Source organism: Streptomyces sp. NBC_01216, from assembly GCF_035994945.1.
GTDB lineage: Bacteria > Actinomycetota > Actinomycetes > Streptomycetales > Streptomycetaceae > Streptomyces.
Genome location: NZ_CP108680.1, coordinates 1 through 107,176, shown reverse-complemented (window position 1 = coordinate 107,176; position 107,176 = coordinate 1). Strand labels below are relative to the sequence as shown.

Genomic DNA, 107,176 nt, shown 5'->3' with positions numbered 1-107,176 from the left:
CATCGCTGCGCGATGGGCAAGCGAACCACCGCGCTGCGCGCGATGGTTGTGCTCCCGCTGCGCGGGAGCACATGTGGGAGCTCAGCGCGGAAGTAGGTTGGACCGCTGCGCGGGGGCACCTGGTGGACCGCTGTGCGGCCCACTCACTTCTGATGCTGCGCACCAGAAGTGATGCTCCGTCCGCTGCGCTCCCGGAGCTGGGCAGTCTCTTCCTCTGCTGGAACGGGCAGTCTTCCGTTCGTCTGTTGTGCGGGATGGATGGTGCTCTATCCGCTGACATACCTGCCTCACATGTTGATGCTGTATGTAAGTTTGGTATCCAGTGAGTAGACCCCTTTCCTTGTGAGACTGGCCGGCCGAAGGCCGCATGCGCTGTCGGGTGTCGAGATCCGCACATGGGGAGTGGCCGGTCCGTGTTCCGGATGCGGACGATGAAGTATGCCCGTCGGCGCCCGGCAGACAAGAACGCATCGTCACTCGTGGTGATGCCGCGGCGTGCTGACGCCTCGTTCTCGTTCGCGTTGTCTATTTTGGAGGGCGATATGAGCTGGTCCCTCGCACACGTTCCGGACCAGAGCGGGAGAACCGTTCTGGTCACCGGCGCTTCCGGCGGTATCGGGCTGGAGACGAGCCGGGTGTTCGCGGCCCGCGGGGCGCATGTCGTCCTTGCCTGCCGCAGTGTGGAGCGGGGTCAGGTGGCGGCCTCGCGTATCGCCGGGAGTACCGAGGTCGTACGTCTGGACCTCGTGTCGCTGGACTCCGTGCGGGAGGCCGCGGCCGAGGTGCGCGGACGGCATGGGCGTCTGGATCTGCTGATCAACAATGCGGGGGTGATGTTCCCGGAATACCGGCGGACCGCCGATGGCTTCGAGGCTCACTTCGGCGTGAATCATCTCGGGCATTTCGCTCTCACCGGCTTGTTGCTTGATCTGATGACGGCGGTGCCGGGTTCCAGGGTGGTGACCGTCGCGAGTCTCGCGCACCGCGTCGGCTGGGGTGGTTTCGACGCGGACCTGGCCAAGTCCGCGACCGGGCGGCGTTCCGCGACGGCGTACGGACGCTCCAAGCTCGCGAACCTGCTGTTCGCCCGGGAGTTGCAGCACCGGCTCGCGGTGGCGGGCGCGGCGACGGTGTCGGTGGCCGCGCATCCCGGGCTGTCGCCGACCGGTCTGTGGCACGGTGACCCTCCGCCGCTGCTTCGGCCGGTGGCCGCCGCGGGCTTGCGCTGGCTGGCTCAGCCAGCGGAACAGGCTGCGTGGCCTTCGTTGCGGGCAGCCACGGATCCGCGAGTGGCTGGTGGTTCCTACCTCGGTCCCCGGCAGCGTTTCGAAAGCCGGGGGACGCCGGTGCCGGCACGCTCCAGCAGGGCTTCTCGTGACGAGGCGGCAAGGGCCCGGCTGTGGGACCTCTCGCAGGAGCTGACCGGGGTGCGGTACGAGGTGCGCCCGGAGAGACTGCCGGAATCCCCGGTGTCGGTCTGTCCCGTGACGGGGGTTCGGGCATGAGCGCGGGCGTGGGTGACGGGATCGCGGCAGGTGTCGGCGCGGGTATCGACGGCGGGCGGCGTTTTCGCTCGGTCGCGAGCTGGGCGTGGATGTGGCGCAGCTTCGACATGGCCTTGCCGGAGGTGACGGGAGCGGCGTGGAGTTCGGGTCCCTCGGTCACCTGGGTGCCGGTGGTTCCGGGACTGTCGGAGGAGGACGGTCCGGAGGATCTACGGGCCGCTTAGGTGCTCGGGTCCAGGCGTGCCCGGGGTCTTTCGGGGAGGTGCATGTCATGAAGTGGGGGTCAGAGGTTCTTGCCGTGTGCGCAGTTCCTCGGTGGTGGCCCATGGGGGTGTCGACGGGCCTAACGTGACGGTCCGTTCCCCACACTTCTGGAAAGGCGATTCGTCATGGCGCAGACGGCGCAGCGTCCTGCCCCGGCACCGGCCGGGCCCGTGCGGGACATGGGTAGCAGCTCTCGCACATCCTCGTTCTTCTTCAACGGTCATGTGCCGCGCCGCCGGGCGCTGGTCATCCTGGTGAGTGCGTTGTTCGGCTTCGCGCTGACGGTGGTGTGGTCGGCGCAGTTCGTCGACCGGACCATCGGGGACAACGTGGCGGACTCCCTACTGGGTCACCACGCCAAGGGGGAGCCGATCGCGGGCGCCCTGGCGGGTATCGCGTTCGCGTTGGCGACTGGTATCGCCGGTACGTTCACCGCGTGCAACGTCGCCGTGTTCAGTGCGCTCGCGCCGCTGGCCGGGGGGCGGTCGTCGTCCCGGCGGGGGCGGATGGCCGCCGCGTTGCGCCCGTTGGCGCAGCTCGCGCTCGGTGCGCTCATCGTGTCCTCGGTGTACGGGGCGGTCGTGGCGCTGGCCGGTACCGGTATGCCGCAGTTCGGGGACCAGGGCGGTGGTGGCGGAGGGTTCTCCGGGCGGCTGATTCAGGCGATGGTGGTCTTCGGGCTCCTCGGTGTGGTCATGACGTACCTGGGGCTGGCGGCACTGGGAATGGTGCGTGACCCGCTGGCGCGGATCTCGGAGCGCTATCCCGGGGCGCCGATGCTGTTCATGGGCGGTCTGATCGGGGCGTTCCTGATCGGACGTCCGTTCGCGCTGTTCCGTCAGTTGTTCCGGGACGCGGCCGAGAGCCACAACGCCTTGTACGGGGCGGCGTCGTTCGCTCTGCAGAGTCTCGGCAACATCGTGGTGATGGCCGTGGTGTTCCTGTTGGTGACCGGTCTCCTCGGGGACCGGCTGCACCAGTGGATGACGCGGCGGCCGAGCCGGGCTTCGGCTCTGATGGCGGCGTCGTTCATCGCCGCAGGGGTGTTCATGGTTCTCTACTGGGATGTACGGATCCTGGCCCGTCGTGAGCTGATCTGGTACCCGATCGCGCCCTGGGCTGCCTGAGCGGGGGCGGGAAGGGCCCGGTCGGGGGCGCGTGCTGGGTCTCCGACCGGGCCCCCGTTGGTGTGGGCGGTCAGACGGTCTGGTGGGCGGCGACGGCGCCGACGAGTTCGCCCGCCTGGTCGATGATGTCGAAGGCGGCGCAGTAGGGGTCGTCCAGGACGGGAACGAGGTCGGCGAGGGCCTGGGCGAGGCGCCCGCCATTGTCGTGGGTCATCGCGAGATTGCCCTCCCACAGGGCGACGCGGATACGGCGAGAGGTCAGGAGGCCGTCTCCGGCGGTCGAGGTGAGCAGCATGTCGGCGACACGGCTTTCCAACGTGGTGGGGCGCCACTCTCCGGTGCGGAAGTCGGTCATGAGGTCATCGAGGAGGCCGCGGGCGCGTTCGACGGTGAGCGGCTCCGGGAAGAAGTCGCCCTCGGTGCGGACAGTGGCGGAGGACATGTCGTTTCCTTTCAGGGGCGGTCAGGTGGGGCCGGCGGCCGTACGCCGGAGGCGCGGTCCGTGTGACGCGCGGTGGGGTAGTGGAGTTCACGGGTCTGCGGGGTGTGGGCCGCTGTGTGAGTGAGGGTCGGTTGGTGCGGGCCGCCGCCCTGCGGAGCCGGATGGGTGCGCTCCAGGGCCGTTGACTACCGCGGGTCCCAGGGTGAGCGGGGTTGTTCGTCGGCCAGATGCCCGGCGTTGCCCCAGTGATCCGGGGAGACATCACGGACGATGACGGTCACCGCGTCGTCCGGGCAGCCCGAGACCCGTGTGACGACGTCCGTGATCCCCGCCACCAGTTCCTTTCGGGCTGTTCGGTCATTGCCCTGCCACCAGTTGACAGTGATCACCGGCATGTCAGCGGTCCTTTTCTCCAGATCCGTTCGCGACGCGGGCGTGGCGGCATGAGAATCGCGGTCCGCCGACGCGCTCACAAGCGGGCTGGGCGGAGGAATCACGACTTGAACAAGTCGACCGTTTTCCCCGGGTGGTGCCCTGGGCCGGGAAATCGGAGTTGGTGAAGTCGCCGTGCATTCACAGGGCCTGTTGCCCGGATTTCACCCGGCGTGATGTGATCGGCGCCGTCCTGCCCGGCTGTTGCCGGGTGTCCTCCCGTGGCGGATGCGGGGTGCCGCGCTCCGATGCCCACGTGGTCCGCACGCCACGGGAGAAAAGGGCCTCTGACGTTTCGGAAGGAATGCTGGTGTCCCTCTTCGACATTCGCAGGGTCGGCGGGCGAGACGACACTGAGGTGACGGGTGTCGGCGTGCCGGTAGAGGACCACGGCAGGAAGAACTTCTCGCTGAAGAACGGCGCGTGACCATGCGGGCCCGCCATGACCACCAGACGTCCGACAGCGCGGTCTGAGGCCGTGTCTCACGAAGGGGCAGCCACCGTCGGCCTCGTCGCCGAGGAGCGGCCGTCCGGACACCACGGGCCGGTACAGGCGGTGTCCACCGGTGCGACCCATCGCCCCCGCTCGCTGCACGGGCCCCCGGCAGGACACGCCCACACCGCGCCGGACCGCTGGCCGCTGCCTCCCCCGCACCGTCCAAAGCGCGGCAGGGAGCCCACCGAGCGGCGTGACGCCCCGAACACGCCTGCTTCGGCGGACACCCGTGGCGGAGAGCTGAGGGCTTCGGCCGGCACACAGACGGCGGCGGTCGCCGCCCGGAAGGGATGAGGCATGGCCAGAAGACGGTCCGTGGTGGTGGCGGGCGGCGGCATCGGGGGGCTTGCGACGGCTGCGGGCCTGGCCTCCCGCGGCATCGACGTCACCGTCCTCGAACGGGCGGGCCGGATCGGAGCGGGCGGCTCCGGTCTGGTGATCTACTCCAACGGAGTCCGGGCCTGCGACGCGTTGAGCGCGCAGCTCGGCGCCCGTATCCGGGCCATCGGACACGTCACCGGTCCGGGCGAGGTCCGGATGCTGATGGACGCCGAGGGCACGGTCCTCGCCGAGGAACAGATAGGTGCCACGGCCGTCGCGCTGGGTGCCCCGCAGGTTCCGGTGCTGCGTTCCGCCCTGCACCGGGCTCTGCTCGACGAGGCCCTCACCGCGGGGGCGGCGGTGCGTCCGGCCACAACCGTCGCGGACTACACCCACGCCGACGACGCGGTCACCGTGACGCTGTCAGACGGGGAGACGGTCGACTGCGAGGCTCTGGTGGGCGCCGACGGGATGCGTTCGGCGGTCCGGGCGCGGATGCTGGGCGACGGCTCACCGCAGTACCGCGGCTACACCTCGGTGCGCGGGCGCACCCGCGGTTCCGTCCTCGGGCAGTGCGCTCACGTGGTCAGCGGCCCTGGCATCCAGCTGTTCGTGACACCGGTCGGCGGGAACACCCTGTGCTGGACCGCCAGGATCACCGCGCCGTCCGGCCTGTGGCCCGCGTTGGGCGCGGTCGGCGCCCGGCAGTCGCTGGTAGCCGCCCTGGACGGCTGGTACGGGCCCGTCGTCGACCTGGTGGCGGACGCCGATCCCGACGACCTCGTCGTGACCGACATCTACGACCGGGACCCCGCACCGCGCTGGGTCGACGGCCGGGTCGCCCTGCTCGGGGACGCCGCGCATCCGATGGTCCCGGCCCTGGGACAGGGCGCCAACCTGGCGTTGGAGGACGCGTCGGTACTCGCCGAGGCACTGGCTTCGCCGGCCGAGGTCCCCGATGCCCTCGCCGCGTACGCGGCGGAGCGAATGGACCGGGCGGCGGCGGTGGTACTGGCCTCGCGCCGTCAGGACACCCTCGACCACGGCCCCGGCCTCTCGGGAGCGGAGCGGCGCGACGCACCGATGAGATCCGCGGTCCGCAGGGACACCGAGCTCGTCGAGATCCTCGGCTGGCGGCCCCGTCCCGGACGCCCGCCCCGGACCGCCACACCGGGCCCGACCGCCACACCCGGCCCGATGACCACCGTCCGTACGGAGAAGAGGGAGACAGCCATGAGATCGCCGCACATCGTGCTGATCAGCGGATCGCTGCGCACGGGATCGACCTCCGACCAGGTGGCGCAGTGGTGCGCTCGCCGATGCACCGAGCAGGGCGCGACCGCGCGGGTCTTCACCGGTGCGGAAGTCGACTTTCCGGCGTACCGGCCGGGGCTGGCCGAGACGCACGACGGGGCGGCCACGCTCCTGCAGGAGCTGCGCGCCGCCGACGGCGTGATCCTGGTGTCGCCGACGTACCACGCCTCTGTCTCGGGACTGCTGAAGAACGCCCTGGACTACGTGAACGACATCGGCGGGCCCGTGCCCTATCTGGAGGGGCGCGCGATCGGCACGGTCGCGGTGGGCGCGGGCGCTCAGGGAGCGGTCTCGACACTGGCCACGCTGCGGACGGTCGGGCACGCACTGCGCGGCTGGCCGACACCGGTGGGCGTGGCCGTCGCCCAGGTGCCGGCGGAACCGTCCGCGGGCGGTGCCGAAGCCGGTTCGGACGCGGCCCGGCTGATCGAGATGGTGTCCCAGGCGGTGTGGCTGGGCGGGGCACGCAGCACGGCCCGTACACCGGTGCTGGGTGCCGTCGCCTGAACGACGTTCGAGCGCGGGGGCGCCGCCGTGGAAGCGGGCCTGCCGGCGGCGGTGTTCAGGCCGCCGCCGGGAGGTCGGCGCCGGCCCAAGCACGGAGACGTACCCGATCGTGCTTACCGCTGCCGGTACGGGGCAGAGCGGTCATGACACGGACGGTGCGCGGACGTACGTGCGGCGGGAGCCGTCGGCGGCACTCGGCGGTGACACGGCCCGCCACAGCGGCGGTGTCGGCGTCCGGGCTCTCCACGAACGCCCACACGGTGTCACCGCGGTCGCCGTGGCGGACACCGACGACGGCGGCGTCCGCCACACCCGCGGCCGTACGCACCGCGTCCTCGACGACCGTGAGGGCGACCGTCTCGCCGTGGACGACGAGGACCTCCTTGACGCGTCCGGCGACGGTGAGCCGCCCGTCGGCGGAGAGACGGCCGGTGTCTCCGGTACGCAGCCAGCCGTCCGGAGTGAACGCGGTGCGGTCGAGGGTGCCGGTGAGCGGGTCGAGGTGGCCGAGCATCAGGCTGGGGCTGTCGATCTCGATCTCGTGGGCGGGCCCGGTCACCCGGGCCCGGACCCCGTCGAGGAGCCGCCCCACGGTGCCGCGGCGCAGGTCGCCGGGGGCGTTCAGGGCGACGTTCGGCCCGGCCTCGCTGAGCCCGTAGCCGTCGTGCAGCGGCGCGCCGGTGATCGTGAGGAAGTCGTCATAGAGGGTGGTCGTCAGGACGTCGCCGCCGCAGCCGCGGATCCGGGGGCCCGCCAGTAGACGTGCCGACTCGGAATCCCTGGCCGCCTCCGTCGCAAGCATCCGGTACATGGTGGGCACGCCGTCCAGCGCGGTGATGCCCTCTGTCGCGAGGCGGGAGAGCAGTCCGCGCAGGTGGAATCCCGTCTCGGCGTACAGATGGGCGCCGGTGGCCCGCCAGACCCTCAGGACACTGTGGCCGTAGGCGTGGCGCAGTGGCAGCGGGAGCAGCAGCCGGTCGTCGGCGGTGATCCGCATCCGGGCGGCGGTGGCTCCGGCCTGGTGAGCGAGGGCGGCGGCGGAGACCGCGACCGCCTTGGGGTCGCCGGAGCTGCCGGAAGTCCAGAAGACGGTCGCGGCCCGCTGGGGGAGGTCAAGGGGGCGGACGGTCGTGCCGGTGACGTAGGGGTCCCCCGAAGGAAGGGCGCGGACCGCGGCGGCCGGGGCGATGTGGCGGGCGGGCGCCGCGCCATCGAGCAGCAGGGGCGCGCCGACGGTGTCGGCGGCGAGCGTGGCGACGACGGCGGTCAGCGGATGGTCGCAGGCAAGGGCGGCGGCGCGGCCCGGTCCGGCTCCGGCCGCGGCGAGTTCGCGGGCCGTACGGGCCACCAGCCTGGCCAGGTGGGCGGGCGGGACGTGAGTCCCGTCGATGGTCAGGCGCGGCAGTCGGGGGGCTGCCGGGCGGCGGGTCATGCCGCGGTCCGGGCCGTCGGGGCGGGGGCGAACACGCGTCGGACGCCGACAGGCACGTCGTCATCGCGGACGGGGACCGTGAGAACGGTGACCCGGCCCTCAGCGTGGGCGCGGGTCGCGTCGGCGAGGGCGGCGGCGAGTTCGGCGGCCGTGGTGCAGTGGGCCGTACGGCCGCCGAGAGCGCGGACCGCGGCGTCGGTGTGGGAAGGGGCGGTGAAGCGGGTGAGGACGTCGGATGCTTCCTCGGAGGCGCGGACGAAGCGAGGCCAGCCGTAGCCGCCGTTGTCGAGGACCAGGACGGTCAGGCCGAGGTGCTCCTCGATCGCGGTCGGTAGTGCCGCCAGCCCCATCTCGAACGCGCCGTCGCCGCAGACGAGGACGGTCCGCCGGGAGCGGTCCGCGAGGGCGGCGCCGACGGCCGCGGGCAGCCCGAAGCCGACCATCGTCTGTTCGCCGGGGGTGATGACACGGGCCCCGTCGTCCACGGACACCACCGGGTAGTGGTAGCCCCACATGTCGTGCAGTCCGTTCTCCTGCACGAGGGTGGCGTCGCGGCCCACGGCCCGCTGGAGGAGGCGCAGCGCGTGGGTGACCGTCAGCTTCGAGCGGTGTGGAACGGCCGGTGCGGGGTGGCGGGTGCGCATCTCCTCGCGTACCGACGCCACGTCGGCCTGGCGGGCGGCGCCGTGACCGGTTGCCGCCGGCGGGCGGGCTTCCAGTACGGAGGCGAGTTGTTCGGCGACGACGGCGGCGTCGCCGAGCAGAGCGACCTCGGGTTCCAGAGCTGTGAGGAAGGCGGCGGGATCGATGTCGACGTGGACGAGTGTCGTCTCCGCGAGGGTGTCCCAGCCCATGCGTGCGGTCTCCTCGATCCGGGAGCCGATCGCGAGGACCACGTCGGCACTGGCGAGCAGGCGGTCCGCGGGAGGTGTGGTGTAGAGGCCCACCAGGCCGCAGGAGAGGGGGTGTTCCTCGTCGAGGACGCCTCGGCCGGCCGCGGTGGTGAAGACGGGCGCGCCCAACAGTTCGACCAGTCGGCGTACGGCGGGCCCCGCGTCGGCGGGCTTGCAGCCACCGCCGGCGACGACGACGGGATGGCGGGCCGCGGCGAGCAGCCCGGCGGCCCGGTGGACCTCCCGGGTGTCGGCGGCGAACCGCAGGCGCCGTACGGGTGGGGCGGGGCGGTGTTCGGGTGCCGGGGCCCGCAGGACCTCGTCTGCTATCTCCACCAGAACGATGCCGGGGCCTCCGTTGACGGCGAGGTGGACGGCCCGGCGCAGCGCCCAGGTCAGCTGTCGTGGGTCTTCCACGAGGACGTTCCACTTCGTCAGGGGCCGGGCCATGGCCGCCTGGTCGGTGTGCTGGAAGGCGCCACGGCCGATGCCGAGGACGGGGACCCGAGTAGTGACGACGATGATCGGGGCGCCCAGGGAGGATGCCTCCAGCAGGCCGCTGAGGGCGTTGGCGAAACTCGGGCCGGAGGTGACGGCGAGGACGGCGGGCCGGCCGGAGACAGCTGCGTGGCCGATGGCCGCGCATGCGCCGGCGCGCTGGTCGCGCACCGTGAGCACGTGCAGGGTGGGCACGGACCGGGCCGCGTCCATCAGTCCGGGTTCGTCGGAGGGGAGGCCCACGACGATGTCGCACCCCGCATCGGCGAGGGTCAGGGCGGCGACGTTCCAGGGGTGGGTCTCGGTCACGGCTGCTCCTCGGCGTGGTGGTGGGGCGACGGTCGACGGGCCGGTCGGGGTCGGGACGATCGGTCCAGGGGTAATCGATGGGCCGGGACGGGGGCACCGGTCACGGCGGCCCTGGTGGGCGTCGCCGGCCGGTGGGTTTCACGAGGGTGGACCGATGGTGCGGCGGCCGGGGGTGTGGCGGAGAGGGTGTCACCGGCCGGCTCCGGGGCTCGTTTCGGCGGAGAGCAGCAGGGGGCGGCCGGTGGTCCTGCCGTGGCGGCGTACGCCTCCGGCGCGCGGGCCGTAGCCGCCGAACGGCCGGTTGCCGTCCTCCGCGTCGAAGGTGATCCGCTCCTCGCAGACGACGCTGGTCGAGAGGCGGGTCGCCCCGGCGAGGGCCGGTTCCCCGAAGACGGAGACGTACATGCCGCGGGCGGTCTCCTCGGCGGAGTGCAGCCAGCCGGCGAGTCGGCGGGGGTCGTCGTACTCCATCGTGAGAACGACCGGGGAGAAGAACTCCGGCGGGTGGAAGTCGCTCCGCCACGGCAGGTGGAGAAGGGTCGGCTCGACGGTGCCGCGGTCCGGATCGGCGTGGCCGCCGCGGACGGTGAACTCGCGGTGCCGGGCGAGGAACCGGGCCGCGCCCTCCGCCGCGTCCGGGTAGACCAGTGGCGCGACCCGGACGCCGGGGTCCCGCCGGTCGCCGACGCGGACCGCGGCGAGCGCGTCGGCGATCCGGGGGACGACCTCATGGGTGAGTGAGCGGTGGATGAAGACGATGTCGGTGCACAGACAGTCCTGGCCCGCGTTGTACAGCCGGGCGTCGAGCACGGCGCGGCAGACCGTGTCGGGGTCCGCCCGGGGGCCGACGACCACCGGGTTGGGACCCGAGCCGAAGGTGAGGAGCAGGGTGTCGTCGGGCAGGTGGGCGGCGACGGTCTCGGCGTTGTCGGGCCGGCCGGTGAAGACGACGGCGTCGGAGCGGGCGCAGTCGGCGAGGAACTCACGCTGGGTGGCGGGGGCCATGACGATCCGGCCGCCGCCTCGGCCGGTCAGGTGCGGAGCGAGGATCTCGTGGACGGCCAGCGCGGCGGACGCGACCCGGGCCGAAGGACGCAGGCGGACCTCGTCGGTGTAGAGCGACGGAATCACGCCGAACAGGATGTAGGAGTACAGGAGGTTGTTGGACGGCAGGAACGCGGCCAGGCGGCCGAGCCGGCGGGGGGCGTTGCGCCGGAGTTCCCACGGGGCGCCGGACAGGGCACGCAGCGACCGGAGGATCTCGTCCGCGGCGGCCTGTGCGGTGGCGACGCCGGTCAGGACGGGCAGCAGTTCGTCCCGGCTCCGCAGGAGCGCGCCCAGGTACCCGTGGACGAGGGAGTCGGTGCTGGCGGTGGCTGTCGTGGCGTGCTCACGCCGGGTTGTGGGGCCGGGTGGAGGGGCCGTTCCCGGTTTCGTCTCGATCACGTCGCTGTGCATGCGCGTACCCCCTCGCGGCCGCCCGTGGCCTGGGCTTGGGTGAGGAAGCGTCCTTGACTCGGCGGCCCGCGCGCATCTCGGTTCGTGCGCTTTTGGGAACAGGCGGGCGAACTGGGTGAGCATTCTCGGAGAACGGCCGCGGTGAGGCGCCAAGTAGCATCCGAAACACGTTGTCCGGGAACCCGATCGGCATCGTGACCGGCCGTCCGAGGAGAAAGGTGGAGCGCTGTGCAGCGTCGCGCAACGCGTTTCGGCTCCGCCCTCTCCCCGGTCGTCTCGCATTCCGGGGTGTCGCCCGCCGACAACCGCCCGCGCCGCCGACCCGGCGCGGGCGGCCCCGGACACTCCGGCCCGACCGCCGGACCCGACTCCCCAGGAAGGGGGGAACGAACCCATGACCACGCACGGACGGCTCACCGTCAAGAGCGCGGCCGAGGTCCCTGTGGACAGCCTGGTGCGCCTGGTGAGATCCCATGAGAAGAGCATCACGGGGACGGCGATGCGTACGCGTGAGGACATCCTTCCCGACACCGCCGCTCCGGGGTACGGGATGAACAACTGGTGCCTGACCGGGGCCGACGGGGAGGTGGTCGCCTGGGCGTCGCTGACGCCGCGCGGCGACACCCTCGACGGCATGCTCACCGCACTACCGGGCCGGCACGGCGAGAGCGCGGCGCGCGCGCTGATGTGCCTCCTCCTGGACCGGGCCGACGAGCTCGCCGCGCAACACGGTCGGCGTTTCGCCTTCACCGTGAGCGGTGTGCTGAGCGGCGACCCGGTGGTGCCGACGGTGCTGCAGGAGGCGGGGTTCGTGCCGTCCTTCACCACGGCGCAGTTCGACATCGACCTGTCGGTTCCGCCGCTGCCGCCGCTGCCGCCCGAGGACGGGGTCATCCGTCGGGCCGACGGTCACGACGACGGCGTCCTGCACGAGTTGCATCTGCGGAGCCGGGCGTCGGGGCCCCGGACCGAGGACGCGCGGGCGTTCCGCACCCGTCTGCGGGAGCTCCGGGAGGACGGCGGCGTGGTGCTGCTGCTGGAGGTGTCCGGTCGTCCCGCCGGATACGTCCTGGCACGGGCCGCCAAGCGGGAGGGCCGCGTGCTCGAAGTCGTCGTGGCGCCTGCCTTCCGGGGATTGGGCATCGGTCTCGCCCTGCTCACCGCCGTTCTCGCCGAACTGCGCGCGGACGGCTGCGGCCGTGCGTTGGTGACCCTGGACACGGGGGACCTGTACGACCCCGGAGCGCTCTGCCGCGTCCTCACCGTGCAGGGCGCGCACGCGGTCACCCGGTACCGCATGTCGGCGAACCTGACAGCCGGACTCGACTGAACGAGCGCGCACGACCGATCCCCCGCACAGCGGAACCGACGTCACTCCGGAACCGACCGCGCCACGGCCGGTCGTCCGCTCGCCGTGCCCGTGGGCGCGGCGTTCGGAAGAGAGGGACAGTGATCCCGACCGAGCCCTGTCCCGACGTCCGACGCAAACGATACCTACTCGCCGCCGCCTCGAAAGCGGTCGTCCTGGCCTCGGTGCGTCTTCGGTAAGTCGGTTCCGTACAAGGGAGGTTCACCCGCCGCGGGGGCCTTCCCAACCGCCATTGCCGAGCCGTACGAGAACGGAGCACCCGTCATGACGCACCCCGGAGCAGCGAAGCGGCTGCTGATGGTGATGCCCCACAGCGGGCAGGTTCGCAAGGCCGCGGAGGCGGGCTTCGAGGTCTGGGTGGTAGGGGACCCGTCGCTGCGCGGGCGGGCGTATCTCGACGAGGTCGCCGAGCACGCGCGGGAGGTGGTGTCGACCGGCGTCGGCGACGAGCGGGAGCTGCGCGCCCTGATCGCCCGTACGGTGCGCGTCCATGACATCGACACTGTCCTGTACCTGGGGGGTGCGGGGGCCGTCGGGCCGGCCGTCGCCGAGGCCGAGAGGCTCGGGGTCTCTCCCAACCCCGCGTCGGCGGTCGTGCCGCTCGACGACAAGTCGGCGATGCGGGCTCTGCTGTCACGGCACGGTCTCTCCCCGGTCCGTTCGGAAACGGTACCGACCGTCTCGGGGGTCGCGGCTGCCGTCGCCCGGCTGTCAGGGCCGGTCGTGGTCGAACCAGCCCGCGCGTCCGGAGACCTCGGCGTCGCGCTGATCCGTGACCCGGCCGGGCTGGAGGAGTGGTCCGAGCGCGTGGCGGACACCGGGCCGGACGGACCGTATGTGGTCGAGGAGTACCTGGAAGGGCCGGAGTTCGGTGTGGAGACGCTCTCCGCCGACGGCGTGCACCAGGTCGTCGGCATCACCGCCAAGCGCACCACGGGTGGCCCGTACTTCGTGGCGACCGAGCACGTGTATCCGGCGCCGCTCGGCCCGGTCGAGCGGGCCTCCGTCCACGCGGTCGTGACCGGTCTGCTGGACCTGGCCGGCTACCGCTTCGGCCCAGCGCACACCGAGGTAGTCCTCACCCGCCTCGGCCCCCGTATCGTCGGCGCGCGGGCCCGGTCGGGCGGAGACCTGATCCCGCTGCTCGTCGAGACCGCTTCGGACTTCGATGTCGAGGCCGGTGTCTTCCGGCTCCTCTCCGGTGTCCCGGTCGGGGAGCCGAGGCCCCGGCACACGGTCTCCGTAGGTTTCTTCCTGCTGCCCGCCGGGCGGCTGGAGGCCGTCGAGGGACTCGACGCGATCAGGGCTCTGCCCTACGTGCAGGCGCTGCACTTCCCCTACGTGCCCGGGGACGAGCTGCCGCGCACCACCGGCTCTTCCACCCGGCACGGCTATGTCGTCGTCGACGCGGAGTCGCCCGCCGAGGCCGCGGAGCGCCTCGCCCGGGTGCGCGAGCTGCTGCGGACCCGTGTCCGCGAAGCCGCGGCGGCCCTCCCCGCGGGCACCCCGCGTTGAGTCGGCGGCGAGCGTCCGGCGGGGAGAAGGCGCGCGGGGAGCAGACCACGGCGCTCGGCATTTCGGTACCGGACGGGCCCCTGAGCGCCTGTGTCCGGGGGCCGGCGGACGAGGACTCTCGGAGTCTCAGGCGTGCAGCGGTGCCGCGAGGCGGGCCGTCAGGGTCGTCGCGGTCGTCAGGGCCGCCCAGGAGGTGAGTTCGACGAGCTCCCGGTCCGTGGGGTACCGGTCGCGGAAGGCCGCGACGTCGGCTTCGGTGACCTGGTGCGGAGAGAGCGCGGTCAGCAGGGTGAGCCGGGCGGCGGCGTGGTGGGCCGCGGGCAGGTCGTCCGGCAGACCGTTCAGCCAGGCACGGCTGATGCCGGGCGGGGCACCGTCCCAGGTGTCGAGCCGGCCGGAGAGCAGCGTGCGGACGGGTTCGGGGACCCAGTGGGCGGCGCGGTCGACGGCGGCGCGGGCACGGCTGAGTGCCTGCGCCACGACAGGGCTGGGCGCGGCCCAGGCCAGGTCGGGCGGGAGCGGGGCCTCGGGCAGGAGGTCGAGCGCGGCGCCGGGGGCGAGGGGACCGTCGACCGGGCGCATGGTCCGCGCGACGGTGCGCAGGATGGGGCCGCGCAGGGCGGCCGGTGCGCGTTCGGGTACGGGCGATTCGTCGAGGAAGACGCCGACCATGCGGTTGAGGTAGTGGAAGGTGAGCGCCACCCCGAGGATCTCCGGGGCCTCCTCGGCGGTGAAGGGGGCCGCGCCGCGGGTGTCCGGGGCGGCCCGGAGCCAGGCGGCGGCGTCGGCGCCGGGTGCGCCGGGCGGGGGTGGCGGCAGTGTCTCCACGGTGGCCTGGTGGACGTCCACGCAGTACGCGCAGGAGTTGGCCCGGGAGACCTCGGTGGCCACGGTCTCCTTGGCCATCCGGCCGACCCGGCCTTCGACCAGCAGGGTCTCGCGCAGCAGCAGCCAGCCGGCCGCGAGCGGACCCGGGGCGGCGGAGTGCAGCGCCAGCGGCGGCGCGATCACCCCGAACTCCTTTTCGGCCCGCGCGTACACGGCGGCGGTCACGCCCAGGGCGCGCCCTGGGGCGACCGCCTTCACGTGGTGGATGTCGCGCAGAGAGCCCCGTAGCACGGCCCGCACGAGCGTCCTGGTCGTCATGGTTGCGTCTCCGTTCGACCGGCTGACGGGCTACTGGACGATTTCGAGCTGCGCCATCATGCCGGCGACGTTGTGCTCCTGCATGTGGCAGTGGAACACGTACCGGCCCGGCCAGCCGTTGAAGGTGGCCTGGATGCGCATCCGCTCGCCGGGCCGTACCAGGACGGTGTCCTTGAACCCGGTCTCGCCGGGCAGCGGGGGCTTGCCGTCGCGGTCGAGGACCCGGAACTGCACCAGGTGGACGTGGAAGGTGTGGTCGATGCCGCCGAACTCGGAGTCCACGGTGTCCGCGTTGTATATCTCCCAGATCTCGCTGGTGCCCTCGGTGATCCGGGCGTCGACGCGGTCGGCGTCCCAGGTCAGGTCGTTGATGGCGTAGGCCATCTTGGAGGGCGCCACGCCGAGCTTCATACGACGGGTGGTCGCCGGGGCGGGCAGTGGGGGCAGGCTGCGCAGGGTGGACGGTACCCGGCTGGTGTCGCGGACGCGGCGGGTGACGTCGAAGCGCATGACGGGGCCCTTGGCATCGGAGAGGACGAGCTTGCTGCCGATCGGGTGCCTGCCGAAGTCGACGACGATCTCGATGCGTTCGGCGGGGGCGAGGGTGAGCGAGGTGCACGGGACGGGCTCGGGAAGCAGGCCGCCGTCGGAGCCGATCTGCACCATCTCCACGCCGCCGAGGTCGAGCTGGAAGATCTTGTGGATGGAGGAGTTGAGCAGGCGCAGCCGGTACTTGGCGGCGTCCACCGGGAAGTAGGGCAGGGGTCGCCCGTTGGCCAGGAGTGTGGAACGTGCCTCGGGGTGCTCGACGTCGAGGATCAGGCCGCCGGCGGCGTCGAAGTGGGCGTCACGCAGCATGATCGGGACGTCGTGCCGCCCCCTCGGCAGGCCCAGCCGGCGTTCCTCGGGGCTTTCGAGGAGGTAGAAGCCGTGCATGCCGCGGTAGACGTGCTCGGCTTCCATGTGGTGCGTGTGGTCGTGGTACCAGAGCGTGGAGCCGTCCTGGCGGTTGGGGTAGTCGACGGTGTGGGAGGCGCCGATGCCGATGAGGTCCATCGGGTAGCCGTCGCTCTCCGGCGGGACGTGGCCGCCGTGCAGGTGCACGTTGGCGGGTCTGTCGAGCGCGTTGCGGTACGTCATGCGGACCTTGCGGCCCGTCCTGGCTCGGATGGTGGGGCCGACGAAGGTACCGCCGTAGGTGAGCGCGGGGGTGGTCGTGCCCGGCAGGATCTCGACCTGTGCGGGCCGGAGGTCGAGGGCGTAGACGTCGGTGTCCGCGGTCCGCCGGACGGGCCTGGCCACGTGCGGGACGGGCATGCGGACGCTGAACGGCTGTGCGGCCTGTCGGGGCGAGGCCATCGCGGCCTTGCCCATGCGCAGGATGTGTTCGGACGCGGCGCCCACAGGGGCTTCCGCTGCCGCGGTCACCTCCGGGCGGCTCGCCACCCGGAGGGGCCAGGCCAGGGCGGCGCCGGTCGCCATCACGCCGCCGGCTCCCAGCAGCACACGTCGCTTGAGCATGTCTTCCCTTCGTCGGTCCGCCGGTCCGATCGTGGCACCCGCGCCCCGTGGTCTCCTTCTTCGATCGTGCTCTCCAGCGCCCCCGGGACGACTTCGGCAGACCAGCAACGGCAGAGATGCGGTCGCTCGCGGGAGGCCGAAGGATGAGCCGTCGTGCCGCTCGATGAACGTGTGGCGTCATGAGGGGAGTTGACGGTTGATGCTCGACGTGACGAGTCCGGCGGAGATCGGGAAGCACTACGACGAGCGGGCGCCCATCGGCGACGAGATACGCGGTGGTCAGCTGCACATGTGGTACTGGTACGACCGCGACGACGACGCCCCGCTGCCGGAGGCCGTCCACCGCGTCACCCGCAAGGTCACGGACGTCCTGGGCCTGCGCCCGGGTGAGCACGTCCTGGACGCGGGGTGCGGTTCGGGCGAGGCCGCCCTGTACGTGGCCCGCCGACACGAGGTGCGGGTGACCGGTGTGACAGTGAGCGAGTACGAGCTCGACCGGGCCCGCGAGCGGGCCGGGGCCGCGGGGCTCACCGACGTGGCCGACTTCCGGTACGGCGACTACATGGGGCTGCCGTTCGAGGACGGCTCGTTCGACGCCGTCCTCGCCCTGGAGTCGCTGCAGAACGCGCCCGACCTCGGGCAGGTGCTCGGGGAACTGTTCCGGGTGCTGCGTCCGGGCGGCCGGATCGCCTTCTCGGACTTCAGCCGGGAGGACGCGGGCGGTGAACCGGAGCGGGTGGAGCGGTTCATGACGACGTTGAAGCTGCCTGTGCTGCCGACCCTCCCCCAGTGGCTGGCCTACCTGCGCGCCGCCGGATTCGAGGTCGAGGAGTACACCCAGTGCGGCCCGCGGGTGTTCGGGATGAAGAGCAAGTACCTCCGGGCCGCGATGGACCGGCGCGAGGAGGTGGCCGGGAAGTTCGCCGAGGAGGACATCGCGGAGTTCTCCCGGCTGCACCGGGGGTTCTTCGCTCCTCGCAAGGACCAGATCGGTTATGTCGTCGTGTGCGCCCGCAAGCCCCGCTGACGGCGTTGTTCGAATCCGCAGAGAGCAATACGGAAGATGCGTCGCGCCTTGCCGGCGAACCAGGATGGGGGTGGACATCCCTGACCCCCCACGTGGAGCGTCTGGCGGCCTGTCATGGCCGCGCCGCTCGCCGTGCGGTGGCGCAGCACGAAGAGGAGACGTTTTCATGGTGGACACCCACACGGTCGACGCGCGGGGCACCGTACCGATCGCGCGGTTGCGCGCCCTGGTGACCGGCCGGGTGCTGGTGCCCAGTGACACCGACTACGAGCAGGCGCGCACCGTCTACCTCGGCGGTATGGACCAGCGGCCGGCGGTAATCGTGCAGCCGGCCGACGTCGAGGACGTGGCCAGGGTCGTCACGGTGGCGCGGGAAGGCGGTCTGCCGCTGGCCGTCAAGGGCGGCGGGCACAGCATGTTCTGCCTCAACGACGGCGGCATCGTGCTCGACATGTCGTCCCTGCGGGACCTGAAGATCGACGTCGAGGCGCGTACGGCATGGGCCGGGGCCGGCCTGAACGCGGGCGAGTACAGCGCCGTGGCCGCCGAGCACGGTCTCGTCACCGGATTCGGCGACACCGGAAGCGTCGGCCTCGGCGGTATCACCGTCGGTGGCGGCATCGGTTACCTGGTGCGCAAGTACGGGCTCACCGTCGACGACCTGCTGGCGGCGGAGGTGGTCACCGCCGACGGTGAGCTGTTGCGGGTCGACGCCGAGCACGAGCCGGACCTGTTCTGGGCGATCCGTGGTGGCGGCGGCAACTTCGGTGTGGTGACGCGGCTGAAGTTCCGGCTGCACGAGCTGGGCACCGTCACCGGCGGGATGCTGCTGCTGCCGGCCACCCCGGAGGTCGTCGCCGGCTTCGTCGAGGCGGCGGAGAACGCCCCGGAGGAGCTGTCGACCATCGCGAACGTGATGCCGTCGCCCCCGATGCCGTTCGTCCCGGAGGAACTGCACGGCACGCCCATCATCCTGGCCATCCTGGTCTACGCGGGCGAGGGTGAGGCGGCGGAGGCCGCGCTGGCGCCGTTCCGCGGGCTGGCCACGCCGATCGCCGACATGATGCAGGCGATGCCGTTCCCAGGCGTCTACCCGCCGGAGGAGGAAGGCTTCCACCCGGTCGCCGCCGCCCGCAGCCTGCTCACGGACAGCTTCGGCCTGGACGACGCGAAGCTGGTCCTGGAGCGCGTCGCCGCCTCGAGTGCCGCCATGCCCGCGGTCCAGATCCGGGTGCTCGGCGGCGCCATGGCCCGGGTTCCCGCGGACGCGACCGCCTTCGCGCACCGGGACCGCAAGATCCTCGTCAACGTCGCGGCCATGTACCAGAACCCCGACGAGGCCGAGATCCACACCCGCTGGGCCGACGAGCTGACCGTGGCGCTCCAGAAGGGGGTGCCGGGCGTGTACGTCAACTTCCTCGCCGATGACAGCGAGGCGCGGATCCAGGAGGCGTACCCGCCGGCGACGTGGGAGCGGCTGCGTGCGGTCAAGCGCGCGTACGACCCGACGAACCTCTTCCGTCTGAACAGCAACATCCCGCCCGCCGACGAGCCGTGCTGACGTACGGGACCTCCCACGGAACGATGCGCATCGAAACAGGGCAGCGGCAGCCCGACGACGAAAGGACTGGACCGTGACGACAGACACCGCGCCCCGGGCGGGGCGCCGGGAGTGGATGGGTCTCGCGATCCTCGCTCTCCCGGCCACGCTCGTCTCTTTCGACATGTTCGTGCTGTTGCTGGCGTTGCCTCAGCTCAGTTCGGATCTGGGAGCGAGCAGCACCCAACAACTCTGGATCATGGACATGTACGGGTTCATGGTCGGCGGCCTCCTCGTCACCATGGGCACCCTCGGCGACCGCATCGGACGCCGCCGCCTCCTCCTCATCGGCGCCGTGGTCTTCGGACTCTCCTCCCTCCTCGCCGCCTTCTCCACCACACCAGAGATGCTCATCGCCGCCCGCGCCCTCCTCGGCATCTCCGGCGCCACCCTCGCACCCTCCACCCTCGCCCTCATCAGCAACATGTTCCGCGACCCCAAGCAGATGGGCACCGCCATCGGCATCTGGGCCGGCAGCTTCTCCATCGGCGCCATCGTCGGCCCCATCGCCGGCGGCGCACTCCTCAACCACTTCTGGTGGGGCTCCGTCTTCCTCATCGGCGTCCCCGTCATGATCCTCCTCCTGCTCCTGGGCCCCACCCTCCTGCCCGAATACAAAGCACCCGACGCCGGCCGCCTCGACCTCCCCAGCGTCGCCCTCTCCCTCGCCGCCGTCCTCCCCTTCATCTACGGACTCAAAGAAGCAGCCCGCCAAGGACCCGAACCCCTCCCCCTCACCGCCCTCATCACCGGCATCCTCATCGGCATCCTCTTCATCCGCCGCCAGAAAACCCTCAAAGACCCCCTCCTCGACCTCAGCCTGTTCTCCAGCAAGGCCCTGAGTGGCGCTCTGGTCAGCCTGCTGGCCTTCAGCATGCTCGGCGGCGCGAGCCTGCTCTTCCTGGGTCAGTTCTTCCAGCTGGTGTCCGAGCTGACGCCGCTGCAGGCGGGACTGGCGCTGGTGCCGGGTCTGGTCGTGTCCATCGCGGGCATGTCCTTCGCGCCTTCGCTGGCCCGTACGATCCGGCCCGCGTATCTGATCGCGGGCGGCCTGGTGGTCTCCATCGCCGGATACCTGCTGTACTTCCTGGCGGAGGCGGACTCCAGTCCGGCGCTGCTGATGACCGGTTTCGCCCTGGCAAGCCTGGGTGGCGGTCCGCTGGTGTCGCTCGGCACCAACCTCGTCGTCGGCTCCGCCCCGCCGGAGAAGGCGGGCTCGGCCGCCTCCCTCTCCCAGACCAGCAACGAGTTCGGTGCCGGTCTCGGCATCGCCGTCGTCGGCACGCTGGGTATGGCCGTCTACCGCGACGAGATCTCCGACGCGATGCCGGCCGGCCTTCCGGCCGGTGCGGTCGCCGCGGTCGAGGAGAGCCTCGCGGGCGCCGTGTCGGAAGCCGCCCGGCTGTCCGGCGGTGCGGGTGACGCGCTGCTGTCCGCCGCCCGGGGGGCGTTCGCCGGCGGGGTCAACGCCGTGGGCCTGACGGCGATGATCCTCATGAGTGTCATCGCCCTCACCGTCATCGCGCTGCTCCGGCAGATCCCCGCCTTCGGCGCCCCGCAGGGCGGCGACGGTCCGGGCCAGGACGCGTCGGGCGACCCGTCCGGCGCCCCCTCCGGGGAGCAGTCCGGGGAGCGGGAGGCACCCGTCGCCTCCGCCACGGGCTGACCTCGTACCGCGACAACACCGTGGAGGCCGTGGCTGACGCCGCGGCCTCCTTCCTTTTCCCGAGAGGAATCAGTTCGTGACGACAGACACCGCGCCCCGGGCGGGGCGCCGGGAGTGGATGGGTCTCGCGATCCTGACACTCCCCACACTTCTCGTCTCCTTCGACGTATTCGCCATGTTGCTGGCGTTGCCTCAGCTCAGTTCGGATCTGGGAGCGAGCAGCACCCAACAACTCTGGATCATGGACATGTACGGGTTCATGGTCGGCGGCCTCCTCGTCACCATGGGCACCCTCGGCGACCGCATCGGACGCCGCCGCCTCCTCCTCATCGGCGCCGTGGTCTTCGGACTCTCCTCCCTCCTCGCCGCCTTCTCCACCACACCAGAGATGCTCATCGCCGCCCGCGCCCTCCTCGGCATCTCCGGCGCCACCCTCGCACCCTCCACCCTCGCCCTCATCAGCAACATGTTCCGCGACCCCAAGCAGATGGGCACCGCCATCGGCATCTGGGCCGGCAGCTTCTCCATCGGCGCCATCGTCGGCCCCATCGCCGGCGGCGCACTCCTCAACCACTTCTGGTGGGGCTCCGTCTTCCTCATCGGCGTCCCCGTCATGATCCTCCTCCTGCTCCTGGGCCCCACCCTCCTGCCCGAATACAAAGCACCCGACGCCGGCCGCCTCGACCTCCCCAGCGTCGCCCTCTCCCTCGCCGCCGTCCTCCCCTTCATCTACGGACTCAAAGAAGCAGCCCGCCAAGGACCCGAACCCCTCCCCCTCACCGCCCTCATCACCGGCATCCTCATCGGCATCCTCTTCATCCGCCGCCAGAAAACCCTCAAAGACCCCCTCCTCGACCTCAGCCTGTTCGGCGATGCCTCCTTCAGTACGGCGCTGGTGAGCATGCTCTTCTACAGCATGCTGACCGGCACGACGATGCTGTTCCTTACGCAGTACTTCCAGGCGGTCGACGGAATGACCCCGCTGCAGGCGGGGCTCGGGCTGCTGCCGGGCATGGCCGGGTCGATCGTGGGCATCACCGTCTCCCCGATCCTGGCCCGCAGGATCCGGCCCGCGTATCTGATCGCGGGCGGCCTCGCCCTGGTGGTCGTCGGTTTCGTCCTGCTCTTCCAGGCAGACGCGACGTCCGGGGCTGCCTGGCTGATCGTCGGGTGGGCGTTGAACGGACTCGGTGGCGGTCCGCTGGTGTCGCTCGGCACCAACCTCGTCGTCGGCTCCGCCCCGCCGGAGAAGGCGGGCTCGGCCGCCTCCCTCTCCCAGACCAGCAACGAGTTCGGCTACGGCCTGGGCATCGCCGTCGTCGGCACCCTCGGCACCGCCGTGTACCGCCACGAGATGGCCGGGGCCCTGCCCTCGGGTCTTCCCGCCGGGGTGGCGGACGCCGCCCGGGAGAGCGTCGCGGGAGCCGTGGCCGCGGGCAGCGCCCTGCCGGAGGGACTCGCCGCGCAGGTGCTCGGCCCGGCCGCCGAGGCGTTCACGACCGGCATGCACACGGTCGTGGCTTTGACCGCCGTCCTCCTGACGGGCCTGGCCGTGCTGGTCGCGCGCGTGCTGCGGCATGTCCCGGCACTCGGGGCAGCGGCGCCCGGGGACGCGGGCGGGGACGGACTCGAGGACGGGCACGACGGCTCGACGGAGTCCGGTCAGGGCGCCGACACGCACACTGAACCGGTCGCCGCCACCGCTTCGACGGGCTGACGCCCCCACACGACACGAAGCGCCCGGCCACGCGCGTGCGTGGCCGGGCGCTTCGTCCACCGGAACGGGCCCGGAGCAGGGACAGGCCGGAACAGGGACAGGTCAGAGCAGGGACAGGTCAGAGCAGGGACGGCTCCCGCTTCCGGTCCGGCGTGTCCTCGACGGCGTGCGCCGGGGCCGGCCGGGCCACGCGGGCGGCACGACGGCGGGAGGTACCGAAGCGCCGCATCACGGGGCGCTCGACCAGGGTGAAGAGCAGCCACGACACCAGCAGGGTCGCGGCGAACAGCAGGGCGAGTGTGCCGAGGGCCCTCGGGGTGCCCCAGCTCTCGCCGAAGCCCAGGAGGCGGTGGCCGTATCCGAGGACGAGCTGGTGGGTGAGGTAGAAGGCGAAGGACACCTCACCCAGCCAGACCATGCCCCGGCCGGAGAACCAGGTGCGGCGGCCTTCCGTGTCCGCGCGGGCGGCGGCGGCGATGAGCAGGCCGAGCGGAACGAGCATGATCGCCACCAGGTGGTGGGAGGGCGGGAAGTACGGGGCGACGACGTACGCGGCGACCGTGAGGAGCAGCGCACCACCGAAGCCGAGCGGCAGGCGGCGTCCTTCGGCGACGACGCGCGCCAGGATGATCCCGAAGACGAAGTCGAGGAGCCGGGTCGCCGGGAACTGGTAGACGAACCACATCTCCGCGGAGTTGATGTCCACCATCGGGATCAACGACTGGTCCGGCAGGAACCGGGCGAAGAACGGCACGGCGAAGACGAGGGCCACCACGGCACCGGCCGCCGCCCACAGCCGCTCGGGCCGGATGCGGTTGATCAGCCGCAGCAGGAGCGGGAAGAGCGCGTAGAAGAGCAGTTCGCAGGAGAGTGACCAGGCCACGCCGTTGAAGCTGCCGCGGACGAAGATGTCCGGGGACCAGGACTGCAGCAGGAAGACCTGGAGCAGCGCGGTCCCGCCGTCGAAGGGCATTCCGGCCACCTGGACCAGCAGCACCGCCGCGACGATGAACGTGATCAGGTGGAGCGGGTAGATCTTGAAGAAACGGCGACGCAGGAAGGCCGGGGCGGTGTCGTCGGCACGTGCCGACCAGGCGAGGACGAAACCGCTGAGGATGAAGAAGAACCCGACGCCGGTCCAGCCGCCCTGGTAGACGATCGACTTGTAGACGGACGCGCTGTCCGGGTCGGCGAAGAAGCCCTCGTAGTTGGAGTGGAAGAAGAAGACCAGCGCGGCGGCGATGAACCGCATCCCGGTCAGCGCGGGAAGCCGGGACGGCGCTGTGGCGGTGCCGCTCCTGGATCTCGTCGGTCGGTCTGTCATGGGGCTCGCTTTCCCGTGCGTCTGGCCGGATCAGATCCTCGCGAGGGTGTCAACTCCCCTTTCCTGCAGGCATCTTCGAGATTGCCTGATTCCTGGTCCGGCCGCCCGGCGGGCCGGAACCGGGCCACGACCGCACTCCAGGAGATGCGTCCCGCGCGGCCCCACGTCGACCATGGCCCGGGCGAGCCGAACCGGGGCCGCCGCGGCGATGACGATGGGGAGGCGGACGTGCCTGTTCAGGACACCTGGGATCTGATGGTCCGACGGGACGATCTCACGGCGGCCGAGGTACGGCAGGCTCCCGTGGCCCCGCTGCGTCCGGGTGAAGTGCGCCTGGCGGCCGAGAGATTCGCCCTGACCGCCATCACGGCCACCTATGCCCGTCTGGGCGAGTCCGAACTGCCCTTCTTCGACGCCTTCGCCGGCCCGGAGGGCTACGGTCGCGTCCCGAGCTGGGGCTATGCCCGGGTCGAGGAATCGCGCCACCCCGGGATCGCCGTCGGGACCCGCTACTTCGGCTTCCTGCCCCTGTCGACGCACGTCACCCTCGTGGCCGAGCCGACCGAGCGGGGCTTCGCCGACGTCGCGCCCGAGCGCGACTATCTGCATCCGTGGTACCGCGGCTACCTGCGCGCCGAGGAGCACGACGCGCCTGACGACCACCGCCTGCTGCTCAGGCCGCTGTACCCGGCATCCTTCAACCTCGCCGAGTTCCTCGTCCGCGAGCACCCCGCGACCACCGTCCTGATCACCAGCGCCTCCAGCAAGACCGCCGTGGGCCTGGCCGCTCTGCTGTCCCGTCAGGAAGGCATCACCACCATCGGGGTGACCTCCCCGGGCAACCTCGGCTTCGTCCGGGGCCTGGGCCACTACGACACGGTGACCACCTACGACGATCCGGCCGGGGGCGAGGTCCCCGAGTCCGTCGTGCTCGTCGACTTCACCGGCCAGGCAGGGCGGTTGTTCTCCCTGTACGAACGGTTCGGCTCCGCGCTGAAGGACGCGCTGCTCGTGGGCTACACCCACCCCGGCGCCGAGATCGAACCGCCGGAGGGACTGACCGATCCCGAGCCGTGGATCTTCTTCACGCCGTCCGAGGAGCAGCGGCTCATCGAGAAGGACGGCGAGGACTCCTATCGGACCCGCTACCAGCGGGCCGAGGACGCCCTCGTCAAGGACGCCCGGTCGTGGCTCTCCGTCACCCGGCGATCCGGCCCCGAAGCCCTCGTCGACACATACCGGTCGCTGATCGCCGGCGACCTCCCCGCGCACACGGGCACCGTGGTCGCCCCGCGCTGATCCGTCTCTTCCGTCATCCGTCCCCCGAACGGGAGCGCCGCACCTTGACTCAGACCCAGAGCGCAGAAAGACCCCTCTCCCCGGCCGAAGGAGCCCCCCCGGTCCGCACGGACGGTCCGGCGGCCGGATCGTCCGCGCGGAGCGGTCGCCCGGTCCGCCGGGGCTGGTTCGGCCGCAACTACATCGTCCCGCTGGCCGTGGCCGCCGCTGCCTACCTGCTGTACCAGCTTCCGCCGTACCTGACGCTGGACCCGTCCCGCACGCACATCGCCCTGCAGTTCCCCCTGCACTACACGATCCTGGCCGCGCACGTGCTGACCGGTGCCGTGACGATGGTGACGCTGGTCCTCCAGCTCTGGCCGTGGTTGCGCCGCAAGCATCCGGTGGTGCACCGCTGGAGCGGTCATCTCTACGTGTTCGGCGGGGCGCTGCCGTCGGCGCTGCTGGCGCTGGCCATGTTCCCGGTCGCCTTCAAGCCGGGCAGTGTGGCCGTGCTGATGTCGGGGATCCTGTGGGCGGTGACCTCGGTGGTCGGTTGGGTCCGGGCACGGCAGGGGCGGTACGCCGAGCACCGCCGCTGGATGCTGTACAGCTTCGCGATCGTCTGGGGCCAGACCGTCTGGGGCTTCGTCATCGGCATGACGCTCTTCAGCCTGCCGGCCGCCATCGACGTCACGTACATCTCGGAGGCGGCCCGCTGGGTCGGCTGGGTCGGCAACCTTCTCCTCGTCCACTGGTGGATCGAGCGGACCGCGCGACGCGGGCAGGACCGGGTGTACGGCGGTCGCCGTTCCCGAACCTGAGCCGTGGGCGTACGACGCGAGCCGGCGGGTGTGACCATCCGCCGGCCCTTCGTCGTAGGTCGGACGGGGTCAGCGGGCGGCGGAACAGCCGGGAGCGATGTCGCCGCGGAACAGGCCCTCGGGGTCGACCCGCGTGCGCACCCGGTCGGCGGCGAGGACGGCGTCGGCGTCGAGGTGCCCCTGGGGCTGGTCGAGGCTCGCGACGAACGTGGGGGCGGTCCGGCCGGTGTCCCAGGGGCTCAGCGCCCGGCGTACCTCGGCGCAGTGGGCGCGGATCTCCTCCTCCGTGCCGCCGAATCCCGGTACTCCGGCGCCGGAGTAGGCGAAGCGCGCGTCCAGGTGTCCGAGGGCGCCGGCGCCGGGTACCGGGGCGCTCAGGCCGCCGCCGAGCTGGCGCAGCTCGGCGACGGTGAGTGCGGAGCGGGGACGGTCCACGGTGGCGCGCAGGAACTCGGCGACGCCGTCGTCGCCGAGTTCGCGCAGGAGCAGGTGGTCGCCGAGGACGGGGACCGGCTCGGGCGGGTCCATGTGCGTCTCGGGTACGGCGAGCGGGCCCGCCTCGTGCCAGGTGTCCATCAGCGGGTCGGCGACGGCGCGCAGCGGGGCGAGCAGTTCGTCGGCCTGCCGTCGGGCCCTGGCGGTGTCCTCGTCGCCCGGGGCGACGACGACACCGTCCAGGCACAGGACGGGGCCGGCGCTGAGGATCTCGGGCACCTCGGGGAGCTTGGGCAGGTTCATCACCCGGACGGACGTGGTCGCCTCGCGGGGGGCCCGTTCGGTCCAGGCCCGCCACCGGGGCAGGAGCCGGGCGGCCTGCGCGGCCGGCCAGAAGGCGGCTCCGGTGATGACGCCCGTCACCGGGAAGAGGGCGACCTCGACGGCGGTGACGACGCCGAATCCGCCACCGCCGCCGCGGAGCGCCCAGAAGAGCTCCGGGTCGCTGTACGCGTCGACCCGGCGTTGTCCGCCGTCGGCGGTGACGAGTTCGACCGCGCGGACGCTGTTGACGGCCAGGCCGGTGTGGCGGGCGTACATGCTCAGTCCGCCGCCCAGCAGGTAGCCGACGGCGCCGACGGTCGGCGAGGAGCCGTGGGGGGCGGCGAGGCCGTGCGGGGCGGCGGCCTCCACGACGGCGCCCCACCGGGTACCGGCGGGGATCCGGGCGATGCGGCGCCTCGGGTCCACCGCGACCTCGCCGTCCGGTTCGGTACGGATGAGCAGCGCGTCCTCCATCGGGCGGGCGGTCGCGGAGGCGTGGCCGGTCGTGTGTACCCGCACGCCCAGGCCGTGGGCGCGGGCGTGTGCGATCGCGGCGCGGATCTCCTCGGTGGAGCGTGCGGTGACGGCCGCGGCGGGGGTCACGGGGGCGAAGAGGTTGAACACCCGGGTGGCCGCCTCGTAGGCCGCCTCCCCGTGCCGCGTGAGGTCCGCGGAGTGCTCGTCGACGGTGGTCATGGGTGGTTCCTCCGCAGGTGGTGGGTAAGGGAACGGCCGGTCCGCCTCCCTGGGCGAGGGTGCGGGCCGGCCGTGTCGTGGGAGGGCTGCGCTATGCCGTGCGCTCCGCGGTGATGAAGACGAAGGAGCCGGTGCCGGACTGCTCACGTACCGTCAGGCCGGCGTCGGTGAGCCACTTCCGGATCTCGTCGAGTTCGAAGAGGAGCATCCCGGCGGGGCGGCTCGGGAAGAAGTGGGAGCCCTGGAAATAGCGGTCGACCGGGTCGTCGGCCCAGCGGAAGGTCAGCAGGGTGAAGGTGCCTCCGGGCTTGAGGACCCGGCCTATCTCGGCGATGGCGATGTCGGCCTGCTCCGGGAACGCCTGCAGGGCGTTCCAGCAGTTGACCGCGCCGAAGGTGGCGTCGCCGTAGGGCAGCGTGAGGGCGCTGGCGACGATGGCGGGCACCTCGGGCAGGGCGCGGCGCAGGGCGGTGAGCATGGGCAGGCCGAGGTCCTGGGCGATGAGCCGCTCGGTGCCGACGGCCTGCTCGAGGACGGCGGTCCAGCGACCGGCTCCCGCGCACAGGTCGAGTACGGGGCCGTCGACCGGTCGGGTGTGGGCGAGGAGGTAGGCGTCCTCGTCGGCCGGAGTGACGGCGTCGTCCCAGTTCATTCCGGCGATGCGGAGAAACGCGGGGCGGAGCACCGTCTCGTAGTAGACGCCCATGCTCGGCATGGCGGCGAGCTTCTGCAGCAGGTCGGCGGTGTCGTCCTGCTCGGACGCCTGCGAGCCGGTGGCGCCGCGGGAGAGGTCGAGGAGGCCCTGGGCGAGGGGGAAGGCGGTGGCGCAGGACGGGCAGCGGACGCCGTCGGTGTAGTCGAGGTGGCCGTCGCAGGAGGGGCAGCGCAGGGCGTCGGCGTGGCGGGCGAAGGACTGCGGGCCCAGTTCGCCGGCCTCGTCGGCGGAGGGCGCGCCGGGGGCGGGGTAGGAGGTCTCCGCGGCGGCGCCGTGGCGGACGGCCCAGTATGCCTTCATGCCGGCGTAGGCCAGGACGGTGCGGGTGTCGTTGTCCCAGTTGGCGGTGATCTGCTCGAAGGAGAGGGCCTTGATGGACTCCTTGTCGAAGCCGCGCTCGTCGTCGTTGAGGTTCCAGGCGGCGGGCGAGGGCCAGCAGCGGCCCAGGTCGGGGTCGTCCGGGTCGAGGGCGCGCAGGGCGCGTTCGAGGCGCGTGAGGTCGTGCTCGTCGAGCAGGAGTTCCTCGACGCTGGCGGCGGTGAGGATCCGGGCGCGGTCCTCGGGGAAGTGCGCGAGCAGGTAGAGCAGGGCGGTGGTCAGGGGTGTTCCGGGACCGCTGTGGGTGAGGAGCCCCAGGTAGTGGTCGAGGCCCTGGTGGACGGCTGTGCGGACGGGGCCGTCGCCGGCGGGGTGGTCACGGTACTCGGACTCGGCGAGCAGGCCCAGCAGGACGGCCAGGTGCCCGGCGTGCCGGGCGTCGGCGCCTTCGAGCGCCGCCACGAGGGCCGGTGTGTGGTCCGCCGCGCCGTCCACCGGGCCGTCGGCCGCCCAGACCGTGCCGGCCAGGCGGAGGAACTCCTCCTCCAGCCGCTCGTCCGGGGCCGCCGCGAAGGCGGCGAGGTGGTCGGCGACCGTCGGGGACGTGGTCGGGTGGGTCATGTGCGGGTCCTTTCTCAGGTTTGGGCGGACACCGGGTGCCGGGCCGGCTCCGTGGCGCCCGTGAGCTGCCCGGACACCGCACGGGCGATCTCCGCCGTGTTCCCGGGCTCGGTCAGGTAGAAGTGGCCGCCGGGCAGCACCCGCAGGATGCTGGGACCGGTGGTGTGGTCGGCCCAGGCTTGGGCTTCCTCGGCCGGTACCAACGGGTCGGCGTCGCCCAGGAATACGGTGACCGGGCAGGACAGCACGTGTCCGGGGTCGGTGTACGTCTCGAACGCCCGGTAGTCGCCGCGGATCGCGGGCAGCAGCAGGCGTAGCAGCGTCTCTTCGCCGGAGGAGCGGGGCGGTGTGCCGCTGATCCGGTCGAGCTCCGCGAGGATGCCGTCGTCGTCACGCAGGTGCACCCCGTCGTGGCGGTGCCGTGAGGGTGCGAGCATCGACGAGGCGAAGAGGTGGACGGGGGCGGGTCCGGTCGCCTGCAGCCGGGCGGCGATCTCGTATCCGAGGAGGGCGCCGAGGCTGTGTCCGAAGAGGGCGAGTGGCGCGTCCCGCAGCGGAAGCAGTGAGGCGACGATGTGGCCGGCCATCAGCTTCAGGTCGCCGAGCGGGGGTTCGGCCAGCCGGTCGTGGCGGCCCGGGTACTGGGCCGCCAGCACCTCCACGTCCGGTCCGAGTGCTTCGGCCAGGGGGTGCCACGTGTGGGCCGAGCCGCCCGCGTGGGGAAGGCACACCAGGCGGACCGCTCCGGGGGCGGCGGTCCGCAGCGTGCGGATCCAGCTCACGGAGTGATCGTCTCGACGCTGGGCTTGGCCGATGCCTTGCCGAGGCGCTCGCGCAGCTTCATGGCGGGGCTCTCGACGAGGTAGAAGCTGGCCGTGGCGAGGACGATGGAGCCGGCCAGGGTGATGCCGAGCAGCTCCAGGAAGCCGCCGGCCTCGAAGAGACTGCCGTGCCAGAAGTAGATGACGGCGATGTGCCACAGGTACAGGCCGTAGGAGATGCGGCCGAGGAAGCGCATCACCGGGTTGCTCATCACCGCGACGACGAAGCGCGAGGGAGTGGAGACGGTGACCGGGGCGACGAGGAACAGGCCGAAGAGCGTGTAGAGGAGGTGCTCGGTCATGCCGCCGGCCATCGACGGGTAATCGGCGTGGCCGGGCTGGCCGATCGGGCGGACGCAGGCGAGGAGGTAGATCGCGGCGGCGATGACCCAGCACCACACCGGCTTCCGCTGGACGAAGCGGTAGAACGCCGGAACGCTCTTCGGGGCGACGTCGGCGCCCGCGGACAGGGCGGCGAGGCCCATGCCGACGGCGATGAAGCCGAGCCACTTCGGCGGCCATTCGTTCTCGATGGGGTACGCGCCCATGGAGGGCAGGAAGGTGTAGGCCGCGTAGGCGAAGCCGATGACGACGAGCGGGCTGAGGCCCCACAGGATGCGGCGGACGCGTACGCCCGGGTCGGCGGAGCGGCCGGCGAGCTTGTCGAGCGCCCAGGCGAGCAGGGGCAGGGCCGCGTAGAAGGCGACCTCGGTCGCGAGGGTCCAGGTCTGTTCGAGGCCCTGGCCGACGAGGCGGGCGTCGAGCTGGTAGACCTGCAGCAGCAGCACGGGCCGGACGACCTGCCAGATGCCGTGGACGGCTTCCCGGTTGAGGGTGAGGAGCGCGACGGCGACCAGCACCCAGTAAGCGGGCATGGTGCGCAACGCCCGGCGCCAGAAGTAGGGCTTGATCTCGGGCTTGCGGGTGCCGGCGATCGTCGCGAGGGCGAACGGCCGGTAGAGCAGCATGCCGGAGAGTACGAAGAAGATGGGCAGGCTCACGTGCAACTGCTGGAGCATGACGCCGAAGAACCCGTTGGGTTCCTTGTCCATGAATCCGACCATGCCGGAGCTGAACGCGACGTGTGTGACGAGGACTCCCATGGCCGCGACACCACGCATTCCCTCGAGCTCCGGGAAGAACCGGCGCTCGGTGGTGCGGGTGCCGCTGACGGCCGCGGGAGATCTGGTTGTGGTGATGGCCACCGGACCGACCCCCTGATCAGCGAAGAGACGGGACCAGGGTTGCGGGGCCGCCGGAGGACCGCATCTTGCGTATTGCGGTGTTGTCCGGAGGGCTCGGACGGCGGGGCGCGTCACCCGGCGGACGGCCGGGAACGCGGGAGCGGCGCAACGACTCCGGCGGCGGGGAACGGCCGGACACGACGGCGGGGAGCGGGCCGGGCCTCCGACCCGTACCGCTCCCCGTGCTCGTCGTGCGGTGGTGCTGGTGGTGCCTCCGGGCGGTTCAGGCGCCGGTGAGGTGGTCCGCCAGGCTGTCGAGGAAGCTGTTCCAGCCGGCCTCGACCTCCGCGGTCTTCTCCGCCTCGACCTGACCGACCTGCTGGAAGGTCAGCTTGGTGCCTCCCTCGTCGTCGGCGAAGGTGACCGTGGTCAGCTCCTCCGCCTCCCCGCGCTCGGCACGCGCCGCGACGTTCTCGTCGTTCGGGTCGACCAGGGTGAAGACCAGTCGCTCGTCGGCCACGACCTCGCGGTAGACGCCCGTGAACGGGAACTCACCGATACCCTCGGCCGCCATGGTGGCCTTCCACGTGCCGCCGACGCGGACGTCGAGCGCGACCGTGGACGGGTCGGTGGTGAATGCCTGCGGCCCCCACCACTGGGCGAACTGCTCGGGCTCGGTCCACGCGCGGTAGACCGCGGCGCGCGGGGCGTCGAGGACGCGGGTGACGGTGATCTCGTTCAGCGCCGTCGTGTCCGTCACCGTCATGCCTCGGGAGCGTCGAAGAGCGGGCGGACCTCGACGCCGCCGTCGTGCACCGGGACGACCTTGGCGACCTCGAGGGCGTGGTCGAGGTCCTTCGCCTCCAGCACGAAGGCGCCGCCGAGCGACTCCCGGGTGGCGGCGAACGGGCCGTCGCCGACGGCGCCGTCACGGACGGTCTTGGCAGTGCCGGCCGGCTGCAGGGCGAGACCGTTGAGGATCTTGCCGCCGAGCTCCTCGACCTTGCCGGGGAACGCCTCGTGGGCCGCCAGGAGCTCCTTGGGGGCGTTCTCCCAACCCCCGGGGATCTCCGCCTCGTAGATGAAAACCGCGAACTGAGCCATGGGGCTCTCCTTGATTGCGTGCCTGTGTGCGTGGTCCGGTGCACTCCACGACGACGACGTTCCTCGCAGGCGTGGTGTCCACCAGCCCAGCCTTCCCTTCCCGGCGGGCCCGGCGCATCTTCCAGATTGCTCAACCGTCCCTCGTGCGGCGCGTTTTTCCGGCGGGCCTGTGCGGGTCGGGCCTGTGCGAGGCGCTGCGCAATCCGAGAGATGCGCGCGCGGCGTGCGGCCCCGACGCTGACCGCATGACTGACTTCGCGAACAAGACCTACTTCATCACCGGCGGCGGCAGCGGCATCGGCTTCGCCACCGCCCGCCGTCTGCTCGACGAGGGCGCCAACGTGGTGATCGCCGGCCGCGACGCCGACCGTCTCGACCGGGCGGTCAAGGACCTGGACGGTGGCGACCGGGTGCTCGCCGTGGCCCTGGACGTGGCCCGTCCGGCCGAGCTCGAGGCGGCGTTCGAGCAGGTCCGTGCCCGCTTCGGCAGCCTGCACGGTGTCTTCGCCAATGCCGGCATCGGCCTCAACGCCCGTACCGCCGACGTGACCGAGGAGGACTTCGACCAGGTCGTCGGCACCAACTTCAAGGGCGCGTTCTTCACGGTGCAGAAGGCGCTGCCGCTGCTGGCCGAGGGTTCTTCGGTGGTGCTCAACGCGTCGTGGCTGGTGCACCGCGGCATGGGTCCGGGTTCGGTCTACGCGGCCAGCAAGGCGGCCGTGCTGAATCTGCCGCAGACGCTCGCGCCGGACCTGGCCGAGCGTGGTATCCGGGTCAACGCCGTCACGCCGGGCCACATCCGTACCGAGATGTTCGACGCGGTCGCCCCGGTCGAGGAGGTCCGCGAGTTCTTCCGCGGCCAGGTCGCGCTGGGCACGCTCGGTACTCCGCGGGACATCGCCGAGACGGTGCTGTTCCTGCTCTCGCCGCGGGCGGCCTACATCACCGGTCAGGAGTTCGTCGTCGACGGCGGCCTGGTCGGTTCCGTCCCGGCCTGACGGCCGTACCGCCGCCGCCGTCCCTTCCTCCCGCCGGCTTCCGGGCCGGCTCCTTCCCCCCTCGCGCCCGCGGGGCGCGCGACCCCCGAGGAGAACCGTGATCGGCTTCCAGCTCGACGAGGAGCACGAGATCCTGCGCAAGACCGTGGAGGACTTCGCGCGCACCGCCGTGGCCCCGGCCATCGGCGACCTCTACAAGCGGGACGAGTTCCCGTACGACCTGGTGGCCGAGATGGGCCGGATGGGCCTGTTCGGGCTTCCTTTCGAGCCGGAGTACGGCGGTGGGGGCCGTGGCTTCCTGGCTCTGTGCGTGGCGCTGGAGGAACTCGCCCGTGTCGACACGTCGGTCGCGATCACGTTGTCCGCGGGGGTGTCGCTGGGGGCCATGCCGATCCACCGCTTCGGCACGCCCGAGCAGAAGGAACGCTGGATGCCGGGGCTGTGCTCGGGGACGGCGCTCAGCGCGTTCGGGCTGACCGAGCCCGGAGGTGGTACGGATGTGGCCGGGCTCGCCACGACGGCGGTTCGCGACGGGGACGACTGGGTGATCAACGGTGCCAAGTCGTTCATCACCAACTCCGGTACGGACATCACCCGTCTGGTGACGGTGACGGCGGTGACGGGGGTCCGCGCGGACGGCCGTCAGGACGCCTCGACCATCGTGGTCCCCTCGGGCACGCCGGGATTCGAGGTCGCGCCGAAGTACTCCAAGGCGGGCTGGAACTCCTCTGACACCCGCGGTCTGACCTTCACCGACGTCCGGGTGCCGGCCGGGAACCTGCTCGGGCGGGAGGGCCGGGGTCTGTCCCAGTTCCTGTCGGTGCTGGACGAGAGCCGGATCGCGATCTCCGCGGTGGGCGCGGGCATCGCCCAGGGCTGTGTCGACGAAAGCGTGCGTCATGCCAAGGAGCGGGCGGCGTTCGGGCGGAGCATCGGTGCCAACCAGGCCATCCAGTTCAAGATCGCCGACATGGAGGTGCGGGCCCACAGCGCGCGGCTGGCGTACTACGACGCGGTGACCAGGATGCTGCGCGGGGAACCCTTCGCCAAGGAGGCGTCGATCGCGAAGCTCGTCTCCTCCGGCGCGGCGATGGACAACGCCCGGGACGCGACGCAGATCTTCGGCGGCTACGGCTGTATCAACGACTACCCGGTGGCCCGCTTCTACCGCGACGCCAAGGTCCTGGAGATCGGCGAGGGCACGAGCGAGGTGCAGCGGATGCTGATCGCACGCGGTCTGGGGCTGCCGAACGCGGCCTGACGGCCGGGGTACGTGGAAGGGGCCCGCCGGTACGGGCCCTTCCACGGACCGTCACGCGGCCTGGGCGAGTCGTCCGGCGAGCAGGGCGGCGCCCTGCTCGCGCAGCTCGACCTTGCGGACCTTTCCGCTGGCGGTCATAGGGAAGGAGTCGGTGACGGCCACGTACCGGGGGATCTTGAAGTGGGCGAGCTTCCCGGCGCAGTACGCCCACAGTTCGGTGGCGGACAGCGGTGCGGCACCGTCCCGCAGACGGATCCAGGCGATGAGCTCCTCGCCGTAGTAGTCGTCGGGGACTCCGACCACCTGTGCGTCGAGGATGTCCGGGTGGGTGTGGAGGAACTCCTCGATCTCGCGCGGGTAGATGTTCTCGCCGCCGCGGATGACCATGTCCTTGATCCGGCCGGTGATGCCCACGTACCCGTCGTCGTCCATCACGGCGAGGTCTCCGGTGTGCATCCAGCCGTCCGTGTCGATGGCCTCGGTGGTCTTGTCGGGCTGTCGCCAGTATCCGCTCATCACCGAGTAGCCGCGGGTGCAGAACTCTCCCTGGCTGCCGCGCGGTACGGTCTCGCCGGTCTCCGGGTCGACGATCTTGATCTCCACGTGGGGGCCGGCCCGGCCGACGGTCGACACCCGTCGTTCGAGGGAGTCGCCGGGCCGAGTCTGGCAGGCCACGGGCGAGGTCTCGGTCATGCCGTAGCAGATCGTCACCCTCGCCATGTGCATCCGGCCGACGACCTGCCTCATCACCTCGACGGGGCAGGGGGTGCCGGACATGATGCCGGTTCGCAGGCTGGAGAGGTCGAAGGAGCCGAAGTCGGGGTGGTTGAGTTCGGCGATGAACATCGTCGGAACGCCGTAGAGCGAGGTGCAGCGCTCCGCCTCGATCGCTTCCAGGGTCGCGCGGGCATCGAAGAAGGGGCTCGGGATCACCACGCACGCGCCGTGGCTGAGCGCCGCGATGGTGCCCATCACCATGCCGAAGCAGTGGTAGAAGGGCACGGGCAGGCAGACGCGGTCAGCGGGGGTGTACTCGAGCAGTTCGCCGGTGAAGAAGCCGTTGTTGAGGATGTTGCGGTGGGTGAGGGTCGCGCCTTTGGGTGAGCCGGTGGTTCCCGAGGTGTACTGGATGTTGATCGGGTCGTCCGGGTGGAGCGAGGCGGTGATCTCGGCGAGCCGGCGGGCGCTGGGCTCGGCGGGCGGGGTCAGCAGAGCGTCCCATTCCTCGCCGCCGATGAGGACCGTGTGCCGAAGGGAGGGGCAGCGCGGCGCGACCTCGGCGATCATGGCGGCGGTGGCGGTGTTGCGCAGCGCCGGCGCGGCCACGAGCACCCGGACACCGGCGTGACCGAGCACATACTCCAGCTCGTAGGTCCGGTAGGCGGGGTTGATGTTGACCAGGATCGCCCCGATCTTCGCCGCCGCGTACTGGGTGAGGACCCATGCGGCGTTGTTGGGGGACCACAATCCGATCCGGTCGCCCACGCGGACGCCCAGGTCCAGCAGTCCGGCCGCGAGGGCGTCGGTCTGCGCGTCGAGCTCGGCGTAGCTCCAGCGGCGGCCGCCGCCGCCCTGGTCGACGAGGGCGTCCCGGTCGGGGAACGCGGCGACGGACCGCCGGAGGTTGGCGCCAATCGTCTCGTCGAGGAGGGGTACGGGATGGGTGCCCGCGGCGTGACTCGGCCGTGCGGACACCGGGTGTCCGGCCTGCTCGCCCGCCGGCGTCGTCGGTTCTTCGGGCTCAAGATGCTCCATCCCGCCAGGTTTCCGTCCGTCACCGTCCCTCGCATCTCGGTGATTGCCCTCTTCACCGGTGGTTTCCGCGCTTCGGGGCGAGACCGGATCGAGCACGATCGAAGAACGGGGAGACGGGGCATCCGCCCTATTCTTCGGGTTGCCCGCCGGGGATCGCGGGACAGCCCTTGGCCCGACGGCCTCGCCGCGGGCGCACACCCACCCCGTCATCGAGCACCTGTTGGGAGATCGGCCATGAAACTCGGTCTGGCATTCGCGGATTACGCCTGGGAGGGCGGGGCGGGGCGCATGGCGGACACCCTGGCGGCGATGTCCCGCGCCGCCGACGACGCCGGTTTCGACGTCATCGGTGTCGCCGACCACGTCTGGCAGGGCCCGCACATGGGCGGGGCCGAGCAGCCGATGTTGGAGTGCTTCACCACGCTGGCCACGATCGCCGCGCACACCCGTCGGGTCCGGCTGATGCCGATGGTCGCCGGCGTCCACTTCCGGTCTCCTGGTCTGCTGGCCAAGACCGTGACCACGCTCGACGTCCTGTCCGGCGGCCGGGCGGACCTCGGCATCGGGGCCGGCTGGTACGAGGAGGAGGCTCGTGGCCTCGGTATCGACTTCCCTCCGCTGGCCGAGCGGTTCGAGCGGCTGGAGGAGGCCGTCCGGATCTGTCTGGGCATGTGGGACGGTGAGAAGGGTGATGAGAAGCCCGTCGCCGGCCGGCACTACCGTCTGGACCGGCCGCTGAACGTCCCGCAGAACCTCGCACGTCCCCGCATCATGATCGGCGGCGGCGGCGAGAAGAAGACCCTGCGTCTGGTCGCCCGTTACGCGGACGCCTGCAATCTCTACCCGGGGCCCGACCTGGGCGACAAGCTGGCGGTGCTGCGCCGCCACTGCGAGGCGGAGGGACGGGACTACGACGCGATCGAGAAGACCTGCATCATGCCGTTCACGCCGTCCGACACGGCCTCCGCGGACGAGCTGACCGGGGTGCTGCGCGAGATCGCCGGGGCCGGCGTCACCCGGGTGATCGGCATCCTGGAGGGTCCGGACCAGGTGCGCGGGATCGATCTGATCGGCGAGCGGGTGCTGCCCGCCGTGGCGGACGCCTGAGTTTGGTCTCTGTCTTCGGCCGTCTGTGGCTGGGCAGGGCGGGTCATGAAGGCGTCAAGCTCATCGATGATCTTGCGGAGTTCGCGGGCTCCCCGAGGAGCTCATTGCCGATGAGCCACGGCCAGTACGCCGCCCAGGGGCTCCTCGTCCGCTGCGAACGCCGACACCGAAGCCCCCGGTCGGCCATGTGGCCGCCCCGGGGGCTTCGGTGCGTGCCGCGTCATGGACAGCCCGTACAGGGGCGTGTGCCGAAGCACGAGAGCTGTCACCAGTAGGCCGGGGTGACCTTGGCTGTGTTGCGTGCGGCACGCCTGGTCACCAGCGGAGAGCCCCGGCTTGGTCCCTGCGGCCGTGGCCGATGGTCGCTACTGGCCGAACTCGTCGAACGCGGCGCGAAGGTCGGCGGCCACCGCGTCGGCGTCGCGTCCCTCGATACGGTGACGCGGGACGAAATAGACGAGTTCGCCGTCCTTGAACAATGCGAACGAAGGTTCGGACGGCGGGATTTCCGCAAAGTATCCGCGCATCTGAGCCGTGGCCTCCAAATCCTGCTCGGCGAAGACGGTCACCAGCCGGTCGGGACGCTTGGAGCCGTCCTCCAGAGCCATGCGCGCCCCGGGGCGGGCCATACCGGCCGCGGCACCGTTGACGGCGTTGACGGCCACCAGGGTCAGGCCCTTCTCGGCGTCCTTCATCGCGGAGTCCACCTCTTCGGCGGTCAGCAACTCCTTGAACCCGATCGCGGTCAGCTCTTCTTTCATCGGCTTGACCAACAGTGGCGAGTACGGCATTCCAGCTCCTCACAAAAAGCGACGGTTCAGTTACCCATAGTAGCGATCGGCCGGCGTGTGGGAGCTGAACGGTCAATCTCGGTGACGGCAAGCCCGCCCCGTGACAGCTGCCGCGCTTCGGCACACGGGGGCAACAGGCACCAGGGATCAGAAGCACGCACCGCGTTCACGTCACCGTCGTCACACACCGGCGCCCGGCGCCCGCTCCAGAGCGGGCGCCGGGCGCCGGTATTTCCGTCCTGGGCGTCCTCAGAGCCCGTCGGGCAGGCGGACGGACAGGGCGTGCCGGAAGACGTCGCGCGGGTCGTAGCGCTTCTTGACACGCTGCAGGCGGGGGTAGTTGTCCTTGAAGTACAGGGTGTGCCAGGGAACACCGGAGGTGTTCCACTCCGGGTCGGCCAGGTCGGTGTCGGCGTAGTTGACGTACGAGCCGTCGTTGGCCTCGTTCGGCACCGGCACCCCGCCTGTGTCGGCGTACACCTCGCGGTACATCTCGCGCACCCGCCGGATGTTCGTCTCGTCCTCGGCCTGCGCCCCCCACACCGCCATGTAGGCGGCCTTGAGGACCGAGTCACGCTGGGCCGCCGCGGTGGCGTCCGGGGCGACGGCGTTCACCCGCCCCCCGTAGCCGATGAGGATGAGCTGTACAGGGCTGGTCTCGCCGGTCGTCAGATGCCGGTACAGCGTCTCCGTCTGGGTCGTCGAGTAGCCCTTGCGCAGGTACGCGGCCTTGATCTTGATGCGGCGGGTGAAGGGGTCGCCCGGGTCGCCCCACCCGGGGTACGACGACATGTAGAGCCAGGGCCTGACCTGCTGGTCGACGAAGAGCGGCTTGGCGTCCACGCCGGCCATGACCTCCTCGAAGAACGAGGTCATCAGTCGTTCGGCGTCCGGGATGGCGTCGTCCATGTGGGCGCCGACGGTCAGTCCGAAGCCGGAGCGGTGGGTGCCGTGGAAGTAGCCCGCGAGCGCCGCGTACGGCGAGTCGGGGGCGCTGTTGCGCTCGAACCAGGAGCCGAAGTTGGCCTGCAGGGTGGCGAACGACTCCGGTGTCATGGTCTCCCAGGACCAGACGGCCATGCCGCTGCGCCAGGCGCCGGGCGCCTGGGGCAGGAGTCGCGCCGGGTCGTCGGAGTCGGCGCCCGGTGCCCGCATCCAGTAGCGCGTCACGACGCCGAAGGTGCCGCCACCGCCTCCGGTGTGGGCCCACCACAGGTCGCGGTGCGGGTCGTCGTCCTCGCGGGTGGCGACGACGGCGCGGGCGACGCCGTCCTCGCCGACGACCACGACCTCCACGGCGTACAGGTAGTCGACGACCGCGCCGAGGCCGCGCGAGAGCGGACCGTAGCCTCCGCCGACGATATGGCCGCCCACCCCGACCTCGGGGCACTCGCCGGCCGGAATGGTGACGCCCCATCCCTTGAACAGCACCCGGTAGACGTGGCCGAGCGTGGCGCCGGCCTCGATGGCGAAGGCCCGCCGCTCCGCGTCGTAGCACACCTCGGTCATCTCGGACATGTCGAGGAGGACCTCGACCCCGTCGGTGGCCAGGTCCTCGAATCCGTGGCCGCCGCTGCGGACGGAGATCCGCCGGCCGGCCGCCACGGCCTCGGTGACCGCGTCCGCCACCTGGGCGGTCGTGGTCACCACCCGGACGTAGTCCGGCCGGCCGGGAAACCGGTGGTTGGTGCCCAGCACCAGGCTCGGGTACCGCGGGTCGTCCGCGGTGATCGTGGCAGCTGCGAAGGCGGGGGTGTCCGTCTCGGTCACGTCGTTCCTCCATCGGGGCGGGCGGCCGGGGCGGACCCTCTCGGGCCGCCCGGCCCTGGGCCGCCACCAGCGTGGACGAGGGGTGTTCCGGATGTCTTCTCCCGCCGTGCGCTTCGCCCGCCACGGCTCGTTCTTCCAGATTGCTCAAGGCCGGCGCGCGGCCTGGATTCGCTTGTGGCCCCGGCCCGGGCGCGTGTTACTTGTTGCGGGAAGCCCGTGAGAAGGCGCTGGGATGCCGGCCGGTCTTTCCTTCGTTCCCGCTTTTTTCCGGTCCGGTCCTCGGCCGGTCCGATGAAGGAGGAACCGTCACATGTGCGGCATCGCCGGGGCCATGGGCCTGCGCAACGGTGTGGGGGTGGACCCCCGGGTGCTCGCGCGGATGACGGCGACTCTGCTGCACCGGGGACCCGACTCCGACGGGGCGTTCGTCGAGGACGGCGTCGGTCTCGGCTTCCGCCGTCTGAGCATCAACGACCTGGCCGGCGGTGCGCAGCCGATGTCCGGCGAGGACGGCGACGTCGTCATGGTGTGCAACGGCGAGATCTTCAACCATCGCGAGCTGCGTGCCGAGCTCACCGCGAAGGGACACCGCTTCCGCACCGACTGTGACGTGGAGGTGATCGTCCACCTCTATGAGGAGGAGGGCATCGAGCTGCTGCACCGGCTGAACGGGCAGTTCGCCTTCGCTCTCCTCGACCGGTCGCGGCGCCGTCTGTTCCTCGCACGCGACCACGTCGGAATCCTGCCCCTGCACTACGCGACGACCTCGGACCACCTGGTCTTCGGCTCGGAGGCCAAGGCCGTTCTGGAGCATCCCGGTGTGGGCCGTGCGGTGGATCTGACCGGCCTCGACCAGGTGCTGACCTTCCCCGGCCTCGTCAGCCCCCGGACCATGTTCCGGGGCGTCAGCAGCCTGCGCGCCGGCCACTATCTGCTCGTCGAGGACGGTGCGGTGCGGGAGGTGCCGTACTGGGACCTCGACTACCCGCACGCCGGCGAGCTCGCGCCGCGGCCGGACGCCTACTACGCCGAGCGGCTGCGTGAGCTGCTGACCGACGCCGTACGGCGCAGGCTGGACGCCGACGTGCCGGTGGGCTTCTATCTCAGCGGCGGGCTCGACTCCTCGCTCATCGCGGGGCTGGTCGGCGAGCTGGCGCCCCCGGCCGACTCCTTCTCCATCGCCTTCCCCGACGCGGACATCGACGAGTCCGGCTTCCAGCGTCTGATGGCCCAGAAAGTCGGATCGCGCCACCACGAGCTGGAGTTCACCACCGCCGACATCGTCGAGGACCTGCGGCGGATGGTGCTGCACGCCGAGACGCCGGTGAAGGAGACGTACAACACCTGCTCGCTGGCGCTGGCGCGGCGGGTCCGCGAGAGCGGTACCACCGTGATCCTCACCGGTGAGGGCGCCGACGAACTCTTCGGCGGGTACGTCGGCTACCGCTTCGACCGGCTCGGCCGCGGCGCCGGCCGCTCCGGCGACGATCTGGCGGACGCGCTGGAGGACGACGTCCGGCGGCGGCTGTGGGGCGACGCCGGGATCTTCTACGAACGCCGCTACCACGCCTGGCGGGAGGCCAAGCTCGGCCTCTACTCGGCGGGGGTCCGCGAGGCGTTCCGTGAGGTGGACTGTCTGCGGTTCCCTCCCGTGGACCCGGCCCGGCTGGCCGGACGGGACAGGCTGGACCAGCGTTCCTACCTGGACTTCCGGCTGCGCCTGTCGGACCATCTGCTCTCCGACCACGGCGACCGGATGGCGATGGCCCACTCCGTGGAGGCCAGATATCCCTTTCTGGACCGGGAGGTCGTGGAGTTCGCGACGCAGGTCCCGGCTCATCTCAAGGTGCACCCGCTCGGCGAGAAGTACGTCGTGCGGCAGGCCGCGCAGGGTCTGGTGCCCCCGGAGATCATCGACCGCGAGAAGTTCGGCTTCCGCGCGCCGGGGAGTCCGGCGCTGCTGCGGGCCGGCGTCGAGTGGATCAACGACATGCTCTCTCCCGAACGGATCAGGCGGCAGGGGTACTTCGACCCGGCGGCCGTGGAACGGCTGCGGGCCCGATACACCGGTGACGGCTTCGAGGTCCATCCCCACTACGGCGACGACCTGCTGCTCACCGTCCTGACCTTCGGAATCCTGCTGGACACCTTCTCCCTGCCGGACCACGCGTAAGGAACACTGATGACGTTCGAAGCCATCCACGACCTGGTGGGCAGGACGATCGAGCGGTCGCCGGACCAGGTGGCCGTCGAGACCCCGCAGGGGAGCCTCAGCTACGCGGAGCTGGACGCGCGCGCCGCGCACGTGGCGGCCGGCCTGCGGGCGGCGGGAGCCGGCGCCGGGGCCTTCGTCCCCGTCCTGGTGCGGGACCGCCGCGATCTGGTCGCCGCCGTGCTCGGCATCCTGCGCGTCGGCGCAGTCTTCGTGCCCCTGGATCTGACCGCCCCGCCCGCCCGGCTGCGGGCGACGCTCCTCGACGTCGCCCCCGGGTGGGCCGTCGTCGGGTGCCCGGACGACCCGGTGGCGCTGCGGGCGCTGTCCGAGGCCGCGCCGACCGCGCGTGTCGTCACCGTGGGCCCCGCCGCCTCTCCCGACGACCGCGCGGAGCCGCACCGATCCGGCGCCGACGATCCCGCCTACGTCTTCTTCACGTCCGGCACCACCGGCCGTCCCAAGGGCATCGTGGGTCGGCTCGGTTCCATCGCGCCGTACATCCGGTGGGAGACCGAGCTGCTGGGTGTCGAGCCGGGCTGGCGGGTCGGCCAGTTGGTGTCGCCCGCCTTCGACGCTGTGCTGCGTGACCTGTTCGTACCGCTGGTGGCCGGCGGCACGATCGTCGCGCCGTCCCCGGAGACGCTCCTCGACCCGGCGGCTCTGGCCCGCTGGGTCGAGGAGGCGCGCGTCGATCTGGTGCACACCGTCCCGTCGCTCTTCCGGGGCCTGGTCTCCGCCGCGATCACCGGGGACCACGCGCTGGCCTCGCTGCGGTGCGTGGCGCTCTCGGGGGAGCGGCTCGCGCCCGCGGACGCGGAGCGTCTCTTCGGGCGGTACGGCGACCGTATCCGGCTGCTGAACCTGTACGGGCCGTCGGAGACGACGATGACCAAGACCTTCCACTTCGTCACCCGCGAGGACCTCGGCAGGCCGTCGGTCCCGGTCGGCCGGCCGATCCCGGGCGCCGAGGTGCTGCTCGTCGACGAGCACGGGCGGCTCGCCGAGCCGGGCGCGGTCGGGGAGATCCATCTGCGCACCCCGGACCGGACCCTGGGCTACCACCAGCGCCCGGAGGAGACGGCACGGGTCTTCGTGCCGCACCCGGTGACGGGCGACCCGGCCGACGTCGTCTACCGCACGGGGGACTACGGCCGCCTGCTCGACGACGGCGCCCTGGAGTTCCTCGGCCGCAAGGACCACCAGGTCAAGATCGGTGGGGTGCGGGTCGAGCTGGAGGGCGTCGAGAGCGTGTTGCGTGATCACCCGGCCGTCACGGACGCCGCCGTGGTCACCACCGATGAGGACGGCGCGGTCCATCTCCTCGCCTATCTGGAGTGCGGTGGCTCCCCCGCCCGGACCGCGCCCGAAGCACCCGAGGCGTTCGAAGCGCTGGAAGCGGAGCTGCGCGCCCATCTGCGCGAGCGGCTGCCGGACAGCGCGGTCCCGGCGCGGTTCGTTCCGCTCGCCGCGCTGCCCCGCACGCTCAGCGGCAAGATCGACCGGCGGGCGCTGCCCGCCCCGGCGCCCCGGCGCACGGAGCACGCCGCCGGGGGGCCTCCGCGCACCGCGACGGAGCGGACGGTGTCCGAGCTGTGGCTGCGGACCCTGCCCGTCGCCGCCGTCGGCCGCGACGACGACTTCTTCGCTTCGGGCGGCACCTCGCTGCTCGTCGTCTCGCTGCTCGCCTCGGTCAACCAGACCTTCGCGGTCGCCGTGCCTCTGCGGGACTTCCTCCTGTCGCCGACGGTCGCGAACCTCGCCGCGGCGGTCGAGAAGGAACTGCTGGCGGCCGACGCCCCGCTCGACGACCTCTTCGCCATCTAGGGACCGGACGCCGATGACCACGCTTCTCTCTTCCGAGACCACCTCCGCGACCGGGAGCGGCGCCGACACCCCGGAGCGGGCCTGCGCCCGCTGCGGGATCAGCGGCCGCTATCCCGGGATCGCCTTCGACCCGTCCGGCACCTGCGATCTGTGCACGATGTACGAGCGGCACGGCCCCGAGATCGACGCCTACTTCGGCGATGTGAACCGGTTCGTCTCGCTGGTCCGCGCACGGGCCGAGGCGGGCGGGTCCGACGTCGACTGCCTGCTGCTCTACAGCGGTGGCAAGGACAGCTCGTACGTCCTGTACCGGCTGATCGATCTCGGCCTGCGGGTGCGCACCTTCACCTTCGACAACGGGTTCATCTCCAAGACCGCCCTGCGCAACGTGGAGACGATCACCTCCGAACTCGGCATCGAGCACGTCACCGCCACGCACGCGGACCAGAACAAGGTCTTCCTGCGCAGCCTCCAGCAGCACAAGAGCGTGTGCAACGGGTGCTTCCGTTCCCTGCTGGACCTGAGCACGCGGCATGCGCACGACCTGGGCATCCCGACCATCGTCACGGGGCTGTCGCGCGGCCAGATCATGGATGAGCGGCTGTCGTGGTTCCACCGTCAGGGCATCTTCGACCCGGCCGAGATCGAGCCGGGCCTGCGGGAGGGCCGTCGGGTCTACCACCAGGCCGGCGGGGACATCGCGCCCGAGGTGGTCGACTCCGTCGAGGTCGTCGACTACTACCGGTACTCCGACGTCACCAAGGACGGCATCCGGGCGCTGTTGCACGAGCGTTCCGACCTGTGGTCGCAGCCGGGCGACACCGGCTTCTGCAGCTCCAACTGCATGATCAACGACGCGGGTGTCCTGGTGCACACCCGTGAACGCGGCTTCCACAACTACGAGGCGCCCACCCGGTGGGAGGTGCGCCTGGGGCATCTGGAGCGGGCGGAGGCGGACGAGGAGCTGCGCATGCCGGCCGCGACCCCGCGGGTGCGCAAGATGCTGCTGCAGATCGGCTACCCGCTTCCCGAGGAGGGCGTGGCCCGCCCCACGACCGAGGCCCCGGCGGCGGAGCGGACCTCGCCCGCGCCCGCCGCGGCTTCCGCTTCCACGTCCACGTCCACGTCCGGGGAGCGTCGTGCGGCGTTGACTCCCGCGCAGCGGCAGGTGCTGGCGCGCGCCGGAGCGGCCCCCGGCCCGCATGGCAGGGCTCTGCTCCTGGAGGCGAAGGGCGCCGCCGATCCGGCTCTGGTGCGCCGGTCGACGCTGGCGCTGCTGCTGCACCACGAGGCGCTGCGGCTGCGGTTCGCCGAGCGTGACGGCGGCTGGGAGCAGTACGACACGGGTGTGGCCGGTGCTCTTCCGGTGCTGCGGCTGGATCTGTCGGGGCGGGACGCCGCGGCGGAGGCGGAGCTGTTGCGCACGGCCGTGGACCGGATGCGCTCCCGGATGAGTCTCTCCGACGGCCCGCTGGTGCAGTTGGCCCTGGCGGATCGTGGACCGCTTCCGGCCAGGCTGCTGCTGGTCGTGCACGAACTGCTGGCGGACACCCGCTCGTGGCGGGTGCTGCTGCGTGATCTGTCCGCGCTGTGGGCCGCCGGTGGCGAGACTCCGCTCGCGCCGGCGGAGTCGTTCCTGCGCCGGGCGGCGGCCGTCGTGTCCGCGGAGTCCGGGCGCTTCGACCGGCCGGAGCCGGGCCTTGCCGGGCCTTCGGAGCCCGGTGTGGACCGGGAGGAGGCGGTCCTGACCAGGGTCGACTGCGGTGCTCCCGCGAGCGCTACGCGGGTGGCCGCGGCACTGTCCGCGGTCCTCGCCGATCTGGGGGACGAGCCGGGTGTCGAGGTTCTCGACCACACGGCCGAGGACCGGCCCCGGGGTGTCGGCCGCTGGTCTCTGGCACCGGCCCCGCCGTCGGACGCGCCGGAGCTGATCCGTTACGAGCACTTCGGAGACCTCGAGGCGCTGCTGCCGGACGGTTCGCCGTTCTCGCTGGTCGCGGTCGACACGGTCGACTTCACCGTTCTGCCGGGCACCGGGCGGGATGTGGTGACGGTCAACGGCGTGGTCCGGCAGGGGGTTCTCCACCTGGACTGGTGGTGCCCGCCCGGCCTGCGCGGCCGGCTGCTGGCCGCCTCGATACCCGAGCGGGTGGCCCGTCGGCTGACCTCGGCCACGGACCCCGCGGCGCGATGACGGTCCCGGCGCCGGGACCGGTCCCGGCGCCTGGGCCCGCCGGGACGCTCGGTGTGCTCGGTGGGATGGGGCCCGCCGCGACGGCCGAGTTCCTGCGGCTCTTCACGGACCGGGTGCCTGCGACGGAGGACCAGGGGCACCCCCGGGTCGTGTTGTTGTCGGACCCGTCGATACCCGACCGGTCCACTGCCCTGCTGGCGGGCGACGACGCGCCGTTGCCCGCCATCCGGGAGGGCTTGACGACCCTGGCCCGGTGGGGTGCGGACCTTCTCGCGGTGCCGTGCAACACCGCCCATGTGTACATCGACCGGATCCGGGCGGAGCTGCCGGTCCCCGTCGTCCACATCGTCGACGCCACGCTGTGCGCGGCGATGACGCTCAGCCCGGAGGGTGGCTGGCTGGCCGCCACCACCGGTACCGTCGCCAGCGGCCTGTACCAGCGGCGGGCCGCGGAGCTCGGCTACCGGCTGGCGGTCCCCGGCCCGGCGGCACGGGCGCGGATCCATCACGCGGCGGTCCTGGTCAAGGCGGGCCGTACGGACGAGGGCGGGCGCCTGCTCGCGTCGGCTGTGCGTCCGTTGTGGCGCGAGGAGCGGCTGCCGGTGCTGACCGCGTGCACGGAACTCCCGCTGGCCTACGATGCCTCCGGTCTGCCGGCGGCGGCGACGGTCTCCAGTCTGGACGCGCTCGCGGCGGCGTGTGTGGACGCCTTGTACGCCGTGCCCGCCCGGCCCGCCACACGCGAGGCCGAGCGTACGGCCGCGGCCTGAGGGCGCCTGTCGGGTGGCTCTCGGCCGTCAGATGCGGACGGTGAGGCAGTCGGGGGTCTTCGGCCCGGTGCCGAGCGCGTAGGCGTTATACGCGTCGAGGTGGGCCTGGGCGTCGGTGGTGGCCCGGGAGAGCCGGGCGTCCGGGTCGGCGCCTTCGGTGAGGATCTCCTCCATCGCCTCCATGAACACGATCTGCACCGCGTGGAAGGCGCCCAGCACGGCGCCGTGTGCCTCGGGCGGGCCGGTGCGCAGTTCGAGCTGCTCGCTGGTGGCGCGGTGGTGCGGGTGCTCGTCGAACCAGCCTTCCTCTTCCAGCAGGGCGATGCACCCGTACGTAGCCGGGGCGGAGCCGCTGGCCCGGTGCCAGGCCGCGGCGGCGCGGGGGCTGTTCAGGTACTGCATGAACGCCAGTGCCCCGTCGCGGGTGGCCTCGTCGAGCCCGTCGGCGAGCCACAGCGAGTCCCCGCCGATCCAGTTGCCCGCGCAGGGCAGGGCGCCGTTGCGGGGCAGGACTCCGACCTCGATGTCGAAGCCGGAAGCCGCTGCCGCGCGCACCATGTAGTTGGCGTCGAAGGAGGAGCTGAACCGCAGGGCCACCTCCTGGGCGGCGAATGCCTTGAAGGTGCCGGCCCAGTCCTCCAGCACGCCGGTGTGCAGGTAGTGGCCGGACCGGTGTAGGTCGCGCCACCATTGCACGTAGGCGTTGACCGCGTCGGACGCCAGGTCGACCCGGGTGGCCCGGCCGTGTCGTCCGTTGCCCGCGTCGGCGAGCAGGGCACCCTGCTGGGCGACGGCGTGCTGGAGGAACTTGCCGTCCACGGGCCAGGCGATGCCGTGTCCGGGTCCGTCCGCGAGTCGGCCGACGGCCTCGCACGCGGCCGTGGTCTCCTCCCAGGTGCGTGGGGCGGCGTCGACGCCGGCCCGGCGCAGCACGCTGGTGTTGGCGTACAGGAGCATCGTCGAGAGGGTCAGCGGCATCGTCGCGAAGTCTCCGTCGACGGTGTAGTACTCGCGCACGCCCGGCAGGAAGTCACCGAGGACGACCGGCTCGCCGAGGATCTCGGTGCGGCCTGCGACGACCTTCTCCACGGACACGAAGAGCGGGCTGCCGTCCTGGTTCCGTGCGTCGCGGGCCAGCTGCGAGGCTCCGGCGTAGTAGGTGGCGATGGCGGGGGCGCGGCCCTCGGACGCCGCTCGCGCGATCGCGTCGGGAAGTTCCTCGTAGGAGAAGCCCCGGAGGTCGATCCGGTAGCCGGGGTGGGCCTTCTCGAACTCCCGGGCGCGTTCCCTGATCGGTTCCAGGAAGTCGGGGAACGGGAATTCGGACAGCCATGCCTCGATGACGACGGCGTCATCCGGGGCGGGGTGCATGGGGCCTCCAGTCGGGGGTTCGGTGCGGAACACGGGGCGGCCTCGGAACCCTGTCGGGTGGCCTGCGGCCGGCCGGAGGGCTCTCAGGCAGTGACGACCGGGAGCAGGGGCCTCGGGGCGTCGGTCGCGTCGGGTGCCGGTGCGGGGGTGAGCGTCACCGGTGCGCCGTTGAAGACGGCGTTGCCGGAGAGCGCGTCGATCACGGAGTCGTCGGTGAGGGCGTTGGCGTTCACGCCCGGGTGCTGCGCGGCGGTGTGCTGGGCGGATCCGGCGTGTCCCCATCCGTGGGGCAGGCTGACGACGCCCGGCATGATGCGGTCGTTGGGCTCGATGGGCACGACCAGGTCGCCGGTGGCGGAGACGACCCGTGCGTGGGTGTCCAGTCCCAGCCGGGCCACGTCGTCCGGGTGGATGTGGAGCGTGCACTGGTTGGTTCCGCCCATCAGTGACGGCACGTTGTGCAGCCAGCTGTTGTTGGAGCGTAGCTGGCGTCGGCCGATGAGGAGGGTGGGCGGGGTCGGCGTGGCCAGACGTGCGCGCAGCCGGCCGATCTCCTGGCCCAGTTCGGCGGGGGCGAGCCGGACGAGCCCGGACTCCGTGCTGAGCACTTCGTTCAGCCGGGGTTCGAGGGGTCCGAGGTCGATCCCGTGGGGGTGCTTGCGCAGTTCGGCGAGGGAGAGTCCGTACGGGCCGAGGCGGAGCATGGCATCGAGCATCAGCTCGGGGCCGCTGTCACCGTCGAGAAGGGCGCGGGCCTCGGCGATCTCCATGCCCTCGAAGGGCGAGCCGGGGATCTGCACTCCGGCGCCGAGGAGTTCGCCGAGCACCATCTCGTCGACGCCGGCGGGGTCGGCGTCGGCGCCCTGGCCGGCGGCGATCAGACAGAGCCGGGCCATGATCTCGGCCTCGGACAGCTGACCGGGTTCGAGTGGGAGGACCGGCGGCGAGAAGCGGGTGTAGTTGCGCACGGTGACGGTGAGCAGCAGCAGGTCGTAGTGCGGCATCTGCATCATGCGCGGCGGGGGCAGGATCACATGGGCCCGCCGGGTGGTCTCGTTCAGGTACGGGTCGACGCAGACCATGAAGTCCAGGTCGTCGAGGGCTTGTCCGAGGCGGGGGCCGTTGGGCGCGGACAGGACGAGGTTCCCCGCGACACAGACGAGCGCCTTGACCTGTCCTTCTCCGGGGGTCTCCATCTCGTCGGCGAGGGTCGCGACGGGCAGTTCCCCGAGGGCCTCGGGCAGTCCCCTGACCCGGCTGTGCCAGCGGCCGGAGGTGAAGGGTCGCGGTCCCCAGGGCACTTCGAGGGTGGCGGGGCGGGTGAACATGACGCCGCCGGGCCGGTCGAGGTTGCCGGTGAGGGTGTTGAGGACGTCCACCAGGTACTGGGTGAGGGTGCCGAAGTCGGCGGTGCTGGTGCCCATGCGGGTGTAGACGGCTGCGGTGGGCGCGGCGGCCAGTTCGCGGGCGAGGCGGACGATGGTCTCGCCGGGTACGCCGGTGGCGGCGGACACCGCGTCGGGGGTGAAGGGGGCGGCGTGCGCCCGCAGCTCCTCGATGCCCTCGGTCTCGACGCGAACGGTGGTGAGGTTCTCCGCGAGCAGGGTGTGGACCAGGGCGAACAGCAGCAGGGCATCGGTGCCGGGGCGGACGAAGACGTGCTCGTCGGCGAGGTCGGCCGTGCGGGTGCGGCGCGGGTCGACGACGACGATACGGCCGCCGCGGTTCCGGATGGCCTTCAGCCGGCCGGGGAAGTCCGGGGCGGCGCACAGCGAGCCGTGCGACTCGGCCGGGTTGGCTCCGATGATCAGCAGGTGGTCGGTGCGGTCCAGGTCGGGCACGGAGATCGCCATGGCGTTGCCGAACATCAGCCCGCACGAGACGTGCTTGGGCATCTGGTCGATGGTGCCCGCGCTGTAGAGGTTGGTGGTGCCCAGGGACTGGGAGAGCGGGCCCCGGTAGAAGATGCCGCCCATGGTGTGGAAGGTGGGGTTGCCGAAGTAGGCGGCCACGGCTTGGCGGCCGTGGCGTTCGACGACGCCCGTCAGGCCCTCCTCGACGGCTCGGAACGCCTCGTCCCAGGTGGCCTCGCGCCACTGGTCGCCGGTGCGGATCATCGGCACGCGCAGCCGGTCGGGGTCCTCGTCGATCCGACCCAGGCTGGCGCCCTTGGGGCAGACGTAGCCGCGCGAGAACGGGTCGTCCTTGTCTCCTCGGACGTCGGTGACCCGGTCGTCGGCGTCAAGCTCGATCCGCAGTCCGCAGACGGCGTCACAGACGGGGCATGTGCGGTGCGCGGTTCTCAACGGGACTCCAGGTCGTCGGGGTGGCGGGTCCGTCGCGCCGGCGCGACGGACCGGGCCGTCCGACGATCGCACCGCCCCGGCGCGCGCCGCATCTTCCCGTGTGCGGTCCTGTCCCGCCGTCGGCGCGCCATGGCGTTCCGGGGGGTCTCGAAGGCGCTGCGCAATCAAGGAGATGCCGCGTCGGCGGGCGGGTGCGACGCTGCGAGCCATGGCCGTGGGCCAGGGTCGTCACGCGGCACCGCAGGGGCGGGTGCCCTGTCCCGTGGGGCGGCTTCATCCAAGGCGAAGGAAACCGCGAAGCAATGACAGTCACCGCCGCGAGTGCTCCCGAACGGACCGCCGTCCCGGTGCCCGAGATCGGACTGACCCCGGACGAGGTCGTGGCAAGGGCCGAGGAGCTGGCCCGGGGCCTGATCAGCCGTCAGGCCGAGACGGAGCAGCGCGGCTTCTACGCCGAGGACACCCACGAGGCGTTCCGCAGGGCGGGCTTCTACCGGATCCTCGTGCCGCGACGCTACGGCGGATACGAGTTCGGCGTCGAGACGTTCATGCGCGTGGTCGTCGCGCTGTCCCGGGGCTGCCCTTCGACGGGGTGGATGTACTGCCTGGGCGCGGCACACGCGCACGCGGTGGCGACGCTGTTCGACGAGCGGGCGCAGGCGGAGGTCTTCGCCGGCGGCGACTTCCTGTGCCCCTCCACGGTGGCCCCGAACGGCACGGGCCGGCGCATGCCGGACGGCCGGTGGCAGATCGAGGGCACCTGGCGCTACTGCTCCGGGTCTCCGTACGCCACGCACTTCCTCGGCCACACGCTCGTGGACGACGGCGAGGGTGTGCGCCCGCTGCTGTTCATCGCTCCGCGCGAGACGTTCACCCGGCTGGACGACTGGGGTGCGCAGCTCGGTCTGCGGGGCAGCGGCTCGCACGGTCTGCGGATCGAGGCCGGGGTGATCCCGGACCACTTCACCCTGGACACCCACCTGAGTCAGGTGAACGTGGCCGACGGGACCCCGGGTCGCGCGCTGCACGGCAATCCGATGTACGGCGGCGGGCCACTGAGTTTCATGATCCTGGAGGACGCGGCGCTCGCGGTCGGCATGGCCAAGGGGGCTCTCGACGCGTACGAGGAGCTGATGCGGTCGCGGCAGACGCTGTTCCCGCCTGTCGTGACCCGTTTCGAGGATCCCGATTTCCAGTACTGGTACGGCGAGGCCGCGGGCCTGGTGCACTCCGCGGAGGCCGGGTTGCTGGGCGCGATCCGGATGTGGGACGAGATCGCGGCCCGGAAGGACGTCACTCCCGAGCAGGAGCTGCGGGTCGCCACGGTCTGCCGTGAGGCGGTGCGGATGAGCTGGCGGGCGGTCGAGGGCTATCTCTTCCCGACCGCCGGTTCCAGCGCCGTCCGCAACGGCGAGCGCATGGAGCGGATCTGGCGCGACATGTCCATGCAGCAGAGCCATGCCGGTATCGCGGTCTTCCTGTTCACCGCGGCCAACCGTGAACTCGCCCGTGCTCGTTTCGGCGCCACCGGCGGCCTCTGAGCGCCGGGCCGCCGGGGCCGCACGGCGCGGCGACCGGGGCAGCACACCAGGAGATGCGCCGCGGTGAGCCGGGGCGCGACGATCGGCTCCTCTGGAGCCGATCACCTGATTGCAGACCAGACCCAGCTTTCCACCCCATTCCGGGAAATTTCGAGGAGGTATCCGTGTCGGGCGACAAGACCGGTACTCGCGCGGTGGTACTCGGCGGAAGCATCGCCGGCCTGTTCGCGGCCAGAGTGCTCGCCGATGCCTATGACGACGTGCTCATTGTGGACCGCGACGTCCTGGTCGGGGTGGAGGGGCCGCGCAAGCACTGCCCCCAGAGCCGACACATCAACGGCCTGCTGGCTCGCGGCCAGCTCGCCATGGAGGAGATGTACCCCGGTATCACCGAGGAGATCTTCGCGGACGGCGTTCCCACCGGTGACCTCGCCGGGCACGTGCGCTGGTACTTCAACGGCAAGCGCCTGAAGCCCGAGGTCGCGGGTCTGACCTGTGTGGCGGCGAGCCGTCCCATGCTGGAGAAGCACATCCGCCGGCGCACGGCGGCGCTGCCGGCCGTCTCCTTCCGTGAACAGCACGACATCCTGGGTCTGGTGACGACCGCGGACCGCAGCCGGGTCACCGGCGTCCGCGTCCAGAGCCTGGCCGGGAAGAAGGGCGGCGAGGAGGTCGTCGAGGCCGACCTCGTGGTCGACGCGACCGGCCGTGGCTCGCGTACCCCGGTGTGGCTGGAGGAGCTCGGCTACCCGCGCGTGACCGAGGAGCGCAAGAAGATCGGTCTCGGCTACGTAACCCAGCACTACAAGCTGCTGGAGGACCCGTACGACGGAGACCTGTCCATCAACCCGGTGGCTTCGCCCTCGCTGCCCCGCGGGGCCATCTTCACCAAGACCGACGGCGACCGCGTGGAGCTGACCACGTACGGCCTGCTCGGCGACCACCCGCCCACCGACCAGGAGGGCCTGTACGCCTGGGTGAAGTCGCTGGCGGTCCCGGACATCCACGAGGCGCTCCAGCACGCCGTGCCGCTGGACGAGCCGGTCGCCTTCCGCTTCCCGACGACGCTGCGCCGCCACTACGAGGACTTGGACCGCTTCCCGCTGGGCCTGCTGGTCACCGGCGACGCCGTCACCACCTTCAACCCGGTCTACGCCCAGGGCATGACGGCCGCCGCGCTCGGCGCCCTGACGCTGCGGGACCACCTGCACAGCGGTGCTACCCCGATCCCCGCGCAGTACTTCCGCGATCTCGCCCGCGATGTCATCGACCCGCCGTGGGAGATGACCAACGCCGTCGACCTGACCTTCCCGGGGGTCCAGGGCGAGCGCACCAAGGAGGTCAAGATGGCGCAGACCTTCCTGAAGCTGGTCCAGACGGCGGCCGTCCACGACGGCAAGGTCACCGCCGCGTACATGCGCGGTGCGGGTCTGGTCGACAAGCCCGACGCGATGATGCGTCCGGCGTTCATCGCCCGTGTGCTGTGGAACGTGGTGCGCGCGGCGGTCGCGGACCGGCTCGGCGGCAAGGACGCCACCGCGCATCGCCCGGCGGCGGCCACGTCGGCGCCCAAGGCGTCCTCCCCGTCCCGCGACGACGAGCTCGTCTCGTCGAACTGAGCCGTGCGCGGCCGGTGACGAAGGGAGTGGGTGTGACCGAGACGGCTCAGCTGATCCGGGCGTACGCCGTGACCGGCGACCTCGATGTGCCGGCGCTGCGTGTCGCCTGGCGCGCGGTCGCCGGGAGGTACCACGTCCAGGACGGCGACGCCGCGGGGCAGGACGGGGGCGCCCGCTGGTTCACGTGGCTCGGTGAGGTCACGGACCCCGGTCCGTGGCAGGCTGCCGAGCGTCTGTGGGCCGATCCCGCGCTCCTCGCCTTTCCCGCGGGACAAGGCCCGGCGGCGCACCTGGTGGTGGCGCGTCCCGCTGCCGGGGGGCACCTCCTGCTGCTGGCCGTGAACCGGTCGTTCGCCGCCGGGGGCCATCGGCTCGCCTCCCTGGTCGAGGACCTGGGGGCCGCGTACTCGGCGACGGCCGGGACCGAGGAGGATCCGGCTCTCGCCGTCTTCGAGCGGGGTACCGGCCCGTCCGGGGCCGTCGAAGCCCTGGCTTCGGCCGTGGGCGCGCTCCCGAGCGACGTCCTGCTGGCCGCCTACTGCTGCCTGATCGCACGTCACCGCGACACCAGGCGACCGGTCGTGGCCGTGCGGGGCACGGACGGCGACCGGACCGCGGTCGGCGTGGATCTGTCCGGCGACCCGTCCTTCCGCGAACTGGTGGGACGGATCGCGGTACCGGCTCACACACCGGAACCGGAGACCTCCGCGGACGCCGCGTTCGTCGTGGAGGGCCCGGCCGAACCCGTGCTGCGGCTGGCCGGCGCGCGGGTGCGCCGGCTGCGGGCCGGCGGGGCCCTGCCCGACACGGACCTCACCCTCACGGTGCGCGACGGCGCACCCCGCTCCACGGCCTTCCTGGAGTACCGAACCGTTCCCTTCGACGCGTCGGCCGCCCGCGGTCTGCTCGGCCAGCTCCGCACCCTGCTGGACGCGGCGCTGGCCGACCCCGGGGCGCAGGTGTCCGCGCTCCCGCTGGAGACCTCCGGGGAACTCCGGGCGGCTGTGGCCGAGGCCGACCTGACCGGGGCCGGAGCGGGAAGCGGGCGGCCCGTGCATGAGCGGGTCCGTGCCGCGGCCTTCGCCTCGCCCGGTACCCCGGCGGTGGACGGCCCCCACGGCGCTGTCGGCTATGGCGAGTTGTGCGCCCGAGCCGAGCGGATCACGGACGCGCTGCGCGCTGCCGGGGTCGGAGAGGGCAAGTCGGTGGCGCTGCGGCTGCCGAACGGCCCCGACCAGGCCGCGGCGCTGCTCGGCGTCCTCGGCGCCGGAGCCCACGCGGTGGGCCTGGCCGCCCGGGACTCCGGGGAGCGGGTCAAGGCGGTACTCGCCGGGCTGCGTCCGCACTGTCTGGTGGTGGCCGGGGAGCAGGCGGCCACCGCGCCGCTGACGACCTGGTACCGCGTCGAACTGAGCGGCCGGGTCCTCGACCTCGATTCCCTCGCCCTGCCGGAGGCCGATGCCCCGCCGATCTCGGCGGACGCGCTTCCGGCGGACCCGCCGACCGGCCCGGACTCCCCCGCCCGGGCCCTGCCCGGCGCGGGCGGCGCCTGCACGCCGCCCGCGCCGGGCCTCTCCACGGCGACCGCGGACCGGTGGGCGTACATCGCCTACACGTCCGGCTCGACCGGGGCGCCCAAGGGCATTCCGCAGACTCACCGGACCTTCGCCCAGTTCGTCGACTGGTTCACCGGGGCCTTCGGCATCGGGCCCGGGTCCCGCGTGGCGCAGTGGGCCCAGCCCGGTTACGACGCCGCGCTGGTCGAGCTGTTCGCGGCGCTGACCACGGGCGCCACGCTCTGCCCGGTCCCGGACCGGCTCCGGGCCCACCCGGAGAGGCTGGCCGGCTGGCTGGAGTCGGAGCGGATCACGCACTTCCAGACAGTGCCGAGCTTCGCCCGCGAACTGCTCGCCGCGCTCGGCACCTCGGGGGCGTCTCTCCCCTCGCTGAGCCATTTCCTGCTTGCCGGCGAGGCATTGCACGGGGAGCTCGCCGACACCCTGCGCGCCGCACTGCCTGGTGCCCGGCTGGTCAACCTGTACGGCGCCACCGAGACCGTGCTGGCAACCTGGCACGAGGTCGGCGGGCCGTCCGGCGCCGGAACCGTCCCGGTCGGACGTCCGGTGCCGGGCCGTCAGGTGGTCGTCCTCGACGAGCACGACCGGCCCTGCCCCACGGGGGTCACCGGCCGCATCGTGGTGTGCGGTCCGTACGTCACCCCCGGCTACGTCGGCGCCGACCGGCCCGACGAGACGTTCCGCCCCGTGGCCGGGCCCGCCGGGTCCGGACTCGTCGGCGGGGGCTGCTACCGCGGCGGGGACCTGGGACGCAGGCGCTGGGACGGACTGCTGGAGTTCCGGGGCCGGTCGGACTCGCTGGTCAAGATCCTCGGCGCCCGTGTGGAACTCACCGACATCGAGGCCGCGCTCGCCACCGATCCCTCGGTGGCCACGTGTGCCGTCGTCGCCCGGACAGCCGCGGACGGGCTGGTGGAACGGCTGGTGGCGTACGTGGTGCCGCGTGGCGGCCCGTCCGACGCGCCGGCCGACGACTCGGCCGCCTGGCGTTCGACGCTGCGCGGCTGGTTCGGCCGGGCCCTGCCAGCGGTGTCGTTCGTGACGCTCGCGCGCCTGCCCCACAACACCGGCGGAAAGGTCGACCGTCGTGCGCTGGCGAACCTCGCGGCAGCCCCGCGATGAGCGCCCTCCGGCGCCCGCCGCGCGCCGGCTTCCTACCTGTATACGTATCCAATCCATGATGGGGTGAATGTCGTGACCATGCTCGAAACCGACTTCTCGGTCGACTCCGACGGGTCGAGCGTCAGCTTCGACGGCGAGAACCTCGACATCCCGGCGGTACGCCGGGTCGCCGAGGACCTCGCCCAGGTCGCCGTGGCTCCCGAGGCCCTGGCCAAGGCCGCGCGGAGCCGCGCGCAGTTCGAGAAGATCATCCACGACGGCGCCCCCGTCTACGGCGTCACCACCGGCTACGGCGAGATGATCTACATGCTCGTCGACCCGTCCAAGGAGGTGGAGCTCCAGACCAACCTGGTGCGCAGCCACAGCTCCGGGGTGGGCCCGGTCTTCGCCCAGGACGAGGCCCGTGCCGTCGTCGCCGCCCGCCTCAACGCCCTCTCCAAGGGCTACTCGGCGGTCCGGCCCGAGCTCCTCGAGCGCCTGGCCCTCTACCTCAACCTGGGCATCACCCCCGCCATCCCGGAGATCGGCTCGCTGGGCGCCAGCGGCGACCTCGCCCCGCTCTCGCACATCGCGAGCACGCTGATCGGCGAGGGGTACGTCCTCCAGGACGGCAAGCGGGTGCCGACGGGGCAGGTGCTGCGCGAGAAGGGCATCGAGCCGCTGCAGCTCCGCTTCAAGGAGGGCCTCGCCCTCATCAACGGCACCTCGGCCATGACCGGCCTCGGCTCCCTCGTCGTGGGCCGCGCCCTGGACCAGGTGCGCCAGGCGGAGATCGGCACCGCGCTCGTCCTGGAGGTGCTGCGCGGATCGACCAGCCCGTTCCAGGCCGAGGGCCACGACATCGCACGCCCGCACCAGGGCCAGATCGACACCGCGGCCAACATGCGCGCACTGCTGGCCGGCAGCGGCCTGGTCCTCGACCACGCGGAGCTGCGCCACCAGGCCGAGGAGCAGCGCGGTGGCGGCGACGTCTCGCGTACGGAGGTCTACCTCCAGAAGGCGTACACGCTGCGCGCCATCCCTCAGGTGGTCGGTGCCGTCCGCGACACCCTCTACCACGCCGTGGACAAGCTCCAGACCGAGCTGAACTCCTCCAACGACAACCCGCTCTTCTTCGACGGCAAGGAGGTGTTCCACGGCGCGAACTTCCACGGCCAGCCGATCGCCTTCGCGATGGACTTCGTCGTCCTGGCCCTCACCCAGCTCGGCGTCTTCTCCGAGCGCCGGACCAACCGCCTGCTCAACCGACACCTCAGCGACGGCCTGCCGGAGTTCCTCGTCGCCGGAGAGCCGGGGCTCAACAGCGGTTTCGCCGGTGCCCAGTACCCGGCGACCGCGCTGGTCGCCGAGAACCGCACCATCGGCCCCGCCTCCACGCAGTCCGTCCCGTCCAACGGAGACAACCAGGACGTGGTCAGCATGGGCCTGATCGCCGCCCGCAACGCCCGGCGCGTGCTGTCCAACAACACCCGCATCCTCGCCGTCGAGTTCCTGGCCGCCGCCCAGGCCGTCGACCTGTCCGGCCGGCTCGACAAGCTCAGCCCGACCGGCCGCGCGACCTACGACAAGATCCGTTCGCTGGTCCCGACCCTCGACCGCGACCGGTACATGTCCGACGACATCGAGCTGGTGGCCGCCGCGCTCTCTCGCGGCGAGTTCCTCGAAGCCGCCGCGCAGACCGACACCGTGCTGGTCTGAGGCCGGCCCTTCGACCCGACCCCTTCCGGCGGGGCCGCCCCCGTGGCGCCCCGCCGGAAGTGACGCCCGACCCCCACGAGACCTGGGACGAACCGATGAGTATTCCGCTCTCCTTCAACCAAGAGTTCCTGTGCATGTTCGACCAGGGTGACGAGGAGGGCCCCTTCGGGCCCCTCTACAACATCGTCGGCGGCTGGCGGCTCACCGGAAAGATCGACACGGCAGCGCTTCAGGAGGCGCTGAACGACGTCGTGGCCCGCCACGAGGCGCTGCGCACCACCGTCGTGCGCACCCCGGGCGAGCAGCGCCAGGAGATCCTGCCGCCCTCCGCGGTGTCCCTGACCGTCCGGGACATCCCCGAGCCGGACCCGGCGGTTCGCGACCGCCGGGCCGAGGAGCTGCTGATCGAGCTGGAGGGCGGGCGGTACGGCGTCACCGAGCTGCCGCTGCTGCGCGCGGTGGTGGGACGGTTCGACGAGGAGGACGCGGTCCTGATCCTGGTGGTGCACCACACGGCGGCCGACGAGGTCTCCATGCAGCTCATCATCCGCGACCTCGGAGTGCTGTACGCCCGGCGTCGCGGGCAGGAGACCGCGGAGCTGCCGGCGGCGACCCCGTTCCGCGACTTCGCCGCCTGGGAGCGGGAGCGCTACGCCCCGACCGCCGAGGTGAAGGCCCGCGCCTACTGGCGCGAGCAGCTCGAGGGGGCCACCATCACCGGTGTTCCGAGCGACCACCTGAAGTCCGCCGGCGTTCCGAAGACGACGTCCGTGCACCGCTTCACGGTCGACGCGGAGCTGACCTCCGCGGCGCTCGCGGTGGCGAAGGAGACCCGCAGTTCGGCCTTCATGGTGCTGCTCGCGGCGTACAAGGTCTTCCTCAACGAGCGGTTCGGCGCCACCGATGTGGCCGTACCGACGATGGCCTCCGGCCGTGGCCCGGCCCGGTTCCAGAACACCGTCGGCGCGTTCTTCAACTTCGTCCCGCTGCGCACCGACCTGTCCGGCGCGGCGACCTTCCGCGAGGTGGTGCTGCGCACCCGCGCCACCTGCCTGAAGGCGTACGGGAACTTCCTGCCGTTCGGCCAGGTGGTGGCCGAGGCGCCCGCCTCGGCAGCCTCGTTCGCCGCGGACGATCTCGGGGTGGTGGCCTTCCAGGTGTTCCAGTTCCCGGCACTGGAGGGTGTGGAGGCCGGTGACCTGCGGATATCCGAGATCCGCCGCCGGATGCTGTCACAGGACGTGTCCACCGACATCCCGGACGGCGTGATGTTCCAGCTGGACATCGACCCCCTGTCCGGGGAGATGCTCGGCCATCTGGGCTTCAACACCAACCTGTTCCACGAGGCGACGATGCGGGAGTTCGCCGCCGGTTTCGTCCGGGTCCTGACCCGCACGATCACGACGCCCGACACCCCGCTGGAACTGGCTTCCTGACCTCTCGGAACCGGTCCCCCGTCCGCCCGCGTTCCCTCCGGGGAGCGCGGGCGGAACCGTGTCCGCTCGGAGGCTGTCGGGTGGCCTCCGACCGACAGGCTCTCAGCCGTCCGCCAGGGAACCGCGGACCCGGGCGCGCAGCTCGTCGAACGAGGCGAGATCCGGCACCGTCCAGCCGTCCAGGTCGTACTCGGACAGACACTCGTCCACGAATGCCTTGTAGCCGTCGACGTGGCCCGAGGTCATCTGGGAGAAGAGCAGCTCCACCCGGGAGTTCTCGTGGTTGCCGGCGTAGTTGCGCTCGTACAGCTCGTGCCGGCCGCCGAACTCGGTGCCGACCGCGTCCCACAGGAGCTTCATCACCTTGACGCGGTCCACGGCCTCCACTCCGCCCGATCCGCGCAGGAACTTGTCGAGGTACGGCCGCACCTCGGGGTTCTTGAAGTCCTCGGCGCCGGAGTTGACGTAGATCAGGCCGCTGGCGACGTCCTGCTGCACGATCTCCTTGATCCGCGGGTAGCCGATCTGCATGAACCAGCGGTATGCCATCCCGTACTGCGGATTGGGCAGCAGCGCCCCGTTCTTCCACTCGACGGGGTTGCGGGCGGCGGCGTCGGACAGGCCCCAGAAGAGGTTGCGCCAGGCGAGGACCTCGCCGACGCGGCTCTGGACCCCGCGGAAGTCCTTGGTACCGGTGATCTCCAGGGCCTTGATCAGCAGGCCGGCGATGAACTCCAGTTTGACGGCGAGGCGCGTGCAGCCGTGGAAGGTGAAGCGCTCGACGAAGCCGGACCGGCCGGGGAACATCTGCACCTTGCCCAGGTGGCCGTAAACGAAGACGTTCTCCCAAGGGATCAGGACCTTGTCGAGGACGAGGATGGTGTCGTTCTCGTCCAGCCGCGACGACAAGGGGTAGTCGAACGGGCTGCCCATGGCCGCGGCGGTCGCGGTGTAGGAGGGGCGGCAGATCAGCTTCATGCCCGGCGCGTCCATGGGAACGGTGGCGACCAGGGCGAACTCCCGCTTCTTGACCGGCAGGCCGAAGTGGGCGATGAAGTTGTAGTGGGACAGGGCGGAGCCGGTGGCGACCACCTTGGCCCCGCTGACCACGAGACCCGCGTCCGTCTCCTTCTCGACGTGGATGAAGACGTCCTCGACCTCGTCCGGCGCCCGGTCACGGTCGACCGGCGGGTGGACGATGGCGTGGTTCCAGAAGAGGACCTTCTCCTGCGACTCCCGGTACCAACGACGGGCGTTCTCCTCGTACGGGGCGTAGTAGTCGGCGTTGGCGCCGAGCGTGCCCAGGAACGACGCCTTGTAGTCGGGGCTGCGCCCCATCCATCCGTAGCCCATCCGAGCCCACGCCGCGATGGCCTTCTGGTCGGCGACCAGGTCCTCGACGCTGCGCGGGGTGGTGAAGAAGCTGTGGGTGTACCCGTCGCTTCCGGTGTCGGTCGGTTTCGTGAGGATTCCACGCTGGGCCGGGTCGTGCAGAGCGTCGTACATCCGCGCCGTCATGCGGATCGGATTTCTGAATGCGGGATGGGTGGTCACATCCTTGACCCGCTCGCCGTAGAGGTATATCTCCCGGCCGTCCCGCAGACTCTCGATGTATTCATCACCCGTCAGCGGGCGGGTTTTACGCCGCCCTTCGGCGGGGCCGGCGGGGATATCCTGACGATCGGTCATCGGATTTCTTCCCTCTTCCACGAGGCGCTTTCGAAGACATGCTGCGCGCCTTATGGTCGCAGCCTGGCCCTGGTCAGGGCTTCTTCCAGGATGCGGCTTCAGACGTCACCCAGGCTCTCGTCACCGATCGCGCAATCCTGAAGATGCAGGCCGTCCCAAGCGGCTGGAAGGGTCGTCTCCACGTATCGCGGACGACCAATTTCCGGCGTCCGGAGATGGGACGTCTTTTGGAGGATATGGTGCTGACGACGACCGATGTTCCTACGCGGGAACAGCTTGTTCGTCGAGTGTCCGAACTGGTGCCGCAGCTTCGGGAGAACGCGGCCTGGTCGGAGCAGAACCGGCGTATTCACGACGACTCGATCGATGCCCTGGCGGACGCCGGAATCTTCCGGATGCGGGTGCCCGCCCGCTTCGGCGGCTACGAGGCCGACGCGCGCACGCTCGTCGACGTGGCGGCCGAGATCGGCCGCGCCGACGGCTCCACCGGTTGGACCGCCTCGGTGTACTGGATCCCGACCTGGATGGCCGGCCTGTTCCCGGACCACGTCCAGGACGAGGTCTTCGCCACCCCGGACGTCCGGATCTGCGGCACCCTGAGCCCGAGCGCGATGGCCACCCCCACCGAGGGCGGCGTCGTCGTCAACGGCAAGTGGGGCTTCATCAGCGGCGCTCTGCACGCCCACTGGCAGGTCGTCGTCGCCGTCCAGATCGCTCCGGACAGCGAGCCGATGCCGGTCATGGCGCTCGTGCCGCTCTCGGACCTCCAGATCGTCGACGACTGGAACACCTCCGGCCTCAAGGGCACGGGCAGCGTGACCACCGTCGCCGAGAACGTCTTCGTGCCGGCCGACCGTGTCCTGCCGCTGGGCGTGATCATGCAGGGCCAGGGCGGTGTCTCGCAGGCGAACGCCGAGTCCGCGATCCACCGTGCCCCGCTGCTGCCGGTCGCCTCGGCCTCGTCGGTCGGCGCGGTGCTCGGCATGGCCCGCGCGGCCAGGGACACCTTCCTGGAGCGGCTGCCCGAGCGGAAGATCACGTACACGAACTACACGAGCCAGGCCGAGGCCCCGCTCACCCACCACCAGGTCGCGAACGCCACGCTCAAGATCGACCAGGCCGAGTTCCACGCCCACCGCCTCGCGGACCTCGTCGACGCGAAGTCCGCGCAGAACGCGCCGTGGAGCCTGGAGGAGCGGGCGCGCGCCCGTGCCGACATGGGCGCGGTGATCCGGCTGGCCAAGGAGGCCGTGGACATCCTCGCCTCGGCGAGCGGCGGTTCCTCCGTCTACAGCGAGGTAGCGATCCAGCGCATCGCCCGGGACATCCAGGCCGTCAGCCTGCACGCCCTGATGCACCCCGACACCAACACCGAGTTGTACGGGCGGGTCCTGTGCGGACTCGAGCCCAACACGCTCTACGTCTGATCCGACCGGTCCACGCACACAAGGGGAACCAGCATGAACGCAGCACCCTCGGCCGCGCCCGGCGCCGCCGTCTCCGACGCGGACAAGGCGGCCGTCGCCGCGCTGCCCGGCCGGATCGTCGAGGCATGGGCCACGCACGACGCGGCGGCCTTCGCCCAGGTGTTCACGGCCGACGGCACGATGATCCTGCCGGGCGTCTACCGCAGTGGTCGCGCGGACATCGAGACCTTCATGTCCGGGGCGTTCCAGGGCCCGTACAAGGGCACCCAGGTAACGGGCACTCCGCTGGCGCTGAAGTTCCTCGGCGCGGACGTCGCCCTGGTGATCACCGAGGGCGGTGTCCTGGCTCCGGGCGAGTCCGCCGTCGCCGCCGAGCGTGCCGTGCGCGCCACCTGGGTGGCGGCCAAGGAGGACGGTACCTGGCGGCTCGCCGCCTACCAGAACAGCCCGCGCGACATGTCCTGATCCACCCGTGGCGGTGTCCTTCGAACCGACGCCGCCACGGCGGCACACCGAGAGCGGCTCCCTCCGCACAGCGGAGGGAGCCGCTCTTCGACGTGTCGGGTTCAGCGGGCGCCGGCACCAGCCGGCACGGGAGCGGTCAGGCGCACCGGCAGCGCTCGGTGGCCGTTCATGATGAAGGTCGGCAGCGGCTGCAGTTCGTCGGCCGACACCGCCAGTGAGAGGTCGGGGAAGCGCTCGAAGAGGGTGGACAGTCCCACGGTGGCCACCAGACGGGCGACACCCGCGCCCAGGCAGTAGTGGGGGCCGTGACCGAACGACAGGTGTTCCTTGTCGGCGCGGGTGATGTCGAACGCGTCGGCGTCGTCCCCGTGCAGCTTCGGGTCGCGGCCGACGCCGCTGTAGTTGACGAGGATGGGCTCGCCCTGAGGGATCGTCACCCCGTCCAGCTCGATGTCCTCGACGGCGTACCGCAGCGGCAGGTGTGCCAGCGGCGACTCGACGCGCAGGGTCTCGTCGATCACGTCGTCCCACGAGGCGCGGCCGGACCGGACGAGTTCGAGCTGCTCGGGGTGGGTGAGCAGGGCGGTGATGGCGTTGTCGAAGAAGTTGATGGTGGTCTCGGAGCCGGCGCCGAGGATGGCGAAGATGGTGTCGCACAGTTCGGCTTCCGACAGCCGGGAGCCGTCCTCGTCGCGGGCCGCGATCAGGTCGCTGGTGATGTCCTCGCCCGGCTCGGCGCGCTTCTGCGCGACCAGTTCCTCCATGGCACCACGCCAGTTGAGGAGGACGGCCTGGGCCTGCTCGGGGGTGACGGTGGTGTCCACCATCATGTCGATGACCTTGGCGGTGGCGACGCGCGCGCCCTCGGACATGCCGATCAGCTCGGCGACGAGCATGGCGGGCAGCGGGTAGGCGAAGCGCTCGCGCAGGTCGACGACCTCACCCGGCGCGGCGGTCTCCAGGGCGTCGAGTAGCCCGTTGGTGAGGCCCTCGATGAGCGGGCGGACGGCCTGGGTGCGGCGGGGGGTGAAGGCTTTGCCGACGAGGCGCCGCAGCCGGATGTGGTCCTTGCCGTAGGCGGTGACCATGTTGTCCATGGCCACCCAGCTGATCATCTCCCAGTCGGGGCGGACGCGGCCCTCGACGAAGTCCGGCCAGTGGTTGCGGGCGCTCTTGGTGACGTTGGGGTCGGTCAGGATCCTGCGGACGGTCGCGTAGTCGTTGACGGACCACGCGTGGACGCCGCCGGGGAGTTCCACCCGCACAGCCGGCCCCTGGGCGCGCAGGTCCGCGGCCTCGGAGTGGATGTCCCGGCCCGTGGTGTCGAGGGTGTGTGCGACGGGGCATTTCTGCGACATGGGTTCTCCCGCGAAGACGTTTTCGGTGGTGGGACGGGCCGGGACGGGCGTCATGGCCGGCCGGAGAGCGGAGAAGCCGGCCGGTGCGTACCGGCCGGCGTATGCCCGGGGTTCACGGGACGGGGGCCGGACGGGGCCCGGTCCCGTCGTGCTCCAGGAGGAGGTACGGGTCGTCCATCTCGTACCAGCCGAGGCCGGGCGGGCAACGGTCGTAGCCGAGCAGCCGGCGCACTTCCTCGGGATAGGCCAGGACGGACTCCCGCGGCACGGCGAGGTACTGGTTCTCCTCCTGACGGAGGTTGCCGAGGTCCAGGGCGATGGTCAGGCCCGTGCGCGGGGTGTCCGTGGTGTTGGCCCCACCGCCGTGGTAGACGCCGCCGAGCCAGATCAGGCCGGAACCGGCCCGCATCTCGGTGGGAATGGCCTCCTCGGCGTGCGGGGGGCGCTCGTCGTCCCAGTGGTGGCTGCCGGGGATCACCAGGGTGCCGCCGTTGTCGGCGGTGAAGTCGCTCATGGCCAGCATCAGCTGCACCCGGCTGGTGGGGCCGGGGTGGCGGCGCAGATGGAGCGCGTCGTCCCGGTGCAGGGGCTGCTTCCCCTGGCCCTGGTGGATCTGGATGGCCTGGGTGCCGCTGATCTGGACGGTCGGAACGAGGGCGGTGCGGGACCGGCCGATCCAGACGTGGACCGGCTGCTGCATGATCCGGCGGGCGGAGCCCAGGAACAGCGGGTGCGTCACCACCGGGGTGAGCCGGTCGGTCCGGGCGAAGACGGAGGAGACCCGCCGGGTGCGGGTGCCGTTGTACCAGTCGCCGCTGTAGTCGCGGGCCTCCAGAGCGGGACTCAGGTCCTCCCACAACGCCTTGAGGGTGTCGGCGTCGGCGAGGTCCTCGACGACCAGTGCTCCGTCGCGTTCGAGGATCTCGACGGCCTCGTCGAGGCCGCTGTCGGGCGCGACCCGTCGAAGACCAGCCGTCACGGCGTCACCCGGGCGTCGCCGGAGTCGGCCTCGACGAGGCGGATCAGGGACTCGAGGCTCGGGTCCTCCTCGAAGATGTCCCCGACCTCGATCTCGACGCCGAGCTCCTCCTCGATCCGGATCACGAGGCGGGTGGCAGAGATGGACTCTCCGCCGGACTCGAAGAAGGTGGCACCCGAGCCATGCTGGGACGCCTCTCCGAGCACCTCGGCCCAGATCTTCCCCACGGTCTCCGCCGTCGTCGCCACATCCGTGCTCATTCGCTGCTCTCCCTCTCCCGTCGGGCCGCCCACCAGGGCGGTGCCGTGGCAGCTTCACACCCGCGTCGGGGAGGGGGCATCTCCTGGATTGCGGGACCCGGTGGCGTCGAGCAGGGCGGCCCGCCCGCGGTTGCCCTGGAGCAGCAGTGCGCCGACGGTGACCGAGCCGGTGTCGCTGCCGTCCCTCAACTCGGCTGCGGCCAGGGTGAGATCGGCGGCGACGCGCTCCACGGCGGCGGCCACCGCCGGGGCGTTGTGGGTGAGGATGTCGCTCCACAGGCCGGGGTCCGAGGCGGCGATCCTGGTCGTGTCGCGCAGTCCGCCGCCCGCGAGGGCGAGAACCTCGGGGCTGGTTCCGGCGAGCTGTGCGGCGAGTACGGCGGCCACCAGCATCGGGGTGTGGGAGACGGTGGCGACGGCCTCGTCGTGGGCGCCGGGCGTCATCCGGTGCGGGATGCCGCCGCACAGGGCGACGAGTTCCTCGACGGAGGCCACGGCCTCGGCCGGAGCGGTGGGGCCGGGGCACAGGATCCACGGCCGCCCGTCGAAGAGGGCGGGGTCCGCGGCGGCCGGGCCGGACAGCTCGCGTCCGGCCATCGGGTGTCCGGGGACGTATCCGCGCAGGTCGCAGCCGCGCAGTTCGGCCTCCTCCCAGATCAGTGCCTTGGCTCCGGCCATATCGGTGTAGGAGCGGCCCAGACCGCGGGCCTGGGCCTCGTAGAGCGTGTCCACGACGGCGGACGGCGGGGTGGCGACGACGACGAGGTCGGCGGGCGGGGCGTCGGGGGCCAGCGGGGTGCCGGCCCCCCGGCCGGCCGCCAGCGCCACCGCCGTGGGGTCGAGGTCGGCGAGGGCGACGGCGATGCCGGCGCGGGTCAGGCGCAGAGCGACGGAGGTGCCGATCAGACCGCAGCCGATCACGGTGACGCTGTGCAGGCGGGGGCTGGTCATGGTCTCTCCTGGTGGGCTTCTGCTCTGTGCGGTGGTCTGGGTCCGGGGTCGAGTCCGGCGGGCGGGGGCTCCGGGTACGGGGCCGTGGGCCCGGCGGTACGGGGGGCGGGTCAGTCGCAGCACGGGTCGGCGAACTGTCCGGGGGTCCGGCCCTCTCCGGCGGGGCCGCGGTATGCCTGGGCGATGTCGAGCCAGCGGTCGGCCTCGTCGCCGGTGGCGGTCAGGGCGAGGTCGTCGCGGTGGCGGCGTCGGGTCACCAGGAGACAGAAGTCGTGCACGGGGCCGGCGATCCGCTGCGTGGCGTCCTCGGGGCCGAAGGTGAGCACCTCGCCGACGGGGGTGGTGAGCTCGAAGCGGAACGGCTCCTCGGGCGGTGTCAGGCCGTGGGAGAGGTAGCCGAAGTCCCGGGTGAGGACCGCGAACCGTGCCAGGTGACGGAGTCGTCCGGTCGGTTCGCGGCGCACCCCGAGGGCGTCGGCGATGTCCTGTCCGTGGCCGAAGAGCTCCATGATTCCGGCGGAGGCGAGCACGGCCGGCGGCAGCGGGTTGACGAGCCACGGCACCACCGTGTTCTCCGGGACGGCGGCCAGTGCCTCGACGGAGGCGTCGCCTTCGCTGCGGAAGCGGGCGAGCAGTTCGCCCGGCGGGAAGCCGTTGAACTGCTGGAGGGCGGCGTTGACGGCTCCGTCGAAGTTCTGGGATGCCTTCGCGGCGATGCCCTTGAAGGTGTCCGGGTCGGCCGCCGCCGTCTTGGCGAGGCGGAAGATGAAGGTCAGGTGGGCGACCTGGTCCGCGACGGTCCAGCCGGGCGCCGGAGTGGGCTTGCTCCAGTCGGCCTCGTCGATGTCCCGGACGAGGGTCTCGACCTCGTCGATGTCGGCGGCAAGTGCCTTGAGTACGTCGTTGAGGGTGTCCATGTCCTGCTCACTCCTGGGGGTCGGGCCGGGTGGCGAAGTTGGTTTTCTGATGCAACTCACTGGAGCTACTGAGTCCTTTGATGCAACTCACTGGTCATGCGTCGGCGAGCTGCTTCTTCCGCAGCAGCGGAAGGACGGCGTTGCGGCCGCTCTTGTAGCCCGTGGGGGCCGGTGCGCCGTAGGTGACGGCGATTCCCTTGGCCTGCGCCGCGGCCACGATGTGCGGGACGGCGCGCTCGGCGAGGGCGGCGATGGTCATGGCCGGGTTGACGGTGAGGGCGCCGGGGACGGCCGAGCCGTCGGTGACGAAGATGCCGGAGTGACCGCGCAGTTCGTTGGTGTCGTCGAGGGCGGAGGTGTTCGGGTCGTCGCCCATGCGGCAGGAGGCCAGGGGGTGCACGGTGTAGGCGCCGACGAGGTCGTTGGTCCACGGCATCACCTTGGCGAGGCCGTCCTTCTCCAGGATCTCCTTCACGTCGGCGTCTGCCTGGTTCCAGCCGTGCCAGGTGTTGTCGGTGGGCTTGTAGGAGAGGTTGCCGCGGCCGAGCAGCTGCTGGGAGATGCGGTGGGCGTTGCCGGTGGCCGGCGGCGGGCCGAAGACGCCCTCGTTGTCGTCCTCGGTCATGCAGAAGATGGTCAGCCAGGACTTCCAGTTCTTGAGGATCTCCTTCTTCTCCTTGCCGAACCAGGTCGGACCGGAGGCGTCGGGCGCTTGGGCGAGGATCGTGCCGAGGCCGGGCGGGAAGTAGAGCTGTTCCAGGGAGTAGCGGGAGTATTCGGGCAGGGAACCGTCGAGCTTGTCCCAGCTCGCGACGGTCGGCCCCTTGCCGATGGCGTTGGCTCCGTAGGGAAGCTGACCGTCACCACGGCTCAGGCCGAGGATCTCGGCGACCTTGTCCTCGTTGAGGATGGCGGTGTTGAGGCGTTCCCCGTTGCCGGAGAAGTAGCGGCCGACCGCGTGGGGCATCGTGCCCAGGTGGGCCTCGCTCCGCTGCAGGATGACCGGGGTGGCGGCGGCGCCGGCGGCCATCACGACGATCTTGGCCTCGATCACGCCGGAGCCGCTCTGCAGGCGGTAGTCCTCGTCGTCGACGATGTTGTAGTGGACCCGGTAGTCACCCTCGGGGGTCCGCTCCAGGTACTGCACCTCGTGCAGCGGGCGGATCTCCGCGCCGTGGGCGAGCGCGCCGGGAAGGTAGTTGACGGTCAGCGACTGCTTCGCCTCGAAGCGGCAGCCCGCCATCATGAAGTTGCAGTTGACACACTTGGAGTTGTCGATGGCCGCGGCGAGCGGGTTGGCGGTGCGGCCGGCGTGGTCACAGGCCGCGCCCCACAGTCCGCCGGCGTAGGAGGCGTCGTTCCATTCCTGCTTGCTGACCGAGAGGGACTCCTCGATCCGGTCGTACCAGGGGTCGAGGGTCTCGCGGCTGACGGACTTCGGCCACATCCGGCGGCCGATGCTGCCGTGCCGGTCGAAGACGAACTTGGGGGCCCGGGGCATGGCCGCAAAGTAGACGACGCTTCCGCCGCCGACACAGTTGCCGCCCAGGACGCTCATGCCGTCACCGACGACGAAGTCGAAGATCCGGGTGTAGGAGGAGCCGAGCTGGTAGTCGTGCTCGAACTCGTCGTTCTTCAGCCAGGGCCCTCGCTCCAGCACGGTGACCTTGGCGCCGCCGGCGGCCAGGTGGTAGGCGGCGATCGCGCCGCCGAACCCGCTGCCGATGACCAGGACGTCGGTCCTCTCGATCGTGTCACTCATGCTGGGCTCCCGGAGGGGGTCGTGTCGGGGTGGAGGTCGGCGAGCTGTCGGCCGTAGCCGAAGTCCTGGAAGCGCCACAGTCCGTCGGCGTCCGGGGCGGTGATGCCCATCGCCGTCAGGCCGGCGTGGCCTTCCTCGAGGGCTTCGTCGGTGTGCAGGTGGGCGGCGGAGTCGTAGGCCATGTTGCAGAAGAGGGAGAGCAGGACCCAGAAGTCCTTCTCCGGGTGCCCAGGGGTCGTCAGTTCCTCGATGAGTCGGACACGGTCGTCGTAGTCCAGGGACACGAACGGCGGGACGGTCTCGTCGAGCGTGAGGCCGGCCTTCTCGGCGAAGGCCCTGGCGTGCTCGTTGACCTGGCTCGCCAGGTCCTCGAGCCCGTCGTGGATGCCGGTGGCGTCCCAGCGGAGCAGGTCGAGGGCGCCGCAGCTGACCGCACCGCCGCCGGTACTGACGCCGGCGATCGCCCGGTCCCCGGGCCACCGCTTCTCACCCGGGACGATGGTGTCGGCGTATGCCTCCAGGGTGAAGGTGGCGTCCGCTGCGATGTCGACCTTGCGGATGGGGATCCTTCTGATCCTTCTCACAACAGACAACTCATCCTCCGGTTGCTTGGTGGGACCTTGCTGCTGGCGATGAGAAGAACGTAGAACTGCTGAGTTCTTTCAAACAACCAACGAATGCGGCGTTCACCGAACGCGAGTCGCACGACGAGACCAGGCGAAGTCGAAGCATCTCCCGCACCTGACCCCGTAAAAAAACGGTCGACCGGTTATATTTCTGTGTGCGTGTCACGTTCCGCAGTTCCCAGTGCCTTCTGTGGATACCAAGCGGAGCGCAGTAACGGCCCGTATCCGGCCCAGGGGGGTGGAGATGGAAAGTACGGACAAGCGCCTGGAACTGCCCACGAACTTCACTCACCGGGTCCACATAGAGGCACTGCTTCCGGCGGATTCCCCCCGGCTGAACGGTGTCGACGAGAGCCATGTGCGGCGCCTCGCCGACACCTACGCCTCGCTTCCGCCGATCCTCGTCCACCGCCCGACGATGCGTGTCATCGACGGCTCCCACCGGGTGGCCGCCGCCGTACTGGCCGGCCGGGACAGCGTCGAGGCGCACTACTTCGACGGCCCGGAGGAGGACGCCTTCCTGCGGTCGGTCTCCGCGAACACGGCGCACGGCCTTCCCCTGACGGTCAGCGACCGCAAGGCCGCGGCCGCGCGCATCCTGCGCTCGCACACGGACCTGTCGGACCGCGCCGTGGCCACCTACACGGGGCTCGACGCGAAGACGGTCGCCGCCGTGCGCCGCAGTTCAACCGAGGATGCGAGACGGTCGAACACACGCGTGGGTAGCGACGGCAAGGCGCATCCGCTGGACCGCACCACCGAGCGGCTGCACGCCGCGCGCCTGATGGCCAGCCGGCCCGACCTTCCCCTGCGGGCGATCGTCAAGGAGACCGGGCTGTCCCTCGGCACGGCCCATGACGTACGCCAGCGTCTGCGGCGCGGTGAGTCGCCCGTACCCGACCAGCGCCGCGGGACCGTGGCCGCCCGGGACGGCGCGACCGCCCCCGCTCCGCCGGACGCCGGTGCTCCGGCCGCCGCCACGACGGCCAGGGCCTCGGGTCCGTCCGCGGGTTCCGCGGCGCGGCAGCCGGCCGTCGGTGCCTCCGGCCGGACCCGGACCTCACTGGAGACACTGCGCAACCTCGCAGGGGACCCCTCGCTGCGCCACTCGGAATCGGGCCGGCACTTCCTGCGGTGGCTCCACACGCACTTCCTGGTGGACGACTCCTGGCGTCAGCAGCTCGACGCCGTCCCACCGCACTGCGCGGCCACGGTGGCCGAGCTCGCACTGCAGTGCGCCCAGACCTGGCGCAGGTTCGCAGAGGACCTCAGCAGCAGGCGTCTGACCGACATCGCGCCCTCCGCCACAGCACGGCCCGCCTCGGAATCTCGGCACTGACGAGGCCGGGTCTCGTCAACTCAACGACAGGGAGAAACGGTGACCTCCACCGCTATCGAGCGTGCCGTCCGCAACGTGATCCAGGATATGCACGCGAATCTCGGTCAGGACCTGACGATTGACGACATGGCGCGCACCGCCATGTTCAGCAAGTTCCATTTCACCCGGGCATTCAGAGACGTAACCGGAACCTCCCCCGGACGTTTTCTGTCAGCCCTTCGCCTGCAAGAGGCGAAACGCCTCCTCGTCGACACGAGATTCAGTGTCGCCGACATCAGCAGTCAGGTCGGATACAGCAGCGTGGGCACCTTCAGCTCACGCTTCAAATCCTGCGTCGGCGTTTCTCCGAGCATGTTCCGGGAGCTCGGCGGATTCACTTCCGCCATCGGGACCGACCCGGCCGGAGGCGATGTCTCCACGAGCAACTCCCTGCGCGGCCGGGTCTCCTTTCCCGAGGAGCGCTCCCCAGGAAACTGTTTCCTCGGCCTTTTCCCGTCTCCCGTCCCGCAGGGCCAGCCGGTGCGCTGCACCGTGCTGGACGGACCCGGCTCCTTCGAGCTGCGGGACATCCCAGCCGGCACCTGGTACGTCCTCGTGCACTCGGTCCCCTACGGCTACGAGCACCTGGCGTCGGGCACCGGCGAGGAGGACATCGTGTCGGTCGGACGGTACGGACCGATCACCGCGCACGCCGACACCCTGCTGCTGCCCGTCGAGATCACCCTGCGGCCGGTGGAGTCCCTGGACCCGCCCATTCTGATGGCGCTGCTCGACCTGCGGACCAATGCCCTGGAGCGCATGGCCGGCTGACGGCGGCGCCCCGGCCCCACACCCACGGGAGACGGAAGACGGAAGACGGAAGACGGAAGACGGAAGACGGACCCACGAAGAAGGCCGGCCACGGTGTCTCCACCGTGGCCGGCCTTCTTCGTGGGTCCCGGCGTCCGTCCCTCAGACGACCGGACGAACCGTCATCGGCAGCCCCCCGCGCATCCGCAGGGACATCATCGGTTCGGCGACCGCCTCGTGCCCGGGAACCACCGCCAGGTCGAGATCCCGGGTGACGAGCGCGGTGACGAACACCGCCTCCATCATGCCGAGGTTGTTCCCCACGCAGAAACGGGGTCCGGCACCGAAGGGTATGTACGCGTACCGAGGACGGTTCGCGACCCGTGACGGGTCGAAGCGGCCGGGGTCGAAACGCTCCGGGTCCTCCCACAGATCCGGGTGACGGTGCAGCGTGTAGGGGGAGATCAGCACGTCGGCCTTGGCCGGCACCGGGAAGCCGCCGACCTCGTCGGCCCGCTGGGCCACCCGCGGCAGGATCCACACCGGCGGGAACAGCCGCATGGCCTCCTGCACGACCTGCGTCGTGTAGGTGAGCTTGTGCAGGTCGTCAGCCTCCGGGAGGCGGCCTCCGGCCAGCACGGAGCGGGTCTCCTCGCGGACCAGGTCACGGATGTGCGGATGACGGGCGAGCAGCAGCAGGGTCCAGCCGAGCGTGCTCGCCGTCGTCTCGTGGCCGGCGAGGAGCAGGGTGACCAGCTCCTCCTGGAGGAGTCGGCGGCCCATGGCCGGGTCCTCGTGTCCCCGGGCCGCGAGGATCATCCGCGCGAACGCGTCGTCGGCGCCGTCGCCTTCGGTCATGCGGGCGCTGCGGTCGGCGACGAGTTCGGTGACGGTCCGGGTCAGTTCGCGGCGGGCCCGCCGGAACCTCCGCTGAGTCCCCAGCGGCAGCCAGGTCGGCATCAGCCCCTGGGTGACCATGTCGAACATGGCCTGGTCCTGGACCGCCTCGAAGGCGTGCGCGATGCCGTCGTGCCCCTCGAGGGGCGTGTCCATCAGGGTCCGGCCGAGCACCCCGAGGGTCAGGCCGGTGACCTCCGTGAGCACGTCCACGGGTCCCGCGCCGCCACGGGCACGAAGCAGGTCGACCAGCCGGGCGGACTCCTCCGCCACGAAACCGGCCTGGGCCGCGATCCGGCCGGGCTTGAACGCGGGCTGAACGTTCCGGCGCTGGGCCCGCCACAGTTCGCCCTCACTGGTGAGCAGGCCGTCGCCGAGCACCTTGCGGGACTCCACGAGTCCGATGCCCTTGTGGTAGTTGGCGGCGTTGTCGGCCAGCACGTGCTTGGCGTAGTCGGGCCGGTTGAAGATGTACATCTTCTTCGGGCCCATGGAGACGCGTACGGCGTCGGAGAGCGCCGCCGCGTCCCGCATCATGCCGAGCCGGTCGACCGCCAGCTTGCGCAGCAGACCGGGCAGAGCCCACACGGGCGGGCCGGGTGGGTGGGCCCTCATGCCGTGCCTCCCGGTGTCCGGTCGGCGAGCTGCCGAAAGCCGCCACGGTGGAACACCAGCGGTTCACGGTCCGGCAGCTCGTCCAGGGTGAGCACCCGTCCGATGCGGATGGTGTGGTCGCCGCCTTCGTAGGCACGCCACCGCACACACTCGAAGTGGGCCGCCGCACCCGCGATCAGCGGGGCACCGGTGGCGGGCCCGGGCAGCCAGTCGACGGCCTCGAACTGCTCGGCGCCCATGGGCCGGGACCGGTCGGCGAAGTGCCGGGCCACGTCCTCCTGTCCGGCGCCGAGGACCGACACCGCGAAGGTGTCGGCCTCGGCGAGGATGCCGTTCATCACGGCGTCGTTGCCCACGCACACCAGGACCAGGGCCGGGTCCAGGGACACCGAGGTGAAGGAGTTGGCGGTCATGCCCCGGGGTGAGGCGCCGCCGACCGTCACGACGGTCACGCCGGTGGCGAAGGCCCCCAGGGCCCGCCGCAGCCGCGCGGGGTCGCCGGCGACGGCGGCCCTCGGCGGCGCGGCGGTCAGGGTACTCATGCCACCTGCCCCGTCAGGACCCGGCCCCGGGCGGTGTACGGCTCCAGGGCGCGGGCGAGGCCCTCCGGGATGCGGGAGGGCACGGTGTTGGTGTTCGGACCACGCATGCACGCGATCCGCTGCCGCCCGCGGGCGATCAGCACCTCCACCCCGCCGGTCACCTTGACGTAGTCGAAGGTGAACTCCAGCTGGGTCTGGCCCAGCTCGGACAGCCTCATCCGGATGGACAGCTCGTCGAAGGCGGTGATCTCGGCGAAGAACTCGCAGTCCACCTTCAGCGTGAACAGCTTGAGGTCGTCCTGCACCTCGGCCAGCACGTCCGGCGCCTTCTGGTGCAGGAACAGCTCCCGGCACCGGCCCTGCCAGCGCAGGTAGTTCACGTAGTACACGTTCCCGACGAGGTTGGTCTCCTCAAAGCCGACCGTGTGCCGGTACTCGAAGTAGTCTTCCGCCATGGTCTAGGACCGCCCTTCGTTGAGATGCGATGCGTGCGTGAGGAAGGCGAAGACGGCCGGCTCCAGAGCGTCGCGCAGAGCGGTGACGAAGGTCGCGATCCGCAGGTCGCCGGCGGCGAAGACCACCCAGGCGTCCTTGCGGCGCGGCAGCACCGTCAGTGGCGCGCCGACCATGATCCCGGCCTTGGTCAGGCATTCCACGGCACTCCACACCCGCGTGGCGGCGGTGTCGGGGGCCTCACCCGTCTCCTTGGCGACGAGTTCGGCGACGGCCGCGTGGTCGCCGAGGAGTCCCTTCCACTCGGCCGTCGAGCGCATGCTGACGGCCTCGATGTCGCAGGACACCTCGGTGTCGGAGACGGCGCTGAGGGTGACGCCCAGACCGTGCGCGGCCGACATCGACATGTGCGCGCCCGACTCCAGTTCCGGCCGTCCGTCGGGACGGTGCCGTACGGCGACCGGGGTGCCCAGTGCCCTGGAGGCGGCGTCGGAGGTGAAGCCGCGACGCTGCGCGACCGAGCCTGCGGGCGTGTCGCCGTGCGGTTCGACGGCGACGGCGACACGGCAGCCGAGCACGTCTTCCAGCGAGCGCTCCAGGTAGGGGCCGAGGAGCGGCGCGACCCAGGGGCCGGACCCGTCGTTCTTGCGCACGGCGTGCAGGGTCAGGCCGTCCCAGCGTTCGACGACGGTGCCGTTCGCGTCGCGTACCGCGATGTCGTACACGTAGGTGTCGCCGTCCCGGCTGCGTTCGACCGCGGTGTACCGTAGCTGGTCAGGGACGTGGTTGCCGGAGCCCAGCGGATGGATCCGCTCGACGCCGGAGGGCAGCAGCGTCGCGTCGGGGACGCACACCTGGTTGCCGTGCATGAGCGAGTCCCGCATTCCGGGGTCGGCCAGCAGCAGGTCGCCCGGCAGGTAGCCGGCGAACCAGCCCTCGGGGCGCTGCTGGACGGCCACTTCGGCGTCGACGTGCCGGGCGGCTGCCCGGTGGAAGCGGCGCAGCCGCTGGAAGCGCGCTCCCTGGAAGAGGACGCTGCCGTACAGGTCGGTGGCGGGGTCCAGGGGGACGACGGGGGTGTCCTGCGGTACCTGGAGCGGCGGTCCGTCCGCTGCCGGGGTGTCGGTGTAGACCAGACGGGCCCGGAAGTGTTCGGCGACGAATCCGGTGTCCTCGGCGTGGATGGCGACAGCGACGGTGTCCGCGCCGGTGACGGTGGCCGCGATGCGGATCCGGGTGCTGCCGTTCGGCGGTACGACGATGGGCCGCAGGAACTCGGCGCCCTCGATGACCGGGGGCGTGGTGCGGCCGGTGACCGCGGACGCGACCTGGGTCATGGCCTCCATTCCGATCACCGCGGGCAGCAGCAGGTTCCCGTCGAGCAGGTGGTCGGACAGGTACGGATCGCTGCCGGCGTTCAGTTCGACTTCGGTGACGAGTTCGACTCCGTGGTAGCGGACCAGCGGGGTGCCGGTGAAGCGCAGCATCGGCAGGGTGGGCAGGTCGCGGCGGACGGTGTCGATGCCCTCGGTGCGGCCGCTGATGACCGTGACGACGGGCGCGTCCGGGTCCGAGATGAGCCGCAGGAGGATCTTGACGCCCTGGTCCGGGGAGACCGGGGTGATGCCGTCGCGGGAGAGCGATTCGACGACGGAGAGCTTCTCGCCCATGCCGACGCCGGACCACACCGACCACTCCATGCACCGGGCACGGACCTGCGGGTGGTTGCGGGCGACGTCCTCGGTGAGGTCGGCCAGCCACTCGTTGGCGGTGGCGTAGTGGGCCTCGCCCCGCAGGCCGGCCCGGCCGATGATGCTCCCGAAGGCGACCAGGAGCTTCAGGTTGCCCGCTCCCACCGCCTCCAGGACGGTCCGCAGCCCGTCGACCTTGGGGGCGAAGGTCCGCCGGAAGTCCTCGGGGCCGAGCTGGGTCAGCGGGGCGGGCTCGTTGCGGCCGGCACCGTGCAGCAGCCCGGTGATCCGGCCGAGTTCTCCTTCCAGTTCGGTGACGGCCGCCGTGACCTGTTCCGGAGCGGTGACGTCGGCGCGCGCGTAGCGCAGGGTCACGCCGCTGCCGCGCATCCGGTCGAGGTTCTCGGCGAGTTCCCGGTCCTGTGCCGGGTCGGAGCGGCCGAGCACGGCCAGCTTCGCCCCTGTGTCGAGGGCGACGGCCAGGGCGCACTCCGCGGAGATGCCCTTGCCTCCGCCGGTCACCAGCAGGACGTCGCCGCTGTCCAGCGGTGCGTCGGTACGCCGCGGTTCCACCGGGAGGGCGCGCAGCGTCGGTACGCGGCGCACACCGGTCTCGTCGTAGTGGACCTCGGTGAAGCGGCTGGTCGCCGCCACCTCGGTCACGACCCGCTCGACCACGTCCGACGTCGCCGGGGTGTGGACGATGGTCGTGCGCAGGTGCGGTGCCTCCAGGTGCAGGGTCTTGGCCAGGCCGGCCGCGCCGCGGCCGTCCTGCACCAGGACGAAGCGCTGGTCGTTGGCGCCGGTCAGTGCGTTCTTCGCGGCGGTGAGCACCTGGTCCAGTTCCGCTGCCGAGCAGCCTCTGGGGAGCACGGCGAGGATGCCCGAGCCCAGCCGGGACGTCGCCAGGGTCTGCCGGAGGCGTTCGGCGAAGGGGTGTCCTTCGGAGGCGAAGAGCTCCCAGCTTCCGTCGGATCCGTCGGCCGTGGCGTGCGGCCGGGCCAGTTCGTCGAGGTCGACGGCGAAGGGTCGGGCCCAGGCGGCCGCGCCCGCGACCACGGGGGCGGTGGTGGGCTCCTGTGCCCCGCCGGTGCTGATGAGGGTCTCCAGTGCCTCGGCCAGCTCGGCCAGGGTGGCGGTGGCGAAGTTGGTCGGCACCTGGGCGGCGGCGATCCCGAGCCGGGAGGCGGCCTGGTTGATGATCTGGCCGACGGTGATCGAGCTCATGTGGAGGTCGTCGAGGAGCCGGCTGTCCGGGTCGACGAGGTCGGCGGGAAGCTCGGCGCGTTCGGCGACGAGGGTGCGCAGTACGTCGAGTACGTCGGCTCCGGTCTCCTCAGGGGTGTTCTCGCCTGCCGGCTCGGCGGCTGCGGGGGCGGTGGTGTCTGCCGCGGTGGTGGCGGGCCGCTCGGTGCGCGGGGCCGTGGCCGATGCCCGCGTGGTGGCCGGGCGCGAACGGCGTTCGGCCGCGGCGGACACGTCGTGCGGCGCGCTCTCGCAGGGGCTCGCGAAGAAGGAGAACTCCTGCCCGACCTCGAGGGGCCGGATGAGCCGGTCCTGGAAAAGCCGTGCGAGGGCGACGGGCGCTCCCGCGACGAACGCGGCACCGGCGACCTGCAGGACGCCTCGCAGCGACTCGTCGTCGGTGTTGAGGGCGACGACCGGGACACCGGTGGTGGCCTGGGCGAGGCCGCTGAGGACCCGGCCGGGGCCGACCTCGACGAAGAGGTCGACGTGCCGGGCCGCCTCGCGGACGGCTTGGGTGAAGCGGACGGGGCCGGTGATCTGGTCGCGTAGCAGGGCGGCCAGGTCGGTTTCCCGGGTGAGTTCCGTGCCGGTGACGGTGGAGACGATGCGGCCCGTGACGGTGCCCAGGCGTGTGGTGTCGAGCCAGGTGCCGAAGGAGGCGGCGGAGTCCGCGACGAGTGGCGAGTGGAAGGCGTGCGAGACCTTCAGCCGGGTGCAGGCCACCTCGGCCCGCTCGGCTCGGCGCTGGATCTCCTCGATGTCCTCGACCGTGCCGGCGACCACCGTCTGTTCGGGGCCGTTGTATCCGGCGACGACGGCCCCGAGGCCGGCGATGAGTTCTTCGGCCCTCTCGGACGTCGCACCGAGGGAGGCCATGGTGCCCGAGGCGCTGTGCTCGGCCATGGCGCGGCCGCGCACGCGCGCCGCCTCAAGGAGCGTCTCCTCGTCGAGGGCGCCGGCCCAGTGGAGGGCGGAGAGTTCGCCGAGGCTGTGGCCGACGGCGACGGACGCCTCCAGCCGGAGGGAGTCGAGGACGCGCAGCCCGGCGGCGGAACCGGTGGTGATGCGGGGCTGTGCCACGTCGGTGGCGACCATGTCGCCGGTGGTGGGCAGCGCGGCCCGGTCGAAGACTTCGGCGGCCTCGGGGAAGCGGCGGCGGAGCGCTCCTCCGCCGGTGCCGTGGCCGGATCCCTGGCCCGGGAAGAGGAATCCGATACGGGCCGGGCCCTCGGCGCGTCCCAGGAAGCTGCGGCCGTCCGCCGCGGTGTAGGCGGTCTCGCCGGCCTCCAGCAGGTCGGCCAGGTGGGTCAGGCGGCGCTCGGCGTCCTCGGGGGAGGTGACGACGACGGCCGCGCGGTGTGCCCGGCCGCGCAGTTCGCGTTGGAGGGTGGCGGCCAGGTCGGCGACCTGGCCGTAGGAGACCTGGGCGGCGAACGCGGCGACCTTGGTGATCCGGGCGCGCAGTTCGCGGGGCGACTCACCGTCGAGGACGAGCAGTTCCGAGTCCTGGAGCGAGTGCGCCAGGGTGGCGGAGCGCCGGCCGGGTGCCGGGCGGCGGGCGGCCGGTTCGTCGAGCACGACATGGGTGTTGATGCCGCCGAAGCCCATGGCGGTGACGCCGGCGCGGCGGGGCGCGCCGTCGGGCCAGGCTTCTGCCTTGCGCAGGGCCTTGAGGTTGGCCTTCTCGTCGGTGAGCAGTTCGTGCGGGTCGACGGTGCCGATGGCCGGCGGGAGGGTCTGGTTGTCGACGGCCAGGGCGGCCTTGATCAGACCGGCGACGCCGGCGGCGGCCTTGGTGTGGCCGATCATGCCCTTGATGGAGGTGATGGCCGCGGCCGGGGCTTCAGGGTCGGCCGCCGCGCGAGCCCCCATGAGCGCGGTGAGTTCGGTGGCGTCGCCGACGGCGGTGCCGGTGCCGTGGCCTTCGAAGAGCCGGACGGTCTCGATGCCGAATCCGGCGCGCTCGTAGGCGCGTGTGAGGGCCAGCTGGTATCCGCTGACTTCGGGACGGGTGATGCCGCCCTGGCCGTCGGAGGACACGCCCCAGCCCGCGATCGTCGCGTAGATGCGGTGGCCCGCGGCGAGGGCGTCCTCCTCCCGCATCATGACGATCATTCCGCAGCCTTCGCCCGGCCAGAAGCCGTTGGAGCCGCGGTCGTAGAGCTTCATCTCGCCCTTGGCGAGGGCTCCGGTCTTGGCGAAGCCGATGATCTCGAAGGGGTCGATCGACAGGTCCACGCCGCCGGCGACGGCGATGTCGAGGTCGCCGCTCAGGAGCGCGGTACCGGCGGTGGTGACCGACAGCAGTGAGGAGGAGCAGGCGCCGTCGACGGTGTAGCCGCCGCCGTTGAGGTCGAAGTGGTTGCAGATCCGGCCGGCGATGGTGTTGGCGAGCCCGCCGGCGAGGGTGTCCTCGTCGATGGCCGGGAAGGGTTCCTTGTAGGAGGTCTCGACGTCGTCGAGGAACTCGGCGATGCGCGACTCGTCCCAGTGCTCCTGCTCCTGGAGCGCGGCGGCCATGACCCGGCGCACGTACGGCCAGCGCAGCCGCATCACGTTGGCGCGGGAGAACTCTCCGGTGAGGGTGTTGCCGACGACGACGCCGGTGCGCTCGCGCGGCAGGCCCTCGCCACCGGGGAATCCTGCGTCGGCCAGTGCGCGGCCGGCGGTGTCCAGGGCGAGCCAGTGGGTGAGGTCGGTCGAGCGGTACGTGCTGCCGGCGATCTTGTGGGCGACGCGGTCGAAGGCGTAGCCCTCGATGACGGCCGCGTTGCGGGCGTAGAAGGTGTCGGGAGTGGTCGGGTCCGCGTCCCAGTAGTCGTCCAGGTTCATCCGGACCTGGGGCAGACGGCGGAAGGCACGCCGTCCGGCGACGGCGTTGTCCCACAGCTCGTGGGGGTTGGTGGCGTCCGGATAACGGCAGGCCATGCCAACGATGGCGATCCTGGTCATGTGGTCACCGGTATCTTCCGGGTCTCGCCCTCGGAGTGGGCGGGGGCGGGGCAGGCGCAGGCATCGGCCGGGCAGTCGCAGGACTGCTCGGCGGCCTGAGTGGCGGGGCAGGCGCAGGCGCCGGCCGGGCAGTCGCAGGACTGCTCGGTGGCGTCGGCGAGGGCGACGCTCTGGGTGACGGCCGCGAGGGCCAGGGCCTCCTCGGCGCGCTTCTTCGACACGATGTCGGCCGTCCACAGGAAGGCGCCGCGGATGGCGCAGACGAGGGCGGTGGCGAAGAAGAGGCCGTAGGCGACGCTCATCGCGGTCAGCACGCCGTACATCGTGGCGACACTGCCGCCGAAGGCCATCTGACCCCACTTGGAGGACGGTGTCGTGCCCGGGTCCGTGATCATGTAGTTGGTGAAGAGGACGAACGCCACGCCGGTCATCATCGCGAGGCCCGCGGGGATGGAGGTGTCGAACAGCAGGCCGCGGACGACGGCCTGGAGCGCGAAGCCGCCGACCCAGGCGAGGATCAGCCACATGCGCTCGGTCAGCTTGGCGTTGAGCATGGTGCCGAGGGTGATGATGATCGCCGGCACGAGCCAGTCGAAGCCACCGTCCAGGTACTCGGTGAAGTGATAGGGCGGGGCGATCGAGGCCCAGGGGAAGAGCAGCAGGATGACCGCGATGCCGAAGTTCGACGGGTTCATGAAGTGCCGCAGGCGGCCCTTGACGGGGGCGCGCAGTACCCACTTGGTGCCGACGGCCACGATGACGCCGAACACCATGACCCAGACGAGGTCGTTGACGTAGGTGAGCATGTTCACCGCAAGCGCGGTGATGTGGGCCGGGAAGAGGAACTCGACCAGGCCCTTGAAGCCGCCGCCGGCGAAACGGGGCGCGCGGCCCTCGGAGCGGGCTCCGAGGATCTCGAGGACGATCTCGACGCTGTAGGCGGTCGCGAGCGCGATGAACGGCCAGGTCCAGGGCTGTTCGAAGCCGAGGATGGTGTAGCCGAAGATGTTGAGGACGGAGATGGAGATCGCGAACCGGCGGAGTGCGGTCGTGACCTTCGGGTTGTGGCGTGGGCCAGCGGTTTTCTGCGCGGACATCGTCACTTCTCCTTGACCTCGGTGCCCAGCTCCAGGCTGTGCCAGCCGGGCGTGAGCTTCAGCTTCTGCTCGTGGACGTCACCGTCGCGGTCGCGCCAGGTGACCATGGCGGGCACGGCGTCGCGGACGTCCTTGCCCAGGCCGATGTGGACATCGGTGCTGCGCTTGCCGGAGTGGCCGCCGCCGCCGTCGAGGCGGGTGATGCGCTTGCTGCCGTCGGGCAGTTCGACGCAGACCTCCGCGCCGACGACCGGGGAGCCGTCCGGGTGAGTGAGCTTGAGGCCCAGGTAGGCACCGGGCTTCCTGGCGACGTTGTGGTAGAAGATCGGCTCGCCCCACTGGCGTGCGACGGCCAGGTCGAGGCGGCCGTCGGCGTCGACGTCGCCGGTGGCCAGGCCGCGGGTCGGGATGGGCTCGCCGAGGCCGAGCGCCACGGAGAGGTTGTGGTAGCGGCCGGTGGCGGGGTCCTTGGCGAAGAAGCGCATGCGCTGGTTGCCGGCGACGTCGTCACCGTGCTTCACGTTGGGCCACCACAGCGGGTTGGGGACCAGGGCGTCGTTGGATGTCGCCAGCTCCTGGAGCTGCGGCCACCGATTGTTCTTGCCCTTGACGAATCCGAGGGCCTGGGTGATCTCCAGCTCGCCGTTGTTGTCGAAGTCGCCCATCTTCACGTCCCAGCCCCAGCCGGACCAGGCCAGCCGCAGGTCAGTGGACTTGTCCCGGTAGGGCGCCTCGCCCTGCTTGAAGCGGCCCTGCAGCTCGGAACGGCTGTCGACGTCGCTGAGGAAGGCGAAGTTCGACTCCTGGATGCCGAAGGAGGTGGTGATGTTGCTGACGAACATGTCGTACATGCCGTCGTGGTCGAGGTCGCCGAAGTCGACGCCCATGCCCTTGAACGAGCTGCGGCCCAGCTCCTTGGACTTGGGGACGGTGCCGCTGTGGACGGCCTTGACCTGGGAGAACTGGATCTTGCCGGGACGGGAGGTGTTGTAGAGCAGGGCGGAGGTGCCGAAGTCGTGGGCGAGGAACACCTCGGGCAGCCGGTCGCCGTCCAGGTCGGCGGCGGAGGCGCCGAGAGACCAGCCCTTGTTGAGGCCCTGAGGGATGGCGTCGTCGGTCTTCTCGTAGCCGTCCTTGGTCCACCGGAAGAAGTGGCCGCCCCCGCCGTTCTGGGCGTGGGACAGCGAGGCGTTCATCGTGACGTCGCCGTCCTTGGACGGGTCCAGGACCGGGCTGTCCGGGAAGTAGTTGCCGATGTAGATGTCGTCGTGTCCGTCGCCGTCGAAGTCTGCGACGGCCGCCGCGTTGGAGTTCCACAGCGGGCCGGTGTAGGTCTTGCCGGCCTTGCCGGGGAGCAGCTCGGTGGGGGTGAAGGAGTCGGCGGTGAGCGGCTGCCCCTTCTCTCCCTTGTTCACGAAGATGACCGGGGTACGGCCCCAGTAGTAGACGAGGACGTCCATGGAGCCGTCTTCGTTGTAGTCGCCCGGCATGCAGCCCATCGGGGCCATGGTGGTGCTGGTGCCGAGCGGCGCCGGGTCGAGGGCGAACGGCGCGTACTTGTCCTGGCGGGTCGGCGCCGGGGTGATCACCGCCTGGTCGATCCGGGGGTCGTTGACGCACAGGTCGTTGGGCAGCCCGTCGCCGTCGAGATCGTTGACGGCGATACCGGCACCAACCGAGGAGATCCACGCCTCGATGTGCTCGTACGCCTTGTTGACCTTGCGGACTTCCTGCTTGTCGAATCCGGCCGGCATGGCTATCGACATCGGCTCGAAATCGAAATCCTTGGCCAGCTTGTCGATCTCGGCGGCCGAGGACTCGGGCAGCCGAACGGCGTAGAAAGTACCCACCATCAAAGCGAGTGCGACAATTCCCGGTGAATTCCTGCGGAGCCAGTTCTTAGTGACCGTCACTGGTCGGCACCTTTCGAAATAAGCGAGAGAGAAGCGATTTCCGTGGCGACGTCTCGCCGCCATGCCTCGTAGGCCGGGGAGGCGCCCTGACCGGCCGTCGACGGCCGGTGGTCCCGGCATGCCTGCGAGGCCCGTTCGGCCGTCGTGCCGCACACGACCCGGGCGGCGAGATGGGTGTGGTCGATGACGGTGCCCGCTTTGGCACGGGCCTCGATCGCGAAGGCGGAGCCCTGGGCGAGCGCCCAGCGGTGCTTGCCCGCGCCTTCGACGAAGCGGGCGAGCTCCTCCTCCGACACGCCGCCCGCGTAGGCGCAGGCGAGCCCGGCACCGGCGTACAGGTCGCCGTGACGGTGCTCGGGGTAGGAGCGGATCAGCCCCGTGACGACGTCCGGATCGGTGCCGCCGACGAACCACAGCGCACGACCGATGCCCTGGTCGATGGCGTTCGCCGTGTAGTGGTTGTGGCCGCCGTTCCAGCGGAAGGGGTGCTGGACCCCTGGGTCGCGCACATACGCGGCGGTCTTGAAGTACGCCTGGTGGAAGCCGTATCCGTCCAGAGTGAGCCAGCGCAGCAGTGGGTCGGTGGTGCGGATGTCGGGCCACAGCGGCTTCGGCAGCCGGGCCATCGCCCAGCCGATGCCGACGTAGATCATGTAGTCGTGGTGACGTCCCTCGCCCTCCAGCAGCCCCCGCAGGCGGCCGCTGTGTCCGGGCAGCGAGTCGTAGACCGCGGCACCCATGCCGGCGCCCTCGTAGGCGAAGCCGCGCATCCCCCGTGGGACGTCCTCCAGCCTTTCCTCTGCCTCGGCGGCGGAGGATGCCTCCACGGCGTATCCGTACCCCTGTAGAAAGACTTCGCCGATGTGCTCGAGCCGCTCTTTTGCCGCCGAGTTCTTCACATGAAAGCCTCGAACCTCCATGGTCGTCTCGGAAACAGGAGGTGTAAGCAATCGGCGCCGGAGCGCACCAAATACACTGGCCACGACTCTAAACCGCCCCTCTCTTATCCCGGAAATACCCCCAGCGAATCGAATCTAGCCAGCGGCCCGGGCAGAGCGTCTACTTCAGATGTGCTCAAACGACGGCGTCGGCACGCAGTCGGCCGCGTACGTTGCTCCGCCAGACCTCGTATGCGGGTCCGATCCGGGAGTCGGGAGTGTCGGCCGCGCAGTCGTCCGCGAGGCGGTCGACTGCGTCCACCGTCAGCCCCGTGAACGCGTGGACGGCGGCGGCGCTGTGCTCGGGCACGTAGCCGGCGTGGTGACGTGCCTTGGCGGCGAAGACAGCGCCCTGGCCGAGGTCGCCGAGGTACTCCCCCGCTGCTTCCCTGAGCGCCGCCAGGTCGGCGGCCGTGGTCCCGCCCGCGAAGGTGGCGGCGAGACCGACGCCGCTCCACAGGTCCGCCCGCCGGTCGCCGGCGAACGCCCCGACGGCCGCGGTCACATGGGCGACGTGCCCGCCGTGGATGAACCACAGCGCGCGGCCGACGCCCTGGTCGAAGGCGCGCTGCCAGTAGGAGGGGTCGCCGTCCCAGTCGTACGGGGCGTCCAGACACTGGCCGCCGACCCAGGTGTCGGTGTCGAAGTAGGCGCGGTCGAAGCCGTAGCCGTCGACGCACAGCCAGCTCATCGCCGGATAGAACTCCGGCTCGCTCAGGTCCGGCACGAGCTTCTTCCAGAGCACCCGAGGCAGCTTGGCCATGGCGAAGCCGATGCCGATGTAGTTGAGGAAGATGTGCGGCCTGCCGCCGCCGCGCAGCAGAGCACGGGCGCGATGGCGGTTCGGTCCCATGGTGTCGCGGATCGCGCAGGCCATCGTGGCGCCCTCATAGGCGAATCCGCGGTTCAGCGGGTCCACCAGGGCGAGCCGGCGCTCGGTGGTGGCCAGGTCCTTGTCCTCGATGCCCCACTCGAAACCGGTGACGACGGCCTGGGGGACCGCCTCCAGTCGCCTCGTGCGCTCCGTCGGTTCGACGGCGAAGCCCCGTCCGGCGAAGCTCACGTCGTCCAGGGACGGGGCCATGGCCAGTCTGCGCAGCGTTCCCAGTGCGGGCACGGACTCCTCCTCGTACGGGCCGCTCGGCTCGGCGGCGGAGGAGGTCATCGTGGGCGAGCCGCCCGGAACGCGGCATCTTCGTCCGTGCGCACCGGATGCCGGCGGATCAGCGGATGCGGCGCATGTCCACTTCCTCGTCGTGTACGGCCCGCCCGCACTGCGAGCAGCGCATCTCCACGTGGACCGTCCCCTCACAGCCGATGTGGTCGGCGCGTCGCGGCGGTCCGAGCTCCTGGGGCAGGTTGCGGTCGCCCCACTGCGTCAGCGCTATCACGGCCCGGGTCAGGTCGCGGCCCACGGGGGTGAGCCGGTACTCGTGCCGGACGGGCTTGTCCTGGTACGGCACACGTTCCAGGACACCGTGCTCGACCAGCCGTGTAAGGCGGCTGGTGAGCACGTTGCGCGCGATGTCGAGATGGGAGAGGAATCCGTCGAAGCGGGTGATGCCGAGCAGCGCCGAGCGGATGATCAGCAGGGTCCAGCGCTCGCCGATGACTTCCAGCGTCCGGGCGAGGTTGCAGTCCTGCCCCTCGTAGGTGTGTCTCAGCATGCGCCCACTCTAGGGTGTGGCGAGTTGCGTGAAGGAACCCGACTTGGCTAAGACGCGTCGGGTCATTCGGCCGTGACCCGCCGTCGGCGGCCGCGGGCCGGTCAGGCGGCGGTCGCCAGCGGGTGCTCTCCCCCACCGCCGGGAGTGCCGCGGTCGGAGCGGCTGTAGGCGTAGGCCGCGGAGACCAGGGTCATGTGGTGGTGCCAGCCCGGGAACGAACGGCCCTCGAAGTCGAGCAGCCCGAAGTCCTCCGACATCTCCCGCACGCTGTCTCCCGCGCGGGCCAGTGTCTGCGTCAGCGCGAGCACCGTCTCCATCCGGCTGTGCGTGAGGCTGGTGAGCCACAACTGGACCGGCCGGCGCCCGTTGTCGGGGCGGACCGCGAGGAGCCGGTAGGTGCGCTGGATCCGCTCGCCGCCGATGCCCGGTTCCGGCAGGCGTACGAAGCTGGACATGACGGTGGTGTGCCGGCCCCGGCCGTCCCGGGGGGCCACGCTCTCCACCCGGGTCAGGGTGCCGGCTGCGAACTCGAAGAGGCCGCGCGCCTCGAGCACCAGGCCGTGGCCGTCGCCCACCGGGGGCTGCTGCATCCGCAGATGCCGGCCGACCATGATCTGGAGAGAGCCGGGGACGGCGACGACGAAGTCCCGTCCGCGCATTGTCAGGCCCCGGAGCAGGGCTCCGACGTTGGTGCCGCCGGCCGCGTCCAGGTCGGCCACCACGGGAAGGGCCGCGGTACGGCTGGCGTCGGAGAGCGAGTCGACCAGGTCCAGGGCGTGCTGCTCCACGGAGCGGGGCCCGATCTCGGCGGGGATGCGGGTGCGTTGCCTGCGCTCGGGGTCCCGGGTCCAGGAACCGGGAAGCAGCAGACGCCAGTCGACCGGCACGGCCGTCTCGTCCGAGGCGACGAAGGCGCCGACACCGACCTGACAGGTCGCCGAGCGGCCGGTGCCGGGCAGGAAGCGACGGTGCACCCCGCAGGAGTGCTCCCCCCGCTTGCGGAGCACGGCCTGGCTGATGACGAGGGAACGCGGCGCCATCTGCTGCTCCACCCAACGGGTGAGTTCGGCGCGGACGGGCATCCAGTCCCAGGGGCTGGCGTTGACGAACTGGTGCAGTGACTGGGACGCGGCGGGTGAGGCCGAGGTGGCGGCGGCCAGCCGCCGGACCGTCTTCTTGCCGGGAGTCGTGAGCAGACCCTGTACGTATGCCTGCGCCCAGCGCCGCTGGTCGACCCGCGGAAGGTACTCGAAGATTCTCTCGGCGAACACCGGCACCGAGGTGCGATTCGTTGTCAGAGCGTACGCCACCATGGCTGGTTCCTCCCCGTCTCTCGGCCTGCGGCTGCCGACCCGCTAAAATAATAGCGAACGCCCTCTTTTTTTTGCGACTCAGGAGAGTTGCCGCATGCACTTCGCCAAGTCCAGTCCGGCCACGACCACCACCGGGACAGCGCCATCACCCCTGCGACCTGGAGCGATCCGGTACGGCTTGGGCAACTCCGCCTTGCCCTCGGAAGGAACGGAGCGACAGCCTTGGACTCGAAAGTGAAGGCCAGTTCAATACGGGACACCCCAGCAGCACGCCCACGGCCCGGCATGAGGGCCGTCCTGGTGCCTCCGACAGCTGAGAGCCCTCTTCGGGAGACGGTGTGGTGAAACAGGAGAGGGCAGTACGTACGCGTCAGGCCCTCCTCAGAGCGGCGGCCGAGGAGTTCGACCGTTGCGGGTACGACGGGACGTCGCTGTCGCGCATCAGCACGGCGGCCGGCCTGTCGATCGGAGCCGTGACGTTCCACTTCCCGTCCAAACGGCAACTCGCGGACGCGGTACAGGAGGCGGGCCGGGAACTGACCGTGTCCGCACTGGAGAGCCTGATCGAGGAACCGGTCCCGGCACTGCGCCTGGTGATCGACCTGACCCTCGAAGTGACACGCCTGATGGAACAGGAGCCGCTGGTGCGCTCCGCCATCCGCCTGAGCCGGGAGCGGCCCGACACGGACGCCTGGTCGGACGCCTGGTTGCCGATCGTCCGCAAGCTACTGGACAGGGCGTACGAGAGCGGTCAGCTCCGTACCGACGCCCTACCCGCGGATGTGACGACCCTGGTGGAACACCTGACCAGCGGCGCCGAGGCGTACCTGCGCAGCCGGATGGGCTCGGACCCGGTGTTCGAGAGCGCCGTCGCCCAGCTCAAGCGGGTCTGGCACCTCGCGCTCGTCGGCGTGTCGGCCGAGGCGGCCGCGCTCCCCCGCCAGACGGGCTGCCCGCCACCGGCGTCGACGGACTGACGGGGACGGGGCGTCGGGCGGACCGGACAGGTCCGCCCGACGCCCCGTCAGGACGCGTCGGGGTTCGACGTCACACCGCGGTCAGTCCGCCGTCCACCGCCATCGCGGAGCCTGTGACGAAGGACGCGCGGTCACTGAGCAGCCACAGCGCAGCCTGGGCGACCTCCTCGGGGTCCGCCATGCGCTTCTGGATCTGACGGGCGACGAAGGCATCCTCCAGGTGGGGGTGCGCCTCGATCGCCCCTTCGATCAGCTCGGTCCGGGTGGTGCCGACCACCAGGGAGTTGATCCGGATGCCCCGCTCGCCGTACTCGGCGGCGGCGGCCTTCGTCATCCCGATCACCGCGTGCTTGGCGGTCACGTACGGGGCTCCGGCGCCCGTCGCCACCACACCTGCCGTGCTGGCCGTGTTGACCACGGCTCCCGCCCCCTCGGCGAGCATGGCCGGGATCTGATGGCGCAGGCAGTTCCACGTGCCTCGCACGTTCACGTCCATCACCTGGTCGAAGACGGCGTCCTCCGTCTCGTGCAGGTCGGTGCCCGCCGTGCCCCAGCCGGCGTTGTTGAAGGCGGTGTCGAGCTTGCCGAACGCCTCCACCGCCGCGTCCACGACCCGGCGCACGTCCTCGGGCCGGGCGACGTCGCCCGGCGCCGCGAGAACGCGTCCCCCTTTCCCGGTGATCTCCCGGGCGAGCTCGTCCAGCCGCTCGGCGCGCCGGGCCATGAGGACGACGGCCGCGCCCTCTTCGGCGAACAGCCGCGCCGCCGCGGCGCCGATCCCGCTGGAAGCCCCGGTGACCATGGCGACCCTGCCGTTCAGCAGCCCGCCCCGTCTCGTACGTATGTCGTCGTTCAACCTTCTACCCCCAGAGGTATACGAAAGAAGATCATTATGGTCGCTGCCGTTCCGGAGATCCCGGGAGCGTCAGGCCCTCGCGAGGTGCCCGTCCGTGCCGGCCCAGACCGTTCCGGCGGCGGCCTCGGCGTCGACGGTGCGCAGCAGCGTCTCGTCGATGGACGACAGCGAGTCCACGAGGTGGCGCACTCCCGCCTCGTGCATCAGCGCTCGCTGGAAGCTGTGCTCGAAGCTGCTGGGGTGCCCGATGAACGCCATCCCGAGCTCTTTGGCGGCCTCGGCCACGCGCGCCACGTCGTCGATGAACACGACCTGGTCGTGGGAGAGGCCGAAGACCTCCGTGGTGATCTCCCGCAGTCCCGGGCGGACGTCGTTGGTGCAGACGTACCCGGGCCCGTCGAACAGGTCGGCCCACTCCCCCAGGAACCGGTCGAAGTGCCGTCGGTCCAGGCCCCCGTAACAGACCGTCTGCAGCCCCAGTCCGCGCAGCCGGCGCACGAGCTCGATGGCCCCGTCGAGCACCCGTACCGGGTGCTCGCGGAGATAGGCGTCACGGTCGGCGAAGTAGGCGTCCAGGGCCTGCGCACCGGTCATGGACACCGGTACCGCACGCGCGAGGTGCTCACTCGCCACCTGCTGCGGCTGGGAGAAGACGCGCCGCTCCACCGCGGCGGAGTATGCACCGCCGCGGCTGACGACGAAGTGGTGGATGACCGGACTGAACGTGTCGTTCAGCAGCACGCCGTCGATGTTCAGCGCGGCGAGCCGCAGCTGCGGCAGTCCCTGGGGCACAGAGGTCTCCTGAGTCGGTCGAGGATGACGGTGGACTGAGCGAGAGAGCGGTACGTGAGGGACACCGGCCGTGAGCGACGACGCGTCAGGCGAAGCGGTGCACATCCAGGTTGATCTGTTCGGCGAGCTGCCCGGTGCAGATGCCCGGCAGGAGGATCCGCCACATCGCCACGACCCGGTCGGCCAGATCCTCGCGGCCCGAGACGGCGTTGGCGTACATCTGGATGCCGGTGCACGCGCCGACGAGGAACTCGGCCAGCTCCGTGGGGTCCACGTTCATTCGTACGTCGCCGTCGTGTTGGGCCTCGGCCAGGGTGTGCGCCACGATGCGCGCCCACTCGCTGTACGGCGTGGCGTCCCGGCCGATGCTGCCGTCCTGCTCGTTGGTGAGCCGGACGCCCGCGCGCAGCAGGACGTCGCGCTGGATCTGCCAGGCCCAGAGGAACGTCGTATCGACGACGCGCTGCAGACCATGTGAGTGCAGTTGCGGTACGACGGTCTGCGGTTGGGCGTTCATCACCGCCCGGGCCAGCTCGTCCTTCGACTTGAAATGGAAGTACAAGGCCCCCTGGGAGACGCCGGCACGTTTCATGATCCTGCTGATGCTGGCTCCGCTGTAGCCGTATTCATCGAAGACCGCAGCGGCCGCGTACAAGATCGTCTCCCGCGTCTTCACCGCCCGCTCTTGCTTCGGCTCACCCATCGGGGCCCCAGTCTCTCTCGACAAAAAAACCGAACACCCTTATTTTACAACCCAGCCCCTGCGACCGGTAGTTCCGGGGGGGGCCACACATACGCACGCCACAGGGGAGAGGCATGCCCACCACATCGGAACGTCCTGTCGTGGCAAGTCCTGAGCTGACCACCACGGTCGCCAGGGAGTACGTGCATCGGGCAGCCCTGTCGGAGGTGTTCCTGACAGGGTGGGACCAAGTAGGGCACGACGCCTTCACGGTCACGGCCCAGTGGCCTCGCAGCCACAGTTTCTACAGTTCCGAGCACGGGATGTACGACCCCCTGCTGCTGTGCGAGACCGCCAGGCAGAGCGGTCTGCTCCTCACCCACGTCGGATACCAACTGCCCTTCGGACACCAGATCGGGTGGTCGCGCCTGCAGTACTCCGTCAATCCCGAGGCACTCCACATCGACAGCAGTCCCGCCGAGGTCGAACTGCACGCGGTCCTCTCGGACATCCGCTACCACCGCTCGCTTCCGGCGATGATGACCATGCACCTCGAGGTCGTGCGTGAAGGCACTCTGGCCGCCATCGTCAGCATGCGCTATAGCTGCCACTCCCCTGCCGTGTACCAGCGCCTCCGCAAGGGCATCGGCAGCGCCGCCGAGGCATTCGCCCAAGCCCCTCAGCCCCCGGAGCCGGTCTCGCGCAGCAGCGTCGGCCGGATGCGCAAGCAGGACATCGTCCTCGCCCCGACTGAGGACCGCCGCCGTTGGCGTCTTCGTGTGGACACCAGCCATCCGGTGCTCTTCGACCACCCGGTCGACCATGTGCCCGGCATGCTCCTCCTGGAAGGAGTGCGCCAGGCGGGACACGCCTCTCAACCATCGTGGTCGGGCACCTTGATGCCGACGTCGATGGACATCTCCTTCCACCGGTACGTCGAGTTCGGGGAGCCGTGCTGGATCGAAGCCGAGGCCGTGGACGAGGAGATGCCCTCCGGCGGTCGACGGCGCATACGCGTCAACGCGCTCCAGCAGGGAAATTTCGCATTCAGTGCGACCACGGAGATGACGGACATATCGCGCTTCTGAGCGCGCGCCCATATCCGACCTGCCCAGCCCGTTCCGTCCAAAAACACCGGATCGGCGAAAAGACGACCAAGCCGGGGAGTGTGTGATGTAAAAGATGAAGAGGACGACGCGCTCTTCGGAGGAGAGCGCCGCCGTCCACGAACCCGGTAAGCCATCACACGGGTTCGGGTCGTTCACATCGCCCGTCGAGCAGCGAACTCGGCGGGCGAAGGCCCGTTCCGGGAGCGACCCCGGAACGCGCGATGCAAGGTTCACCAGAACCAAACCACGAAGCCGCTAACGACGGCTTCACCACCAATGGAGCCCCCCTCAACCCAGAAGGAAGAAGGGAGAAGCGAACGAACGAACGAACGAGTCAAAAAAGCAAGTCCAGCAGAAAAGACATCTCCAGACCCCTTCTTCAAAAAGAGAAGAAAAAGAAAAGAAAGGGACAGCCCGAAAACGGAAGAACCCAGAAGGAACAAAACCGAAAACGGAAGAACCCAGAAGGGATCAGCCCGAAAACGGAAGAGTCCAGAAGGAACCGACCCGAAAACGGAAGAGCTCAGAAAGGAACGAGCCCATAGAGAACATTTTCAGCAAAACATGCTCAACGAGAGACAAGTCCAACGACGAACGAGTCCAGAGGAGACCAGCCCATCATGAACCAAAGCTCCGCGGTTTGCCAGCCCCTTGCACCCACTTGCGCGACTGATAGTCCTCTTCGTCCCGAGATTTCACCGACCACTTCCAGCCAAATCGCGGACGGATGCGGTGCTCCCGCACCCCCCTCCCCTCCTCGTGGTCGGGTCCGTGTACCCATGCGGATCGTCGAGGCGCCGGACTACATGGACGTGTCCCTGACCGTCTACATGAAGGTCAAGGCCCTCGGCGCACGAATCGAGGGCTGCACGGCGGCGGTTGCCACGCTCGCCCTCTACCTCAGTCTCTCGGTCGCGACCATCAACCGGGGGCTCGCCCAGCTCCGCAAACCGGCAGCCGATGGCATCGTGGAAATCGCCGAAAACAATCGCCGTACCCTCCCCTGCGGTACCGGCACCACCGCACGCCGCCGCGTCCGCGCGATGCGTCGCGCGGAGCGCTACGTATGGCTGCCCCTGGCCGCCGCCGAAAGACTGAAGCCCCGGGAGCTGCGCGCGTACGCGGTGATCGTGTACGCCGTCATCCAGAAGATCCCGCTGACCGAAGCCGGCCTCGCCCAATACCTACGCCATCACACGGGACTTCGGGCCGGCCTGCCTCTGTCTGCGGAGAGCGCGAGCCGCATCGTCGAAGTCCTCGCCGAGGGCGGCTGGATCACCGTAAACCGACGATCCGGCGCCAACGGACGCCACATCTTCGGCATCTCTGACAAGTGGTTGACCGCAGAACCTGTCGCGCCGGTCCTCCCGGTGACCGTCGCGCCGGTCGCGCCGGTCGTCCCGGTCGTCCCGGTCGTCCCGGTCGTCCCGGTCGTCCCGGTCGTCCCGGTCGTCACCGTCTCGCCGGTCACCGTCTCGCCGGTCGTCCCGGTGGATTTCGCCCCCCGCACCTCCCAAGTTGATGAGACATCGGGTTCCCACATCAGTGAGACATCGCTCGCGTATAAGGAAGACCTAAGGATTGACCGACCCGGGAACGAAGGCGCGTCTTTCTCACCCGCCGTAGGCGAAGTGCCGGTAGTCAAGGGGGCTCACAGCTGCGTCGCCGACTCCGGCGACCAAGCAGCCACGCGCGATTTCGCGCTGCGCGCGGATGACACCCCCCGCCCCTCCCTCTCCACACGCTTTGACCCAGATCCCAGTGCGAAACCCAGCCCGAAACCGAACCGGACCACGTTCCCGAGCCCGAAAGCGCCCTACCCCGGACCTCAGTTGACGTTCAGCCCCCGGCTCCACACCATCCTCGAACCGGTGAGGTTCCTGCTCGGCAGAGTGAACACGTACGTGCTGCGGCGGATCGGCCGGGAGCTTTCCCGGCAACTCGGCGAAGGGTCCGACGCCCGACGTCTCCAGGCCCGGCTCGACCAACGCCTTGCCCAGACCCTCGTCTCGGACATCCGCGACCCAGGCCGTTGGCTGCTGGCAGTCGCACTCCCACGCTGGGGATGCGCCAACCCGGACTGCGAATCCGGAACCCTCTGGTCGACCGGAGCCCGCTGTACGGCCTGCGCCGAAATCGTCGCCCTCCGCGCGTCGGCTCGCCGCGCCTGCCCCGACGACAGACCTCCTGCCGACGAGCCCGCCCTCGCCACACGGGCAACCGCGAGCGACCACACCCGATCCGTCACCCCAGGCCCGGTGTGCTGCCCGGACTGCGACTTCTCCCCCGACCCCCGGCATCCACAGGCCACCGACATTCCCAACGGCAGCTGCCAAGGCCGCGACGGCACCTGCGGCCGACCCGCCCAACACGGACTGTGCTGGCGGTGCCGCCTCGAGTCAGAGACCCATGCCTCCCAGGGACGCACAGCCGGCGGACCGGCCGAGGACGGCACGCCATAGGCCCGTCTCGCCACCTAGGAGGATCCATGCGTCTCGCGGAACTCAGTCACGCCAGCGGTGTGTCCATCCCCACGATCAAGTACTACATCCGGGACGGGCTGCTGCCCGCCGGCCGCCTGACCGGCGCCAACCAGGCACGCTACGGCGACGCGCATCTGCATCGTCTCCGCCTCGTCCGTGCCCTGGTCGATATGGGCGGCCTGCCCATCTCCCGGATCAGAGACGTCGTCGCGGCTCTCGACAACTCCTGTAGTGGGCCGGAACTTCTGGCACTCGCCACAGGAGTCCCCGCTGCGAGCTCCTCACGTACCGTCGCGGACTCCGGGATCGCGGCGGACGTGTACGCCCTGGCGCGGCGCCGGGGCTGGGCCACGCCACTCGACAGCCAGGCGTTCGCCACCGCCGTGGAGGTGCTCGCCGCCCTCCACGACCTCGGTCAGAGCGCCTTCGCGGATCGGCTCGACGACTACGCGGACGCAGCCGACAGGACGGCTGCTGTCGACGCGGATGTCGTCCTCCACACACCGAGCGGAACGGAGGCATGGGCCGAAAGCCTGGTCGTGGGAGGCGTGCTTGTCGACAGCCTGCTCCTGGCACTGCGTCGACTCGCGCAGCCCCGCCCCATGGACCACCATGCTCTGACCGACTCCGCGCCGTCGGGGGCACGGGCATGAGAGCCTGTCTACTGGCGGCCCGCCGATACGGGCTCGCGCGCGGCCTTCGCCTCGGAAGTGCCGAGCGGGGGAAGCGCCTCCACGCCTTCCAGCCCCTCTGCGTAGCTGGCCTTGACCGCCCGCTTCTCCTTCCAGAGGTGGTACAGGGAAACGGCCAGGATGCCGGTGCCGATGAGGTTGGCTACGAAGTGCCACCAGACCCGGTATGTCACCAGCGCCGGTCCCGGCTCGATCGCACCGAACCAGGTCGACAGACCGATGGCACGGCTCGCACCGAGCGCCACCGAGACCGTCAGGACGACGTGCTCGAGCCCGTGGATGCCCTGCATCCAGACGCCCATCTTCGCCCACTTGCGAGACTTCAGATGCCCGGTGGCCCGACGCGTGATCTGCACGATCCCGACCAGTCCGGCGAGGAAGATGAAGTTGCCGGTCAGGTGCAGGATCTCCATGCCGAGCGACGGCTTGGTCCCGTCCACCTGCCCCATGCCCCGCGCGAAGCTGTTCGCCCAGGGAGTCATCCAGGCGGGCGAGTAGGGGTTGGCGATCCAGTAGCCGGCCTGCGTCACGTGCTCCTGGAAGTGGCCGATCTGCCCCACCACGCCCAGGCCGATGATGCCGACGGCTGTCCGGTACAGCCATGGCCGCACGGGGCCTCGATTGGCGAAGGCGAGCACGATGACGGCCAGCCACATCGCGGCGGCCCACGCGATAAAGAGAACGGCGCCGATCGTGTCCACCGTCGACGCCCCACCTCCCATCCCTGTCATTCCCTGCATACCGGGCCCGTGATCCATGTGTGCTCCTCCCGCCCCTCCGACTCCGCGGAGGGCAACGTTGCCGACCGAACCGACGGTAGGAAAACACCAGTCGAGGGCACCACTTCGAGCATGCTCAGTTCGCCCCCATATGTGCACAGGGCAGGGAGAAGACACCGGCGGCGGCACCCCGGAGCATAGGCTGCCGGCATCGTCCTGGTGCCTGATCCCCATCCCCCGCGGGCGGGCACCAGGACGAGTACGATCGCGGTCCTCTCTTTCGGCAGGACGCGAAACTCCGACGGCAGATCAGAGGCTCCGCCCGGCCTGGGGCATGAGAGGACCGCAAACGGCGGTGGTGCTGCGAGGCCCTGAGTCTCCTTGAACAGAGACAGCCGGGCGACGGGGCGGTTCCCCATCAACGGCCCGGCTGCTGTGCCTCAACGACGGGGCGTGCTGGTGTCCTCAGCGCAGATCCGGTCGACGAGGATCCTGCGCTGCTGCTCGTCCATCTTCTCCAGTACGAGCTCGGCGACCCGGTTTCCGTCGTGCCAGGGCATCTTCGTCACCTTGCTCAGAGCGAAGATGCCGGACTCCCCCGGAGAAAGCCGTGCCGGATCGACCCTGGTCGACGAAAACTCCGACCGCTGTTCGGGCAGTTCCTCACCAGCGGGCGAGGTCGGCTCACCCGAGCCCGAGCTATCACGCCGTGATAGGTCAACCTCACCCGAGCCCGAGCTATCACGCCGTGATAGGTCAGCCCCACCCGAGCCCGAGCTATCACGCCGTGATAGGTCAGCCCCACCCGAGCCCGAGCTATCACGCCGTGATAGGTCAGCCCCACCCGAGCCCGAGCTATCACGCCGTGATAGGTCAACCTCACCCGAGCCCGAGCTATCACGCCGTGATAGGTCAACCTCACCCGAGCCCGAGCTATCACGCCGTGATAGGTCAGCCCCACCCGAGCCCGAGCTATCACGCCGTGATAGGTCAGCCCCACCCGAGCCCGAGCTATCACGCCGTGATAGGTCAGCCCCACCCGAGCCCGAGCTATCACGCCGTGATAGGTCAGCCCCACCCGAGCCCGAGCTATCACGCCGTGATAGGTCAGCCCCACCCGAGCCCGAGCTATCACGCCGTGATAGGTCAACGGGTGATTCGCTCCCCTTCACCGCTGTCGCCGCACGCGCGTCCGCCTTCCTGCGCTGCTCGTCGGGTGAGAGCCGCGCGAGGTTGCGTACGTGCTCGATCGTGCGGCGCCCGGCGACGAGGTCGGCCTGGAGCTCAGGGGCCAGTTCGAGTACGGACAGCTTTGAGGAGATCGTCGACTGGCCGATGCCGAGTCTCTTGGCGGCTTTGCTCTGGGACCCGTAGAACTCGACGAGCTTTCGCAGCGCGTGGGCTTGCTCGAGCGGGTTCATGTCGTCCCGGTGGACGTTGGCCACGAAGGCCGCTTCGAGAAGGGACTCGTCGGTGGAGACGAGTGCGTTGTCGACGCTGACACGGATCGTCGGGACGCCGGCCCGGCGTGCCGCCTCAAGTCGGCGATGGCCGTCGATGACGAGGTAGCGGGCACCCTCGTCGACATCACCCGCGCGGTTCGGCCGCTCGGCGAGATAGGCGTCGACGGTCGCGATGGTGATCGCGTTGACGAGCCCGATCTCACGGATGCTCTCGGTCAGCCCGTCCAGCTCGCGAAGTTCCTCGCGAGGGTTGTCGGGGTTCTGGCTGATCAGGTGAAGCGGAAGTTCGGTGGGATCGGGAACTCCGGCGGTGGGCGCGCCCGTCGCGCTGCCGATGGCGGCACGGCGGGCGCTGATGGGGCGCGCCTGAGCGAAGGATGCGCCGGCTCCGAGGTCCTTGGCCTTGCTCACTTGCTGATCTCCCGGGCCAGGGCGCGAAGTGCCACGGACTGTTCGCAGCGGGGTGCGTAGGCAAGGAGCGGTCGCTTGGCGCGGACGGCTTCCTTCTGCTCCTTGAGGTCGCCGATGACGCCGACGACGCGAGGATCCTTTATGTCCATCCAGGACTGGAGGGATGAGGTGGCGATGTAACCCCGCCGGGCGTCGTAGTGGTTGACGACCAGGCCGAGGTAGTCGACGTCGAGGGCGAGGTCGCTGCGCATGTCCTCGATCTGGGAGGTGAGTAGCCCGTAGGCATCGGCACTGCTGTCCTCGGCCTGGACGACGATGAGAACGCCGGAGTTACCGGGGATTTCCTGGGGACGCCGGCGTCCGTAGTAGGTAGCGGCGTCCATGCTGAGACCAAGGCTGGGAGGACAGTCGATGAGGATGACGTCGTAGTCGGGCTCTACTGCGGCGAGGGCGCGCTCGAGGGCTGCCTCACGAGCGCGTACGGAGGCGAGGCGCACGTCGAGGAGGAAGGCGTCGGTGCACGCGGGCAGGAGGTGGAGGCGGCCCCCGAAGCGCTCTTCGTCGATCGTGACGATGAGTTCCCTCAGGTCGCCCTTGGCGTCACCGGCCATGTGGTTGGTCAGTGAGTCCCCGTCCATGGGAAGGGGATCGTGTCCCAGCTGTTTGGTGAGGTGTCCTTGGGGGTCGAAGTCGACAAGCAGGACTCGCTGGCCGAGACCGGGCAGGTCTTCCAGGGCCAGAGGGTCACTGGCCGCGTCCGAGTTCTCGTCGAGGAGGGCGGCGAAATGCTTGGAGACCCGGACCGGTACGAGCACGGCAGGGTCCTCGGCCAGCGCCTCACCAGTACCGGCGGTGATCGCGGTCTTGCCGACACCGCCCTTTTGATTGCAGATGACGACACGGCGGACGATCTCGGGTCGACGTACGGCCGGTGCGGGGTGACTGTCGAGCCAGACGGACACGGATTGCGCGAGCCCCTGGATGAGCGAGACACCGCGGCTCTTGCAGTCGGCGCGGAAGCCATGCCAGAGCTCGGTGGGCAGGAAGGTCGCGAACGACTCGGCACCAGAGGTGTCGATGGGGGAGAGGTTGGATCCGAGGCCGCGCCATGCCGCGACCCCGGCTTCGACGGCATCCTGCATGTCGATGCCGTGCTGGACGGCGCGGACCTTGAGTTCCTGGCGCAGCCAGGAGGGCAGCTTGGAGACGACCTTCTCCCGGTCGCCCCTGGTGTCAGTTGACGTCATAGTCCGTCACTCTACTAACGTCAGCAGCTATTTTCTCTCAAGACACGTTACCTAGCTTCATACTTTCGCCGGTGGACCTATCACGGCGTGATAGGTCCACCGGCCGCCCACCGAGGAGTGAGGAAGCCCCCGACCTATCACGGCGTGATAGGTCGGGGGCCAGCCGGACCTATCACGCCGTGATAGGTGTCCCCACCCGGATGGCGAGCCCCGCTCCGTCGACGGGCTCCGACGCACCCCGGTATAGTGAGGCCACAACTTGTTGTTCAGGCACGGAAGCCCCGCCATCGGTGATGGCGGGGCTTCTGGTTTCTCCGTTCACGCGATCCGCAGATCGGGGCGGCCTTCGGAGGGTGGCGCCGTCCGGTACTCCGGGAGGTTGATCGTCGGCAGCCTGCCGCTCTTCATCTCCTGGAGAGCGTGGGCGAAGGCGGCTTCCATGTCCGTCACGTTCTCGTACTTGGCGGCAAGTGGGTGGAGGCGATAGCGGTTGCCTCCTCTGCCTTCGGCACGGGAACGCAGGACGAGGTTCAGCTCGAACAAAGGCTCCATCAGTGCGCTGACGGTCGGAGGCTTGACCTTGTACTCCACAGCCATCTCACGCTGGCTCGGGAGCGCGCCACCGTTCTCGCTTCGGAAGACCAGGTACTGAAGGAACTTCACTGGGGCCGCCCCAATGGGCAGAGCCCAGATCCGCTCGGCAACAAGGGGCGACATGACTGCTACGGCCATCGGTGCCCTCCTCCCGTATCGACTCGGCCTGTTCTGGTGGCGGGCATCACCCGGTGCGCTTCCTTCGGACGGGCTCTTCGGGCATGTCGGTCTCCAGGTTAAGGTCCAGCTCTTCCTGATGGTGGACCATGGTCGGGCCGATCCGGTGTGGGAAGGCGGTGGGATCGTCTTCGTGGTCCGCGGCGATCTGCGCGAGCACTTCGTGCTGGGCCGTACTGTTGCCCTGGAACCACAGCGTGACATTGAGCCGGATCCGCCCGTTCCCCGCCGGCTCCAGCCACTTGTACTCGCAGAGGGCCCGGACGGAGCGGTTGACCGTGGGCCTGGTGATCATCTTGGCGCCGGGCTTCTTGACCGCGAGCGCGTTGAGGCCGTCCGTGATCTCCTGCTGGGTGTACTCCGCGATCCCGGTGCCCGGCTTCTGTCCGCCCGCCACGTACAGGAACACGCAGAGCTGGCTCTTCGTGATGCCATTGGCGATGAAGAGCTGGGGCAGCAGTTGCGTGAACCAGTTGCTGGCGAGGCTGTACCCGGATCCTCCGGCGAAACTATGAACCGAGCGCGGGTCGTTCTCGTACTCGAAGGTGACGCCCTTGAGCCTCCGCTTCCCTTCTTGTGGGGCTGCTGGAGCCTGGGCGGTCGCACCCAGTTGTTCTCCCAGCAGGCTCAGAATGTCGTCGAAGACAGAGCCGCTCTCCGGCGATTCTGCGGGTGAAGGCACTGCTCGTGGCCGACGCGGCTGGCGCGACGGCTTTTCAGATGTCACTGGACCCTCCTTGTTGCTCAGGCGGTCCGAGACTACCCCAAAAGTTAGGCTGAGCCTTACTTTTCCGTGCGTGTCGACACGTCAAAAGTAAGGCTCAGCCTAACTTTTGACGTGTCGGTGCATGTGGGGGTGCAGCTGTGCGAACATCTGCGGCAAAAGTTCACTTCAGCCGAATTTTATGCGCACGCAAGCCTGGAAAGTTAGCGTGAAGCTAACTTTTGCTGCTGATTAATAGCACATTACGTTCGACTCCGAGGCGTCGAAGGGTTGTTGGCGCTCGATGCGCCTCGCTTCTGACCTGGAGTTTTCCCTCGGCGTCGAGGGCTCGAAAAAAGTTAGACTGAGCCTAACTTTCACTCCAAATGTGCCCGCCAGGTTAACATTTCGACCCCCCAAATGTGTCCGCCAGAGCATGATCGTTTTCTAAAGTCGCAGGTCAGAGCCCTGAGTTTCCCCTCGCCTCTTCTATAAGAGCCGCAGCCGCAGCCTCCGCGCACCCCCGAAGTCAGTGGCACTGCCATGAACCGACCTACCGTCAGTACCCCTGGCAGGCACGAATCCTGACCCCTACCCAACTACTGACGCCCCGACCAACCTGACCGAACCTCAGCCCACGAAAGCCGACCCCGGCGATGCCTGTACACGACTTCCGGTATCACGTGCCAGTTCAGCCCCCCACTCGGACCAGCCACGCTTCCGTTCTTCTCCGAGCTGCGGCCCCAGCGGCCCGACTGCCCGCGAGGTACCTCCCCGACTGACCAGCCGACCGCTGCCCTGTGCCGGACAAGACGCCCTATGGTTCTCGTCTCTGCTCAGCGCCCGGAACATTCACAGGGGCGGCCGAGAACACAGGCGCGGACATGGCCTCGTCTGTCGCCTGGAATCTGTTCCTAAAGGTCGAACTCCAGGTGCTCCACATCGGTGAAGCGCACCTCCTGCAGGTCTCCGGCGCGACGGCCGCCGTCCTGGAAGTACACCTCCTTGAGCGCCTCGGCAGTGATCTCCCGCAGCCTGTCGTCGTGGGCACCCTGCTGCTGCGCCTCGAAGAGCCGCGCGGCGTACTGAGGTGCCAAGGCGACCGTGAGGTGGCGAATCCGATCCTGGTCGGTCGATCCGATCGGAGCCGTGTAGCCCAGGCGAGCGCGGGTGTCGATCACGATGCCGCCGGTGGTCGATGCCCTCTCCCTCGCCTTCGCTTGGATCTGCGGCTGCCAGCGGGACTTCACCTCTCGCTCCAGACGAGTCGCGAGATCGGCACGAGGCTTCTTGATCTGGTTCTTCACGTATCGCTCGACGGTGCGCTGGGAGACGCGCAGCATCTGCGCGACAGCCCTGGTGCCCTTGAGCTGCTTGACCAGGTACCGCATCTGGGCGCCGGCCGACTTCGGCACCGGGCGGGTGAAGGCTTTCTGTACCGCCTCGTCAAGGCCATCCCCGAACATGCTCATCGCGTACTACTCCCCGTTGTCCACATCGGTGACGGTGCCGTCCTTGATGTACCGGGCCAGGTTGAGCTCGGGCGCATGGAACTGTTCCCGGACGCCCTCGCCCCACAGCACGTCCTGGGTTCCTTCGTGTTTGACCAGACCGGGGTTCACACCGAGCTTGAAGCCTCCAGGCAACGGCTTGCCCGCCCGGTAAGGGAGGAAGTCCAAGGGGGATTCCCCGTCGACCGCGTACACGGCGCAGTCGGAGAGGATCGCGACGGGGTACTGTCCCGTGAAAGCCGCATGCTTGACGATCTTTCGGTGCATGTTGATCCGTGTCCGGGAAATGACCGCCGCACGGATGTCCGGCCGCCAGGTCGGACGGGCGAGTGCCCTCCAAGGCTCGCCGGGTCGCCAGCCCTCGCCCCGGGGGCGTTCCCGCAGTTTGCCGAGGCCGCCCTTCACTGTCGCCTTGATCGCGGAAACCACGATGGCCAACTGAGGATCACGCTGCCTGTATCCCGCCATAGCCGTCAGGAAGTCCGCGGGCGGCAGGTCCGCTCCGACACCCAGGTCCGCCATCGTCGCCAGGTAGGCGTCGCGCAGCCGGGAGTACCAGCCGTCCAGGTAACGCCCGTTCTCGTACCGCACCCATGCCTCGATGGGCACGACCTCATAGCCCAGTTCGACCGCGTAGGCCACGGTAGGCGTCGCGTACCAGGCCGGGCCGGTCGGGGTCTCGCCCTTCGGCGTGAACGGGCTGGGCAGGAGGTCTCCGTCCAGTTCCACCCACTCCTTGCCCGACTTCACACGAGACAGGTCCACGTGGGAGAGGTCGACCAACCAACTGCCCGGAAGTTTCGGGTCGAACACCGGCTTGCCGACCCGTGTCGGTGCGCTGGTGCCGACGACGAGGCCGTTGGCACCAGCGGCGAAGGCCATGTTCACATCGATGCCCACCAGGTTGCGGCGCAGGCATTCGGCATCGGTGAGCGGACGCGCCCAGTCGTACGCCTCCTCGAAGAGCTTCTCGCCTGGGCCTCGGACATGGAACCGGGGGAGGTCCCTGAGGAGCGGATGGCCGTCCGGTGCTTCGCACGGTGCGCAGTCCACCGGGTCTTTGCCCAGAGAGCCGGGGTTGTGCTCGGAATGCCGCTTGCCATCAGCGTCGGCACCGGAGGCACGGGTCGGAGGGTGCAGCGACGTCATCAGCTCCAGGCCTGTCACGGCGGTCGAACCGCGAGGCGTCATCACCCGGGACGCGTACACACCGAGGAGGCGGGCCAGGTCGGCCGGCTGAAGCTCTCCGGCGTCGGACCAGTGCCGGGTGTCGAGCGCGTTCCACGACGGAATGCACAACTGCACACAGGCCCGCTCGGAGCCCTGAGCCGGGCGGTAGATTCGCGCCCACGGTCCGAAGCCACGTTTCGTCAGCTTCCATTCAGCACGAGCGAGTTGCCTGACGATCTTGTGATTCTCCGGCAGGCGTCCCGCGAGCCGCTCCTCGTCCGTGAGCACCACCGGGAGTCCGTAACGCTCCAACGCTGCCTTCGTGAGTACGAGCAGCGGGTCGGCGTCCTTCCCCGGCCCGGACAGTTTCGGCTGCCCGAGCTTCGCCTCACGCAGCGTCCAGTCGACCAGGGCCGGGATGCTTTTGGCGGGCACGTCCAGGACCAGGCCGCCGGTGCAGTACGCCAGCGCCTGGCCGTCCTCGACGTCGACGACGGCCAGCGGGCCGTGCTCGAACCGTGCGGGGGAGCCGGTCGTGTTCTCCCGCCGCCCACTCGGGCGCCGCGGTCCCGACGACGCTGCGGGGGCGCGTAGCGGACGCCGAGGGACCTCTGGGGCAGTGACGACTACGGCAGTGGGATGCGGCTCCCCGACTGTGGACTCGGCCTCCGAGCCCGAGTCCACGGAAGGAGCCGGCAACGCATTCACCGCGGGAGGAGCGTCTGAGCGTGTGGCCGGTCCTGTGGGGGTGGTGACCTCGTCTGCCGAGGAAGGCGCGGGGTAGAGCTCCGCGAGCCGGTCGAGCAGCCGCGCGTACGCTTCACGCTCCGGCCCTCTCGGCTCTGTCCTCGTCTTGCTTGATTCCCAGCCGGACACCGTGGCGCGGCGGATCTTGAGCGCGGCGGCGACCTCGTCCAGTGTCAGACCGTGCGCGACGCGCAGCCGCTTACGCTCCTCGGCCGGCGGCAGCGGTGAGCGGGACGCGACCAACGCGTCGACCGCGTCGAACAACTCGGACATGGGACCTCCTATCCGGCAGCCTATACCCTGAACCGTACGCATCAAGTACATCTACCGTACGGATCGCGTACATAGTCGGAATGGGCGCCTCCTTGAGGGAGCCACCGGCCGACGCTGTAGCGGCCTACGCCCACTGCATGCCGAGTTCCCGCAGAGTGTTCAACTGTTCCTGAGTGAGCTTGTCTCGTCGGCTTTTGGTGTTGGAGACCCATACGCCCAGCTTGACGGTCACCGGTTCCGCCTTGTCGCCGACCGTGATCTGTTCGCTGTGGCTGCGGGGTACCGGCCGGTCCGCACCTTCCCGCTCCACCCATTGGGTGAGGGCTGTCATGCCTCGATGAAAGGCTTGCTGGGCTTTGCTCGGGCCGCCTGTCGTGTGGGTGACTGCCCGGACGGGAGACGGGGCCGGGATGGGTTTGATGCCCAGCGTGGTCAGGCGTTCCTGCTGCTGGCGGGAAAGGAGTCTCCAGGTTCTGGCCTGCCGCATGCGGGCCAGCCATCGCCCGAGGTCGTCACCGTCGAAGGTGACACCGAGGTGGATGTCGGGCAGGTGCCCGTGAGCTTCGTCGACGGCGAGGTCGGTGAGCACACGGTGGTGGCGTTGCCAGTCCAGCGGCCAAGGACAGTTCCAGTCGGGGTCGATCGCGGCGAGTTGTGCGGCTCGGGCTTCGGCGCGGTCGGGGTCCTTACCGAGGCCGTTCTTCCGTCGCAGGTTGGCGAGGAGTTGGCCGATGGCCAGTTGTTCGCCGCCACCTTCGCCCCAGACGGCATCCTGACGGGGTGCGAGGTGTCCGGTGGCGCGGTGGTAGGAGCGCAGCGCGGCGAGCTTGTTCTCCCAGGCTTCCTCGCCGGGCTCCCAGACCATGCCGGCTTCCGGTGCGTCCAAGAGCTCTTTGCGCCGCTCCTCGAGCTCTTTGGCCCGCAGGGCTTTGCGCTGCTGGTGGACCCAGCGCCCGAGGGGGAAGTCCTTGGTGACGCCGACTGCTGTCACGGCGTCGTACGGGACGGCGTAGAGGCCGGTGATCTCGTTCTCTGCTCGCCAGCGGATGAGGGCCTGGTAGCCCTCCAGCCACACCAGCGATTCCGGCCGGTATACCCGGGTGCGGAGGAAGGCCGCGATCGTGGCCGGATCGCGAGGAGTGGAGAAGCGCAGAAGCGTCGACTGTTCCGCGCTCTGTGCGCCGCCTTCCTGTGCCCTTCGGCCTTCTTCGCCGTCGACGCCGACGATCCGGCCTTCGGAGTCACGAACGAGGTGGTGGACCTTCTCATGCGGCCGACTGGTCAGCGCGCGGGAAGCGAGCTGTTCGACCAGCCTCTCGTCGTGTGAGCGCAGGCCCTGAAGCACGGCCACGAGCGGTTTGAAGCTCGCACTGGCGACCATGTCGTCGGGGTCCTCACCTCCTTCCAGGAACACCGGGACGATAATCCTGGCGATCTTGGTGGTGTTGTCGGCGTTGGGTCTGAGCGCGCGGCCGATGTTCTGGACGATCTCGATTTGTGAGCCGCGGGTGTCGGCGAAGCAGACGGCCTCGACTCCCCGTTCGCCGGTGATGTCGACGCCTTCCCCAAGGACGCGGCAGCTCGCGAGGAACGCCCGGTGCACGCGGTGCCCGGTGGCATCGACGCCATCCGCGAACTGGCGCAGGACCTCGCGCCGCTCGGTGACGAGGTGGTCGCCGCACAACCACGAGGACCAGACCCGGTCCGTAGGGACATGGCGGCCGGCTTCCAGCTCGTACGGCTCGGCGTCGATCGACGACCTCGGCAGCCGCTCCGCATCCGCCAGAGCTTTCAGGGACGGTTCAGCCGTGGACAGCTCGGCTGCGGTCTCCGGCAGCTTCTCCGCGAACGCGGCTGCCTCCTCCACACGCTGGTGGAAGGTCATGACCGTACGCAGGTTGTATGCCGCCGCGTGTTCCAGGAGCGCCGTCTGCAGAAGAGCGAGACGCCGGCCCCGCTGTGCCTCCTCCGGCTCCCCGAGCACGGGCGCAGGGTCGTGGATCTCCAGGACGTCGATCTCGAAGCCGGCGAGGATGCCGCGTTCGATTGCCGCCGAGAGCCCGAGCTCGGCCAGCCAGGGCCCGTAGGTCTCGGAGTCCTGCCCCATCGACGCGAGCTCCAGCTCATGGCCTCCCGCCTCCTTCTGCGGTCGAGCCGCCGCGAAGATACGCGGGGTGGCGGTCAGGTAGAGCCGGAAGTCGGCCGGAATACGGGCGTTGTCGTGGATCGCCGCCCACGGCTTGCCCAGGTCACCGGCCGTTCCGTGAGCCTCATCCACGATGGCGAGGTCGAAGCCGTCCATCCGCTGTCCGTAAAGGCGCTTCCCGCCTGCCAAAGCTGCCTCCAGAGGCCCGCGAACCTTGCGTCGGCTTGGGGCGTCGACGTCCTCGCGGTCCACCAGGGAGGCGTACGTGGCGAACACGACGACCGGCCCCTTCCCGGCCCACAGGGAGAGCTGAATCGGGTTGGTGGTGGTGCGCACACCCAGCTCGTTCAGCACGGGGTCGTTCTCCAGCGAGCACACCGCGACCATGGGGGAGCGGTGGCCCACCAGGCGCCACGCCTGGGCGGTCTGTACGAGCAGGTCCAGGGTCGGGACCGTGACGAGGATCCGGCCGTCCGCGAACGACTCCAGCGCGCACGCAGCGGACGTGATCGTTTTTCCCGACCCGGTGGCTGACACGATTGTGCCCCGGGCACCCTGCGGAGGCACAGGTGACCTTGCAGGGAATCCCACCCATTTCCGAAATGCCGACCGCTGATCTACCTGGTGCTCCCTGAGCTGAACCACAGACACTTCCCTGCCCCCTACACCAAGCTCCTGACGATCACGTGGACCGGGCCCCCCGATGCACCCACATCCCGAATTTTACATGCTGCATCAACGATGCATCGGCTATCACACGAGCCCCCGCTGGTTCCGTCTCCAGCTCCGGGAGCGCAGCGGACGGAGCATCACTTCTGGTGCGCAGCACCAGAAGTGAGTGGGCCGCGCAGCGACCCACGACTTCCGCGCAGCGGTCCAACCCACTATCCGTGCTGAGATCCCACCTGTGCTCCCGCGCAGCGGGAGCACAACCACCGCGCGCAGCGCGGTGGTTCGCTTGCACATCGCGCAGCGATG

At 70.5% G+C, this 107,176-nt stretch carries 80 protein-coding genes; 32 read left to right on the top strand and 48 right to left on the bottom strand.

The features are described from left to right. Positions 1-542 precede the first annotated feature (542 nt). The 3 genes from OG393_RS35360 (at position 543) to OG393_RS35350 (ending at position 2,896) form a co-directional block, all read left to right on the top strand. Complete coding sequence (locus OG393_RS35360; protein WP_327379175.1) at positions 543-1,505, top strand: oxidoreductase; 963 nt, start codon at positions 543-545, stop codon at positions 1,503-1,505. Next, positions 1,502-1,729, top strand: a complete 228-nt coding sequence (locus OG393_RS35355) for a hypothetical protein (RefSeq protein ID WP_327379168.1) — start codon at positions 1,502-1,504, stop codon at positions 1,727-1,729. The genes OG393_RS35360 and OG393_RS35355 overlap by 4 nt, the downstream gene beginning before the upstream one ends. Before the next feature lie 165 nt (positions 1,730-1,894). After that, complete coding sequence (locus OG393_RS35350) at positions 1,895-2,896, top strand: hypothetical protein (RefSeq protein ID WP_362948782.1); 1,002 nt, start codon at positions 1,895-1,897, stop codon at positions 2,894-2,896. A 70-nt stretch (positions 2,897-2,966) separates the two neighbouring features. On the opposite strand, the gene OG393_RS35345 is transcribed toward OG393_RS35350, so the two are convergent. Both OG393_RS35345 and OG393_RS35340 read right to left on the bottom strand, forming a co-directional pair. Further along, a complete protein-coding gene (locus OG393_RS35345) occupies positions 2,967-3,338 on the bottom strand; it encodes a hypothetical protein (protein ID WP_327379166.1) in 372 nt (123 codons plus the stop codon). A gap of 185 nt (positions 3,339-3,523) precedes the next feature. Continuing rightward, complete coding sequence (locus OG393_RS35340; protein WP_327379165.1) at positions 3,524-3,733, bottom strand: tautomerase family protein; 210 nt, start codon at positions 3,731-3,733, stop codon at positions 3,524-3,526. Between the two features lie 830 nt (positions 3,734-4,563). On the opposite strand from OG393_RS35340, the gene OG393_RS35335 reads away from it, so the two are divergent. Further along, entirely contained in the window at positions 4,564-6,408 is a 1,845-nt protein-coding gene (locus tag OG393_RS35335) for an NAD(P)H-dependent oxidoreductase (protein ID WP_327379164.1), read from the top strand. A 55-nt stretch (positions 6,409-6,463) separates the two neighbouring features. Here OG393_RS35335 and OG393_RS35330 read toward each other — a convergent pair whose 3' ends face one another. The 3 genes from OG393_RS35330 to OG393_RS35320 all read right to left on the bottom strand — a co-directional run bounded on the left by OG393_RS35330 (position 6,464) and on the right by OG393_RS35320 (position 10,998). Beyond that, positions 6,464-7,840, bottom strand: a complete 1,377-nt coding sequence (locus tag OG393_RS35330; RefSeq protein WP_327379163.1) for a class I adenylate-forming enzyme family protein — start codon at positions 7,838-7,840, stop codon at positions 6,464-6,466. Further along, a complete protein-coding gene (locus tag OG393_RS35325; RefSeq protein ID WP_327379162.1) occupies positions 7,837-9,540 on the bottom strand; it encodes a thiamine pyrophosphate-binding protein in 1,704 nt (567 codons plus the stop codon). Before OG393_RS35325 ends, OG393_RS35330 begins: the two co-directional genes overlap by 4 nt. Before the next feature lie 189 nt (positions 9,541-9,729). Beyond that, on the bottom strand, positions 9,730-10,998 hold the full coding sequence (locus OG393_RS35320; protein ID WP_327379161.1) for an aldehyde dehydrogenase family protein: 1,269 nt from the start codon (positions 10,996-10,998) through the stop codon (positions 9,730-9,732). A gap of 394 nt (positions 10,999-11,392) precedes the next feature. Here OG393_RS35320 and OG393_RS35315 point away from each other — a divergent pair, with 394 nt between their 5' ends. After that, a complete protein-coding gene (locus OG393_RS35315) occupies positions 11,393-12,328 on the top strand; it encodes a GNAT family N-acetyltransferase (protein WP_327379160.1) in 936 nt (311 codons plus the stop codon). A 303-nt stretch (positions 12,329-12,631) separates the two neighbouring features. Further along, complete coding sequence (locus tag OG393_RS35310) at positions 12,632-13,882, top strand: ATP-grasp domain-containing protein (RefSeq protein ID WP_327379159.1); 1,251 nt, start codon at positions 12,632-12,634, stop codon at positions 13,880-13,882. Positions 13,883-14,008: 126 nt separating this feature from the next. On the opposite strand, the gene OG393_RS35305 is transcribed toward OG393_RS35310, so the two are convergent. Together OG393_RS35305 and OG393_RS35300 are read right to left on the bottom strand one after the other, a co-directional pair. Next, complete coding sequence (locus tag OG393_RS35305) at positions 14,009-15,028, bottom strand: alkylhydroperoxidase (RefSeq protein WP_327379158.1); 1,020 nt, start codon at positions 15,026-15,028, stop codon at positions 14,009-14,011. Between the two features lie 30 nt (positions 15,029-15,058). Beyond that, positions 15,059-16,549, bottom strand: a complete 1,491-nt coding sequence (locus OG393_RS35300; protein ID WP_327379157.1) for a multicopper oxidase family protein — start codon at positions 16,547-16,549, stop codon at positions 15,059-15,061. Positions 16,550-16,748: 199 nt separating this feature from the next. On the opposite strand from OG393_RS35300, the gene OG393_RS35295 reads away from it, so the two are divergent. From OG393_RS35295 to OG393_RS35280, 4 genes are all read left to right on the top strand, one after another. Then, complete coding sequence (locus tag OG393_RS35295) at positions 16,749-17,576, top strand: SAM-dependent methyltransferase (RefSeq protein WP_327379156.1); 828 nt, start codon at positions 16,749-16,751, stop codon at positions 17,574-17,576. 166 nt (positions 17,577-17,742) lie between these two features. Next, on the top strand, positions 17,743-19,137 hold the full coding sequence (locus tag OG393_RS35290; protein WP_327379155.1) for an FAD-binding oxidoreductase: 1,395 nt from the start codon (positions 17,743-17,745) through the stop codon (positions 19,135-19,137). A gap of 115 nt (positions 19,138-19,252) precedes the next feature. Continuing rightward, the gene (locus tag OG393_RS35285) at positions 19,253-20,842 is read left to right on the top strand and encodes an MFS transporter (protein WP_442817460.1); all 1,590 of its coding nucleotides are present in this window, start codon (positions 19,253-19,255) and stop codon (positions 20,840-20,842) included. A 118-nt stretch (positions 20,843-20,960) separates the two neighbouring features. After that, a complete protein-coding gene (locus OG393_RS35280) occupies positions 20,961-22,559 on the top strand; it encodes an MFS transporter (RefSeq protein ID WP_327379174.1) in 1,599 nt (532 codons plus the stop codon). A gap of 118 nt (positions 22,560-22,677) precedes the next feature. Here the strand turns inward: OG393_RS35280 and OG393_RS35275 are convergent, their stop codons facing one another. Beyond that, positions 22,678-23,883 (bottom strand): acyltransferase family protein, encoded by a 1,206-nt coding sequence (locus tag OG393_RS35275; RefSeq protein ID WP_327379153.1) that lies wholly within the window; start codon positions 23,881-23,883, stop codon positions 22,678-22,680. Positions 23,884-24,111: 228 nt separating this feature from the next. Between OG393_RS35275 and OG393_RS35270 the strand changes: the two genes are divergently transcribed. After that, positions 24,112-25,182, top strand: coding sequence for a DUF2855 family protein (locus OG393_RS35270; protein ID WP_327379152.1), 1,071 nt, complete (start codon positions 24,112-24,114; stop codon positions 25,180-25,182). Positions 25,183-25,226: 44 nt separating this feature from the next. Next, complete coding sequence (locus OG393_RS35265; RefSeq protein WP_327379151.1) at positions 25,227-25,985, top strand: DUF2306 domain-containing protein; 759 nt, start codon at positions 25,227-25,229, stop codon at positions 25,983-25,985. 69 nt (positions 25,986-26,054) lie between these two features. Here the strand turns inward: OG393_RS35265 and OG393_RS35260 are convergent, their stop codons facing one another. The 6 genes from OG393_RS35260 to OG393_RS35235 all read right to left on the bottom strand — a co-directional run bounded on the left by OG393_RS35260 (position 26,055) and on the right by OG393_RS35235 (position 32,203). Next, positions 26,055-27,440: an FAD-binding oxidoreductase gene (locus OG393_RS35260; protein ID WP_327379149.1), complete on the bottom strand. Its 1,386-nt coding sequence runs from the start codon at positions 27,438-27,440 to the stop codon at positions 26,055-26,057. Between the two features lie 91 nt (positions 27,441-27,531). Next, positions 27,532-29,094 carry a class I SAM-dependent methyltransferase gene (locus OG393_RS35255; protein ID WP_327379148.1) on the bottom strand — a complete coding sequence of 521 codons (1,563 nt, stop codon included), beginning with the start codon at positions 29,092-29,094 and terminating at the stop codon, positions 27,532-27,534. Between the two features lie 14 nt (positions 29,095-29,108). Further along, positions 29,109-29,876 carry a thioesterase II family protein gene (locus tag OG393_RS35250; RefSeq protein WP_327379147.1) on the bottom strand — a complete coding sequence of 256 codons (768 nt, stop codon included), beginning with the start codon at positions 29,874-29,876 and terminating at the stop codon, positions 29,109-29,111. After that, positions 29,873-31,120, bottom strand: a complete 1,248-nt coding sequence (locus OG393_RS35245; protein ID WP_327379146.1) for an acyltransferase family protein — start codon at positions 31,118-31,120, stop codon at positions 29,873-29,875. Before OG393_RS35245 ends, OG393_RS35250 begins: the two co-directional genes overlap by 4 nt. A gap of 262 nt (positions 31,121-31,382) precedes the next feature. Next, a complete protein-coding gene (locus OG393_RS35240) occupies positions 31,383-31,865 on the bottom strand; it encodes an SRPBCC family protein (RefSeq protein WP_327379145.1) in 483 nt (160 codons plus the stop codon). After that, positions 31,862-32,203 carry a YciI family protein gene (locus tag OG393_RS35235; protein ID WP_327379144.1) on the bottom strand — a complete coding sequence of 114 codons (342 nt, stop codon included), beginning with the start codon at positions 32,201-32,203 and terminating at the stop codon, positions 31,862-31,864. Before OG393_RS35235 ends, OG393_RS35240 begins: the two co-directional genes overlap by 4 nt. Positions 32,204-32,448: 245 nt before the next feature. Between OG393_RS35235 and OG393_RS35230 the strand changes: the two genes are divergently transcribed. Further along, a complete protein-coding gene (locus tag OG393_RS35230) occupies positions 32,449-33,201 on the top strand; it encodes an SDR family NAD(P)-dependent oxidoreductase (protein ID WP_327379143.1) in 753 nt (250 codons plus the stop codon). A gap of 97 nt (positions 33,202-33,298) precedes the next feature. Next, a complete protein-coding gene (locus OG393_RS35225) occupies positions 33,299-34,462 on the top strand; it encodes an acyl-CoA dehydrogenase family protein (protein ID WP_327379141.1) in 1,164 nt (387 codons plus the stop codon). A gap of 51 nt (positions 34,463-34,513) precedes the next feature. Here the strand turns inward: OG393_RS35225 and OG393_RS35220 are convergent, their stop codons facing one another. Beyond that, positions 34,514-36,217, bottom strand: coding sequence for an AMP-binding protein (locus OG393_RS35220; protein WP_327379140.1), 1,704 nt, complete (start codon positions 36,215-36,217; stop codon positions 34,514-34,516). Positions 36,218-36,451: 234 nt separating this feature from the next. Here OG393_RS35220 and OG393_RS35215 point away from each other — a divergent pair, with 234 nt between their 5' ends. Next, the gene (locus OG393_RS35215) at positions 36,452-37,324 is read left to right on the top strand and encodes an LLM class F420-dependent oxidoreductase (protein ID WP_327379139.1); all 873 of its coding nucleotides are present in this window, start codon (positions 36,452-36,454) and stop codon (positions 37,322-37,324) included. A gap of 365 nt (positions 37,325-37,689) precedes the next feature. Here OG393_RS35215 and OG393_RS35210 read toward each other — a convergent pair whose 3' ends face one another. Then, positions 37,690-38,115 carry a BrxA/BrxB family bacilliredoxin gene (locus OG393_RS35210; RefSeq protein ID WP_327379138.1) on the bottom strand — a complete coding sequence of 142 codons (426 nt, stop codon included), beginning with the start codon at positions 38,113-38,115 and terminating at the stop codon, positions 37,690-37,692. 249 nt (positions 38,116-38,364) lie between these two features. Next, on the bottom strand, positions 38,365-39,885 hold the full coding sequence (locus tag OG393_RS35205) for an FAD-dependent oxidoreductase (protein ID WP_327379137.1): 1,521 nt from the start codon (positions 39,883-39,885) through the stop codon (positions 38,365-38,367). Positions 39,886-40,195: 310 nt separating this feature from the next. Between OG393_RS35205 and asnB the strand changes: the two genes are divergently transcribed. Genes asnB through OG393_RS35185 form a run of 4 tightly spaced genes read left to right on the top strand, consistent with a single transcriptional unit; the run spans position 40,196 to position 46,888 of the window. Further along, positions 40,196-42,058, top strand: a complete 1,863-nt coding sequence (gene asnB, locus OG393_RS35200; RefSeq protein WP_327379136.1) for an asparagine synthase (glutamine-hydrolyzing) — start codon at positions 40,196-40,198, stop codon at positions 42,056-42,058. 9 nt (positions 42,059-42,067) lie between these two features. Next, the gene (locus tag OG393_RS35195) at positions 42,068-43,924 is read left to right on the top strand and encodes a non-ribosomal peptide synthetase (protein ID WP_327379135.1); all 1,857 of its coding nucleotides are present in this window, start codon (positions 42,068-42,070) and stop codon (positions 43,922-43,924) included. 13 nt (positions 43,925-43,937) lie between these two features. Beyond that, positions 43,938-46,118 (top strand): condensation domain-containing protein, encoded by a 2,181-nt coding sequence (locus OG393_RS35190; RefSeq protein ID WP_327379134.1) that lies wholly within the window; start codon positions 43,938-43,940, stop codon positions 46,116-46,118. Further along, positions 46,115-46,888, top strand: coding sequence for an aspartate/glutamate racemase family protein (locus tag OG393_RS35185; RefSeq protein WP_327379133.1), 774 nt, complete (start codon positions 46,115-46,117; stop codon positions 46,886-46,888). The genes OG393_RS35190 and OG393_RS35185 overlap by 4 nt, the downstream gene beginning before the upstream one ends. A 27-nt stretch (positions 46,889-46,915) precedes the next feature. Here OG393_RS35185 and OG393_RS35180 read toward each other — a convergent pair whose 3' ends face one another. After that, positions 46,916-48,259 carry an extracellular solute-binding protein gene (locus OG393_RS35180; protein ID WP_327379132.1) on the bottom strand — a complete coding sequence of 448 codons (1,344 nt, stop codon included), beginning with the start codon at positions 48,257-48,259 and terminating at the stop codon, positions 46,916-46,918. 83 nt (positions 48,260-48,342) lie between these two features. Next, positions 48,343-50,565: a molybdopterin-dependent oxidoreductase gene (locus tag OG393_RS35175; RefSeq protein ID WP_327379131.1), complete on the bottom strand. Its 2,223-nt coding sequence runs from the start codon at positions 50,563-50,565 to the stop codon at positions 48,343-48,345. Between the two features lie 302 nt (positions 50,566-50,867). Here OG393_RS35175 and OG393_RS35170 point away from each other — a divergent pair, with 302 nt between their 5' ends. From OG393_RS35170 to OG393_RS35150, 5 genes are all read left to right on the top strand, one after another. Then, positions 50,868-52,106: an acyl-CoA dehydrogenase family protein gene (locus OG393_RS35170; RefSeq protein WP_327379130.1), complete on the top strand. Its 1,239-nt coding sequence runs from the start codon at positions 50,868-50,870 to the stop codon at positions 52,104-52,106. Between the two features lie 194 nt (positions 52,107-52,300). Continuing rightward, complete coding sequence (locus tag OG393_RS35165; RefSeq protein WP_327379172.1) at positions 52,301-53,725, top strand: NAD(P)/FAD-dependent oxidoreductase; 1,425 nt, start codon at positions 52,301-52,303, stop codon at positions 53,723-53,725. 32 nt (positions 53,726-53,757) lie between these two features. Then, positions 53,758-56,424 (top strand): AMP-binding protein, encoded by a 2,667-nt coding sequence (locus OG393_RS35160; RefSeq protein ID WP_327379129.1) that lies wholly within the window; start codon positions 53,758-53,760, stop codon positions 56,422-56,424. Positions 56,425-56,496: 72 nt separating this feature from the next. Continuing rightward, positions 56,497-58,122 (top strand): tyrosine 2,3-aminomutase, encoded by a 1,626-nt coding sequence (cmdF, locus tag OG393_RS35155; protein WP_442817458.1) that lies wholly within the window; start codon positions 56,497-56,499, stop codon positions 58,120-58,122. 95 nt (positions 58,123-58,217) lie between these two features. Continuing rightward, the gene (locus OG393_RS35150; protein WP_327379128.1) at positions 58,218-59,558 is read left to right on the top strand and encodes a condensation domain-containing protein; all 1,341 of its coding nucleotides are present in this window, start codon (positions 58,218-58,220) and stop codon (positions 59,556-59,558) included. Positions 59,559-59,660: 102 nt separating this feature from the next. Here OG393_RS35150 and OG393_RS35145 read toward each other — a convergent pair whose 3' ends face one another. After that, the gene (locus OG393_RS35145) at positions 59,661-61,247 is read right to left on the bottom strand and encodes a 4-hydroxyphenylacetate 3-hydroxylase family protein (RefSeq protein ID WP_327379127.1); all 1,587 of its coding nucleotides are present in this window, start codon (positions 61,245-61,247) and stop codon (positions 59,661-59,663) included. A 236-nt stretch (positions 61,248-61,483) separates the two neighbouring features. Here OG393_RS35145 and OG393_RS35140 point away from each other — a divergent pair, with 236 nt between their 5' ends. Both OG393_RS35140 and OG393_RS35135 read left to right on the top strand, forming a co-directional pair. Next, the gene (locus OG393_RS35140; RefSeq protein ID WP_327379126.1) at positions 61,484-62,674 is read left to right on the top strand and encodes an acyl-CoA dehydrogenase family protein; all 1,191 of its coding nucleotides are present in this window, start codon (positions 61,484-61,486) and stop codon (positions 62,672-62,674) included. A gap of 33 nt (positions 62,675-62,707) precedes the next feature. After that, positions 62,708-63,139, top strand: coding sequence for an SgcJ/EcaC family oxidoreductase (locus OG393_RS35135; RefSeq protein WP_327379125.1), 432 nt, complete (start codon positions 62,708-62,710; stop codon positions 63,137-63,139). Positions 63,140-63,240: 101 nt separating this feature from the next. Here the strand turns inward: OG393_RS35135 and OG393_RS35130 are convergent, their stop codons facing one another. The 7 genes from OG393_RS35130 to OG393_RS35100 form a co-directional block, all read right to left on the bottom strand. Then, positions 63,241-64,497, bottom strand: a complete 1,257-nt coding sequence (locus OG393_RS35130; RefSeq protein WP_327379124.1) for a cytochrome P450 family protein — start codon at positions 64,495-64,497, stop codon at positions 63,241-63,243. Positions 64,498-64,609: 112 nt separating this feature from the next. After that, the gene (locus tag OG393_RS35125; RefSeq protein WP_327379122.1) at positions 64,610-65,476 is read right to left on the bottom strand and encodes a phytanoyl-CoA dioxygenase family protein; all 867 of its coding nucleotides are present in this window, start codon (positions 65,474-65,476) and stop codon (positions 64,610-64,612) included. Next, a complete protein-coding gene (locus OG393_RS35120; RefSeq protein WP_327379121.1) occupies positions 65,473-65,736 on the bottom strand; it encodes a phosphopantetheine-binding protein in 264 nt (87 codons plus the stop codon). Before OG393_RS35120 ends, OG393_RS35125 begins: the two co-directional genes overlap by 4 nt. Positions 65,737-65,790: 54 nt before the next feature. After that, positions 65,791-66,687 (bottom strand): prephenate dehydrogenase, encoded by an 897-nt coding sequence (locus tag OG393_RS35115; RefSeq protein WP_327379120.1) that lies wholly within the window; start codon positions 66,685-66,687, stop codon positions 65,791-65,793. Between the two features lie 110 nt (positions 66,688-66,797). Continuing rightward, positions 66,798-67,604, bottom strand: coding sequence for a TIGR03084 family metal-binding protein (locus OG393_RS35110; protein ID WP_327379119.1), 807 nt, complete (start codon positions 67,602-67,604; stop codon positions 66,798-66,800). A 94-nt stretch (positions 67,605-67,698) separates the two neighbouring features. Next, the gene (locus OG393_RS35105) at positions 67,699-69,366 is read right to left on the bottom strand and encodes a GMC family oxidoreductase (RefSeq protein ID WP_327379118.1); all 1,668 of its coding nucleotides are present in this window, start codon (positions 69,364-69,366) and stop codon (positions 67,699-67,701) included. Further along, positions 69,363-69,941 carry a DUF5987 family protein gene (locus tag OG393_RS35100; protein ID WP_327379170.1) on the bottom strand — a complete coding sequence of 193 codons (579 nt, stop codon included), beginning with the start codon at positions 69,939-69,941 and terminating at the stop codon, positions 69,363-69,365. Before OG393_RS35100 ends, OG393_RS35105 begins: the two co-directional genes overlap by 4 nt. A gap of 295 nt (positions 69,942-70,236) precedes the next feature. On the opposite strand from OG393_RS35100, the gene OG393_RS35095 reads away from it, so the two are divergent. Next, positions 70,237-71,331 (top strand): ParB/RepB/Spo0J family partition protein, encoded by a 1,095-nt coding sequence (locus tag OG393_RS35095; protein ID WP_327379117.1) that lies wholly within the window; start codon positions 70,237-70,239, stop codon positions 71,329-71,331. A gap of 39 nt (positions 71,332-71,370) precedes the next feature. Next, positions 71,371-72,141 (top strand): AraC family transcriptional regulator, encoded by a 771-nt coding sequence (locus OG393_RS35090; RefSeq protein WP_327379115.1) that lies wholly within the window; start codon positions 71,371-71,373, stop codon positions 72,139-72,141. 141 nt (positions 72,142-72,282) lie between these two features. Here the strand turns inward: OG393_RS35090 and OG393_RS35085 are convergent, their stop codons facing one another. From OG393_RS35085 to OG393_RS35040, 10 genes are all read right to left on the bottom strand, one after another. After that, entirely contained in the window at positions 72,283-73,632 is a 1,350-nt protein-coding gene (locus OG393_RS35085; RefSeq protein WP_327379114.1) for a cytochrome P450, read from the bottom strand. Further along, the gene (locus OG393_RS35080) at positions 73,629-74,174 is read right to left on the bottom strand and encodes a flavin reductase family protein (protein WP_327379113.1); all 546 of its coding nucleotides are present in this window, start codon (positions 74,172-74,174) and stop codon (positions 73,629-73,631) included. The genes OG393_RS35085 and OG393_RS35080 overlap by 4 nt, the downstream gene beginning before the upstream one ends. Further along, a complete protein-coding gene (locus tag OG393_RS35075; RefSeq protein ID WP_327379112.1) occupies positions 74,171-74,629 on the bottom strand; it encodes an acyl-CoA thioesterase in 459 nt (152 codons plus the stop codon). Before OG393_RS35075 ends, OG393_RS35080 begins: the two co-directional genes overlap by 4 nt. 3 nt (positions 74,630-74,632) lie before the next feature. Beyond that, positions 74,633-80,518, bottom strand: coding sequence for a type I polyketide synthase (locus OG393_RS35070; protein WP_327379111.1), 5,886 nt, complete (start codon positions 80,516-80,518; stop codon positions 74,633-74,635). Next, positions 80,515-81,615 carry an enediyne biosynthesis protein gene (locus OG393_RS35065; protein ID WP_327379110.1) on the bottom strand — a complete coding sequence of 367 codons (1,101 nt, stop codon included), beginning with the start codon at positions 81,613-81,615 and terminating at the stop codon, positions 80,515-80,517. Before OG393_RS35065 ends, OG393_RS35070 begins: the two co-directional genes overlap by 4 nt. Positions 81,616-81,617: 2 nt before the next feature. After that, complete coding sequence (locus OG393_RS35060; protein WP_327379109.1) at positions 81,618-83,468, bottom strand: CRTAC1 family protein; 1,851 nt, start codon at positions 83,466-83,468, stop codon at positions 81,618-81,620. Positions 83,469-83,524: 56 nt separating this feature from the next. Next, positions 83,525-84,511 carry a DUF1702 family protein gene (locus OG393_RS35055; protein WP_327379108.1) on the bottom strand — a complete coding sequence of 329 codons (987 nt, stop codon included), beginning with the start codon at positions 84,509-84,511 and terminating at the stop codon, positions 83,525-83,527. Positions 84,512-84,602: 91 nt separating this feature from the next. Beyond that, positions 84,603-85,631 carry a DUF1702 family protein gene (locus tag OG393_RS35050; protein ID WP_442817457.1) on the bottom strand — a complete coding sequence of 343 codons (1,029 nt, stop codon included), beginning with the start codon at positions 85,629-85,631 and terminating at the stop codon, positions 84,603-84,605. Between the two features lie 58 nt (positions 85,632-85,689). Continuing rightward, positions 85,690-86,133 (bottom strand): winged helix-turn-helix transcriptional regulator, encoded by a 444-nt coding sequence (locus tag OG393_RS35045; protein WP_327379107.1) that lies wholly within the window; start codon positions 86,131-86,133, stop codon positions 85,690-85,692. Positions 86,134-86,234: 101 nt separating this feature from the next. Beyond that, positions 86,235-87,446: an IS701 family transposase gene (locus tag OG393_RS35040; RefSeq protein WP_327379106.1), complete on the bottom strand. Its 1,212-nt coding sequence runs from the start codon at positions 87,444-87,446 to the stop codon at positions 86,235-86,237. Between the two features lie 341 nt (positions 87,447-87,787). Here OG393_RS35040 and OG393_RS35035 point away from each other — a divergent pair, with 341 nt between their 5' ends. Continuing rightward, positions 87,788-88,423 (top strand): TetR family transcriptional regulator, encoded by a 636-nt coding sequence (locus tag OG393_RS35035; protein WP_442817456.1) that lies wholly within the window; start codon positions 87,788-87,790, stop codon positions 88,421-88,423. 70 nt (positions 88,424-88,493) lie between these two features. On the opposite strand, the gene OG393_RS35030 is transcribed toward OG393_RS35035, so the two are convergent. The 3 genes from OG393_RS35030 to OG393_RS35020 form a co-directional block, all read right to left on the bottom strand. Next, the gene (locus OG393_RS35030; protein WP_327379104.1) at positions 88,494-89,279 is read right to left on the bottom strand and encodes an SDR family NAD(P)-dependent oxidoreductase; all 786 of its coding nucleotides are present in this window, start codon (positions 89,277-89,279) and stop codon (positions 88,494-88,496) included. 69 nt (positions 89,280-89,348) lie between these two features. Next, positions 89,349-90,071 carry an HAD family hydrolase gene (locus OG393_RS35025; protein ID WP_327379103.1) on the bottom strand — a complete coding sequence of 241 codons (723 nt, stop codon included), beginning with the start codon at positions 90,069-90,071 and terminating at the stop codon, positions 89,349-89,351. 85 nt (positions 90,072-90,156) lie between these two features. Continuing rightward, positions 90,157-90,774, bottom strand: coding sequence for a ScbR family autoregulator-binding transcription factor (locus OG393_RS35020; RefSeq protein WP_327379102.1), 618 nt, complete (start codon positions 90,772-90,774; stop codon positions 90,157-90,159). 140 nt (positions 90,775-90,914) lie between these two features. On the opposite strand from OG393_RS35020, the gene OG393_RS35015 reads away from it, so the two are divergent. The 3 genes from OG393_RS35015 to OG393_RS35005 all read left to right on the top strand — a co-directional run bounded on the left by OG393_RS35015 (position 90,915) and on the right by OG393_RS35005 (position 94,998). Then, positions 90,915-91,841 carry a ScbA/BarX family gamma-butyrolactone biosynthesis protein gene (locus OG393_RS35015; protein ID WP_327379101.1) on the top strand — a complete coding sequence of 309 codons (927 nt, stop codon included), beginning with the start codon at positions 90,915-90,917 and terminating at the stop codon, positions 91,839-91,841. Between the two features lie 800 nt (positions 91,842-92,641). Further along, on the top strand, positions 92,642-94,324 hold the full coding sequence (locus OG393_RS35010) for a hypothetical protein (protein WP_327379100.1): 1,683 nt from the start codon (positions 92,642-92,644) through the stop codon (positions 94,322-94,324). Positions 94,325-94,350: 26 nt separating this feature from the next. Next, positions 94,351-94,998: a MerR family transcriptional regulator gene (locus OG393_RS35005; protein ID WP_327379099.1), complete on the top strand. Its 648-nt coding sequence runs from the start codon at positions 94,351-94,353 to the stop codon at positions 94,996-94,998. Between the two features lie 8 nt (positions 94,999-95,006). Here OG393_RS35005 and OG393_RS35000 read toward each other — a convergent pair whose 3' ends face one another. The 8 genes from OG393_RS35000 to OG393_RS34965 form a co-directional block, all read right to left on the bottom strand. Further along, a complete protein-coding gene (locus tag OG393_RS35000; protein WP_442817459.1) occupies positions 95,007-95,777 on the bottom strand; it encodes a DUF6008 family protein in 771 nt (256 codons plus the stop codon). A gap of 419 nt (positions 95,778-96,196) precedes the next feature. After that, the gene (locus OG393_RS35575) at positions 96,197-97,630 is read right to left on the bottom strand and encodes a ParB/RepB/Spo0J family partition protein (RefSeq protein ID WP_442817455.1); all 1,434 of its coding nucleotides are present in this window, start codon (positions 97,628-97,630) and stop codon (positions 96,197-96,199) included. Next, positions 97,627-98,877, bottom strand: a complete 1,251-nt coding sequence (locus OG393_RS34990; RefSeq protein WP_327379097.1) for a ParA family protein — start codon at positions 98,875-98,877, stop codon at positions 97,627-97,629. Before OG393_RS34990 ends, OG393_RS35575 begins: the two co-directional genes overlap by 4 nt. Positions 98,878-99,195: 318 nt before the next feature. Then, a complete protein-coding gene (locus OG393_RS34985) occupies positions 99,196-99,609 on the bottom strand; it encodes a hypothetical protein (RefSeq protein WP_327379096.1) in 414 nt (137 codons plus the stop codon). A 46-nt stretch (positions 99,610-99,655) separates the two neighbouring features. After that, on the bottom strand, positions 99,656-100,330 hold the full coding sequence (locus OG393_RS34980) for a hypothetical protein (RefSeq protein ID WP_327379095.1): 675 nt from the start codon (positions 100,328-100,330) through the stop codon (positions 99,656-99,658). A gap of 935 nt (positions 100,331-101,265) precedes the next feature. After that, a complete protein-coding gene (gene tpg / locus OG393_RS34975; protein WP_327379094.1) occupies positions 101,266-101,823 on the bottom strand; it encodes a telomere-protecting terminal protein Tpg in 558 nt (185 codons plus the stop codon). 6 nt (positions 101,824-101,829) lie between these two features. Further along, on the bottom strand, positions 101,830-104,052 hold the full coding sequence (tap, locus tag OG393_RS34970) for a telomere-associated protein Tap (RefSeq protein WP_327379093.1): 2,223 nt from the start codon (positions 104,050-104,052) through the stop codon (positions 101,830-101,832). Between the two features lie 124 nt (positions 104,053-104,176). Then, on the bottom strand, positions 104,177-106,843 hold the full coding sequence (locus OG393_RS34965) for a DEAD/DEAH box helicase (RefSeq protein WP_327379092.1): 2,667 nt from the start codon (positions 106,841-106,843) through the stop codon (positions 104,177-104,179). Between the last annotated feature and the right edge of the window lie 333 nt (positions 106,844-107,176).

Coding starts and splice junctions, on each gene's coding strand:
- OG393_RS35360 (WP_327379175.1), top strand. CDS start 543: ATGAGCTGGTCCCTCGCACACGTTCCGGACCAGAGCGGGAGAACCGTT.
- OG393_RS35355 (WP_327379168.1), top strand. CDS start 1,502: ATGAGCGCGGGCGTGGGTGACGGGATCGCGGCAGGTGTCGGCGCGGGT.
- OG393_RS35350 (WP_362948782.1), top strand. CDS start 1,895: ATGGCGCAGACGGCGCAGCGTCCTGCCCCGGCACCGGCCGGGCCCGTG.
- OG393_RS35345 (WP_327379166.1), bottom strand. CDS start 3,338: ATGTCCTCCGCCACTGTCCGCACCGAGGGCGACTTCTTCCCGGAGCCG.
- OG393_RS35340 (WP_327379165.1), bottom strand. CDS start 3,733: ATGCCGGTGATCACTGTCAACTGGTGGCAGGGCAATGACCGAACAGCC.
- OG393_RS35335 (WP_327379164.1), top strand. CDS start 4,564: ATGGCCAGAAGACGGTCCGTGGTGGTGGCGGGCGGCGGCATCGGGGGG.
- OG393_RS35330 (WP_327379163.1), bottom strand. CDS start 7,840: ATGACCCGCCGCCCGGCAGCCCCCCGACTGCCGCGCCTGACCATCGAC.
- OG393_RS35320 (WP_327379161.1), bottom strand. CDS start 10,998: ATGCACAGCGACGTGATCGAGACGAAACCGGGAACGGCCCCTCCACCC.
- OG393_RS35315 (WP_327379160.1), top strand. CDS start 11,393: ATGACCACGCACGGACGGCTCACCGTCAAGAGCGCGGCCGAGGTCCCT.
- OG393_RS35310 (WP_327379159.1), top strand. CDS start 12,632: ATGACGCACCCCGGAGCAGCGAAGCGGCTGCTGATGGTGATGCCCCAC.
- OG393_RS35305 (WP_327379158.1), bottom strand. CDS start 15,028: ATGACGACCAGGACGCTCGTGCGGGCCGTGCTACGGGGCTCTCTGCGC.
- OG393_RS35300 (WP_327379157.1), bottom strand. CDS start 16,549: ATGCTCAAGCGACGTGTGCTGCTGGGAGCCGGCGGCGTGATGGCGACC.
- OG393_RS35295 (WP_327379156.1), top strand. CDS start 16,749: ATGCTCGACGTGACGAGTCCGGCGGAGATCGGGAAGCACTACGACGAG.
- OG393_RS35290 (WP_327379155.1), top strand. CDS start 17,743: ATGGTGGACACCCACACGGTCGACGCGCGGGGCACCGTACCGATCGCG.
- OG393_RS35285 (WP_442817460.1), top strand. CDS start 19,253: ATGGGTCTCGCGATCCTCGCTCTCCCGGCCACGCTCGTCTCTTTCGAC.
- OG393_RS35280 (WP_327379174.1), top strand. CDS start 20,961: ATGGGTCTCGCGATCCTGACACTCCCCACACTTCTCGTCTCCTTCGAC.
- OG393_RS35275 (WP_327379153.1), bottom strand. CDS start 23,883: ATGACAGACCGACCGACGAGATCCAGGAGCGGCACCGCCACAGCGCCG.
- OG393_RS35260 (WP_327379149.1), bottom strand. CDS start 27,440: ATGACCACCGTCGACGAGCACTCCGCGGACCTCACGCGGCACGGGGAG.
- OG393_RS35255 (WP_327379148.1), bottom strand. CDS start 29,094: ATGACCCACCCGACCACGTCCCCGACGGTCGCCGACCACCTCGCCGCC.
- OG393_RS35240 (WP_327379145.1), bottom strand. CDS start 31,865: ATGACGGTGACGGACACGACGGCGCTGAACGAGATCACCGTCACCCGC.
- OG393_RS35235 (WP_327379144.1), bottom strand. CDS start 32,203: ATGGCTCAGTTCGCGGTTTTCATCTACGAGGCGGAGATCCCCGGGGGT.
- OG393_RS35230 (WP_327379143.1), top strand. CDS start 32,449: ATGACTGACTTCGCGAACAAGACCTACTTCATCACCGGCGGCGGCAGC.
- OG393_RS35220 (WP_327379140.1), bottom strand. CDS start 36,217: ATGGAGCATCTTGAGCCCGAAGAACCGACGACGCCGGCGGGCGAGCAG.
- OG393_RS35215 (WP_327379139.1), top strand. CDS start 36,452: ATGAAACTCGGTCTGGCATTCGCGGATTACGCCTGGGAGGGCGGGGCG.
- OG393_RS35210 (WP_327379138.1), bottom strand. CDS start 38,115: ATGCCGTACTCGCCACTGTTGGTCAAGCCGATGAAAGAAGAGCTGACC.
- asnB (WP_327379136.1), top strand. CDS start 40,196: ATGTGCGGCATCGCCGGGGCCATGGGCCTGCGCAACGGTGTGGGGGTG.
- OG393_RS35195 (WP_327379135.1), top strand. CDS start 42,068: ATGACGTTCGAAGCCATCCACGACCTGGTGGGCAGGACGATCGAGCGG.
- OG393_RS35190 (WP_327379134.1), top strand. CDS start 43,938: ATGACCACGCTTCTCTCTTCCGAGACCACCTCCGCGACCGGGAGCGGC.
- OG393_RS35185 (WP_327379133.1), top strand. CDS start 46,115: ATGACGGTCCCGGCGCCGGGACCGGTCCCGGCGCCTGGGCCCGCCGGG.
- OG393_RS35180 (WP_327379132.1), bottom strand. CDS start 48,259: ATGCACCCCGCCCCGGATGACGCCGTCGTCATCGAGGCATGGCTGTCC.
- OG393_RS35170 (WP_327379130.1), top strand. CDS start 50,868: ATGACAGTCACCGCCGCGAGTGCTCCCGAACGGACCGCCGTCCCGGTG.
- OG393_RS35150 (WP_327379128.1), top strand. CDS start 58,218: ATGAGTATTCCGCTCTCCTTCAACCAAGAGTTCCTGTGCATGTTCGAC.
- OG393_RS35145 (WP_327379127.1), bottom strand. CDS start 61,247: ATGACCGATCGTCAGGATATCCCCGCCGGCCCCGCCGAAGGGCGGCGT.
- OG393_RS35140 (WP_327379126.1), top strand. CDS start 61,484: ATGGTGCTGACGACGACCGATGTTCCTACGCGGGAACAGCTTGTTCGT.
- OG393_RS35135 (WP_327379125.1), top strand. CDS start 62,708: ATGAACGCAGCACCCTCGGCCGCGCCCGGCGCCGCCGTCTCCGACGCG.
- OG393_RS35130 (WP_327379124.1), bottom strand. CDS start 64,497: ATGTCGCAGAAATGCCCCGTCGCACACACCCTCGACACCACGGGCCGG.
- OG393_RS35120 (WP_327379121.1), bottom strand. CDS start 65,736: ATGAGCACGGATGTGGCGACGACGGCGGAGACCGTGGGGAAGATCTGG.
- OG393_RS35115 (WP_327379120.1), bottom strand. CDS start 66,687: ATGACCAGCCCCCGCCTGCACAGCGTCACCGTGATCGGCTGCGGTCTG.
- OG393_RS35110 (WP_327379119.1), bottom strand. CDS start 67,604: ATGGACACCCTCAACGACGTACTCAAGGCACTTGCCGCCGACATCGAC.
- OG393_RS35105 (WP_327379118.1), bottom strand. CDS start 69,366: ATGAGTGACACGATCGAGAGGACCGACGTCCTGGTCATCGGCAGCGGG.
- OG393_RS35095 (WP_327379117.1), top strand. CDS start 70,237: ATGGAAAGTACGGACAAGCGCCTGGAACTGCCCACGAACTTCACTCAC.
- OG393_RS35085 (WP_327379114.1), bottom strand. CDS start 73,632: ATGAGGGCCCACCCACCCGGCCCGCCCGTGTGGGCTCTGCCCGGTCTG.
- OG393_RS35080 (WP_327379113.1), bottom strand. CDS start 74,174: ATGAGTACCCTGACCGCCGCGCCGCCGAGGGCCGCCGTCGCCGGCGAC.
- OG393_RS35075 (WP_327379112.1), bottom strand. CDS start 74,629: ATGGCGGAAGACTACTTCGAGTACCGGCACACGGTCGGCTTTGAGGAG.
- OG393_RS35070 (WP_327379111.1), bottom strand. CDS start 80,518: ATGACCAGGATCGCCATCGTTGGCATGGCCTGCCGTTATCCGGACGCC.
- OG393_RS35065 (WP_327379110.1), bottom strand. CDS start 81,615: ATGTCCGCGCAGAAAACCGCTGGCCCACGCCACAACCCGAAGGTCACG.
- OG393_RS35060 (WP_327379109.1), bottom strand. CDS start 83,468: ATGGTGGGTACTTTCTACGCCGTTCGGCTGCCCGAGTCCTCGGCCGCC.
- OG393_RS35050 (WP_442817457.1), bottom strand. CDS start 85,631: ATGACCTCCTCCGCCGCCGAGCCGAGCGGCCCGTACGAGGAGGAGTCC.
- OG393_RS35045 (WP_327379107.1), bottom strand. CDS start 86,133: ATGCTGAGACACACCTACGAGGGGCAGGACTGCAACCTCGCCCGGACG.
- OG393_RS35040 (WP_327379106.1), bottom strand. CDS start 87,446: ATGGTGGCGTACGCTCTGACAACGAATCGCACCTCGGTGCCGGTGTTC.
- OG393_RS35020 (WP_327379102.1), bottom strand. CDS start 90,774: ATGGGTGAGCCGAAGCAAGAGCGGGCGGTGAAGACGCGGGAGACGATC.
- OG393_RS35010 (WP_327379100.1), top strand. CDS start 92,642: ATGCGGATCGTCGAGGCGCCGGACTACATGGACGTGTCCCTGACCGTC.
- OG393_RS35005 (WP_327379099.1), top strand. CDS start 94,351: ATGCGTCTCGCGGAACTCAGTCACGCCAGCGGTGTGTCCATCCCCACG.
- OG393_RS35000 (WP_442817459.1), bottom strand. CDS start 95,777: ATGCAGGGAATGACAGGGATGGGAGGTGGGGCGTCGACGGTGGACACG.
- OG393_RS34990 (WP_327379097.1), bottom strand. CDS start 98,877: ATGACGTCAACTGACACCAGGGGCGACCGGGAGAAGGTCGTCTCCAAG.
- OG393_RS34985 (WP_327379096.1), bottom strand. CDS start 99,609: ATGGCCGTAGCAGTCATGTCGCCCCTTGTTGCCGAGCGGATCTGGGCT.
- tpg (WP_327379094.1), bottom strand. CDS start 101,823: ATGAGCATGTTCGGGGATGGCCTTGACGAGGCGGTACAGAAAGCCTTC.
- tap (WP_327379093.1), bottom strand. CDS start 104,052: ATGTCCGAGTTGTTCGACGCGGTCGACGCGTTGGTCGCGTCCCGCTCA.